The organism is Chryseobacterium sp. CFS15 (assembly GCF_031118795.1).
GTDB lineage: Bacteria > Bacteroidota > Bacteroidia > Flavobacteriales > Weeksellaceae > Chryseobacterium > Chryseobacterium indoltheticum.
In genome coordinates, this window is the sequence record NZ_JAVHYL010000008.1 from 1 (window position 1) to 115343 (window position 115343).

Genomic DNA, 115343 nt, shown 5'->3' on the forward strand with positions numbered 1-115343 from the left:
TTTTCAAATCATTAAACGCAAAGATTTTATCATTAAACTTTCTATTTAAAAAGCAAAGGCAAATAAATTGGCTTCGCAAAGCTTGAGCAAAAGCTTATAATCAACTTGTTGATTCTTCTTTGTTTATTTTATTATAAAAGAGTAAAATTCACCTTTGCGTTAAAATATATACTTGACTTAAAGTTAGTGTTTTACGATTGTTGATTAACCCAAAATCAGGTTAAATAAGGTTTTACAGATTACAAAGATTTTGTTGGTCTTAATCTTTTGAAAATTAGCCCAGATCGCAACGGCATCCTTTTTTGTGTGAGGGAATTAGCTTAGGTCAAAAAAGATAAAGTGAAGAGCTGGAAAAAGCTCCTAAAAACTGGCCTTGACCTGCATACTTCCGATGTGTATCGTTCTTTCACCGGAGTTTCTACCTTCATAATTTAAATTCAGCTGTAAGAAAGAGTTGATTGCCTGCTGAACGAATACGCTCCACACTTGGTTTTTTCCGGGTTTTAAACCATCAAGCATTTGATTTCCTACAATGCTGAAGCTGTTTCCCGTAAAGTCGTTGTTGATAAATGAGAAGTTTCCACGGATAGACGTTTTCTTGCGCTCCCACTGGATCGTTCCGGTGATGTCGAATGCTTTCAGTAATTCTTCACCGTCTTTTCTCTGTTTTTCACGGTACGCTGACGAAAATTCTGCCTGTATAGCATCTGTGAATTTATAAGTGGCTTTTGGCTTTGTCTCAAAATTATTCAGCCTGTAATCTCTTGTTGCAAATAGCTGCGATGAATTTTGTAAATCATGAACGGAGTTTTCCCAATCGATTCTGAATTCTTTATTAAACCAATACCCGATATTCACGAAATGGGAAGTCTGATTTCGCTCCTCGTTACTGAAATTGGCATTGATTAGGTTGTCGTTTTGTATAAATCGGTAATTTCCGTTCCAGCCAGATTTTTCGGTAGGATTGAACTGTGCCGACATCAAAATATTTTGGTTTTTTAAAATCTGATTTTCGCCTTTTTCAAAAGGATTTAACACTAAAACCTTATCTTTTTTATAGAATGAATTCTGAGAGTTTAATGAGATATTAAAATTCCAGCGTTTTAAAAATTTATTTTCCGAACTGAAAACGACCGACGGATTGACGAACAATGCCAACTGCAACTTGTTTTTGTTGGAAGGAATATATCGCACCGAATTTGTGTAGATTCTGATATATTGAGCGAGATCGGAGTATTCTGCAATCTCAAATTCGTCGAGCTGCTGCACTCCGTCACCGTTGTAATCGGTCCATTTATAAATCCCCTGTCCGTCTGTTACTTTGATATACTGAAACTCTCTTTGCGCTTCCTGTCCGTTTCCTAATTCGTAAAATGCCTGAAGTCGCATCCCGTTTTTGAAAAGCTGCTGATTATACAAAATGTTACCCACCACAAAATCTTTATTTTGATCTACATCTACAATGTCATCTTTATAGAAGAATTTTCTGTAATGAATCAAAGCGTTTAAGGTTGTTTTTTCAGTTTTAATAAGCTGGCTTTCGGCCATGAAACCTAAAATTCTGTTGGTATTTTGAAGTCTGTTGTCACGCACCGAGTCATTTTCTCTTACGTACATCTTCGCTAAAAGTTTCGTTCTTGTGCTGTCGCCGATTTTTTTCTGAACGAAAAGTTCTCTCCAGCTGAAACTGGTGACATCCATCAATTGAGTGTCGTTGTATTTTTTTTCGTTGTGTTCCATGCTTCCGCCAACTGCCCAGCTTCCTTTTTTACCGGTGTATTCGGTTCCTGCGCCTCCACGGATGAATTTTGTGTCTTGCAGAATAGCATTGGTGTTAAGATAAGATAAGTTACCTTTTGTGTTGAACTTTCCTTTTAGCCAGTTAAAATCGAGATCGTTTTTGGTTCCTTTATAAGAATCTTGCTCGTCGAGATAGTTGATGCGGTAATTTAAAGTCGATTTGTTATTCCACTTATTTAAAAAGCTAAAGATGAAACGGTTTTGCGTCAATCCATTAAACTCCTGCGCTAAGTTGAAGTCACGAGAAAATTCTACATCATTGATACGGTCTAAAATATGAAACTGCTTATCGATGTATTGATACTCAAAGCTTGGAGTACCTTTCCAGTTGTTTTTAGTAAATGTTTTATTCCCGAAAATCCTTGCAGCATATCCCAAATTCTGATCAGAATCTTTTGATGAAAACAAATTGATATCGTAGTTGCTCATCGAAATATCAGCACCGATTTTACCGTCTTTCAGCAAGTATTCAGAGTTAAAAGTATACACCTGAGCTTTCTGCGGCGATGGAAGTTTTCTTACGGCACGGTAATCTCCTAAATTAGGCCCAACGTATTCAAAAACCCGTCCGTTATTGGTGGTTTGGGTTAATTTGTAATCTCCCAGATTGGCTCCGAAATAAGTAAATGAAACCTGATATAAAGTCTGCGCTGCATCGGTTGAAAATTGATAATAATTTCCATTGGGATTTTGAACGAGACTGTAAAGAATTTTGTTGACGTCATATTCTGCAACGACACCTGAAGGCGCATACATTAAATTGGTGTCGTTTCCGGCATCTGCTAAAATCTGTTCGTCTTCTTTCGATAGATTTAAGGCCAATGGAGCATTTTTATTATCATTCTCCATAAACCAGTTTAAGCCTAATTTTAATTTTTCTCTTTGATGCTCAACTTTTCCGGTAAATAAATAACGGGAATAATTTCTGTTGGCATAATTAAAAGAAATCGTAATAAAATTCTGCTGGAAAATTGGTCTGAAACTGGTGAAAGTAACTTCTCCGGTATTATAATTAATGATATAATCCTGGTTTTCGCCACGTTTCATCAAAATACCATCAATGAAAACCTGCTCGGAACCTGAAATTAATGTAATAAATTGTTCACCATTTTTCCCAGTTAAACGATAAGGTCCCTGATTTCCTTCAATACCCTGAAAACGAATTCTGTGAAACTCACTTCGTGCCACACCCGCCGAAATATCGACGAAAGTTTTATTATCGGTTCCAAACTGTGTCTGAAACTGAAGACCCATGCTTCGCCGTTGATATTTTGCGAAATAATTTTTAGAATCTACCAAATCTAAATGCCCGGCTCTAAGAATAGATTTATCCTTAATATTAAGCTGCATATAAATTTTGTCGAATTCTTCTAATGTTTGCGTGTATCCATCCGCCTGAATCGGTAAATTATGATCGGAAATACTCGCCAAAACTGTTACATCTTTTGAAAGCCTGCCGGAGATCTGAAGATCCATCGAGCTTTGCACAGATTGTCCCTGATTGTTACCGAAAGTAATCCCCCGGATAATAGAACCTTTTGAATTTAATTCTCCTAAAAATCTTTTAGAATCATTTTTGGCAAGCACGGCTTCGTCTACAATAATTCTGTTGCTGGTTTTCACAAAATCCATCGTGTCTTTTGCGAAAATATCCTGTCCGAATTTAAAAGCCAGAATACTGTCTTTTTTTTTAGCTAAAATACTGTCATTGTTAGACGAAACAGAATCTTTCGGAATATTGGGATTTTTCCATGTAAATATTTGGGCATTATTCATTGATAAGCCCATGAAAAAAAGAACGAATATCAGAATAGAATTCCGCAAGTCTCTTAAAAATAAGTGGTAAAAATAACTAAAAAATATGAACAGTTTTGTTTTTAGAATTATTAACAGAAAATTAATCTAAATATTATCTCAAATGTAAAAAACAGGGTAATTTTGCAATGTAAATTATTAATAATTAAAAATTACGTTATGAAAAAAATCTTTACTATTTTAGGAATTGTCGCTGCTTCTGTTACTGCTCAAGCTCAGCAGACTTTTAATTATGTTTTAGCTAATCAAGGATTTACTAATGCACAGGTTATTACAACTGGAAATATAGTTGCTGGAAAATTAACTTATAGCGTCTTGCAAAATGGTGCGACAACTGAGCCTGCATATTATACAAATGGGACTAATTTGAGATTATATTCACAGACAACTTCAGGAGATGGTAATTCTTTTGCAATTCAAGGAGCATCTGCAGTTAAAATGACTTCTGTGAAAATTGTTACTTCAGGAGTTGTAGGAAATTCTAACTATGCGCCTTCAACAGCAGTCGTTACAGTTGATGGTGTTGTTGTTCCAACAGTTTATGATCCTGCTGATACAACTAATGCAACTTATTTAATTACTGCTGCAACAGGTGCATCAAATATTAAAATCCAAAATGGTCAGACTGGAACGTCTGCACAAATTAGAATAGTTTCAATAAATATTACCTATAATGAAAGTAGTTTAGCTGTAGCAGATTTTAACAAATCTAAAACAAATTTCGTGAAAAACACTTTCGTAAAAAATGACGAGATTACTTTTGGAGCTGATGCAAAAGATGTGAAAATTTATACTTTAACAGGTCAACTGGTAAAAACTGCATCTGTAAAAGCAAACGGAACTTTAAATATTGCTGAATTAGCTGAAGGAAACTTTATCGTTACCGGGACAGTAAATAACCAAGCTGTTTCTCAGAAAATTTTAAAGAACTAATCTGATTTTCTAATCAATAATAATTATGAACCGCTTCTTGGAGGCGGTTTTTTTTGTGCTTGCTTACTTTTTTATATTTATTAAATTTAAAATATGTGGTATATTGTTATTAATATGGTATTAATTTTGCTTAAATTATTATGAATTAACCAAAATATCACATTATGAAAAAAGTATTTACTTTTATCGGACTTGTTTCGATGACAGCATTTTCTAATGCTCAGATTGTTATTAATGAAATTTATACAGGTGGCGGGCTTCTCGGAGCAGCCATTACAAATGATTTCATAGAATTGAAAAATATTGGTTCTTCTAATGCTTCTCTTAATGGCGCAACTATTCAATATGCATCTTCCAGTGGTGCTTTTACTCAGTACAACACGATACCTAACATTACATTGACTCCGGGACAGACGTACTTAATTCAGCAAGGCTCTGATGGTTTAGGCGGACTCGTTAATTTACTTAACCCCAACCTTATTGTAACTGTTCTTTTGAATTTTGATGGTTCACCTGGTGTAGGTGTAGGTATTGGCCTTTCGCTTACTTCGGGGAAAGTTGCTTTAGCGAGTAATGCAACGCAGGTTACGTCACCAACTTCTACCAATGTTTTAGACTTTGTAGGCTACGGTTCGGCAAATCAGTTTGAAGGTGCGGGGTCAGCTCCGTCACCAACCATTATAAATTCGATTTCCAGAACGATTGGGGATACCAATAATAACAATGTAGATTTTACGGCGACTTTACCTACGCCACAATCAACATCGGGAACGTTAGCGGTAAATGATATCAATAATCTCTCTAAAAAAGCAGGATTTATCAAAAATTCACTGGTTAAAAATGATGAAATTATTTTCGATGCAGAGGTGAAAAACCTAAAAGTATATACATTATCTGGTCAGTTGGTAAAAACAGCTTCTGTAAAAGATGGAGCTTCTTTAAATGTTGCTGAATTACAAAAAGGTAATTATATTGTAACAGGATTGGTGAATAATCAACCGGTTTCTCAGAAGATTTTGAAAGATTAATTATAGATTAAATTTATATTAAGGAGTTGTCGTCAGACAACTCTTTTTTATTTTAATACCAGCCTCTCCTCGCTGCATTAATGATTGTACTCAGATTCAGAACCAAAGTATATCGTATTCTTTTTCCATAATCCTTAAAGCCGGGCTCAAAACCTAAAGAAGATTGTACCGGAAGGTAGATTTCTAGAAAATCAGGGATTAATCGAACTTTCAAACCGCTGTCCCAGATAAACTGTGTTGGGTTATTTTTGTTTTTATACACACCGGCATCTGCATATACATGGAAAATTTTCCAAACGCTGGAGTCTACATTGAAAGAAGTAATCCATTGATTAACGGTTCCCGGAATGAAAGATTTAAAACCACCATCAGCTAAAATAAACTGTTGGGATAAAATTCCGCTGGATGCACTTTGCCCTAAAAGATTGTATGAAAACGAATAATCTGAAACCCTTGAAATTCCATAATTAAACGTATTGTTCCGGGTTTCGTTTCTTACAAAATATCCGGCAAAAAGTCTTAAGCTAAGCTTCTGTCTTGGTGCAAATTCCCATCTGTAAAAACCTTCCGCAGTAATTTTGTTGTAATCTTCCATTCCCTGCGTACTCAAACTGAAGCTTTTCTCGTGAATCATCTGATTGTCGGTGTAGCCATACCCAACTGTCCAAAGATTATACTTGTCGTAATCACGGTTGGCAATCATTTTAGCGTTAAGATCACGTTCAAAATAAGTGTAAGAAATTCCTAAACCACGGCTTACCGTACTTCTCGGATTTTTTCGGAAATTAATATTCGAGTAGAGTGAATTTTTCTGATAAGCCAGATCATAATCGTAATGGAAATAAGATCCCGAAACCCCAAAAGTCAATCTCTGAATCACACTTTCTGCAGGCAGAAAAGAGTAGGAAACTGATCCCGAGCCTGTCATTTTTCCTGTTCCTGTACTAAATGACGGAGTTAATGAATACAGAAATTTCTGATCAAAAAGTGATTGGTTTTTAAAATTCACACCGATCAAAAATTTATCGTAAGTATTGGTGAAACGTATTCTTGGATTCAGGTATATTTCATTAAACTCAGGATTCGGAATATCTTTTATGAGTTTAAATTTAATTTTTTTTGCATTCGAAAATAACCCTTTTGTATAAAGAAAGTTATCTCGGTAGTTCGCTTCCGGAAATATATAATCATTATTTAAAGTGATTTTATAAATATCTTGTGACGGAAGACTTACCGTTTTCAGTTTTTCATTCTCTTTGGTTTCTATCCAGTAAGAAGTTCTGTCGCCGCTTCTGGTTTGGGTTTCTAGCTTTACAGGGATCGCTTCATCTGTATTTTTTGAAATTTTGATATCAAGCAAATCATTATTTACTCTGAAATTCTTCAGTTTAAAATTGACTCTGTTTTTCTGCTTTAAAAATCCTTTCAGATATGACGTTGAAGGTTCTTCTTTTGCAAGTTGATCCAAAAAATCTTCCGGGTAAGCTTGTTTATCCGTATTTTCAGCGATGTAGTTTTTTAATAAGTTGTTAAATTTTTCTTCTCCCATTTTATCGGCAGAATAACTGAAAAGACTTCCCGTTTCAAAACTGCTAATCGCCATGTCGTTAAAGTTACTCAAGACAGAAAAAGGCTCATCGATTTTCTGATCGAGATTCTGAGACATGATATATTGGTAAGCCAAACCGTAACGATCTAATAATTTTACCCTTGAAGCATGGAATAATTTTAATGGTTTAATTCCTAACAAACTGGTCTCAGGAAGATTTCCGAGGAGTTTTGCGTCTCCATAGAATTTTTTCAGATATTGAATTTCAAGATATGATTTTAAACCATTTTTGAACCAATGATTTTCCTGTTTGTCGGTAATGATGCTTTCATCAAGAATTTTCTTTGAGATGATTCCGAAATAATCTAAGTCGGTATTTTCAGCATCCGAAAATAATTTAAACCTAAATTTCCAGAATTTAATATCATTATTTCCGAAAAAATCTTCTTTTGCTCTGAATTTCTCCGAAATAAAAAGTTGTTCAGGTACAAAACCGATTTTATCTTTAATGAATCTCAATTGCAACGGAAGGTAAAACTCAAGATTCTGAATGTCCTGTTTGCTGATATTGTATCCAAATTTTATTTCGGTCTTAATATCATCTGTATTTACTTTTATCGTAGGAAAATTATTCTTTGAAATAATAAATTCGGGATCCGAATCTAAATATCCTTTAAACGAATTAGGCTGTATCTGCTCAAGATTACTTTGGATAAAAGAATTTGTAGGAGTATCAAAATCAACCGACCAATACGTGTTGAAGTTTACAGATTCTTCAATATCATGATAATCTCTTCCGGAAATATTTTCCGGATCAAAATGATCGGGAACAATAAAGAAATATTTTAGTGCAATATCCTGCTCGGAAGTGCCGTAACCGGTAAATTTTTTGTCAGGAAGCTGCAGTTTATATTGCAGTTGAAATTTAATGCTTTTTCCCGTCGGTAACGCTTCATTTAAATTTAAAAATAAATTTTCTTCGGAAGTGTTGGGAAGTACAACAGGTTGGTTTTCTTTAGTTTTAATATTTAGTTCTAAAACTTTTCCTAATTGTTCCTGTTTTGCAAAATGAAGACTGTTGTTGCGGTCTTCCAGTTTTCTGTACACTAGAGAAGTTCCTCTTTTGTTGTATGCAGCGATCCAGTTGAGAAGTTTGATGCTGTTCAGAGCCTTATCAGAATGATTATGATATACAATATCCTGATTGATTTCAAGTGTTTTTCTGTCCTGCGATAATTTTGCATGAATGTAAATACTATCCTTTTGTGCAGAAACCTGTACAACTCCCCAAATCAAAAAAAGGCCAATGCTAAACTTTTTCAATATCTCAATAAAGCTTCAAATATAACGTATTTTAGATACAATTCTTATGATTTTTAGTTAACATTTATTAAAAATAAGAAGTATTCTATGTGCTCCATAAAATAAAATTTGCTCCCAAATAAATGAGAGCAAATAGTGATTTATTTATTTTATAATGAAGCTAAATAAGCGTTCCAACCTTCGTTTTTATATGTAAGAGCAGCTTCTGCAGGATCTTCAGATTTGTAAATTCCTCTTCCTACGATGATAAAGTCGGTGTGAAGGGTTTTGAAAACATGGTCCGGAGTATTGTACTGCTGACCTTTTCCGTCACCTGAATCTGCTAAATTAACTCCCGGAGTAAATAATAAAATTTCTTCAGGAAGTGCATTTTGAGAAACTCCGCCAATTACGTTGGGATGAGATAAAGCTATTTTTAAAGCCTCTTCTCTGTAGCTGTTTGTCGTTAAAGTACCTTTTGAAGACATTCCGATAATGGCAACAACACCTACATTTTTGAAGCAGTCTAGAGATTCGAAACCTCCGATTACCTGAGAAGTTACAAAATCTGCCCAGTCTGTAATTTTGAAAACTCCGCTTGTGAACTGTAGTTCCTGCGTATTTCCGATGTCGGCAAATTTTCTGTCTTCCATCAATAAAAAGTTGTGCTTTGTAGCCAGTTCTTTCAAAGGAACGATCGTATTTTGATAATCGAAATCTGAAATAATATCGATATGTGTTTTTAAAGCAATAATATTAGGACCCACTTTTTCAGCAAGTTCCAATAACTCCTGAGTAGTTGTAACATCAGCCGATGCAATCAGGTTTGATTCTTTGGCTAATGCGGTTTCTAATAATTTTTTTGAAACAGAATGCTGTGCATTTTCAAATTTTTCCTGGTAAGAAAGTCTTTTCTTTTCTTCAAACTGAATATGATTTCCTTGTAAAAAATCCTGAATTCTTTTTACTTCGTCATCGCTCAATTCACCGTTTTCCTGAAGAATGGTACAAACTTCAGAAATATTAAATAAAGTATGAACTCTGAAACCTTTGCTTTCCAAAAGCTGTTTTCCGCCTTGCTCTCTGTCTAAAACCACTACGATGTCGGCTACTTTCAGATCTTCCTGCTCAACTTCAGCAATGGTCTCGATCAAAGATTTTCCGGAAGTGATAACATCTTCTACCAAAAGACAGTTTTGCCCTTTCTGGTAAATTCCTTCGATCATTTTTTTTGTGCCGTACTCTTTTGCTTCTTTTCTTTTTATAATTAATGGGATGTAGCTCTCCAGTGACATTACTGTTGCCATAGGAAGTGCTGCGTAAGGAACTCCGCAAATCAGATCAAAATTATCTAACGGAAGCATTTCCAGTAAATAATTGGCTAGGTTTTTTAAAATTTTAGGATCTGATGCCAAAGGTCTTAAGTCTACATAAAACGGACTTTCGATACCGCTTTTTAATGTAAATCTTCCGAATTTGATGATGCCCAGTTTGTAACACTCCAAAAAGAATTCTTTCTTACTTTCCATTAATTTTTTATTAGATAGTGCAAATTTAAGGATTTGATGTTAAAGTCAATTGTGAATTATGAATTTTGCTAGAAAAGAGATTTTAAAATTTACCATTAAGAGCATTAAAAGTTTAAGAATTGTTAAGAGTCAATAAATTGATTTAGGGATGTTGCTTAATGATTTACTTTAGTAAAACATAAAAAAGTCTTAATTGAGTTAATTCTTAAAAATTTAATTTCCTTAATGTTTAAAAATCATCTTGATTAAGAAGTGCTTATTTATAAAAAAAACATCCCCGAAAGGATGTTTAGTTAAATTATTTAAACAATTTCTGCATCAATGATTTTTCCACCGTTTGTACTGTACTTTTGTTCGGCTTCCCAAAGTAAAAACTTATCGACTTCCCTGATTAGCTTAGGAATAGCTAAAGATAAAACTGCCAAGTCATCTAAAACTCCTGCTACAATGATAAAATCTGGAATGATATCTATAGGAGAAATTACATAAAGCAGACCAACCAACGGTAAAATAAGATCGATTGCTTTTACCGGATACATCCCTTTTCTCCACATATTCATCATTCTGAAAATATCGGGTATTTTTTTTACGAAGCCTTTGTGGGCAATTGCCTCTTTGGCAAGACTGAGTTTTGAATATTTCATTTTGTGTTTGCTTTTAAAAATAATTTTCAACTCTTTGAAATTCGCAAAATTTATACCAACTTAATCAAAATTTTAGTTAAAGTTATTTAACAATATTATCTATAAACTGATGAATAGATTCTGCATCCCAGTCAGTTGCAGCATCTTCTTTTATCAAAATTCTTCCGTTCTTATCGAGAAGAAAGGTTGTGGGAAAAGCTTTTGGAAGTATCTTTTCAGAGATTGGGCTTTGTGCGATATATACAGGAACAGTGTAATTATTTTCTTTTAGAAATTTTCTTACGGTAGCTTCTTCATCTTTCATTGCGATCAAAACAAAATCTATATTTTCCTTTCTTCTGTCGTACAATCTTTGTATTGACGGCCACTCTTTTCTGCACGGAGGACACCATGTTCCCCAAAAATTCAGAAAAACAGGTTTGTTCTTAAAATTTTTCAGATTGGTACTCGGTACGTTGATGCCCTGCAAATCGACATCGTAATCTTCATCACTGATGTGTACCGCATTTTCTATCGTAGCAATTGGGAAAAATTGATCTTTTAGAAAATTACGTATTCCGGGAACAAAAAAAATAACGCCTAAAACTACGAGGATAACAACGTAAGTAGTCAGTTTTTTCATAGATATATATTTACAGTAATTCTAAAATTTCCTGAATGGCATCTTTGCCTCTGTTTCTGGAATAATATACCTGAAGATCGTTGTAAAAACTCTCTCGTGGATAGGCTTCAGGATCGGCTTTAAATTTTAATAATAATTCATGCCCGAACTTTGGACGCGGCCCCCAAGAATTTTTCACATTAAAGTTTTCATCTAAAATAATGACTTTCGGAATAGACTCTGTTCCGTTGGTCAAAAACTGATTAATTAAACTTTTATCGCTGTCTCTTAAGAAGATTTTCACTTCATTATGACCCTCAAAAAACTTCGCCAAAGCAGGAACCGTCGCACTGGCATCACCGCACCATGCTTCAGATATAATTAAAATCTTCCCGTTGAAATTTTTTGATGTAAGCTCATTGATCTGTTGTTCGTCGATGACAAATTTTTTCAGTGTTCGATCCATTCTCTGGATCCCAAGCTCGTAATATATTTTATATTCAGCATCGTGCGGAGTCGCAGGATTTTCAAGTCTTTGGTTGGCAATTTGAAGATATTCTTCAAATGATATGGCTTTGTCCCAGTAATTTTTCATTATTACTAAAATTAAATTAAAATTGATTACTATTTCGCGTTTTGTTAATCAAAAACAGATCAGCTAAAACAAATGCGGCTAAACTTTCCACCACGGGAACCGCTCTCGGCACCACACAAGGATCGTGTCTTCCTTTTCCTTCTACCGTAACTGCATTTCCGTCTTTGTCAACACTATTTTGAGGTCTCAGAATGGTTGCTACAGGTTTGAAAGCAACACGGAAATAGATATCCATTCCGTTGGAAATTCCACCCTGAATTCCACCTGAAAGATTTGATTTAGTAGAAAAATCGGTGTTAAATTCATCATTGTGCTCACTTCCTGTCATTTTCGCACCACAAAATCCGCTTCCATATTCAAAACCTTTGCAGGCATTGATGTTGAGCATTGCTTTTGCCAGTTCGGCCTGAAGTTTAGAAAAAACCGGTTCACCAATTCCTACAGGAACATTTTTGATGACGCAGGTAATCGTACCGCCAATGGTGTTGCCTTCTTTTTTGATCTCTTTAATTTTAGAAATCATTTTTTCGGCAGTTTCGGCATCGGGACAACGTACTTCATTGCTTTCAGTTTTAGAAAAATCTAAATCCTGATAAGGTTTTACACAGAAAATTTCGCCTACGGAAGAAACGTAAGCGTTAATTTCAATATCTTTTAAAAGTTGTTTTGCTAAAGCTCCGGCAACCACCCAATTGATGGTTTCTCTTGCAGAAGATTTTCCGCCGCCGCGATAATCTCTGATTCCGAATTTCTGATCGTACGTAAAATCTGCATGACTTGGGCGATATGAAGTCGCAATGTGATCATAATCTTTTGATTTCTGATTTTCATTTTCGATCAAAAAACCAATTGGAGTTCCCGTGGTTTTCCCATCGAAAATTCCGGAAAGAAATTGTACGGTATCACTTTCTTTTCGTTGGGTAACGATTGCTGATTGACCGGGTTTTCTGCGATCCAGCTCATATTGAATTTTTTCGAAATCGACTTCCAGACCTGCCGGGAAATTATTGATGATTCCGCCGTAAGCTGCGCCGTGACTCTCGCCAAATGTGGTAAGGCTGAGAAGATTACCTAAAGTATTGAACATACTACAAAATTACCGTTTTTTATTCAGATAATAAAGCCTTTGGCAATTGGTTTACTGATAACTCTTTTTGATGATTTCGATTGTTTTGTCGACTTCCTTTTTTTCTTTGATATTAAGCTTTTTCCAGATAAAACCCTTTTTCAGATTCTTTTTATCGATGAGTTGTGGGAAAAACATTTCTTTTTGATAATCAATAATATAGCTTTCGGAGATTGCAGGAATAGGAGTGTCAAAACTGAAAGGATATCTTTTTGAAACGTTAAATTTAAGATCGCCAATTTTAAAAGAATTGTATTGATTATAGATATAGTAAGAAGGCTTTAAAACCTGTTTTACTTCGAATTGAGTTAAGTTTCTACCCAATCTAAAACTTGGGATGAACTGCTGAACGATTTTTGGATAGGAAAAAAGACTTACAAAAATTATAGCTAAACCCGAACCAATTAAAAGCGCATATTTCTTATTTAAACTTTCGAAAAAGACTACGAAAAACATAACGAAAAATACATCAATGAAGAAACGGTATTGTGCAGAAAAAAGTAATACCAAAATGCTTTTAATCAATAATGAAATACAAATTAAACTGATGATTTTTTTTCTTTTAATAATAGAAAACACAGTGAATCCTATTAAACTTGTAACGAAAGAAATGTTGATAACTGATTTGATTCCGTCCAGGAAAAGCCAGTTTTTAATATAATCAAGCCATGAGAATTCTAAGATTTCGGCATAAGAATACTGCTCATCAAAAGTTTTTACTTTGGCAAATTGTGAGGAAGCTTTTAAAAGTTCAGGATTGGGTTTCCAGGAAATTCCTAAATCAAATATCGTAAATGGAAAAACAGGATATCCAAATGTCCAAATATTTTTTATGATAAATAGAAGAAAAACCAATGATCCGAAAATAAGTTTTTTATACTGAAATTTAGAAATGAAAATAGAATAGAGCAGTACGAAAAGCGGCAACCAGATCACGGTTGGCTTAATTGAGAAAGTAAAAACAGAAAATGCGAATAAAAAAGAAAGGTTTTTGTTTCCGGATAAAATTTCATTTAAAATAATCAGAGAAAATACAATTGCAGGAAGATCCGGGCTTGGCGATTGTGAAAAAACAAGTAAAATGGGAATGAAAATAATTTGAATCCAGCTTTTATTTTCGACAATGTACATTCCGTATATAATCAGTAAAATAGCATTAAGCTTAAAAAAAGGATCTGCAAAATTACTGAACCCTGCCTGTACAATATGCCAAACCGACATCTGTCCCAGAACCAGATCGAGATTCGAAATACCTTTTACTAAACCATATTCTGTGAGCCATTTTATTGTAGGAACATAATATCCAAAATGGTCTGCAATAAAAGGATAAAAAGAGCCTGAAAATGAGATCAGTATTACTAAAACTCCCAAAACAATGGAATCTCTTTTTGAAATTCTAAAGCAATTTGTATAAAGTTTGTCTTTAAAAAAGTAAAAAATCCCGATTAGAATTGCAGGGATTTCAACGTATAAATTCAGCGGAATAACAAATGATAAGACCGTGAAAATTAAGCCGATCGAGAAGATCCCGGTTAAGATATTCCCTGAGGTTCCGTATAGATTTTTTCCAACTACAATTTCAGCCAGTTTGCCCCAGCCCATCAAAGTTGTAATCAGAAAAATTGCGGAGAATAGGATTAATAGCATAAAAAAAGATTGCCTAAAAATAAGCAATCTTTCATGTTTTTGAAAATATTTAATTATTTAGGTTGTACACGACCACTTTTTCTATCTTGTGATCTACCTAAAGTATATCCTGTTGCACCCCCGATAATACCACCAACTACGGCACCACCACCACGGTTTTTCTTATTCACAATAGCTCCCAACGCAGCACCACTTACTACACCAATTGCTGTACCTTTTGCAGCTTCACTTATCCCTTTTTTCTTAGCTGTAGTAGTTCCTTGTGATGACGAGTTACTTGCCTGGCTTCCGTTATTAGAAGAAGGCGCATCTCTGTATATTGTTTTAGTTTCTCTGATTACCTGAGGTTTTGCGGCAGCTGCTGTTTTAGCTTTTTCAACTTCAGCTATACTATCGCTTTTCTTTTGTGCTTCGTAGGCAAATCTTTCTCTCTCGATTGCCAATTTTTGCTTTTCGATATCAAGCTGTCTTGCCTGGAACTCCAGTTTCTGCTGTTCTAATGTTTTTTCAGCAACTTTATTATCATCTTTCTTACAGGCGGTCAATGTAAATATTGAGATCACTCCTGCTAAAACTATATTTTTCATAACTCAAATTTTTTCTATCTCTTAAACTTTTGAAGTCTAGACAATGATAATTTCAATTATGAAGCCAAGGTTTAGTTAAGGAATGTTAAAATTTTAAAAACGTTAATATATTTGATTGCTGCAGAGATTCAAAATTTTACCATTACTGTATTATTTTAATATAAATCTCTAATTGTAGAGAATTTATTTTTTGTTATTGTCTGTAATACATATATTTATACTACTAAAACTAACCAATGGAAATGTCAGATTGTATTTTACTGTTTCAGAATTTTATATTATTAGGAAGTGCTTTACTAATTATATTTTTAATTTCTGTTTTTCTAAATCGACAAAGCAGTAATTCGGGATTTTGGTATTACAGCCAAGGATTTCCTCATTACAAAAAGTATTTTTCGAAAAGAAAGGCTTATTGATTTTATTATCAGTGAATTACTGTAAATATTCAATATGTTTAACCATTTTTACGCATAAAAAATCCCTAAACTATTGTAGATTAGGGATTAAAATATGAGGTGCCTAGCGGATTCGAACCGCTGTAGATGGTGTTGCAGACCACTGCCTAGCCGCTCGGCCAAAGCACCATTTTTAGGTGGTGCAAATATAGGAAAATAAAAATATTCTCCAAATTTTTTATGCAATTTCTTTTACTCCAATGGCATCAATTTCCATTTTAGCATTAATAGCTTCGTTGTATTTTCTAATATTAATAACTCTAGTTTCTGTCCAGCTGTCGTGCCATCCATTTTGTCCAAAAAACGATAACGCATTGAAGGGAACTGCTCGACATAGGCTACGATATAATATTTGTGTTGTAGTAGGGTTTGTACCGTCTATGCTAACAGCTTTAGTGTTAGTGATAAATTTGCCTAATGTTTTACCTCCAGAAAAATGTTCCCATACAAAATAATATATAGATGCGATAAGTGTTCCCATCATATATTCCCACAGGAAGCTATTGTTATTATAAAAATAGAAAAAAAAGCTATTTGAAGTTATGTTGTATAGTAAAATTGAAATTAAGGAAAGAAAGAAATTAATAATCATTAAAGCAATTATATCTATAACATAATTAGCCAATCTAATTCCTTTCGAAGCTTTGTTATCTTCAATAATTTTTAAATGTTTTCTCATGATTATATAGTTTTTAGTTTAAAATCCTTTTAAGGTAAATCTCAAGTTTGCATTAATATCAATTACAGCTGTAATTCCGGAGTCGTTCAAAAGAATCTGATGGGGTTTCAGATTAAAAACCTTACCCGTCATTTTCAATCCTTTATAATATTCTTTATTGAATGCTTCTTCGATACTTTTTTTAGACGATGTTTCGAGATCATTTGTCGGAATTCCGTATTCATCTTCTATCATCTTCACAATTTTTCCTTTGAAAAGAGAAGTTGCTAATTTCTGAAGCATGTTTGATGTTCTAAGCTTAAATTTGGTGTCGGAAAGTACAATTTTCCTTTTAGCTTCGTCATAAACAGGAATACCTGAAATAAAAGCGGTTCCGTTCACATAACCCTCTGTTTCAGCCTCGATCATAATACGGTTTGCTTCTCCGTAAACCTTGATATCCGTAATTTTTACTTTAGAATTTCTGATATCAAATTCTTTATTTAAAAATGTTTTTTTTGCAATACCGGTCGCTTCAGAAAAAGGAATGTTAGCAGTGGTCTGCAGTAAAAATTGATCTGCTAAAAGAGGAATAAAATTAAAATTCATCACCATTTTTACAGGCTGCGAAGCTTCTGGTTTTGTTCCTGTGTAAGTTTCCGAAAAAATATCGATGCCGATATTGGTATTGATTTGATTGCCGTAGAATTTCAGCGGCGTAATATTTACGTTGATCGGCGTAATTTTCAACCAGGTATTATATTCTTCAGAGATATTGAAAGGCTGAGAAAATGCATTCCACGCCAAAACAGCATATTGTTGAAAGTTGAGCTGTTCGGCCATTTGTCTATCAATAATTTTGGAGAAATTCTGCTGCTGCTCTTTTAAACTTTTTTCGACTAAAGAAGTAATAGGAATCTTAATTTTTCCAAAATCAAGCACCGGTTTTTTTACCCATTTAAAACCCATTGGTTGTGTCGCAGTGCTTATCGTCCAGTTATTTTTAAAGCTTAAAGCCGTTTTAAAATACATTACCGTTTCAAAAGTCGTCTCCTGATACGTATAAACTCCCAAAGTTCCGATGCCTTTTTCTGCCCATATTTTTAGAGGAACTTCAATCAGTATGTTTTGATTGACATCACCGACTAAGCGTATCGGTCGTGTTTTCCAGACTTTTACTTTAAACTGGTCATTATCGTTATCAGTATAAGAATCATCCTGAAAGATCATATCTTTTACCGAAGCATTAATGATATTGCTGATTTCCGATAACGGAATGGTTACCGGCATTGTAATGCTCGACTTTATTTTCGGAAAATTATAGATAGGATTGCCGGAAACGTTGCTTTGCCCAAAAATACCGACAGAAAACAAAAGAAATAATATTTTGAATATCTTCATCTCAATGTGTTTTTATTTTTAAACTGAAATTACTCATTTTCTGTAACTCCGCCTAATAAAAAACTTTTTTCAAGTTCTATACTTGCTCCTTTCATTTCACCTTTCATGGGTGGACTTGTTTTGGTAATTCTTAATTTAATGTAAGAAATCTGATTAAATTTCTCATTGATTTTCGTGATAATTCTTGCCGCAACATGCTCCAACAATTTAGATTGAATCTTCATCTCATCATGAATGATATCGTTAATATCAGCATAACTGATCGTGTCATTCAGATCATCAGAAACTGCAGCATCCCACAAATCTGTGTGAATTTCAGCATTTAAAATATAATAAGTTCCGATACTATTTTCTTCGGGAAGAACGCCGTGATAAGCGTATATTTTTACATCTTCTAAAAAGATTTTGCTCATGTTTTTTTATATTTAGACAAAAGTATTATATTTAATAACTAAACAAATCAAATAAATATGAAAAATCTAAAAAAATTAAACAGAGAAAGTTTGAAATCAATTAATGGTGGTGCAGTTTGCAATGCAAATTGTCCTCCCGGGCCTTATGGTCCCAATTTTCCTAGCTCATGTGAAGCGTTTCATGCTTTACCAGAATGTTGTAAGTCTAAAGTTTTAGTACACGCAGACTGTTTTCCTCGTTAAAATAAAAAAGCACTGTGAAAACAGTGCTTTTTTATTTATTTAATACTTTTCGAAAGATCAAGCATTGCCTCAATTGGCTTTAGCGCTTTTAGTCGAAGTTCTTCTTCAATGATAATCTCAGGAAGCTCATATTTCATGCACAAATACAGTTTTTCCATTGTGTTTCGCTTCATGTAAAAACATTCCGAGCAGTTACAGCTTTCGTCAAAAACCAAGGCTGGAATCAATTCTTTATGTGGTGCACGTTTTCTCATTTCGTGAAGAATTCCTTCTTCAGTGGCAATGATAAATTTCTGACAATCATCTTTTTCAACAAAATTCAAAAGAGCAGAAGTAGAACCGATGAAGTGAGCCAGTTTTAAAACAGCTTCTTCACTTTCAGGATGTGCAATCATCTTTGCATCAGGATTATCTGCTAATTGCTGCGCAATTCTTTCCATGGAGAAAGCTTCGTGTACGATGCAGCTTCCGTCCCAAAGAATCATATCGCGGCCGGTTTTTTTAGATAAATATCTGCCTAAATTTTTATCCGGAGCGAAAATAATCGGTCGGTCAGTTGGTAAAGCTTCAATCACGGTTTCAGCGTTTGAACTGGTTACGATAATGTCGCTTTCTGCTTTTGTTTCAGCGTTACAGTTGATGTACGTTGCAATCAAAGCGTTCGGATGTTGCTCACGCATTTTTCTCAAACCTTCACCACTGCAGCCGTCTGCCAAAGAACATCCTGCCATTGTATCGGGAAGGACAACTTTTTTCGTCGGATTCAAAATTTTTGCTGCTTCGGCCATGAAATGTACTCCGCAGAATACAATCATATCGGCATCGGTGTCTTTTGCCTGTCTTGCCAGTTGAAGAGAATCTCCCAGGAAATCAGCAATATCCTGAATTTCTCCCGGTTGATAATAATGCGCCAAGATAACGGCATTTTTTTCTTCCTTCAGTTGAAGAATTGCTTTTACCAAGTCTTCTCCCTGAGGAATATCAATATCTTTTATATCTAAAAATCCTTTTACGGGAAGTGTTGATTTAGCTTTTTCTAATGTTTCGGTGCTCATTTCAGCCTCAATGTTTTTGTTCATTAGAAATTAGAAGTTAGAAACTAGAAGTTAGCAATGATGTTGTTTGAATTTATAGTTTTCAAACTTCCATCATCCAGCTTCCATCATCCAGCCTTTAATTCCCAATAAAATTTTTTATTAAACTTTCTATTTCTATTTTTGCTTCACTCAAATCGCTGTTGATCACGATTTTGTCAAATTCTATGGCGTAGGTAAGCTCTTCTTCGGCTTTTTCTACACGGGTTTTTATGGTCTCGGCATCATCGGTGTTTCTTGAAATCAGCCTTCTTTCCAATTCGGCAATCGAAGGCGGTTCAATGAAAATGGATAATGCTTTTTCTCCAAAATATTTTTTTAATGAAATTCCGCCTTTTACGTCTACATCAAAAATAACAACTTTTCCCTGATTCCAGATCTTTTCTACCTCAGATTTTAAAGTTCCGTAATATTTATCAGTATAAACTTCCTCAAATTCTACAAAAGCTTCTTCAGAAATTTTTTGTCTGAATTCGTCAGGCGAAATAAAGTGATAATCAATCGCATGAATTTCACTTCCTCTCGGCTGTCTCGTGGTGCATGATATCGAAAATGCCAATTCAGGAATTGCTTCCAGAGAATGTTTTACCAATGTTGTTTTTCCACTTCCCGATGGCGCTGAAAATATGATAACTTTATTCATGTTTTTTAGTTATGAATTATGAGTTATGAATGATGAGTTATTAGAAAAGTATGCAAACAATCAACTGATAACTCATCATTTATAACTTATAACTGTTTACAACACGTTTAACGTTTGTTCTTTAATTTTTTCCAAATCATCTTTCATCATAACGACCAATTTCTGAATTTCAGCGTGATTGGCTTTTGATCCTAAAGTGTTGATTTCTCTTCCGATTTCCTGTGAAATAAACCCAAGTTTTTTTCCGTTGAAATCTTCATTTTCCATCACTTCAGAATAATATTTCAAATGCTGTGAAAGTCTCACTTTTTCTTCCTGAATGTCTAATTTTTCAGTAAAATAAGCCATTTCCTGGTAAAATCTTGTTTCATCAACGTTTTCAAACTCTTTTAAAGTTTTCATGTAACGTTCTTTCACGGCATCAATTCTCACTTGCTCATAAGGAACAACTTCTGCCAAAGATCTATCAATATTTTTGATATTTCTTTCAAGTTCTTCGTGAAGAATTTTTCCTTCAGTCTTTCTGAATTCCTGGAATTTGTCGACTGCATTATTTACAATTTTCGCTAAAGATTCCCATTCACCTTCAGTTAACTCGTCGGGTCTTGAAGTGATGGCATCCGGAAGTCTTACTGCCATTTTAAGGTACTCAAAATCAGGTCCGTCAGAAGCGATATTTTTAAGCTCATTCATGTAAGAATCGATCAAACTTCTGTTGATTTTCACATCATTCGTTTCTTCAAGATTCTCAATATTAATGTAGCAATCTACCTTTCCACGGATGATTCTATCGTTTAGAATTTTTCTTACTTCAAATTCTTTTTCTTTGTAACGCAAAGGAATTTTGATATTTAAATCAAAGCTCTTGCTGTTCAGTGATTTAATATCGATCGAAATTTTTTTTCCTTCAAAAACACCTTCGGCTCTACCAAAGCCGGTCATTGATAAAATCATAGTTTTTTATTGTCGTACAAAGATAAACATTTAAGTCTATACTGTGATAAGATGAAATTTCAACATCTATATTCTAATTATTCAATTAAATAATTTTGAACCGCTAGGATTAAAGAAGAAGCGAAGAAATATTAAGATGAGCGTTGCTTTTAGCATAATGCTTAAAAATCGTACAGATTTTCTTAATTAAACTTAACAACTTACATATTCTTAATGGTTCAAATTATATCTCATTTTCTTTGTTGTTTTATAGCAAAAAATAAAAAATCAGATTAACTCAATTTTGTAAATTAGCAAAGTGAAAAATAAAAACTTGATTTCTGTTGTAGGACCTACCGGAATTGGAAAAACGAGATTGGCAATTGATCTGGCAAAACATTTCAACACAGAAATTGTTTCCTGTGATTCGCGCCAGTTTTTTAAGGAAATGATCATCGGAACCGCTTCTCCGTCTGCCGATGAATTAGCAGAAGCAACACACCATTTTATAGGGAATCTATCTGTTCAGGAATATTATTCGATCGGTCAATATGAAGAAGATGCTTTAAAAAAACTCAACGAACTTTTTGAAAAATATGATACTGTCATTTTGGTTGGCGGAAGTATGATGTATGAAAAAGCAGTTATTGAGGGTTTGAATGATTTGCCGGAAGCCAATGATGAAAATCAAACTAAATTACAGGAAATCTTAGATAACGAAGGTATTGAAAAACTACAGGAAATACTGAAAGAATTAGATCCTGAGTATTTTTCAGTAGTAGATTTTCATAATCACAGAAGGCTTTTGCGTGCTATTGATGTGATTTGGCAGACAAATACAAAATATTCTGAATTGATTGCTGTTTCACAAGATTCCAGAGATTTTAATGTTATCCGAATCGGAATTGAAGCCCCGAGAGAAGAATTGTATGACAGGATCAATAGGAGAGTGGATATCATGATGGAGAAAGGTTTGTTGGATGAAGCAAAAAGTTTAGAAAAATTCAAACATTTGACCGCTTTAAATACGGTTGGTTATTCTGAATTATTTAAATATTTTGATGAAGAATGGGATCTGGAATTTGCGGTTTCTGAAATTAAGAAAAACAGCCGGAGATATGCAAAACGACAATTGACGTGGTATCGGAAAGCGGATGATATTCATTATTTGCAGTTGGGATATTCTGAAAAGGATTTTGACGATTTGATTGAATATATAAATTCTAAAACTTCAGTTTAAAGTTTTTTTGACGCAAAGACTTATTTTCTATTCTTAATAATTTTAAGAAGCAAAGCATGGAATCAGTAAAATTGATTCTGATGAAGCTTCTGCCTTAGGCGACTTTGTCGCTATTCTTTGCTCCTTAAAAATTACACACCTTTTAAATAAAACTTTGCGTTAAAAAATTCTGCTCCGAATTTGTCATTCCGAAGGAATCTCAACAACGCAATTACAAAACTCTACAAATCCAGCCTAGATTCCATGCTCCACTCTGTTTCGCTCTGTATGACAAAGGAGTATTTAAACAAAAAATGCGATCCCGAAAGACCGCATTCCATTAACAATATAATTTAAATTTACTACTTCCATCCGCCTCCTAAAGCTCGGTACAAATCTACAATACTGCTCAATCTCTGTCTTTTTACGGACGCAAGATTCAGTTCAGCCTGCAAAGAATTTCCCTGAGCGGTAATCACTTCTAAGTAATTTGCCATTCCGCCTCTGTAAAGCATTTCGGCGCTTTTAATTCCATTTTTTAAGGTTGTTACCTGTTCTGTTGCTTTTTGTTCCTGAACTTTTAAACTTTCGTTAGAAACCAATGCATCAGAAACTTCACCCACCGCATTCAAAACAGACTGACGGAACGCCAAAACGTTTTTCTCTCTCTGAATTTTAGCAACATTTAAATCTGTTTTCAATTGTCTTTTCTGAAAAATAGGCTGAGTCAATCCTCCTAAAACAGATCCAAACAATGAAGCCGGAATTGAAAACCAGTTATCAACTTTAAATGAATTCACTCCACCGGTTGCTGTAATTTTCAATGAAGGATACATATTTGCCTGAGCAATTCCCACGATTGAATTTGATTCCAATAAAACCAATTCCTGCTGACGAACATCCGGACGACGGCTCACCATCGCTGCCGGAAGACCCGCAGAAATGTCCTGTGGTAAAGAAGTATCAGACATTTCAATGGTTCTGTTGACTTTGTTTGGATTTTCACCCACCAAAATACTCAAAGCATTTTCCTGAATGGCAATATTTTGTTCCAGCTGAGTGATCAAAAGTTCTGTTGATTGCTTTTGAGCAGTCGCCTGTTGAACTCCCAATGAAGTCGTGTCGCCGCTTTGCCACAATTTTTCTGTAAGTGAAAGCGTGTTGGTGCTTAAATCTAAATTTGATTTTGCAATCTGTAATTGTTTATCAAGCATCAATAAATTGTAATAACCTTGAGCAATCGCTGCGACAACCTGTGTCTGAATCGCTTTGGTCGCTTCATAAGTCTGCAGATACTGCATTTTTGAAACTTCCTGCTGATTTTTAATTTTGCCCCAAATATCAGCTTCCCATGATAAATTGAATGCAGCATTATAATCTTCAACGTGGCTTTGACCTAAAAATAAATTTAAGCTTTGCCCGTTCATACTGTTTTTTGAAGGCTTTGAAATCTGCGCAGAAACTCCGAAACCAACATCCGGATATTGAAGATATTTTGCCTGTTTCAGTTTTTCCTGTGAAGAAGCAACTTGTTTTAAAGCAATCTGTAAATCGTAATTGTTTTTAATTCCTTTTTCAATTAAATTTTGCAAGATCGGATCGCTGAAAAACTGTTTCCATTCTAAGTTAGCAACGCTTGCAGTGTCTGCGGTTGCTGTATATTTGAATGTTTCGGGAAGTTCGGGTTTCGTTTCCTGATATGCCAATTTCGGCACACAAGAAACTGCACCTAATGCAATCCCAAAAGCGATGATTATATTTTTTACTCTTTTCATAAGTCTATATATTTAAATTGATCACAAAACTTTGAGTGATAAGCAAAGTTGTCTTTAGTAGGAGATAATATTTTGCTTAATTTGAACCATTAAGAACAATTAAGAAGTTAAGTTAGGTTAAGAAAAATCAATAGATTTTTTAAGAATTGTGCTTCAAGTGAAGCTCATCTTAATATTATTAACTTCTTAAACAAAATCTTAATGGCTTAAATTCTTCTCAAAGTTTTGTTAATCATTTTTTATTAATGTGCTGTTGCTAAAAATTCTTCCTCCAATTTTTGTTTTTGAAGTCTTTTATTTTTTCGGCTTGGCATTTTTTCATGTAAATACTGGAAGATTACATACATAACCGGAATAATGAAAATCCCGAAGACAACTCCCGTAAACATTCCACCAACGGTACTGATTCCAATAGAGTGATTTCCTTTTGCGGCCGCGCCTTGTGTCCAAACCAATGGTAACATACCGATGATGAAAGCAAATGAAGTCATCAGAATCGGTCTCAAACGTAATCTTGAAGCCTGAAGTGCAGATTCAATCAATGTTTTTCCTGCTTTTCTTCGCTGAACGGCAAATTCGACAATTAGAATCGCATTTTTCGCCAACAATCCGACGAGCATGATTAATCCGACCTGAACGTAAATGTTATTATCAATTCCGGCTAATCCTGTGAAAGCAAATACTCCGAAAATCCCTGTAGGAATGGTCAAAATAACTGCAAATGGAAGTATATAACTTTCATATTGAGCAGCCAATAGGAAATATACAAATAAGATACTTAGCATAAATACAAAAGCAGTTTGTCCGCCGGTTTTGATTTCTTCACGGGTAATCCCTGTCCATTCGTAACCATAACCACGAGGAAGTGATTTTTGAGCAACTTCTTCTACGGCTTTGATGGCGTCTCCGGTACTGTAACCAGGTTTTGGAGTTCCGTTGATGGTTACAGCGTTGAACAAGTTGTTTCTTGAAACCGTTTCAGGTCCGAAAGTTCTTTTTAAAGTGACCAAAGTCTTTACAGGAACCATTTCGCCGGTTTTATTTTTAACATAAATTCCTTCCATAGAATTCGCGTCGGTTCTGTAAGGGATATCTGCCTGAGCCATTACTCGATAATATTTCCCGAATCTGTTGAAATCTGAAACGAAACTACTTCCGTAATAGATCTGCATGGTCTGCATCAATTCTGTAATAGAAACTCCCAGCTGATTGGCTTTATCGGTATCAACATCAATTGTATATTGAGGATTTCCGGCTGCATAAGTGGTGAATGCAAAAGCAATTTCCGGACGTTTCATCAATTCTCCGATAAATGCCTGAGTGGTTGTTCCCAATTGTTCAAAAGAACCGTTCGTTTTATCCTGCAACATGAATTCAAACCCTGAAACGTTACCAAAACCCTGTACGGTAGGGAAGTTGAAGAAGAATGCGTTGGCATCTTTTACCTGAGCCACTTTTCCCGTCAAGGCTGCAGCAATCTGATCCGGATCTTTCACTTCGCCACGGTCTTCAAAGTCTTTAAGCTTAATAAAACCTGCAGCATACGGAGAAGCATTAGAATTACTGATGAAGTTCATTCCGTCGGCAACCCAAAGGTGATTTTTTGCTTTTTCGCCATTAATGATTTTATCAATCTGTTCAGTGGCTCTGTGCGTTCTGTCTAATGAACTTCCCGGAGGCGTATTCACGGCATACAAAACAAATCCCTGATCTTCGGTAGGAATAAATCCTGTAGGCGCTTTATTGATTAAGAAAACACTTGCCGCCGTGATCAACGCTAAACCTGTAACGGCAACCCATTTATTTTTAATTAAAAATTTAAGGCTGTAAATATATTTTCTGGTCATGTTGTTGAAGCTTTTGTTGAAAGCATTGAAAAACTTAGCTCCAAAACCTTTTTTCTGACCATGCTCACCATGTTCTCCCTGAGGATCATTTAATAATAAAGCACATAAAGCAGGACTTAAAGTCAATGCATTAACCGCTGAAATCAAAATCGCAATCACCAAAGTAAAAGCAAACTGTCTATAGAAAACTCCCGCCGGACCCTGCATGAAACCAACCGGAATAAATACCGCACACATCACCAATGTAATTGAAATAATCGCTCCTGAAATTTCACTCATTGAGTTTGTAGTTGCCTGTTCGACAGGCATTCCTGTCTGTTCCATTTTTGAATGGACGGCTTCTACGACGACAATCGCATCATCCACAACAATTCCAATGGCTAAAACCAAAGCAAATAAGGTCAACATATTGATACTGAAACCAAACATTTGAAGGAAGAAAAATGTACCAACAATTGCTACCGGAACGGCAATCGCAGGAATTAATGTAGATCTGAAATCCTGAAGAAAAATAAATACCACAATAAACACCAAGATAAATGCAATCACTAACGTTTCCACAACCTGATGAATTGATGCATCCAAAAAGTCTTTGGAATTATACATGATGATGGGCTCAACTCCCTTTGGAAGTGAAGTTTTCATCTGCTCAACTTGCTTTTCAATTTCAGTTAGAATTTCATTCGCATTGGAACCTGCAGTCTGTAAAATCGCAAAACCTGCAACCGGTTTTCCGTCAACTCTGTTCGCAGCGGTGTACGTGTAAGAACCAAATTCTACTCTTGCAACATCTTTTAATCTTAAAAATGATCCGTCGCTATTAGACTTGATGGCGATATTTTCGTAGTCTGCATTTTTATTTAATTTACCTTTATACTTTAAAATGTATTCGTAAGTTTCCTTGCTTCCCTGTCCTAAACGTCCTGGTGCGGCTTCAAGATTGTGATCTTTTACTGCTGCCAAAACTTCTTGCGGAGAAAGATTGTTGGCGGCTAATCGGTCTGGTTTCAACCAAAGTCTCATTGAATAATCTCTCGTTCCGAATACCTGAGCCTGCGCAACTCCGGGGATACGCTGTATTTGTGGAATGACGTTGATTTTCAAATAGTTTTGTAAGAAAAGTTCGTCATATTGTTTTGGGTCATCACTTGACAATCCCATAAACATAATCATACTGTTCTGAACTTTCTGAGTCGAAATTCCTGCCTGCACAACCTCCTGCGGCAGCTGGCTCATCGCTTTGGAAACACGGTTTTGAACGTTTACAGCGGCATTATCCGGATCTGAACCTTGCTTGAAAAATACGCTCAAGGTCATTGATCCGTCGTTACTTGAATTGGAGGTCATGTATGTCATGTTCTCAACACCGTTCACCGCTTCCTCAATCGGAACCGCAACGGAACGGGCAACAACTTCTGCATTCGCTCCCGGATAGAATGCCGTCACCTGCACACTCGGCGGTGCAATATCGGGAAACAACGTAATCGGAAGGTTGAAAACCGACATTGCTCCCAACAGCAACAATATAATGGAGATAACCGTAGAAAGTACCGGTCTATCTATGAATTTTTTTAACATAAGAAGTTTATTTTTTAATGTTGTTTAAACGCTTTTCTGACTTTTGTATTAAAAGTTTTTAGCGGTTTTACAAAGGTCTTGCTTTCAAAAGGCTATCAGAAGAAATTGCTTTTGGCTGAATGGCAACCCCATCTTTCAATGCTCCGATTCCGGTGTAGACGATTTTTTCGCCTGCAGCAAGTCCTTCAGAAATAAAGTAATAACTATCTGTTTTTCCAGAAATTGTTATGGGTTTGCTGGTTACTTTTTTATCTTTTCCAACTACATAAACGTAGGTTTTATCCTGTATTTCGAAAGTTGATTCTTGTGGAATGACAAGCGTGTTTGCAAATAGTTGCGGCATACGAACTCGTCCTGTATTGCCAGTTCTCAATGCTCCGTTTGCATTTGGGAAAACGGCACGAACGCTGATTGCTCCTGTGGTTTTATCAAACTGTCCGTCAACGATGCTCATTTTACCTTTTTCAGGATACGTGCTGTTGTCGGCGATTACCAAATCAACCATCGGCATGTTTTTCAGTTTTTCATTTAAGGTTGCTCCCGGATATTTTTTCTGGAAACCAATGAAATCCAATTCGCTTAAAGAGAAGTATGCATAGATTTCACTGATGTCTGATAACATCGTCAACGGATTGGCATCTGTTCTTGAAATCAAACTTCCTTTTTTGTAAGGAATTCTTCCGATGTAACCGCTTACGGGCGCAGTTATGGTTGTAAATCCTACGTTGATTCTAGCTCCGCCAACTGAAGCTTTTGCCTGTGAACCTGCTGCCACTGCTGCTGCATAATTGGCTTTTGCAGTTCTCAACTGTACATCAGAAACTACTTTTGCAGCAACCAATGGCTGAAGTCTGTCAACTTCAACTTTAGCTTTTTGAATATTGGCATTGGCAACCTGTAAATTAGCGTTTGCCATATTCATTTGCTCTCCGTAAGCTCTGGAATCTATTTTAAATAATGGCTGTCCGGCTCTTACGTAAGCGCCTTCTTCCACATAAATTTTATCTAAATATCCGTCAACCTGTGATCTGATTTCTACATTATTTTTTCCTTCCAATGCGGTTGGAAATTCCTGATAAATGGTTGCTGGTGATGTAGTAACGGTGTAAACTGGCAATTCGGGAGCGGGTGGAGCAGCATTACTGCCTTCTGCTGCTTTTGTGCAACTTTGTAAAAGAATGATACTTGATATAAGTACAATAATTCTTGCTTTTGCAGTTGTTTTCATTTTAAGTTTATTTTTTTAATGAAGTATTAAATTAGGTAATGTTGTTTTTTAATTAATATTGTTATGTTTTCTAACGGCGTTAACTTAGAAGTCAAAAAAATAACGGATTTTAATTGTCGGGTCAATGTGTCATTTTCATGAATATAATTTTAAATTGGATTTTGTTTTATGAAATATATGTTAATTGTGTTATTTTATCTAACGGTGTTAATATTAATAGGCAAGGGCATTCCACAAAAATTTGGTAGGCCAATAATTATTTAATTTATATGAAAACCTTGATAATCAGTGTCAATTTTTCCTAACGGTGTTAATATTAAGTTCAAAAAAAATTTACAAAGATTTAATAAAAGCCGAAACAGTTTCGTCTAATGTTGTTTTATTCATTGTTGATGGAATGTCATCATTTCTCATCATCATAATAGAAATCAATCCATGGACCGCTGAAAACAAAGCGTGAGATGAATGACAGGCATTATCCTGATTTGAACCTTTTTTCTTAATAATTTCAAAAGTACAGTCGAAGATCATATCCTGAAAAGAAGAAAACTCTTCTTTCATCAAACCCTTTCCGCTGCATTGCATTCCCAAACCAAACATCAATTGGTAATATTCTTTATTTTTAAATGCGAAATTCCAGTAAGCGTCAACAATTGCTGTCAACTGATCTTCCGGAGTTTCGTGTTTTTTCTGAGCTTTTAGTAATTCTATCTGAAGACAATGAAATCCGTTGATAGAAATTTCATATAAAATCGCTTCTTTGTTTTCAAAATGATCATAAACAACAGGAGCGCTGTACTCGATTGCATCGGCAATTTTACGAATAGAAAGAGATGCCCAACCGTCAGCTTTGGCCAAAGTGAATGCAGCCTGCAAAATATTTGCACGGATAGATTCTTTTTCTCTTTGACGACGTTCATGTAAACCCATGATTTTATTTTACTAACAGTGTTAGCAAAACTACAAACTTTTAAATACATCTTCCAAACAAATTTTAAATTTAATTTTGTAGAAAGACTTTTAAGAACTTCTGTAATTGTCAAATGTTGACAGAATGGGAGTTTGCGCAAGCTATTTTTAATTATCGTAAAAATTAATAGATTAAATAGCCTCACTCAATTATATGATTGCTTTAGCAACTACTAAAAGAAATCTTTATCTTTGTAGACAAATAAGTAGATATGAATACTCCCTCAAATATGTTGGCATTAGGTACAAAAGCTCCGTTTTTTGAGCTTCCGAACCCTTCAAAAAGTAATGAAATTCAGTCATTGGATGATTTGAAAGGCGAAAAAGGTACATTGGTGATCTTTATGTGCAATCATTGTCCGTTTGTGCTCCACATTATCGATAAGTTGACAGAGCTATACGAAGATTATAATGAGGCAGGAATTGAGTTTATCGCAATTAATTCTAATGACGTAGAAAAATATCCTGCAGATTCACCTGAAAAAATGATTGAATTCCAGATTGAAAGAAAATTTGATTTTCCGTATTTATATGACGAAAGCCAGTCTATTGCAAAAGCTTACGACGCAGCTTGCACACCAGATTTTTTCTTTTTCGATGATAAATTAGACCTTATTTACAGAGGTCAGATGGATGATTCAAGACCTGGAAATCATAAAGATGTGACGGGTGAAGATCTGATTATTGCTTTTGAAAATCTTTTAATCGGTGAGCCACAGGAAGAAATTCAAAGACCAAGTATGGGTTGTAATATCAAATGGAAGTAATTCTCCATTCTAAATAAAAAAAACCGTCATATTCTGACGGTTTTTTTGTGAATCAAAGTCTATTTTAGAAACGGATTATACTGTTTTTCAAAACCAATTGTTGTAGGATTTCCATGTCCCGAAAAAACTTGTGTTTCTTCATCCAAAACAAATAGTTTGGTTTTAATTCCTTCAATCAATTGATCATAATTTCCTTTGTATAAATCTGTTCTTCCGATGCTTCCTTCAAACAGCACATCACCGGAGATCATAAATTTTTGAGTCTCGTTATGATAAACAACACTTCCCGGAGAATGTCCCGGAACATGGTAGATTTTAAATTTTTCACCGTCGAAATCGAGCTCGTCGCCTTCTTTGATGTAGTTTAGGTCAACCTTAATATGATCAAGCGTAAAGCCAAATCTCATTCCGCTGATCTGAAACATATCCAAAACTTCTTTATCATCCTGATGAATCGTGACAGGAACTTTAAAAGTATCATAAGCCCACTGTAAACCCAAAACGTGATCAATATGAGCGTGGGTCAAAACTATTTTCTGAATGTTTAAATTATTTTTAGTGATGAAATTTGAAATTGACTGAGTTTCCTGCTCATTCATATTGCCCGGATCAATCAACCATGCATTTTTATTTTCATTAAAAAGAACATAAGTATTTTCACTCGCAAAATTGAACACGAAGGCCTGTATCTGAAACATATTCTGAATATTTTTTTATCAAAAATACAATATTCTTTAGAGATTTGTTATCTTCGTCATAATGAAAACGTTGCAGATATTTTTACTCAGTTTAAGTTCGCTGGCTTTCGGGCAGAACATTCAAAGTATTCAGTTGTTTAATCCTCAGACCAATGACGAGACGCCGGTAATCACGATGAATCAGCAGTTGGTGTTGAGTTTCGATGACTTAACCAATTCAAGCGAGCTGTACCGATACACCATTAAGCATTTTGACAGAAATTGGGAAGATGATAATCTTTTTTTCAGTGAAATTGCGAATGGTTCGATGAATGCGTTGCTGGATCAGTTTCAGTATTCTTTTAATACGCTTCAGGCTTACACCCATTATACTTTGAAGTTTCCGAATGAAAAAATACAACCAAAAATTTCAGGAAATTTTGAATTAATTGTTTATAAAAGCTCGGTAGATCAGCCACTTTTCAAAAGACGATTTTCTGTCGTGGAAGATAATGTGAATTTAGCGTTGAATATTTCAAGAATTGCAGATGCCAAAAATCCGAATATCAATCAGAGAGTAGAAGTACAAGCCGTTGCAAAAGCAGGTGATTTAACTTCAAATGTAAATTCTATTTCACTTACCGTGATGCAGAATAACAATCCCAATATGAAGATTACGAATCAGAAACCGAGCGCAACAATGGGAAATAAATTGCTTTTTCAACAGTTGAATCTTGCTTTCCCCGGAAATAATGAATTTTATTATTTCGACAATAAAAACATGAGAATGGCTGCAGATATGGTGCGTGAAACCGGGATTGTAGATGGCGTAAATCAAACATATCTTCATCCGGTTTGGGCATATCCTTTAAATTATCAATATCAGCCTGATGTAAATGGAGCCTGGTATTACCGAAGAAATGATTTAGGCTTAGAAAGAGATGCAGCTCGTGAAGCTGATTATGCTTGGGTGCACTTTTCTTTAGATTCTGATCCGATGGATAAAGAATTGTATATCGTGGGCGGATTTAATGATTTTAAAGCAACCAAAGAATTCCAGATGCATTATGATGAAGCCGCTAAACAATACATTGCAAAAATTTATATGAAGCAAGGTTTTTATAATTATATTTTAGCTTCGAAGGAAGCAAACGGATCATTGAATCTTGGAGAAGTTAACGGTAATTTTTGGCAGACAGAAAATTTGTATCAGGCATTTTTATATTATAAACCTTTCGGAAGAAATTATGATGGTTTGGCAGGATACGGAGAATTCAGAACGCCGGTGAGATAATACAGGAATTTTATATTTTAAAATAAAAAACCTTCCAAATTTTGCACATTTGGAAGGTCTGTCGAAAGTGTTTAATGTCTTAATAACTAGACATCAACAGAAAAATTAAACTATATAATAATGTCAAAAAAGTTCTATACAAAAAGGATTCTTAATTATTTTCCTTAAAAATTGCCGTTATAAAAAGACTGTCACTATCTTCAAATAAGTAATAAATCTGTACCGGGAAATTTTCCGTTTTATAAACCTGAAGTTCCCTGGTTTTTATATCTAATTTTTCGTAATCGTTCAAAATAGTATTGATCGATTCTTTTAAATCATTCAAAAAATACTTGTCTTTATTTTCTTCCTCCGCATTAAAGACCCGCATCAGCATTCTAATGTCATTTTTTGCAATCGATGACAGTAAAACTTTCATTACGCACAGATTTTTTCTAATTCTGAGATGTTTTCAAAAAAATCAAGTTTCGTAGCAGGATTTTCTGTGTGAAACTGAATTCTACTGGAAACTTCATCCAACTGAAACTGCGAAGCATTAGATTTTACAGTTGCATCGAGATTGTCAACAATTTTAATGAATGCCTCTGCAAGTTCCGGAGTGAAATTCTCAATCTTCTTTTTTAAGATTTCTATACTTGTATCCATTATTTCTAAAAATTTTAGGTAATGTCTATCTTTTGATAGGGTAAAAGTATGAAAAAATATTTAAAAACAAAGTATACCCCTATTAAAATTACAATTATTTTAGAAAAAATTAGTTTATTAATGGTTTTCAGTGTTTTTTTTGGGGGGGGTGTTGTTGAAAATAAATAGAAAAAGGACATCTGATTATCAAATGTCCTTTTATATTTTTAAAAAATAAGATTTAAACTAGATAAAACTCATTAAGCTTCTCTTCGCAGAGGGTTTTTACAACGTCAATCCAGCGGTCTTCATCATTCAGGCAAGGGATATAGTGGAAATTTTCTCCGCCACCATGCTCAAACTGATGTTTTCCTTCTACAGAAATTTCTTCCAAAGTTTCCAGACAGTCGGAAACGAAAGCCGGACAAACAATTGCAAGGCTTTTGATTCCTTTTTTGCCGATGGTTTCTAAAGTTTCATCAGTGTAAGGTTCCATCCATTTGTCTTTCCCTAATCTTGACTGGAAAGTGACCATCACTTTTTCTTTAGGCAAACCTAATTTTTTAATCACAGAATTGGTCACATCAAAACATTGATGACGGTAACAAAACTGATGACTCGGATTATTTTCTCTGGAGCAGCAATCATTCAGATTACAGGTGTTTGTAGGATCTGTTTTATAGATGTGCCTTTCCGGAACGCCGTGATACGAAAACTGTAATGCATCAAAATTTTCAGGAAGTTTTTCTCTGATGCTTTCTGCAAGACAGTCGATATAGATTTCTCTATTGTAAAAAGGCTGAATGTAATTGATTTTAATTCCCGGGAATTTCTTTTTTCTTACTTCCTCTGCTTTTTCAATCACCGTTTCCGTTGTGCTCATCGCATATTGCGGGTACAAAGGAAAAAGAACAATCTCAGAAACCCCTTGATCAACTAACTTCTGAATACCAGCTTCAATACTTGGTTGCGCATATCGCATCCCGATTTCCACCGGAACATCAACGAGCTTTTGAAGCTTTTTCTGAATTTTCTGAGTGATGACAATCAATGGCGAACCTTCATCTGTCCACACTGTTTTGTAAGCTTCGGCAGATTTTGCGGGTCTTGTATTTAAAATAATTCCCTGTACCAGAAGTGCACGGAAAAACCATCGGTAATCAATCACCTTTTCGTCCATCAAAAATTCATCCAGATATTCTCGTACATCAGGTACAGAGGTAGATCTTGGTGAACCGAGATTCACTAATAATATTCCTTTCATATATATAAGTAATGAGTAATTGGTAATGAGCAATAAGCAGTATTTAAAATTACTTATTACTCATTACTAATATTTTTATCCGTTTACGGCTTCCACTCTTTCTACTAATTCCGGAACGAATTGTTTTAAAATATTTTCAATTCCGCCTTTTAAGGTAGCTGTTGAACTTGGGCAGCCTGAACAAGCACCTTGTAGCAACATCTTTGCCGTTTTGTTGGCTGCATCATATTCCATTAAAGAAATTTTTCCGCCATCGTTCTCTACTGCAGGAGCAACGTATTCATTTAAGATATCTGAAATTTTCTGCTCGTCATCGGTGTAATCTCTGTTGATGATCTTTTCTACAGGATTTTCGTGTCTTTGAGATTCTATATTTGAAATTACACCTCCGCTTTGAAGATATTCTGCAATATAACCACGAACTGCCATCATTACCTGATGCCATTCAACAGAATTGTCTCTGGTAACCGCTACAAAATTATCTGAAATAAAGACTTCTTTCGCAAAATCAAATTCTGTGAAAATAGCCTGAGCCAAAGGAACTCCTTCAGCTTCGTTTCTAGATTTTACTTCTACAAAACCGTCCATCAGCATTTTGCTTGCCACAAACTTCATTGCATTAGGATTCGGAGTCATTTCAGCATAAATCTCAATCATTTCTTTTTTCTTCTGAAGGTAAATTCTTGGATTTGCCAAAAGCTCGTCTTCAATTACATTTTTCAGACTTTCAACAACATGTTCCCATTCTACAGTATCCTGTTTTGCAATTGCTACAAAATTGGCGGTAATGAAAACTCTTTCCACAAAAGGATAATTAAAAAGCTCTTGTGCTAAAGGAATTTCTGATATATCTGAATCTCTGTCCAACTCTAAAGACCCGGGAATCAAGTTGTAATCAGCAACAAATTTCATCACTTTTGGGTTTTCTGTTGGTTCTATAAGTATCGTACGCATTTTTTCGTTAAATTTGAGAATACAAAAATACGGATTTAGAACTTAGAAGCTAGGGGTTGATAGTTAGATTTTAGCTATGAGTTTAATTTAGAAGTTATGGGATTGAATTATTCTTTGGGAATTACTTTTATTAAAGAAAAAGATGCAGATGTTTGCTCTAAAGAATTTTTTAATCAAAAAATTGTTTTGCCGGACGGAAATCTTGCAGAATTATTCTCATATGTTTCTGAACATGCAGATAACCAAAAAATGCAAGAGAAGCTTTATGTTTTAAGTGTATCAGTAAACGGTTTAGGAAATGTTGATATTGATTTACGTCTATTCGAAACTTCAAATTTTTATACAATCAGAGATTTTTTTTATCAATATCTTAGGGATCTAAAGAAAGATTTTGAATTTGCTCATTTCGAGCTTGAAGCCGCAGATTATTTAATGTGTGCCGAAGAGATGACAGAAGACATCGCTTTCCTTGTGAAGAATTTGTCTGTGGCAGATGAAGGTGCTCAAAAAGTTACCGGAATTAATCCATCTGAATTTTTATCAAAAAGATATATAGATGGAATTATTATTCCTTTTAAGAATTATCGTAAACTCAAAAATGCTCAGTCTGAATTTCAAATTTTTAAACCTAACTATTATTGGCTTCCACTCAAAGAATTTAAATTTTCAAAATAAAAATATGGCACTTATAAAAGAACTTTTAGGAAAGACACCGCAAATTGGAGAAAATACATTTTTGGCAGAAACCGCAACTATTATTGGTGATGTCGTGATGGGGCAAAACTGCAGTATTTGGTACAATGCAGTAATAAGAGGTGATGTGAACTATATCAAGATGGGCGAAAAAGTAAATGTGCAGGATAATGCCATGTTGCACTGTACGTATGAAAAGTTTCCTCTGGAAATCGGCAATAATGTTTCGATCGGTCACAACGCAATCGTGCACGGATGCAGAATTCACGACAATGTTTTAATTGGAATGGGTTCTATCGTAATGGATGACTGTACAATTGAAGAAAACTCTATTGTTGGCGCAGGTTCTGTGGTAACACAAGGAACTCATATCAAGTCTGGTGAGGTTTGGGGTGGTGTTCCTGCCAGAAAAATTAAAGATATTTCTGCTGCACTTCTGGAAGGTGAAGTGAACAGAATTGCAGATAATTATGTGAAATATTCTTCTTGGTATAAAGATTAAGGTCACAAAAAAATAAATGTAAAAAAGCTCTGACTATAAATTAGTTCAGAGCTTTTTTAGTAAATAGTGTCTTTTTAACCGCAAAAGATTCAAAAGATTTTTCTGGGCTTAAATTATTCAAAAGTTTGCAAAAATGATTGACAATGTAGGTTTTTTACATTTTGTAAACTTTTGAATTTTATTTTCGTTATTATTTCTTTTGAATCTTTTGCGGTTAAAATATTTTTTATCATGCAGTAAAAAACTGATTTAAATTATTAATAAATCAAAACTGCTTTTTCGTCTTGGCATCTTATGCCCGATGGTTCTGCAATCATCATACAATCTGAAGTAATGCCGTATTTTTTATTAAATTCAGACATGGTCTGGGTATAATTTTCAATTCTTGTAAGAATTGAAGTCTCTATTTTTTTAGGATAAGCAATGTATGAGACGGGTCCGCCGCAAGCTTTAGCTCCCATTGGCGCAAAAGCCCAGTCTGAAGATGAGGTGCATTTTTCTTTAGCGATTTCAGATTCGATGATGCTTTTTAATTTATCTAAATTGGCTTCATCATATTTTTTGCTGCTTTCATCAGCAGGTCTATCCAGAATATCTATGGGCAAATTCGTATTGTCAGCAGACTTTGAGGAGGCGCATGAAGTCATTGTAAATGCGCTGATTAATGCAAGAGCTGAGTATTTAATGAGAGAATTTTTCATAAATTATTTTTTTTAAGCGAATCAAAGTTTATGCCTATTCACATTTTCCGTAATTTTGCAGACGATGAACAATCATTTTTTTGACTTAATTGAATACACCAGCCGAAGCGTTTTTCTTACAGGAAAAGCAGGAACGGGGAAGACCACATTTCTAAACGAATTTGTAAAGAAAACGAAAAAAAAGCACATTGTTGTAGCGCCCACCGGAATTGCTGCAATCAATGCTGGCGGAGTTACCATTCACTCGATGTTTGGGTTGCCTTTGCGTACTTTTTTGCCGACAACAGATCGTATCGACAGTAGTTTGGCGAATAATATTATCGATCTTCAGCAGCATTTCAAATATAGAAAAGATAAGCTTAAACTCTTAAGAGAAGTTGAGGTTTTGATTATTGATGAGGTTTCGATGCTTCGTGCCGATGTTTTGGATATGATGGATTTTTCTTTGAGATTTATTCGTAGAAATAATCAGCGTTTTGGTGGCGTTCAGATGTTGTTCATCGGAGATTTGTATCAGCTTCCGCCGGTGGTGAGAGACGAGCATGTTTTAAAAATGTTTTACAATTCGCCTTTCTTTTTCGACAGTTTGGCGATTAAAGATATTCCTTTACTGACGATTGAATTAACGAAAGTTTACCGTCAAACCGATCAGGAATTTTTAGAAATATTAAATGCTATTCGTGACGGCGATGTTGCCAATATAGATTTTAATCATTTGAACGAAAGATATGATCCGGGTTTTGAAGCCGGAGAAGAACCTTACGTTTATCTCTGTTCGCACAACAAAATGGCAGACGATATCAATCAGGAAAAACTGAAAGATATAAAAGTAAGTTCCAAGTCTTACGAAGCTAAACTTTTTGGTGAGTTTAAAGAAAATCAATATCCGAATGAGCAGTTTTTAGAATTAAAGGTCGGAGCTCAGGTGATGTTTATCAGAAATGATATTTCAGGTGAAAAGAAATATTTCAATGGTAAATTAGGCGAAATTTCTTCTCTAGACGAAAACGAAATTAAAGTCATTCTTGACGGAAGCGAAAGAGAAATTACGGTAAAAAGGGAAGTTTGGGAACAGAAAAAATATTCTCTCGACACCGATAAAAATATCAAAGAAGAAGTGTTGGGAAGCTTTGAGCAGTTTCCTATAAAATTGGCCTGGGCGGTGACGATTCACAAAAGTCAGGGTTTAACGTTTGATAAAGTGATTATTGATGCCGGGAAAAGCTTTACTGCGGGTCAGGTTTACGTTGCCTTGTCACGTTGCCGAACGTTGGAAGGAATTGTTTTAAAATCTAAAATTACTCCTGAAGTTATTTTTAAAGACAACCGTATTCTGAAATTTCAGGGCGAAACGCAGGCAAATGATAACGTAGAAAGTATTTTAAATCAGGAAAAATACGATTACAGCATCAGAAAACTGCTTCGTACGCTAGATTGTCAATGGTTTTTAAAAGAAGTAGAACAATGGAATAATCTATCAATTGTTACCAAAAGTATCGACCGTTCAAAATCTAATCAGCTGTATCTTCAGTTGAAGCGAGATGTTTTGAATTTAGGTAAGATTTTTGAAAAACTGGAGCGGATTATTTTCCAGAAAGTGAATCTATTTATTGAAAAGAAAGAAGATTGGTCAGAGATTGAAAGCAAATCAAAAGGGGCGGTGAATTTCTTTTTTACCGAAATCAGAGATAAAGTTTTTAATCCGCTAAAAGATTTTTATGCTGAAATAAAAGGCGCCAAAGGACTAAAACAATATAATGAAGAACTCAAAAACTGGTTGGAAGATATTGAAGAATACCTGAACAGTCTAAAGGAAATTCATTTGCTGGAAACCAAGCTTCTGGATGAAAAAAATGATAAGGAAGTCAGCATGAAAATTGCAAAAGTTCCGTCTCAGGTTCTTACTTTCCAGTTGTTTGAAGAGGGGAAAACGATCTCGGAAATTGCGATGGAAAGAGGTTTGGTAAAAGAAACGGTGATTGGTCATTTGGCGAAATTTGCTGAACAAGGTTTGTTGGATATTGCAAGAGTGATTACTTCCGATAAGATCAAAGCGTTTAAGGAAATGTTTCACAGAGATCCAAAGGAAACTTTAAATGAATGGAAAACTGCGTTACCAAATGATTTTGAATTTAATGAAATCAGGATTTTGATTAATCATTTTACGTATCAGAAGGAGAAAAATAACGGTTAATTTATATCAAATGTAGCCTAAAATTTTCTGCGATGATATATTGATTATTAATCATTATCAATTGATTTTGTGAAAAGTTTTTCTCTCCAAAATAGCTAATTTTAATATTGTTTTGATCTGTTAATTCTTTAAGTTTTTCCATTATTGAAATGGGAACTCTCATAAGCTTACCAGATCCTTTGTGTAAATTTTGGAGAAAAACGTCATAAGTGATTCCGCTGTCAAATTCAATATAACTTTTCCAACTCCTCCATTCTTGTATGATGTAATTGATAGAATATTTAATGTCTTCAATAAATTTATTAGGACATTCCGGCTTTGAATTCAGAAATACGTCATACATACTTTCATTATAATTAATCAACAAAGGATGTAATTGGTAAAAAGAAAAATTCCCAATTTCCTTTTGTTTTAAAAAAGCTTCTTTTTTATTTATAAAATCAAAACGATACAACCTTTCTTGATACCTTAAAATAATATAAGTTGATTGAAAATCTTGAATTTCTACAATCTGATCTTGAAAATTTATAATTTTATCCATACGTCAAATATAATTTTTTTAGCTTTAATATATTTCACATAAAAATTTATACATTTCAATAGTTTTTCCCACAACACACCAATCAATTCCATCAATTACAAAAAGTAACCAATGCAATTTATTAGCCTTAACTTTGCTTGGTTAAATTTAATAAATGAAAAATTTTAATATATCCGTGCTTGATTTGGCTCCCGTAAAACAGGGGAAAACCATTCACGATACTTTTCAGGACAGTCTGTCTTTGGCAAACTTTGCTGAAAATTTAGATTATAAAAGATTCTGGCTTGCCGAACATCACAATATGGAAAGCATTGCCAGTTCCGCAACCTCGGTTTTGATAGGTTTTATCGCCAACGGAACAAAAAAAATAAGAGTCGGCTCTGGAGGAATTATGCTTCCAAATCACAGCTCTTTAGTTATTGCCGAACAATTCGGAACTTTAGAATCACTTTTCCCGGGAAGAATTGATCTTGGTTTGGGAAGAGCTCCGGGAACAGATGGTCTGACGGCGCAAGCTCTGGGAAGAAATCCGGCAATCATCAATGAGCAATTTCCGAGACAAATCTTAGAATTACAGAAATATTTTTCGAAAGAAAATTCAAACGCTTTAGTTCGTGCAATTCCGGGGGAAGGTTTAGATATTCCGATGTATATTCTCGGTTCAAGCACAGACAGTGCTTGGTTGGCTGCAGAATTAGGACTTCCGTATGCTTTTGCGGGACATTTCGCTCCCGAACAAATGGATATGGCTTTTAAAATTTATAGAGAACATTTCGAGCCTTCAAAATATTTAGACAAACCTTATGTTTTAGCTTGTGTAAACGGTGTTGCTGCAGAAATTTCTGAAGAAGCACACTTTCTTTCTACGACTTTATTTCAGGCATTTATCAATATTATCCGAAACGACAGAAAACCTTTTCCAGCACCGATTGAAGATATGGATGCAATTTGGTCGGCGATGGAAAAATCGATGGTTTTACAGAAATTGAAATTTAGTTTTATCGGAAATCAAGATGAAATTGCTGAACAGATTAAAAACTTTCAGGAAAAATATCAGGTGGATGAACTAATGATTAACTCTCATATTTACGACCATCAAAAAAGATTGAAGTCATATGAGATTATAAGGAAAGCCACAGATTCTTTGTTTTAATTTTAATCCCGCAGATTTCACAGATTGACGCAGAATTTTTTTAAGTTTAAAATGAAATCAAACATTTTGAAAATTATGTATTCTCAATATTTTCAAAGCTTTGGCTAAAAACTTATATGACTCATCTGTTAAAATCTTCTGCAACTTTTATAGTTAAGCGAAAGCGGTCGCACAAACCGCTCATATTAATTGTTGATGCTTATTTTTATGAGTATCTTTGCGAAAATTTAAAGTAAAAATGTCTGATATTAAATTAAATACTATTCCTGAGGCCATTGAAGACCTTAAAAATGGTAAAATAATCATAGTGGTAGACGATGAAGACAGAGAAAATGAAGGTGATTTTCTTTGTGCTGCCGAACTAACGACACCTGAACTGATCAACTTTATGGCTGTTCACGGAAGAGGGCTTATTTGTATGCCGCTTCCTGAAAAAAGATGCGATGAACTAGGCTTGGATGTAATGGTAAGCCGAAGCAGCGATCCTAAAGAGACTGCATTTACCGTTTCTGTCGACCTTTTAGGTGACGGAACTTCTACCGGAATTTCTGCTCAGGACAGAGCAAAAACCGTTTTAGCTTTGATGAATGAAAAGTCTAAGCCTACAGATTTTATGCGTCCGGGTCATATTTTCCCACTTCGTGCAAGAAAAGGTGGCGTTCTGAAAAGAGCGGGTCACACCGAAGCAGCAATCGATCTTACTTGTCTTGCAGGTTTGAAAGAAGGTGGAGTAATCTGTGAGATTATGAATGAAGACGGATCGATGTCTCGTTTGCCGGAATTGTTTGCTTTTGCTCAGAAACATGATATGAAGATCGTATCTATTGAAGATCTGATTCATTATCAACTTAAAAAAGGAAATCTTATCGAAAGACTGGAGGAAAGAAAAGTAAACACAGCTTATGGTGAATTTGACTTTTTTGCTTTCAGAGAAACTTCAAACGATCAGATCCACTTTGCTTTAACAAAAGGGAGCTGGGCTGTAGATGAGCCGGTTTTGGTAAGAGTACAGTCTTCTGATTCTTATTTTGATGTGTTGACAAGATTAAATAACGGTGAAAAACCATTGTTGGAAAAAGTAACATCAATGGTGAATGAAGCAGGAAAAGGAGCAATTATTTTTATTAATAATGTATCTAATTCTGAAAATACATTAAAAAAATTACAGCAGTTTTTAAATTATCAGGACGGACAGCAAAAGCATCCTACTGCTGCTTTCAATTACAGAGATTACGGAATCGGAACTCAGATTCTGAAAAATTTAGGAATTAATAAATTTAAAGTAATCACTCAAAATCCTACTGTAAAACCTCAGGTTGGAGGTTATGATGTTGAGGTGACAGAGATGGTTCAACTTTAAAAGTGAAATATTAAAATGTGAATTGTCAAAAGTCAATTTTGCTTCGCAAGTGAATTTGTTGCAGTTTTTGAATTGACAATGAAATTAATTGACTTCAGAGAAAATTCACTATTCACAATTCATAATTCACAATAAAAAATGGCTTGATTTTCTCAAGCCATTTTTATTTCGTCGAAATTTCTAAATCCGTTTAGAAAATCTTTAACATTCATTCTTTTCTTTCCTTCCAACTGTAATTCTGAAGGGAAATACATTCCGTCTTTTGTATAGATTTTAAATTCATTTTTTGAAATTTCTAAACTTCCGATTTCTTTTCCATGATCTGAAAGTTCAAATTTTCCATTGTATATTTTTAATCCTTTTTCGTCTTCACCAATTTTTAAAGTTGTGAAAGCTGCCGGATAAGGCGACATTCCTAAAATAAACTGATGAACTTCTTTTGAATTTTTCGTCCAGTCGATTCTGGTGTCCTCTTTGAAGATCTTAAAAGCATTTTTTGGATGTTCCACTTCAGGCTGAGGTTTTTCTATGATTGAATTTTCGGCTAATCCATCCAAAGTTTTTACGACCAATTTTGAACCCATTTCCATTAATCTGTCATGCAAACTTCCTGCATTTTCATTTTCCAAAACCGGAATTTCTTCCTGTAATAAAATATTTCCTTCATCAATTTTTTCATTAATAAAGAAAGTGGTTGCGCCAGTTTTTTCTTCACCATTAATTACCGCATAATTAATCGGAGCAGCGCCTCTGTAATCAGGAAGCAAAGAAGCATGAAGATTAAAAGTTCCCATTTTTGGCATTTCAAACAAGACTTTAGGCATCATTCTGAAAGCGACTACTACAAAAACATCAGCATCTAATTTTCTTAGTTCTTCTAAAAATTCAGGATTTCTCAATTTTTCAGGTTGAAAAACAGGAATATTATTTTCGGAAGTATAAATTTTTACAGGAGACTGATTGATCTTTTGCCCGCGTCCGCTTGCTTTATCTGCAACGGTTACAACGCCGACAACTTCGTGATGAGATTGATGAATGGCTTCCAATGCAGTTTTTGCAAACTCCGGAGTGCCCAAAAAAACGACTTTCAATGATTTCATGATGCAAAGATAAACTCTTGAGTTATAAGTTAGAAATTATGAGTTATGAATTTTAGAATTGCTATTACTTATTACCAATTATTCATTACTTATGTCAAAGCGTATGTTCTAAAATTCAGCATTTTTACTTTTCCTGAATCTAATAAGAAAATAAGATTTTCTAATATATTTTCTTTGGTCTGAAATTGTAACTGCACAGAAATTTCTTCAATAGTTGCTGGCTTTTTATTTAAAACATTCAAAATTTCCAAAGAAACATTTTTACCAAAGATAGATTGTTTGTTTTTTTCGCAGACAGTGCATTGTCCGCAGTTTTTAGTGTTTTTTTCGCCAAAGTAGGAGAGGATCAATTTCATTTTGCAGTATTGATTGTCCTCGATGAAAAATTTCATCTCTTCCCACTTCTGGATTTTGTTTTTCTGAATATGCTCAAAAAGATTCCAATACAGGCTGTTGATAGCTCTTTCGTCCCGTGGTTTCAAAAATTTTACACTTGCCAAAGCTCCATCAATATATTCAAGATAATTTTTCTGCTGTAATTCTTTCAAACGTTCTTTGATCAGATGAATACTCACTCCTATTTTATTGCTTACATTTTGCTCGCTAAACATCACTTTGTGTGTTGTAATTCCGGAAACGGAACGCAAAAGAAGTTCGATAAAATAAGCATCTTTCTGGGGAAGCTGATCGATTTCATCAGGCTTAATGAGAAGTTCGAGTGACGACAAACTTTTGTTGCTGTTGTGGAAAATGATTTCCTGGGTATGAAGGAAATTCAGAACATTTTTAATCTTTGCTGTTGAAAGTTTCGTGAAACTTTGGATTCCTGAAGTATTTAATTGAAAAACTTTTTCGGGAAGCTCAAATTCAGCCACCTGAAATTTGGAATACAAATAAGAGATAATCTTTAGAAACTCAGCTTTATTGGGAATTTGATTTTTTAGAATTTGATCAAAATTTGAAATCTCCTGTTTATTCCAAAGCATAAATGCAAAGCTTCTTTTGCCATCTCTTCCGGCACGCCCGATTTCCTGATAATAATTTTCGATCGACTGAGAAGGGGAGAAGTGAATGACGAAACGTACATTATCTTTATCGATTCCCATCCCAAAAGCATTGGTGGAAATTAATATATTTTGATCACTGTTGTTCCAGAAATTCTGTCTTTCGTTTTTTTCTTTTGTTGATAATCCTGCATGGAAATAATCAACATTCTGAATTTTATGTCTGTGAAGAAATTCTGTTAGTAATTCGGCATCTTTTCGGGTTCTCACATAGATGATTCCCGACTCCTTAGCGTATTTAAGGATGTTAAAAACTTTTTGATATTTATCTGAAATCTCTTCGGTGAAAATTTTAATATTGTCTCTTTTGAAACTTTTTTGAAATACCTGTGGATTTCTAAGTTCCAGTTTATTTTTAATTTCATCTAAAACTTTTGGAGTTGCCGTTGCTGTCAATGCAAGACACGTAATTTCCGGATTATTTTTTCTGAAATCTTTAATGTTCTGATAACTGGGTCTGAAATCTTGTCCCCATTCTGAAATACAGTGCGCTTCATCGACTGCAATAAATGACAACTGAATTTCCTCAATTTGTTGAATAAATAATTTATTGGTGAGTCTTTCGGGTGAAACATATAATAATTTTGTGAGACCGTCTTTGCATCTGTTATAAATGACTTCGGCATCAAACTCATCCAATTCCGAGCTGAGGTATTCTGCTTCTATTCCTCTGAATTTTAATTGATTTACCTGATCTTTCATCAATGCCAATAAAGGTGAAATGACAAGACAAGTTCCTTCCTGCAGCAAAGCGGGAAGCTGATAACATAATGATTTTCCGGCACCGGTGGGAAGAAGAACTAAGGTGTCTTTTCTGTTGATAACAGAGTCTATAATCTGTTCTTGCGCATCTCTAAATTGATCATAACCCCAAAAATGTTTAAGGGTTTTATTTTTAAGTTCATTAAAATCGTGCGAGGAAATCATAAGGTAAATGTAAGGAAAGTATTGACACAAAAAAAGCCACGCAATGCATGGCTTTAATTATATAATAAGAATTTTTTATTATTTAGCTTCGAAGTAAACTCTTCTGTTTGCTCTGTTTTTCCATTCAGGACATTTAGTAGCAGGATCACACTCTGGGTATTTTAGGTCTTTTTCACCTCTACCTACAGCGTTTAATTTAGAAGAATCTACACCATTTTTGATCAAATAGTTTTTAACACTGTTTGCTCTTCTTTCAGACAATTTTTGGTTGTACTCGTCAGAAGCTCTGGTATCAGTTGCTCCAATTACGGTATAGGTACCGCTTGAAGAGTTGATATAGCTTACAGCATTGTTTAGGATAGGTGTGTTATTTGGTAAAATTCTGTCAGAATTTAAATCAAACTCGATTCCTTCCATGTTAGTCACAGTTTCGTCAATTGGTCCTACCGGAGTAGTCGGCGTCAATGGACATCCCTGATTTTCTACCGGGCCAGGAACTGTTACACACTTGTCGTAAAGATCGATTACACCGTCTAAATCTGCATCAAGAGCTACACCAGCACCGTCAACTCTTGCTCCTGCAGGAGTGTCAAGTTGTCTGTCCCAATCGTCGCAAACTCCGTCATTATCGGCATCTCCTTTTTTACAAACTTCAATATCCTGGTTTTTGTTAGCCAAAACATCTAATTTATAATAAATCTCTTGTAATGGGTCATGCCACATTAGGTGAGATTCGTGTTTTCCTAATTTTAAAGATAAACCAATTGTAGCGTTGAAGAAGTTATCAGAAACCTGCTCTTCTCTTTGATTAATAGCGCTATATTGAGCTCCACCACCGTCAAATTCATCATCACCTGTGTAAACATACATTAGTCTTCCTTCAAGATCTAATCTTCTGTTTACTTTAAATTTAAGTCCAGCTCCTGCTTGTCCGAAGAAAGAACCAAATTTAAAAGGTTTAATTTCTGTCATTAATCTCTGTCCGTTGGCATCTTTCTGATATGCTCTGTAAGCAATTGTACCAATACCTGCATAACCATGTAATGCCCATCTGTACGTAGACTTGTTATCAACTCTTCTTAAAAGATTTGAAAAATTAATGTCTCCCAATAAAGAGATTGCATCATATTGTGTTCTTGCACCTACTTCATTTAAATTATTAGAAGGAGCAGGATCTTTTGTATTGAACCAACCTTGTCTTGTTTCACCTCTGTCATACTGTAAATTAATACCGAAAGCATGAGTAATTGCTTTGTCGACACTCACATAAGCAGAGTAACCGAAAAGATTTTTACCGTTACCGTTTTTAATGGAGGTTAAATCTCCCGATTGAAGTAAAGGTACACCCGCACCAAATGACACTGCCCAATCATTAAATCTTTTAGATTTTTGTGTGAACGGTGAAACGTTGGCAGAGCCAGAAGAAAATGTATTTGGATACTCGTCGGTAGAAACTACGGCTATTGAATCTTGTGCATAGCTCGCTGTAGGAACAGCTAGTGCTAAGGCAACAATTGCTAAACTTAATTTCATAGTATGTATTTTTTTATTTAGTTAATTAAATGAATTATTATTTGATGCTTAATTGGTTGGGCAGCCATTATTATCAACTGACCCAGGAACAGTTACGCATTTATCATATAAATCGATGACACCGTCAAGATCCAGATCCAATGCTACACCGGCACCATCAACTCTCGCTCCTGCAGGAGTGTTCAATTCTCTGTCCCAGTCGTCACATACGCCATCATTATCGTTGTCCCCTTTCTCACATACAACCAGATCACTTGCTGTATTTTCTAGTACATTTGCTCTGTAATAAACTTCTTGTAAAGGATCATGCCACGTTAAGTGAGACATATGTTTACCTAATTTAAATGATACACCCAAATTAACGGTAAGCATATTATCTGATCTCTTATCATTGATCATGTTATATTTTGAGTTACCACTGGTAGGATCATAATCTGCAGGCTCTGCATAACCGCCGCCGTCAAATTCATCATCACCACTGATAACATACATTGCTCTGGCTTCGATATCGATAAGTCTAGAAACATTATATTTCAGACCCGCACCAAATTGGTAAAAAAATGAGCTAATATCAAGTTTTTGATCTATAAACAAAGGTACTCTTCTAGGTGAATTGCTCCATCTAAATTCATCATTATCATGTAAAGATGTGTTGAAGCTCATTAAGCCGATTCCTCCATAACCATGGAAAGCCCATCTGTAAGGTGAATGATTATCTGCTCTTCTCAAAAGATTAGACAAATTAACATCTGCTAATAGAGCAATCTGATCATATTTTGTCTTTGCTTCTCCGACACCCGCTGTTACACCACGAGAACCCCACTGTATTCCTTTTTGGTTGGTTTCACCTCTTTGGTAGGCGAGGCTTATTCCGAATGTATGAGAGATTTGTTTGTCGATACTTACATAGCTGTTGTATCCCCAGTTAACCTTTTTATCATAAAAAGAAGTAAGATCCGAGTTCATCATAAATGCTGCACCGCCACCTACAGAAATAGACCAATCGCTGAATCTTCTTGCTTTATTGTCAAATTTTTGAATATTTGCAGAGCCGGAAGAGAACGTATTGGGATACTCATTGGTAGAGTTTACGGAAATACTGTCCTGTGCATAGGTAGCAATAGGCAAAGCGGCCAATAATAATAAACCTAATTTCATACAATATGTTTTATGTGTTTGTTTTTTTAAATAAAATCCTTTAATAATATCCTGGAAAATTCCCTTTCAAAAAGATGTTTGTTATGAGGGATTTCTAATCTTTCTGATACAAATTTTAATTCACCATACTTCACAATATCAATATCTATAATTCTGTCTGTATAAACTTTTGAAACTGTAGAATCAGTAAGCCGACCCATATCAATTTCTATTTTTTTCACGTAATCAAGCAGTTGTATAGGTGATAGGTGAGTAGATATTATTGTTGCAATATTACAAAAAATATTAGAACTGGCAAATTCTACGGGTTCTGATGTTAAGTATTCACTTTTTTTTAATATTGTACAGGTCTCACTTAGCTTGTTTAAAGCGGTGTCAATATTATTTTTTTGGTCACCAATGTTACTTCCTAGTAACAAAACCACATTATGTTGCGACATATCGGAAAATGATTGTTTATGAAGAGTTTCTTTAAAAATGTATTCGCAAATATAGTGGCTATTGTCATATTATGTTTCGTGTTTTTCTTCTTTTTTATTATTATGATTGCGATCAGCTCAGTGAGTGGAGAGAAATCTGTTAATGTGAAAAAGAATTCTGTTTTAACTATTAATTTAAAGACATCTATTATTGATAGTCCTACAGAAGAACAACAAAGTATCTTTAATTTAAAAGATAAAAATACAAACATCCTGATTTATGATGCTGTAGAAGCTATTCATAAAGCAAAAAATGATGATAATATTAAAGGTATAAGTATCGAAACGGATAATATTAATGCAGGAACTACGCAGATTGACGATCTGAGAAATGCCATCGAAGATTTTAAAAAGAGCGGAAAATTTGTTTATGCATACGGGAATTCTGTTTCTCAGGCTTCTTATTATCTAGGTTCTGTTGCAGATCAGTATTATCTGAATCCGTCTGGTGGAATTGAGCTTAAAGGTCTGGCAACTGAAGTTACTTTCTTTAAAGATTTTGCCGAAAAATATGGTATCGGTATTGAAGTAATCCGTCACGGTAAGTTTAAATCTGCCGTTGAGCCTTTTTTAAGAAATGATATTTCTCCCGAAAATAAAGAGCAATTGAGTACTTTATTGAATGATATCTGGGGGAATACTTCATCAAAGATGGCGGCTTCAAGAAAAATGCAGTCTGAGGAATTCAAAACTGTTGTTGACAGCTTATATGGAATGATTCCTGATTTAACTGTAAAATATAAATTGGCAGATAAGCTGATTCAGAAAAGTGAATATGATCAATTGATCAGAGCCAAGCTAAGTCTTGCTGAAAAGGATAAATTAAACAAAGTTTCACTTCAAAAATACATCGATTCATTTGATGATAAAGACAGCTCTGGTGAAAAAGTTGCGGTTTTGTATGCATCAGGTTCTATCAATAATGGCGATGAATACAGTGATATTTATTCTGAAAAATATATCAAATACATCAAAGAGCTTCAGAAAGATGATAAGGTAAAAGCTGTCGTTTTAAGAATTAATTCTCCGGGGGGAAGTGCAAATGCTTCTGATGAGATTTTATTTGAACTTCAACAGTTGAAAAAAACAAAACCTCTTGTAGTTTCTTTTGGTGATTACGCTGCCTCAGGTGGTTATTATATTGCAATGGGTGCCGATAAAATTTATTCTGAACCGAATACTTTAACAGGATCTATCGGGGTTTTCGGAGTATTGCCTTACTTTAAAGATATTGCCAATAAAAATGGGGTGCGTTCTGATATTGTTGCTACCAATGCCAACTCAGCGTATTATTCTTCATTGCACGGTCTTACGCCTTATGGAGTAAATTTAATGACGAGAAGCGTAGAAGGTACTTACAAAAGATTTGTATATTTTGTGACACAGAACAGAAAGAAGACTTTCGAGCAGATCGATAACATCGGAGGCGGAAGAGTTTGGAGCGGAGTTCGTGCAAAAGAAATCGGTTTGGTAGACGAATTGGGAACTTTAAATGATGCCGTGAAATTTGCTGCACAAAAAGCAAACTTGAAATCTTACAACGTTGCTTCTTATCCTAAAAGAATGACTGCTTTTGAGCAGATTTTTGATGACATGAATGAAGACGACATCTCTGCAAGAGTGATCAAAAACAAAATTGGTAAAGCAAACTATGAAATCCTGGAACAGCTTACCGATGAGAAATTAAAATCTGAGGTGAAAATGGAAATGCCTTACAGAATCAAAATCAACTAAATTATATTGTTCATAAAAAATCCCGATTTGAAATTTTCAAATCGGGATTTTATTTTTTTAAAGGATTTTTTTATTTCCTAGTAGCCATTCCGTAAAGCCAAAGTACAATGATAGCACCACCAATGGCAAGGAACCAGCTTCTGAAGTTCCAGAAAGAATCTACATCACCCCAGTGAAGAATATATACTCCAATAAGGCCACCGATGAAAGCACCGACGATACCAAGAATAATCGTGATAAGCCAGCCACCGCCTTGTTTTCCAGGCATAATCATTTTAGCAAGTGCTCCTGCCAATAGACCAAAGATAATCCAAGTAATAAATCCCATAATTTTAATTTTTTAATGTTAATAATTTGAATAATTTGTTTTCAAAAGAGAATTTATCTCTTCTTGAAGAACGAATCTACAAACTCTGTACCATTAAAAAGTTGAAGGTCTTGCATCTTTTCTCCAACACCTATATATTTTACCGGAATCTGAAACTGATCTGAAATACCAATGACAACTCCGCCTTTTGCGGTTCCGTCTAATTTTGTTACTGCTAAAGCATTCACCTCAGTTGCTGCCGTGAATTGTTTGGCCTGTTCAAAAGCATTTTGTCCTGTAGAGCCGTCAAGAACCAATAAAATTTCATGAGGCGCATCAGGAATTACTTTCTGCATCACTCTCTTGATTTTAGAAAGCTCATTCATCAAATTAATTTTATTGTGAAGCCTTCCTGCCGTGTCAATAATAACCACATCAGCATCTTGAGCAACGGCGCTTTGCACGGTATCAAAAGCTACAGAAGCAGGATCTGATCCCATATCCTGTTTTACAATAGGAACGCCCACTCTTTCACTCCAGATAACAAGCTGGTCTACTGCAGCAGCTCTAAATGTATCTGCGGCACCTAAAACGACTTTTTTACCTTCAGATTTAAACTGATGAGCCAGCTTTCCGATAGTGGTCGTTTTTCCTACGCCGTTTACGCCGACAACCATAATAACGTATGGTTTTTTACTTGTATCAATGTTTCCGCTTCCTGCATGAGGGTTTTCCAAAAGAAGCCCGGAGATTTCTTCACGTAGAATTTGGTCTAATTCGTTTACGCCGACATATTTGTCTCTGGCAACACGTTCTTCAATTCTCTCAATGATTTTAATGGTCGTAGAAGCGCCAACGTCTGAAGCAATAAGTATCTCTTCCAGATTATCCAGAACCTCGTCATCTACTTTGCTTTTGCCGACTACGGCTTTAGTCATTTTTTCAAAGAAACCCTGATTAGATTTTTCCAGACCTTTATCTAAAGTTTCTTTTTCTTCTTTTTTGAAAATATTTTTAAACCAACTCATTGTATGAATTATGGAATTTTAATTAATGATGGAAGCTGGGCGTAGGAAGTTGGATGTTAAAACCATCATGTCTTATTTTGTAAACATCCAGCATCCAACATCTGGCTTCCAGCTCAGAAAGCAAAGATAACAAAAAAACTACCCAAAATATGAGTAGTTTTTTGTATTGTAAATAAAGTTGTGAATTATTTTTTCAAATAACCGTCAACTTCGTCTGCATTCATTACTTTTTCTTCGAAAACGTAAGCTCCTGATTTAGAAGACTTCACCATTTTCACGACTTTAGTCATTTTTTTTGACTGTCCGCTTTGTAGGGTTGCTACTACTTTCTTTGCCATGGTAAATTATATTTATAAATTACTTGATTTCTTTGTGAAGGGTAGATCTCTTAAGAACCGGATTGTATTTTTTCAATTCCAATCTTTCTGTAGTGTTCTTTTTATTTTTTGTAGAAATGTATCTAGACATTCCTGGCATACCGCTTTCTTTGTGCTCTGTACATTCAAGTATTACTTGAACTCTATTTCCTTTTTTTGCCATGATTTTAGTTCTTTTTAATCAATCCTTCTCTGATGCCTCTTTCGATAGCCTCTTCGATTCCAATCTTGTTAATGATTCTCAATCCATGAGCTGAAACTTTAAGCGTAACATGCTTGTCTTGCTCTGGAAGGTAAAATTTCTTTTCCAATAAGTTAATTTCAAAACGACGCTTCGTTTTGTTATTAGCGTGGGAAACGTTGTTACCAACCATTGCACGCTTTCCTGTTATCTGGCAAATTCTTGACATATCTCGATGTTCTTATTTGTATAATATTTGAGGTTGCAAAATAACGAAGTTTTTTTTAGATAGACAAGTCTTTGTATAAATTTTATAATAAATATTTATCATTTTTAATGACTTACCCATTCATTTACATTCTTTAAAGTCTCTCAGATACGGTCATGTGATAAATATCAGTCTCCATTTTAAACCTGAAATAATATTTGACAGTATCTTTGTTTTTAATTAATCTAAATAAAAATAAAATGAAAAAGTTGTATGTTTTTGCTTTTTTTATTCCCATGATGTTTCAGGCTCAAACTTTTTCTGAAGTTTCCAGCAACATAAAAAATTTCTATTACGGATCCAGCGATATTGGGGATTTTAATAATGACGGAAAGCCGGATGTTGTATATAATGGAGCGATAGATATTGATGCAGACGGAAGTGCAGATGTTACATTTAACGAAGCTTATATTAATAATAATGGCGTTTTTTCGGCTTATGGAAATTTAGGTACAGATGTTACTCATTTAGGAGATATTAAATTTATAGATTACAATAACGATGGCTTGCTAGATGTTGTTTCTACAGGTTTGAGTTATCAGGATGTTGTTAATTATAAGCATTATCTATTTTTAAATACAGGATCAGGCTTTTCGAAAGTTGAAGATACTGCCGGAAAAGTTTACGGCTCTATAGAGGTTTTTGATTTTAATCATGATGGAAAACAGGATTATGCAATCAACGGACCTCAATATGTGCACGGAACCGGTTTTGTCTATGATTTAAGTTTTTACAAAAACGCAGGTACTGGTTTTCAATTGACTCAATCCTGGCTTTCCGGAACGCAGAACGGAAGTTTTAAAGTTTTAGATCTGAATAACGATCAGCTTTTAGATGTAGTTATTTTCGGGTATGACAAAGATACAAATCCGGTTTTTAAAGTGTATTTAAATTCGAATGGCACACTTCAGGAATCTCAAACTTTATTGCCTTTAGCCAGTGGGAAATTGGCTTATGCAGACTTTAATGCAGATGGTTTTCTAGATTTGGTGGCTATTGGTCAGGATGGAAATTATGATGAATATCTTGGAGTCTTTATGAATGACGGAACAGGACATTTTACGACTCATGAAATTCCCGGAGAAGGACTTTCTGCTTCGAGTGTGGATGTGGGTGATCTTAATAATGACGGATATTATGATTTTGTGGTGATTGGTGATGATAAAAATAATGACGGAGCGGTGAATGTTTTTCTTTACAATCCGTCTTCTCAATCTTTCACAAAAGCGAGCAATACTTCTTTCTATAATTTAGGAGGATCAGGAAACATAAGACTCTTCGATTATGACGGAAACAATCATTTGGATGTTTTAATGACGGGTTTCGACTGGGCTGATCCAGATTTAAATTCATTCACCAAACTGTATAAAAATACATCTACGGCAGCAAATCTAAAGCCGACAGCTCCCACCAATTTACATTTAAACAAAAACGGAAATACATTCAATTTTACATGGAGTGGCGCAACCGATGATAAAACTCCGGTCAATGCCTTGCAATATGAAATTAAAGTAGGGACGACTCAAGGAGCACAAGATGTTGCAAAGTATATTGTGACCACACCTTCCTGGTTTTTAACGCTCGATCCTGCTATTCAGCAGGTATATTGGAGTGTAAAATCAATTGATGCATCCAAAGTTTACTCCGCTCCATCGGTAGAAAATACATTAGGGGTAAATGATTTTTCACCGAAAACAAAACTGTCGATCTATCCAAATCCGGCTTCTGAAAAAGTTTTTATTAAAGGCGAAAAAGCTTCTGCAGTAGAAATGTACTCAATGGATGGTAAAAAACTCAATGTACAGCTCAACAGCGATCAGTCGGTAACCGTTTCTGATCTTCCAAAAGGAATGTATATTCTGAAAATTAAAATTAACAACAACTGGGTTATCCAAAAACTAATGATCAAGTAAATAGTAGTTTGAATTTGATTTTTTAAACTTAAATTAAACAGAGAAAACCAGCTGAAAGGCTGGTTTTCTATTTATATAAAACTTTAAATATTTAAAAGTTTACTTTTTGTTTTCCTTCTTTATTTTATTCTGAAACCTTTTAATCAGAAAATAAAAAAGCAAAAATCCTAACGCAAAAATAGAAACTCGCGAAAGAAAATCTCCTGCTCTTACATAAAAAGTCTCACCTTCATAAAGGTTAACTTTCGCAAATAAAGTAGTCTGATCGCCGTAGAAAGTGTCTTCTAAAATTTCACCTTTTGCATTAATATGTGCAGAAATTCCACTGTTTGCAGAACGTACAATTTCTCTTCGGGTTTCGATAGCTCTCATTCTTGCGTAAGAAAGAAGCTGTTTGTGACCTTCTGTTACGCCCCACCAAGAATCATTGGTCATGATTCCGAGGAAATTGGCTCCTTTTTTTACGTAATCAGTTACAAATTCACCGTAAATACTTTCATAACAAATAATCGGCGCAATCTTACCTTTATTATAAGGGTTTGAAAATGCAACACGCTCTTTATCTGTTCCAAGCGAAGCAACCGTTCCTCCCAGATTGATCATCGCATCGCCTAAAAGAGGTTTTAAAACATTCATGTAAGGGAAGATTTCAACACCTGGAACAAGCTTTCCTTTGTGATATACTTCAACCTTTTGATTAGGAATAATCTGCACTGCCGAGTTGTAACTTTCTACCCAAGCTCTGTCATTGATTTGATAAGCATCTTTGGGTAAATTATTTTTATCAAAGAAATATTTGTGAGAAGAAATTCCCGTTGCAAAAACAGAACCTGGATGTTTTGCAAGAAAACCTTTTACGTTATTGAGTAATTCACTTTTTTCGAAAGCAGTTTCAGAAATAGAACCTCTTCCCGGAAGTGCTGTTTCGGGAGCGATATAATAATCAATCTTTCCTTTGGTGTTGTTTTCGGCTAAAGCTAAAAGCTCATTCTGAATGGTGATGCTATCTTTAGCGTATTTTTCGCCATAAGGATCAAGATCTGGCTGCAACATTAAAACACTGACTTCACCAATTGGTTTTTCATTAAAACTATTGAATTTTATCAACGAAATAATCATCGGAAGACCAATCAAAAGTGCTGTTGCAGAAATATTGATGATTAAATCTTTTCTTTTTCTTCCGGCTTCCCAAATTCTGATGGTGTAAAATATCAATAAATTAACAAGCAAGATCCAGAAACTTCCGCCAGTTGCGCCCAGAGTATCATACCACTGAATAAGTTTCGGATAATCTGAAAAAGCATTTCCAAGATTCAGCCAAGGCCACGTTAATTCCCAATTGAGATGAAATTTCTCGAAACTCATCCATATTGCTACCAAAAAAGCCATTCCCCAATACGTTCCCTGTGCATTTTTATACCAATGATAACATTGAAAAACGAGTGAATATAAAAAAGAATTAACTAAAACCGGAAATACAACAGCCATCATAGAATGGCTTCCATCCGGGTTTTTTGATCCGTACAACCAGCCTGTGGTCACAATATTCCAAATAACAAAACACAGATAAGAAAGACCGAAAACGACCCAACTTTTTCTGTTGTAATTTGAAAATTTAGAAACACCATGTTCCATCATCAGAAGCGGAACGAGGGCAAAGAATATAAAAAACGGAACTCCGTAAGTCGGCCACGAAACCGATAGCAACATCGCTGAAATGAGCGTAAGTAAGACGTATTTCATTAATTTAGTTTAACACACAAATTTAATGCTTTTGAAATGAATAACTTTGCAAATGATGTTAAAGAAATTTTATAAATTCATCATTTTACCGTATACCATTTTTTTGCTCTATCTGATGTTTTTCGGAATGGGAAGATTGCAGTATGAAGATCATATTGTGAGAATTAAACCTATTATTTCAACAGTTTGGTTTATTCAGGAGACAATAAGTTGGTTTGATATTATTAAAATTGTCTTGGGAAATGTCGTGATGTTTATCCCTTTTGGTTTTTTAGGTTGGGTTTTTCCACAGTTAAACAATTTGAAAAACCTCATCATAACTTTTGTTTCTACCATCGTGATTGTAGAAGCACTGCAGTATTTTTCAAGATTGGGAGTCTTTGATGTGGATGATGTTATTCTGAATACTTTTGGAGTTTTGTTGGGTTGGCAAATGAAAAGAATCTTAGAAACTAAATTTAGCAAATTTGTATTGAATAATTCGACTAAATGTATTAATTAGTAAAAAATTACCCATTCAATTCCTTAGCACGTTTTTCAGCATTTAAAATTCCCTGTTGCAGAATTTCCTTAAAATTATTTTCTTCAAAGGTTTTCAGTGCCGCTTCCGTTGTTCCGCCTTTTGAGGCCACATCTTTTATCAGGTCTTCCAGGCTTTTATCAGAATTATTGATCAAATGATAAGCTCCCAACATCGTTTGCTTTACGAAAAGTTTAGACAAATTTTCATCGATTCCCATTTGTGTTCCGGCCTTAATCATTGCATCTACGATATAATAAAAATATGCAGGTCCACTTCCGGAAAGTGCGGTAACTCCGTCTAGTAAATCTTCGTTTTCCAAATAGACAGATCTTCCGGTGCTGTTTAGAAGTCTTTCGATATTCATTAACTGATTAAAAGAAATTCCTTCTGCAGAAGTGTAACCTGTAATTCCCATTCCCAAAAGAGTAGGAGAGTTGGGCATTGCTCTTACAACGGATTTGTGATTTAAAGATTTTTGGATTTTTTCAATTTTAATTCCTGCCATAATCGACAAAACCATCTGATTTTCATTTAAAGAAAACTGAAAACTTTCCGCTACTTTTTGAAAATCCTGTGGTTTTACGGCAATGATGATAAGATCTGCATCCAAATTTTTCACCTCTTCAAATACAGAAATTTCAGACTTGGGGAACTCTTCTTTTATTTTTAGGATTTTTGATTGACTTCTGGTGATCAGGTGAAGGTTTTCAGGTTTAATGAGTTCGTATTTCAAAAATGATTTTGAAAAAGATAAACCCATATTTCCGGCTCCGATGATGGCGATTTTCATTTGTGATATTTTTTATTTATTCTTTTAAATATTTTCTGAATGTCAAAGAATAGAGATCATTGAAAGTGATGAAGTTAATGTTTTCAAATAGAATTCTATCAGGTGTTTTTTCAATTTTTCCCGTAGCGTCGTAATTTTTAATGACGACTGACTTTTCATTTATTTCTAAAATTTCTCCGATTGAAAATATGTTTTTCTTTTTTGTGGAACTTTCGACGATGCAGTGGAAATTTTGCTTTTTTAAAGACTTAAATAAGGACTCAAAATTCTTTAATGAAGTATTGCTGATGATTTTTTGATTGAATTTTATCAAGCCCTCTTCTGAAAATATTTTCTCAGAAGTTTTTTCGAATTTCTTGTGACGAGTGCCTTCAATTCTGTTGTAAGGAATGATTTTAATTCCGTCTAAAGTAAAATTGTGGGACTCCTGAATCATCAGAAAGTTTTCAGAAACATTCAGTATAAAGCCTGATGTAAGCTCTTCCGGACATTCTTCGGAAAAGAAAACTTTTACATAATGAGTTTTATCGATATGATTCTGAATCGTTTGTTTTAATTCTTTATCAGAAGATTTTTTACCAGCCATAGCCATTTAGAAATATTTGAACTAAAATAAGCTATTCTGTTAAAACGAACGAAGAATTGATTTTAAAAAGAAATTAATTTATTCCACAGGAAACTCAGGTCTTCTCATTTTATATTTTGTTCCTGAAAGAGATTCAAGGAAAGAAACCAGAGCTTTTATTTCTTCTTTATTCAGATGTAGAGGTTGCATTAAAGGGTCTGTATAAAATTCCATAAGATCTGTGCAGCTTCATGGTTGTAAGTGTTCCATTTCTTTTCTGTTAATAGTGGTTAAACCTTTACCTTTTTCGAGAAAATGACGATCTCTTCAAGTTTATCGATAGGTTGAAGCTGAAAGTTTAATGTTTTTAAATAACTGACAAATGTCAGACGAGTGGTATGAAGAGGTTTTGGCTAAAGAATATTCACTTCTCGTTCGAGTTCAATGCCGAATTTTTCTTTTACGGAATCAATAATTAAAGCTGAAAAATCAAAAATTTCTTTTCCGGAAGCATTCCCTGTTGCGTTGATGATGACTAAAGACTGTAATTGATGTGAAGCAACGTTCCCGATTTGTTTTCCTTTCCAGCCACATTGTTCGATAAGCCAACCCGCAGGAACTTTTACGAAATTTCCGTTCGGATAACCTTGAATATTTTCAAATTTTGATTTTAAATCTTCAAACTGAGCTAAAGGAATGGTAGGGTTTTTAAAAAAGCTTCCAGCGTTACCAATTTTTTTCGGATCTGGAAGTTTGCTTTGTCTGATGTTGATCACCGCTTTTGAAACATCCTGAATTGTTGGATTTATGATGTCTAAATTTTCCAGTTCAGATTTTATGGCGCCATATTCGGTTTTAATGCTGTGGTTTTGAGTGGTCAATTTAAAACTAACTTCCAAAATCACATATTGGTTTTTTCCTTCCTGCTTAAAAATGGAATCTCTGTACCCGAATCTGCATTTTTCCAGATCAAAAGTTTCAACTTCTAATGTTTGTAAATTCAAAACTTTACAACTCACAAAATGATCTTTTATTTCAGTTCCGTAAGCGCCGATATTTTGCATCGGTGAAGTTCCTACATTTCCAGGAATGAGAGAAAGATTCTCAAGTCCGCCATAGTTTTTATTCAAGCAATACATAACGAATTCATGCCAGTTTTCTCCTGCTTTTGCTGTTACTAAAATTTCGTTTTCATTTAAAAGTTCTTCAGAAATTCCTTTTAAATTTAATTGTATCGCTAAACCGTCAAAATCTTTTGTAAACAAGATATTGCTTCCGCCACCCAAGAATAGGAGGGGGAGCGTTTGAGTGTTTGAGTGTTTTAGAGTTTCGATTAATTCTTCTGCAGTATTTACTTCAACAAAATATTTTGCTTTTGCTTCTACTCCAAAAGTATTGAAAGGTTTTAGTGAAAAATTTTCCTGCATTAGATTGAGTAAATATTAGAATGTGATAATTTTTATTGATATTCTTTCGGAAGGATTCTGTTGAGTTTTAATTTGAAATCAGCAAATTGATTATAATGAATATCGCTGTGTGCGTTGACGTACACATGTGATTTCTTACTGGTTTTGATTTGAAAACTCTCGTCAATTCCATCAATTGGCTGAATGCTTGGTGAGCTTTTGATGCTGTCTAAATTCTTGATTTTAAAAGATGAAATAAGATTTTTCCATGTTTCCGGATTTATTTCCGAATGCCATTGCCTGTGTGTTTTTTCTGAAGTTTTCCCTGTTTCAAGATGAATGGAATCTTTGGTGACTTTGATGACCTTATAATAACCGAGCTCGCCCCCAATCTCTGAGAAACCGATGAAAGTGATTGTTTCGCTTTTAGAATTCGAATTTTTATCAGCAATTTTATCGCTGCACGAAAAAAAAATCAGCAGTAAAAATATTGAAACGAAAATTTTCAAATCACCTATTTTTACTGCCGACATATTTTTACTATTAAAGATTGAACTCTAATTTATATTTTTCAAGTGCATTTTTCAGGATTTCCGCACTTTTTCTTAAATCTTCTTCTTTCAGAACGTAAGCAATTCTTACTTGTTTTTTTCCTAATTCAGGATCGCTGTAAAAGCCTCCTGCAGGGGCAACCATGATAGTTTCGTTATTCAGGGTGTATTTTTCAAGAAGCCATTGTGCGAATTTTTCAGTATCATCTACCGGAAGTTCAGCAACGCAATAAAATGCTCCTTTTGGTTTCGGGCAAATTACTCCAGGAATTGCATTCAGCAAATCAACCAAAACATTTCTTCTGTGAGTGTATTCTTCTCTTACTGCTCTGATGTATGCGCCGTCATTTTGATGAGCAGCAGTTGCAGCGATCTGTCCCAAAAGAACCGGACTTAATCTTGCCTGTGCAAAAAGCATTGCAGCATCATGAATTTTTTTTGAACGGGTAATTAAACAACCGATTCTTACACCACACATTGAGTAACGCTTAGATTCAGAATCGATGATGATACAGTTTTCGCTTAGTTCAGGAAAAGCTAGCATTGAAACCTGTTGTTTTCCATCGTAAACATATTCTCTGTAAACCTCGTCAGAAATGACAACGATGTCATATTTTAAAGCAATCTCAGCTAATTTCTGAAGTTCTTCACGGGTGTAAAGATATCCTGTAGGATTTCCAGGGTTGCAAATAACGATTGCTCTTGTTTTTGCCGTGATTTTCTTTTCAAATTCTTCAATCGGAGGAAGTGCAAAACCAGTGTCAATAGAAGAAGGAATTGCAACTACATTTACATTGAATGTGCTTGTAAATCCGTTATAGTTTGCATAATAAGGTTCAGGGATAATTACTTCGTCACCATCATCACAAAGGGTAGAAATAGCAAAATTTAAAGCTTCAGATCCACCGTTTGTTACGATAAAATTATCTGGAGTAAGATCTGTAAAATCTAAAGAGTGGTAATATTCTGTTAATGCTTTTCTGTATTCAATATTTCCTTCTGAAAGAGCATATTCCAAAACTTTTAAATCAATGTTTTTTAAAGCATTCAAAGCGGTTTCTGGAGTTTCGATATCCGGTTGCCCGATGTTCAGGTGATATACTTTTGTACCTCTCTGTTTAGCCTGTAAGGCAAAAGGAACCAGTTTTCTTACCGGCGAAGGCGGCATCTGTTGTGCTCTGTTTGAAATGTTTGGCATTGTCTAAAATTTGTATGCACAAAAATAACAAAATATTTCGGCTCATGGGAAAATATCTTAAATGATATTAATAGTATTATGCTCTGAATAGGAATTGCATTTTTAGTGTTAATAATTCAAAAATGATATAGTTAGAAATTGCGTAATTGTTTTAGTTTTGATTATAATTTGTTAATATTTAAAATTTATTAAAAATAATTTAAAATTAGAATTGTGGGTTTGAATTTAATTCATAGTTTTACGGCGAACTAAATAAAAAATAATTATGAAAAAACATCAATCAGCTCTTTTGCTGGGTGTGCTGGGACTTCTGACCAGTTCGCTTGCATTAGCACAAAATTATCAAACAATGCCGATTCAATCAGGGCTCACATCTGATGTAATTGCTAATGGAATAGGATCTGCAACTGTTACTACAACTACTGATGTCGATGGTGTTTCGTACGCTTTTGTTTCACAAGATTTTCAGGCAACTGCGACAAGTCCTGCTCTTACATATGGTCTTCCTTCAAACGGGATTATCAATAGTGTGGTAGCTTCTACACCTGGATTAAGTTATGTTATGCCAAATTATACAGGTAACAACTCTTTAAAACTATCCAATACAAATGATTCAGGAACAGTAGTTTTTACAACACCGAAAGCTGCTTTTAAACTTTATATGCTTGCAACTACAGGAAGTGGTTCGTCAACGGTCACTGTAGTTGTTAATTTCACAGACAATACTTCACAAACTTTTACAGCGGTAGCGGTTTCAGATTGGTATGATAATACTGGTTTTGCTATTCAAGGTTTCGGAAGAATTAATAGAACAACAAATGCTTTGGAATCTGGGAATGGAACTAATCCAAGACTTTATCAGAGTTCATTAACAATTGATCCAGCGAATCAAGCTAAGCTGATTCAAAGTGTAACCGTTACAAAAACTTCTACAGCTCAAGGGCATGCGAATATCTTTGCTTTTTCGGCAGATGCTTATTCAACTTGTACACCTCCAGTATTACAAGCTGCAACAAATATAACGGCAAATGGAGTAACCCTTAACTGGACTGCTTCATCAAGCTCGCAAGCAGCTACTTACGGGGTTTACTACAGTACAAGTTCAACTGCGCCAACTTCTTCCACTGCGCCGATTTTAAATAATATTTCAGGAGTAACGACTCAAGTCGGAAGCTTACAATCTAATACAATTTATTATTATTGGGTAAGAACAAATTGTGGAGGTACAACAGCTCAAAGTGTTTGGTCTTTTGCAGGAACTTTTAAAACTGCTTGCGGGCCGATGACCTCTTTGTCTGAGAATTTCGATTCTTATGGTACAGGTACGACGCTCCCGGATTGCTGGGTGAGAAATTTTGTAAACGGTACCATGTCAATAAGTTCTTCTACACCGGCATCAGGAACAAGAAATATTTATCAGACAAATACTTCTGCTCAAACACCGAGTACAGTTGTCTTACCAGAATTCAGCAACATTAATGCTGGTACACATTGGTTAAGATTAAAAGCAAGGGTGAGTGCTGCAACCGGTACATTAAATGTTGGATATGTTACGAATCCTACAGACCCAAGTACTTTTGTGTTGCTTCAGGCTTTAAGCATTGCCAATACAAACTATACAAGTACTAATCCTGAATATACGGTGATTGTTCCCTCTTCTGTTCCTGCAAATGCAAGATTGGCGGTACGAAACACCGCAGACGGAAAAGGATATTACTGGGATGACGTTGTTTGGGAACCGGCTCCTTCATGTATTCCTCCAACAGCTGTAACAACATCTGCAGTTACCGCAAATAATGTTACTGTTTCTTGGACTGCTCCAGTTGCAGCTCCAGCAGGTGGATATGAATACTACTATGCAACAACAAATACAGCTCCTGTTGGTACAACAACTATTTCAGGAAGTTCTGCTGCAGGAAGTGTTTCAACAGTTGTTCCGGGTTTAAATGCTGCTACAACTTACTATTTATGGATACGCTCTTCATGTGGAACAACAAATAAAAGTACATGGTCTTATGTAGGTTCATTTACTACTTTGTGTGCGTCTGTAGTTCCTCCTTATACGAATGATTTCAATACTACTCCGGGTAATTGCTGGGCGAGTAATCTTTCGGGGGGTTCACCATCAACAGGGCCAAATGGAACTACTGCCTATTGGGTTTCTGGGGGTTTCTTAAATAGCGGTTCCACTGGTTCTATGAAGATGAATATTTATACAACGGGTAAAACAGGTTGGTTGAAAACTAATGCTTTTAATTTATCAGCAGGAGGCTATAGGGTTAAATTTGATTATGGTGTAACAGCTTACAATGCAACAGGTGCTTCAGCTATGGGTTCTGATGATAATGTTCAATTGTTGGTTTCAAACGATGGAGGTACTACATGGACGTCACTTCAAACTTGGAATGCTGCCAATGCACCTTCAAATACGTCAACAACATACACATATGATTTAGTAGGTTATAATAGCGCTAATACTGTTTTTGCAATTTATGGAACAACAGGTACTGTAAGTGATAGTCAGGATTATGATTTCCATATAGATAATTTTACAGTGGAGTCGGCAAACTTGAGTACTTCAGAATCTGCTATTAAAAATAAAAATATTAAAGTTTATCCAAATCCTTTTACAGACCTAATTAATCTTTCTGAAACTAAAGATTTGAAAATGGTAAAAGTATTCGACTTAACAGGAAGAGCGGTGAAAACTATAGAAAATCCTACCAAGGAAATCAGTTTAGGCTCATTGAATTCAGGACTTTATTTGATTACCATGTATTTCAAAGACGGTTCTCAAAATACGGTGAAAGCCATTAAAAAGTAAATTATTTTTGAATTATTTTTTTTAGCAGCCTTGCATTTATGTAAGGCTGTTTTTATTTTCAGAAAGATTTCAATTTAATTAAAGCCTTTTATTTTAAATTTGTTGAAAATTGAAACAATGCAAATTCCATCAATATCAGTAGAAGATTATATCTCACAAATTCCGGAAGAAAGACAGGAGGTTTTCAAAAAAATGTTTGATACAGTCAACGATAATTTACCTCAAGGTTTTAAGCAGGGGGTAAGTTATGGAATGATCGGCTGGAATGTTCCCTTAGAAACTTTTCCGGCAGGTTATCATTGTACACCGGGATCAGCGCTTCCTTTTATGAGTATGGCTTCGCAGAAAAATTTTATCGCTTTGTATCATATGGGAATGTATGCAAAACCTGAACTTTTAGATTGGTTTGTGGCAGAGTTTCCAAAGCATTCAAAAAGAAAACTGGATATGGGAAAATCGTGTATCCGTTTCAAAAAAAAGGATGAAATTCCTTTTGAATTAATTGCTGAGCTGAGTAAAAAAATGACTGTAGATGAATGGATCAATATTTATGAAAACAACCTTAAAAAATAACCTTCGATTAAATTTAGTTTTCTTATTTTCAATTTTGCTTTGTGTTTTAAGTTGTAAAAATTCTCAGAATTTAGGCTTGAAAAACGGAGATTTATTATTTGTGACAGCAAAAGAAAGCGGTTTGTCGGGCGCGATCAATAATGTAACGCAAAAGCAGAAAAACGCTTCGTTTGATCATATCGGAATTTTACAGAAAGATAAAACAGGTGTCTTTGTGCTTCACGCAGCACCAAAAGGTGGTTCTCAAAAACAAAATTTGAATGAATTTCTAAAAGACCAGGCCAATGACAGACAAAAGGTGGTTGTTTATCGATTAAAACCTCAGTTTCAAAATAAAATTCCTGATGCAATTGAGAAAGCAAATTCTATGGTGGGCAAACCTTACAATTTCAATTATATTTTAGACGATAATTCCTATTATTGTTCAGATTACATCGAAAGAGCATTTAGGAAAGATAAGATCTTTACATTAGAACCAATGACTTTCATTGATCCCAAAACCGGGAAAACAAATATGTTTTGGGAAGAGTTTTATGCTAAAAAAAATCTTAAAGTTCCGGAAGGAGAACTGGGTTGCAATCCAAATGGTCTGGCGGGTTCAGATAAAATTGAAAGAATAAAAGAATTATAATAAATTTTTTTTTGCCACGAATGCACGAATTTAATTTGAAAATAATTTAAAATTCGTGCATTCGTGGCTTTTTTATAATCATTTGAGTGTTGCGAAAATTGGAGAAACTGAAAGGCTTCTCTTTTTTTGTGCTAAATTTTAAAATTATTACCCTACTAATTTGGTAGACTAATATTTTTTTATACTTTTGTGAAAGAATTAATGAGAAAATATTTAAAAATATGTAATTCAGAAAGTATTATTTAATCAAAAATGTTTTAGTTATGATTACACAAAATGTGCAGGCTTTGCCAAAAAATGTAAACCTTATCAAAAAAGAATTGATTCTTGAAGTAGAACTGAACGGAAAAATGAAATTTGATCATCTTTTAAATGCTATTTATCAGCAGATGGGAATTTGTTACAAAGTATTAAGCGCAAATGTGGAGTATATGAACGGAAGCAATTTTGGCTCATTTCAGTTATATATCAATGCAACAGTTGAAGAATCTCAGGAACTTGAATTTTTTCTGAATAACAATAAACTCTTGAATACCACTGTAGAATATACCTGCAGAAAGTATTCATAAAGCTGTAAGTCCATATAGTTTGAGGAGCGTTCAATGTATTGAGCGCTTTTTTTATTTTTAATCTAATTTATGTTAAGATTATTCTGGATTACCGTATGTTCGAGTAAAATTCAGCAAGAATTTGTATCGAGAACTTTTGTTATCAACTTCTCGATACGATTTTTTCGAAATCTACTCGAAGTGACGGAATTAATATTCATATAGATTTTATTCAATTCTCAGAGAAAAAGATTATTTTTAATCTAAATTAAATTACAAAATTATGATTGCACTTATTGTTATTGGTGTGTTAGTTCTTGCGGTACTTTACGGAGTATCCATTTACAATCGCCTTGTAAAACTTAGAAATCTCGTTCAGGAAGCCTGGAGCAGTATTGACGTAATGCTTAAAAAACGTCACGATCTGATTCCCAATTTAGTTGAAACCGTAAAAGGTTATGCTACTCACGAACGTGAAACATTAGAAAATGTAACAAGAGCTAGAAATTTAGCAGTAGGCGCAGATTCTGTAGAAGGAAAAGAAATTGCTGAGAAAAACCTGAACCAGGCAATGGTAAATTTGTTTGCGGTTGCAGAGCAATATCCCGATCTGAAGGCCAATGCAAACTTCCAGCAACTACAGGCTGAGTTGAGTTCAATCGAAAACGATATAGAAAAATCCAGAAGATATTACAACGGAACGGTAAGAGAAAACAATACTTTGGTAGAATCTTTCCCCAGCAATATTGTCGCCAATATGTACAAATTTGAGAAGTCTAAATTCTTTGAGCTTGATAATATTGCCGAAAGAGAAGTTCCAAATGTAAAATTTTAACGAATGAAAAAGATTGTAGCATTTCTTTTTCTTATTTTCTTTTCTCTTGGTTTTGCGCAGGAAGCTGACGGAACTGTAGCTGTTGGTGAAGAACAAAGCGGTTTGCTGAGCGGTCCTGAAAAGATTTTATCCTTTCATGCAGATATTGATGTCGACAAAAATTCTGGACTCAGTATTACCGAGAAAATAAAAGTTCACAGCCTCGGTGAAAATATCAAAAGAGGGATTTTTCGATCGCTGCCTTTGGTAAGAAATCTGAACGACAGAACTCAAAAAGTGAAATACAATATCGTTTCGGTAAAGAAAGACGGTGTTGATGAAGATTTTCACGAAGAAATTGAAGACGGTTATCTTAAAGTGTATGTCGGAAATAAGGATGTCATCTTATCTCCGGGAGATTATAATTACGAAATAAAATATACTACCGAAAAACAAATTGGTTTTTTTGAAAAGTATGATGAATTATACTGGAATGTGAATGGCAACGACTGGAATTTTCCCGTTGACAGTATTTCGGCAAGAGTAAATCTTCCGCAAGGAGCAGGAATCTTACAAAATTCATGTTATAAAGGTGGCTACGGAAGTACTTCTCAGGATTGTATGGCTAAAGTTCTTTCTGAGCATTCAATTGAATGGAGCGCGAAAGATTTGGGATCTGGTGAAGGTCTCACGATTGCAGTTGGCTTTAAAAAAGGAGTTATGGTTCCGCCGCCGCCACCTACTTTTCTTGAGAAATTCGGAATTTTGATTGGTGGAATTATCATCTTTTTAGGATTGCTGTTGTATTATTATTCAACATGGAAAAAATACGGTGTTGATCCTGAAATGCCTACTGTTTATCCACAATTCAATTCTCCCGATGATTTGTCACCGGCTTCTTTAGGCTTTATCAACAGTGAAAGTTTTAAGAATAAATATCTCACTGCTGCTTTGGTTAATTTAGCGATAAAAGGATATGTTCAGATCGTTGAAGATGAAGATCCCGGAATTTTTGGTTTGTTTAAATCGAAACAGTTTACAGTAAAAAAACTAAAAAATCCAGATCAAGATTTAGCAAAAGAGGAAATTAATTTGATGAACAATTTGTTTTCGAACCTTTCAGATAGCATCAAATTCGACGGAAAATATGATTCTAAAATCGAACAGGCTGTTCGAAGTTTTCAATCAACGCTTAAATTTCAGCATGATACATTGTTAAATGCGGGGAGTAATTCTAAAAAGCTCATTTTACCGATTTTAGTAATTTTAGGAGTTTACTTTCTCGGACTTTTTGTGAGTTTTACCATTTTCCAGGAATTTGAAAAAGTATTTTTAGGAATTTTTATTCTTGCTATTTTAATGGTGGCTTTTGTGATTGCAATTGTTTTATTTAAATTCTATCCTGGTTTGTTTAAAATCTTCCTGATTTTCCCTGTCATCGCATTGGTGCTTTTAGGAGTACTTCTTTATAAAGGAAGCGATTTTACGATTGACAATAATTTTAATGTATGTTATATTTTTATTGTCTTGAGTTTTATGTCTCTCGTGATTTATCAGTTTTTAATTAAACGACCTTCAGAAGAAAAACTTAGAAAAAAATCTTTGATTGAAGGCTTTAAAATGTACATGGGAGCCGCTGAAAATCAACAAATCAAATTTCACAATCCACCGGAAATGACGCCACAATCTTTTGAGAAATTGTTGCCTTTTGCGATGGTTTTGGGTGTGGATGATATCTGGGGTAAGAAATTTGATGATTTGCTCAAAAAAATGTCTTACGAATATCAAAGCAATTGGTATGTTGGCTCATCCATGAATCATTTTGCGATGGCAAGTGTGCTCAATTCCAGTTTAACACAATCAATACAATCTTCAGCGACACAGCCTTCAAGCTCAGGAAGCAGTTCTGGTTCCGGATCAGGCGGCGGCGGATTTTCCGGCGGCGGTGGCGGTGGCGGTGGCGGCGGTGGTTGGTAAAATTTTAGATATGAAAAATTTTATACAAGTCTTTGCTGTATTCTTCTGTATGCTTGTTTTTGCACAGAATGAGGTGGTTGCATTACCTGTCGTTGAGGAAGATTCTTTAGGTTTTAATCAAAATAATATCCAGAGGGAAAGAATTGTTTCTTTTCATTCTGATATTCATATTGCTGAAAATGCAGACGTTACTGTAACAGAAATCATCAAAGTTTTTGCGAATGGCAATGAAATTAAAAGAGGGATTTTCCGTGCTTTACCAACGGTAAGAAAAATTAATGGCAGAAAAGAAACTGTTTACTATAAAATCATTGCTATTGAAAAAAATGGTGTAAAAGAACCGTACAATACTAAAAAAGAAAATGGCATTTTTACTGTTTATATCGGCAATAAAGACTATCAACTTGCCTCAGGTTTTTATACCTACAAAATTGTTTACCAAACGCAGGATCAAATTGGGAATTTCAAAGGATATGATGAGTTTTACTGGAACGTCAATGGAACAGATTGGTCTTTTCCTGTGGAAGATATTCAGGCAACGGTTCATTTACCGAAAAATGCAGATATTCTCCAAAATTCCTGTTATACAGGTAATGAAGGGAGCACAGAACAAAACTGTACCATTGATTTGATCTCTTCCACGCAAATTATTTTTAAAGCAAACCATTTAAATGAGCATCAAAATCTGACATTAGCGGTAGGCTTTAAAGCCGGTGTTTTAAAAGAACCTTCTGTTTTTTCTAAATGGATTAAAAGAAACTGGACGAGCCTTTCATTGGTTATCGTTGGTTTTTATCTATTGTTTTTCTACTATAAAAACTGGAGAAAATATGGAAAAGATCCGGAAAAACCTGTCGTTATTCCACAGTTTAATGCACCCAATAATCTGTCTCCTGCATCTTTAGGTTATATCGATAAAGGTAAATTTGATGCCAGTTTGGTGACCGCAAATCTTGTCGATCTTTCTGTAAAAGGTTTTGTAGATATTGATGAGGTGAAAGATATTAAAGAAACTTTTCTCTCAAAAATGTTTACTTTAAAAAAGCTGGAATCGGAAAATGATAATTTGCAGAGTGATCAAAAGCTGCTTCTGAAAAAATTATTTGGAAAAGAAAAGACAATTTCGGTAAGCGGAACGTACAATTCTAAAATCAAAAAGGCAGTAGATAATTTCAAAGAATTTATTATTGATGAAAATAAAATTTTTGTAGATAAAGTATCCAATAAAAAAATTGTTTACAAAGCTTTGAAGATTATTCTTGTTACTTTTTTCCTGGCATTAATTATCAGTTCCTTCATAACGTGGAGTTTTCAAACTTTAATGATAGCTTCTGTTATCAGTATTTTTGCGAGTCTGTTTGCTGTAATATTGGTAGCGACATGGCAGGAAGGAAACAAACTGATTTTTCTGGTAGTATTGTTTTTCTCGCTGACATTTATTATTCCTATGTTTTTCATGGCATTCGCAGGTTCTGATGATATTACAACCTTTGAATCGAACTGTTTCAAGTTTTTAATTTTTGGGATTATTTCCATTTTAATATTTCGTTATTTGGTCAATAAACCAAGTGAAGAAAAAGTAAAAATGGAATCTGAGATTGATGGTTTTAAAATGTACTTAAGCGCTGCTGAAGAAAACCAACTGAAATTTCATAATCCTCCGGAAATGACTTCAGATGTATATGAGAAATTTCTTCCGTACGCCATTGTTTTTGGAGTCGAAGGAATTTGGGGCAAAAGATTTAGAGATAAACTGCAGGAAACTATGGATTCTGCTGAACCGTATGAAAATGTTCAGTCTCATTTCGGATATGGATTTGCGGGTGCTTTTACAAGTACGCTTAGTGAAACCACGGTAGCTCCGGTGAGTAGTTCTTCGTCTTCGTCATCATCAGGTTCTTCATCGAGCTCGTCCTATTCTGGTGGTTCCGGATCAAGCGGATCTTCCGGTGGTGGCTCTTCCGGTGGCGGAGGTGGAGGCGGCGGAGGCGGCGGTTGGTAAAACAATCTTCGCTCAACAGCTTAAAAAAAAATTATTGAATTTAAATCCGTCTAAAACTTACATGTGTTTAAAGTTTAATTAAAAAAAGCGTTCAGAAAATTAATTCTGAACGCTTTTATATTTTAAATTGAATAGTAAAAATTAATTTTGCTAATAACTAATAACTAATAACTAATAACTAATAACTAATAACCAATAACTAAATCAAATTCTCTCAATATCTGCTCCAATCGCTTTCAATCTTCCATCGATATTTTCATACCCACGGTCGATTTGTTCGATATTATGAATAATTGATTTTCCTTCTGCTGAAAGTGCTGCAATTAAAAGTGCATTTCCTGCTCTGATGTCCGGAGAAACCATGGTTGTTCCACGAAGCGGAGATTCCTGATTTAAGCCGATAACTGTTGCTCTGTGCGGATCACACAAAATAATCTGAGCGCCCATATCGATTAATTTATCAACGAAAAATAATCTCGATTCAAACATTTTTTGATGTACCAAAAGACTTCCTTTAGCCTGTGTTGCCACGACTAAAATAATAGAAAGTAAATCTGGCGTAAATCCTGGCCAAGGCGCATCTGAAACAGTAAGAATAGATCCGTCGATAAATTTCTGGATTTTATAGTGCTCCTGAGACGGAATATAAATATCATCACCGCTTTGCTCTAACTGAATTCCCAGCTTTCTGAATGTGTTTGGAATAACTCCTAACTGATTCCAGTTTACATTTTTGATGGTGATTTCAGATTTTGTCATCGCAGCAAGACCGATCCAAGAACCAATTTCTACCATATCCGGAAGCATGGTGTGCTCAGTTCCGTTCAAATGAGTTACTCCTTCAATCGTCAGTAAATTTGAACCGATTCCTGAAATATTTGCACCCATTCTGTTCAGCATTTTACAAAGTTGCTGTAAATATGGTTCGCAAGCTGCGTTGTAGATTCTGGTTTTTCCTTTCGCTAAGGCTGCAGCCATCACAATGTTTGCAGTTCCTGTAACGGAAGCTTCTTCCAAAAGGATAAATTTTCCGTTAAGCTCTTTCGCTTTTAATGAATAGAAATATTCTTCCTCATCATAATTAAATTCTGCACCAAGTTCTACTAAACCCTGAAAGTGAGTGTCTAATCTTCTTCTTCCTATTTTGTCACCTCCGGGAGTTGGCATGTAAGCTTCCCCGTAACGAGCCAGCATCGGTCCCATCAACATGATTGATCCTCTCAGTTTGGCACCGTCTTTTTTAAATTCGTTAGATTTTATATAATCAAAATTGACATTATCTGCCTTGAAAGTGTAATCTCCATGAGCGTTTTTGGTCACTTTTACCCCGAAGTCTCCCAAGATCTCGATTAGTCTGTTGACATCATGAATGTCTGGAATATTTTTAATTCTTACCTCTTCATCAGTTAACAAAACTGCACACAAAATTTGAAGAGCTTCATTTTTCGCTCCCTGTGGAGTGATTTCACCTTGCAGTCTTTTTCCTCCTCTTATTTGAAATGTTCCACTCATTACCTTCTGTTCTTATGATTATTGTTGTTATTGTTAAATCTTCTTTTAGCGGGTTGGTTTTTGTTGTTTGTGTTTTTATTGTTATTATTCCTGTTGGCATTGGTAGCGTAGTAGATTTTGCTTTTTTCTAAGCTTTCTATACTGGTAAGGTCTAATCTGTTTTCAGAAAGTTCTTTCAGATGACGGAAAATCACATCATCTGTTACATGTTCTTTATTATAAACATTGTAAGACTTTTTCATGTTGTTGGCAATCACCTCGATTAAGGCTTCTTTCTCGTCGCCTGCGTCAAGTTCGATTGCTTTTTCTATCAGCTGAAGAATACTTTTTCCGTAAAATTTGAAATCACCCTGAAGTTTAGGATATTCCATTCTTTTGGGCTTTTCTTCAAGTTCTTCTTTTGTAGGGAAAGGGTATGGGGAATCTACATCCAGGTCATGATTGGCAAGAATGTAAAGGTGATCCCAAAGTTTATGTTTGTAATTTTCTTCGTCGCGGAGCTGTGGGTTTCTCTGACCCATAAAATCAATGATTGCCATTGCCATTTCGTTTCTTTCGTCTTTGTCTGAAACTTCTTTGCAACGCTCAACCAACTGTTGTATTATTCTGCCATATTCCGGCATATTGAGATGAGTTTTTTGGGTATTGTATTCCATAGTCTGCAAATATATGGATTAATAAAAATAATGTTCCGAAAAACTTAAATGTTTATAAAAATTTAATGGAAATATTCAAAGTATTTATATAATAATCAGATACCAAATTCTGAACCAAATCAGACTTCGATAAATTTCTTTTTCTGATGTTGATCGGGTAGAAAGCAATTTTGAGCCGAAAGCTTCATTCTGTTTTCAGAAATTTTATCATAAACCTTGTCACTTATAAAGGCCGGAATTAATTTCCCGATCACTGATATATTATAAATTCCACCGAGAAGATTGGCGATTTTTAAAACAGCTTTAGATTTTACAAGATAATAGCGATGAGGTTTCCAAAGGTACAAGGTGTTGAATTGTTTTGTTTCTAAACCTCTCTCCGATAAAAATTTCTGCCCGAAGTCTGATTGCAGAGAAGAAAACATAAACTGATCTTTTTTATCTCTTTCAAGAATCCATTGTACCCAAAAATTGCATACACCACATTCGCCGTCAAAAAATACAATATGTTTTTGTTCCCAGATTTCAGACATAATTCTTATTGGGTTTTAAATTTTGTTTCCTGAATTTCTCTTTTGAAATAAGTGATCAGTTCTTTTCTTTGAGCATCGGTGAGCTTTGCATCCTGATGTCCCAGAAAATAAGACTCTAAAGGCATTTCATGTTTCTCAAGCATTTCTACACACTCTTCCATTTTATGAATTTGCCTTTTCGGTTCGTAAGTGGCAAATGTAGAAAAATTAAGATGCTTTCTTCCTTCATCAATGTGATTTTTTATCCACCACGAAGCCGGAGCAATACTCGTGTACCAAGGATATTTCGTTTCATCAGAATGACAGTCGTAACATGAATTGGTGATCATTTGCGCTATTTCCGGAGAAGTATTGGTTTTAATTTTTAAAAAATCCATTCCCGGATTTAACGGTTTGTTGGTTTTATCAATCGGAAAAAACTGAATGATTATAAACGCAACAAGAATAACAACAATTACTTTTTTCATACTCTGGGATTTGGATTTCTAAACTAATAAAGATATTAAATTTTTAAGAAAGAAAAATAGAAGAAATATTAAATGAATACTTTAAGTTGAATTATTCTAAATATGAGTACTTATTATTGGTTTTTATCTAAAGTAATGCCAAATTTTATTAACTTAATTGAATTATTGTTTTTTTGTAAACTAGGCAACTAAGAATTAACAGTTAAGAATTTGTTATAGTTTTTAACTATTGTAAAAATATTATTGATAGATTGTGTTTATTGATTAAGCATTGTAAGTTTGCAGAGTTAAACAAATTAAAATAGAGTTATAAACCAACATAAAAATTAAAACTATAATGGAAAATGATTTAAACGATATCAGTAAGTGCCCGTTTCATAACGGAACGATGAAAAAAGAAAATGTTGCAGGACACGGAACCAGCAATAAAGATTGGTGGCCCAATCAATTGAGAGTTGATATCCTGAGACAGCATTCTTCTTTATCAAATCCTATGGAAAACGATTTTGATTATACTGAAGCATTTCAAAGTCTCGATCTTGAAAGTGTGAAAAAAGATCTTCATGCATTAATGACAGATTCACAAGATTGGTGGCCGGCAGATTTCGGTCATTACGGCCCTTTATTTATCCGTATGGCTTGGCACAGCGCAGGAACGTATCGTGTAGGTGACGGTAGAGGTGGAGCAGGAGCGGGGCAACAGCGTTTTGCACCTTTAAACAGCTGGCCGGATAACGTAAGTTTAGATAAAGCAAGAAGATTACTTTGGCCGATCAAACAAAAATATGGTAAAAAAATATCTTGGGCTGATCTTTTAATTCTTACAGGAAATGTTGCGCTTGAATCAATGGGTTTCAAAACTTTTGGATTTGCAGGAGGCCGTGAGGATGTTTGGGAACCGGATCAGGATGTCTATTGGGGAACTGAAAAAACCTGGCTGGGTGGCGATATGCGTTATGCGCATGGTTCAGACGGCGTTGTGGAAGGTCGCGGTGTTCTTCCAACCGATGATGATGCCGATGGAGATGTTCATTCAAGAAATCTTGAAAAACCTTTGGCGGCGGTACAAATGGGGCTTATCTATGTAAATCCTGAAGGACCGGACGGAAATCCTGACCCGATTTTAGCAGCAAAAGATATTCGTGATACCTTCGGAAGAATGGCAATGAATGATGAAGAAACAGTTGCGCTAATCGCAGGCGGACATACATTCGGCAAAACCCACGGTGCAGGTCCTGCAGATCATGTAGGCAAAGAACCTGAAGCAGCCGGAATTGAAGCACAAGGATTTGGATGGAATAGTTCTTATAAATCTGGAAAAGGGCAAGATGCAATCTCAAGCGGATTGGAAGTGACATGGACTGAAAAACCAACCGAATGGAGCAATCTTTTCTTCAAGAATCTATTTGAAAACGAATGGGAATTAACTAAAAGTCCGGCCGGAGCTCACCAATGGGTAGCGAAAGACGGAGCCAACATTATTCCTGATGCATTTGATCCTGATAAAAAACACAGAGCAACGATGCTTACCACAGATCTTTCGTTAAGATTTGATCCTGTCTATGAAAAAATATCAAGAAACTTTTTTGAAAATCCCGATGCTTTTGCAGATGCCTTTTCTCGTGCCTGGTTTAAATTGACTCACCGAGATATGGGACCGAAAGTTCGTTATTTAGGTCCTGAAGTTCCGGCGGAAGAATTAATCTGGCAAGATTCAATTCCTGAAATAAATCATGAATTAATTGATCATGCTGATGTTGAATTGCTGAAAAGTAAAATATTAGATTCTGGGTTAAATATTTCTGAATTGGTTTCTACGGCTTGGGCTTCTGCGTCAACTTTCAGAGGAAGTGATAAACGCGGTGGTGCAAATGGTGCAAGAATTCGTTTGGCTCCGCAAAAAGATTGGGCAGTAAATAATCCTGTTCAGTTGCAAAAAGTTTTAGGAGTATTAGAAAATCTTCAAAAAGAGTTTAATGATGCTCAGGGCGGAAACAAAAAGATTTCATTAGCTGACTTAATTGTTTTGGCAGGAAATACAGCCGTTGAAAAAGCAGCAAGAGATGCCGGACAAAATATTACGGTTCCTTTTGCTCCGGGTCGCATGGATGCTTCACAAAAGCAGACTGATGTAGAATCAATGGGATATTTGGAGCCTGCAGCTGATGGATTTAGAAATTATTTAAAGAAAAAATTCTCTGTTTCTACAGAATCCTTATTAATTGATAAAGCACAATTATTAACGCTTACTGCACCGGAATTAACGGTATTGATTGGTGGAATGCGTGCTTTAGATACCAATTTTGATGGTTCTAAAAATGGAATATTCACTCAGCGTCCTGGAATTTTGACCAACGATTTCTTTGTAAATCTTTTGGATATGGGCACGCAATGGAAAAGCATTTCAGAAGATAGCGAATTGTATATGGGAACTGACCGATCAACTGGGCAACCAAAATGGACGGCCAGCCGTGTAGATTTAGTTTTCGGGTCAAATTCTGAATTGAGAGCGATTGCTGAAGTATATGCTAGTTCAGATGCTCAGGAAAAATTTGTAAAAGATTTTGTCGCAGCTTGGACTAAAGTAATGAACTTAGATCGATTTGATTTAAAATAATTTATAAATCATATTTTATGAAGACAGTCGTTTGGCTGTCTTTTTTTTGCTTTAATTATTATAGCGATTGAGTATAAACTCATTAAAAATTAGAATGATAAAAAACCACTATTTCAAAATATCATATTCATAATCAAAGAGATTTTTACTGCTTAAATAATAAAAGCTTACCTTTGCAAAAAATTGAGCTCCAAAAGTTGGAGTAACTCATTGATAATCTTGTCCTATCGCTTTGTCGAAGGATTATTAAACATTTTTTATGTCAAATATTGTTGCTATTGTTGGGCGTCCCAACGTAGGAAAATCCACGTTATTTAATCGTTTATTAGAAAGAAGAGAGGCTATTGTAGACTCTACTGCAGGGGTAACCAGAGACCGTCATTACGGAAAATCTGACTGGAATGGTGTAGAATTTACCGTAATTGATACCGGAGGTTACGATGTTAATAACGATGACGTTTTTCAGGAAGAAATTTCTAAGCAGGTACAGTTGGCTATTGACGAAGCTACATCAATCATTTTTATGCTGAATGTAGAAGAAGGTCTTACCGATACAGATCATGAGATCCACGAAATGCTGAGAAGATCAAACAAACCTACTTATATTGTAATCAATAAAGTAGACTCTGCTAAAGAAGAAGTGGATGCAACTGAATTTTATCAGTTAGGAATCGACAAATATTATACTTTATCTTCTGCAACAGGTTCAGGAACCGGAGAGATTTTAGATGATATTGTAAGAGATTTTCCATCTAAAGACTATACAGATCCTTTCGAAGGATTGCCAAAAATTACCATTGCAGGCCGTCCAAACGTAGGGAAATCTACTATGACCAATGCATTGCTTGATGCAGATAGAAATATTGTAACTGATGTTGCAGGAACTACAAGAGACAGTATCCAGACGTTATACAATAAATTCGGACACGAGTTTGTGTTGGTAGATACTGCCGGAATGCGTCGTAAATCTAAAGTAAATGAAGATTTAGAATTCTATTCTGTAATGAGATCAATTCGTTCTATTGAGTATTCTGATGTAGTAATCATTATGGTTGATGCTACTTTAGGATGGGAATCTCAGGATATGAATATCTTTGGTCTTGCTCAGAAAAACAGAAAAGGTATCGTAATCGTTGTCAACAAATGGGATTTGGTTGAAGATAAGCAAACCAATACAATCAGAGATTTCGAAAAATCTATCAGAGATAAAATCGGACAATTCAGCGATATTCCAATTTTGTTTGTTTCGGCTTTAACGAAGCAGAGAATTTTGAAAGCAGTTGAAATGGCAATGGTCGTTTATGAAGATCGTAAGAAGAAAATTAAAACTTCTAAATTAAACGAAATTATGCTTCCGATTTTCGAGCAGACTCCACCACCTGCAAATAAAGGTAAATACATTAAAATCAAATATTGCGTACAGCTTCCAACGCCGTCACCGCAGTTTGTATTTTTCTGTAATCTACCGCAATACGTGAAAGAACCTTACAAGAGATTTACTGAAAATCAATTGAGAAAACAATTCGGGTTTACCGGAGTTCCGATCGAAGTATATTTCAGACAAAAATAATTTTACCAAATCCCTTTTAGATTTTCTAAGAGGGATTTATTTTTATTTCATAATTTTGCAATAAGCTTATTCAAAATAATGACAGTAATACTTTCACAACAATTTTCTTTAATAAATTCATGGATTAATGAACTTCGAAATGTAGAAATTCAGCATGACCGAATGAGATTCCGTAGAAATATGGGAAGAATCGGAGAAATTGCAGCGTTCGAAATCAGCAAAAGTTTAGAGTATGAAGAAATTGAGATTCAGACTCCTTTAGATACAATTAAGGTTAAAGAAATTGCTGTTCAACCGGTAATTACCACTATTTTAAGAGCCGGAGTTCCTTTATTTGAAGGTATTTTAAATTATTTGGATAAAGCAGATTGTGGTTTTGTGGCTGCATATAGAAAGCACGACGCCAACGATTATTTCTCAATAAAACAGGATTATCTTACCTGCCCGAATATTGACGGAAGACCCTTGATTGTTGCAGATCCTATGTTGGCAACAGGAGCTTCTTTAATTGAAGCGATCAAAGATCTATTAACAAACGGAACGCCTACTCAACTTCATATTGTAGCAGCAATTGCTTCAAGACAAGGAGTCGATACGATCCAAAAAGCGTATCCCGATGCGAAAATTTGGGTGGGAGCTATTGATGAGAATTTGACGTCAAAAGGATATATTACACCAGGTTTGGGTGATGCCGGAGATTTAAGTTACGGAGAAAAACTTCAGAGATAATTTTAAAATAAATTATTGGTTGTATTTTTTAAATATGACCAATTTTTCGTTTATATTACAAGTATTATTCGTCCATTGCCATTACCAAAACACTTACTTTGTTGTTTCCTGCTTTCAAAATTTCCCAGGCAATTGAAGCCAGTGTATTTCCTGTTGTGAAAACATCATCTATTAATAAAATATGTTTATCTGTAATGTTTTCGGTAATTGAAAAAATATTCTGAGTTTCCAGACGATGTTGCTTGTCTTTCAATGCCTGAGCTTTTGAGTAATGATTTCTTTTAATTAAATTATGACTAAAAGGAATCCCATAAAACCTCGATAATGTTTCCGTAAACAAATGCAGTTGATTATAACCTCTTTCCTTCAGCTTCTTCGGATGCAACGGAACAGAAACTAATAAATCCGGTTTTTCTTTTTTGAAATCTAAACGCTCCGCTGTCCATTCTGCTAAAATCTTTCCGGCTTTTTCACGGCTTTTATATTTCAGTTCGTGAATGATTTTTCTGCTTAGATTTTCCTTTTCAAACTTCATTAATGCAAAAGCATTTTCGATAGGAAAAAGAAGTTTACATTTCTCTTTAATATAATTTTCCTCAAAAAAATTGAAATGCGTAAAATGAATTTGTTCAAAGCACAGATTGCAGACAAGTAAATCACCGTCAATAATCTGGTTGCAATGAATGCAACGATTCGGAAAGAAAATATCTAAAATCATTTGTGTGTTTATTGTAACTAAGATAGTGAAAATAGCTGGAAGATAGATGCTTGAAGTTGAAAGCTTTTATTATGACAATTACTTAAATGCTCTTAATTAAAATAAACTTTGTTTATTTCTAAAAAAGATATACACTTGTTTCCTCGAGTAGTAATCGATAAAAGTTCTTAAATTCTTAATTGTCTTAATGTTAAAGTTTTACAAAATTTTATTATAAAAATATTCTCAATGCATTAAACTTCCTTCATCCAGCTTCCAACTCCCAACCTAAAAATCCTTCCGAATCTTATCAATCGAATTTTTCATATTCGAATTAAAATATTCTTTTTCCAGACGAATTGGCGGCGACTGCCTGACTTCGCAATCTGGAATACTGCATGATTCACAAGTCACGCCGACATTGATGGTTTTTAAAGTTTCCGATTTAATGAAATTAATCTTTTTTATAGTTTGCGAATTCAATAAAATTCCTAAACAATAACTTCTGTTGCTTCCATCCGAAAACGGGTTTTTTTGTGACGTGGAAATCACCAGATAACTTAAGCCTTGATCTTTGTAATGAGAAATTTGTGCATCCGTTAACGTTTCATTCTCTGTTAAATCATACAGGTTTTTAATCGCAATCCATCTCCTGCAGTAATGTTCGTTGGTGGCGTTGGCATGTGGAGCCTGTTGATGATTAAGATGCAATTCCTTTAAGATTTGAATTTTATCTGAATTCTTCTTCTTAACCAGACATAAATAAAACAAATCTTTAATTCCCAATTCCGAAGAAAGAATATTTGTTAATCTATAATAAAATGTTTCCGGCGAATGAGTGAAATTTTTAATTAAATCTTCGAAATTAGTGGGTTTCCAATCGTTTTGCAGAAAAAATTCGGAAGTTTTCTCAACTGTTTTTTCTTTTGAAATCAATAAAGCTCCGGCAAAATAAGAGGCATGAAAATTATTCAGTATCTCTTCAAAACTTCCGAAATCCAGCCATGAATAAGTGTTTGGACGATTCTTTAGTTCTAAAACATTGAATCCGATTTCTTTAGCAAAAATGAAAGTTTTCTGATCTTGCTCTAATTTTTTGTTTAAAAGCAACAGTTTTTTTTCAGGGATAAATAATGAACGTAGATGATCCAACGTTCCGTATCGTTCAAAATCTTCAGATTGAATAGCGTAATTGAATTTTTCAGTCAGAATTTTTTCTAAAACATCAGGTTGTAAGTTTTTGCTGATTTCCAACAGATTTTCTTGGGCAAATTGTACAACTTTATCCTCAATTTCAGGAAAATAATTATCATACAATTCCTGAAACGAACGCAAAACTGCAAAATAAAATCGCTCTTTTCCTAGATTATAATTCTGTGAAATCTCGATAAGAGCATTAATAAAAGCAGTTACTTTTTTCGGAGCATCGCTAATGATGCTGATGAGATTATTTTTGTTAATTCCGAAAAGATCCAAAGGAATTTCTTTAAAAAAATCAGATTGCAGAATTTCATTGAAAGGGGCTAAGCTTTTATCAAGTTTTGTCGAAACCAAATCGTCAAAAGTACAGTTCAGAGATTCTGAAAGCTGAATAATCTTATCATGTTTCGGGTATTTTTTTCCGTTTTCAATTTCATTGAGATAAGATTTTGATAAACCGGTCTTCACAGCAAGATCCTGCAAAGACCAATTTTTCTTTTGTCTCTGCTGTTTTAGTTTCAGTCCGAAAACCGTTTTGATAAAGTTACTATCAGAATTCATAATTCAAATATAATATTTAGAAGCGATTTTCAGCATAATAATTTTTAAAATAAATTTAGCGAACGTTCGCTATATGTGAAAATTTTTATTTAGGTTTGTAATGTTGAATCAGAAAATCAATAGGTTATGAAAACAAAAACACAGTTAAAAATAAAGTCTCAACAGGAGTTTGAAGAAATTTTCACTAATGATCTAATCGATTTTTTGGTAGAGCTCCATCAAAATTTTAATCAAAAGAGAATTGATCTTTTAGAAGCAAGAAAAAAGACGCAACAGGAATTTGATCAAGGAATTCTTCCGAAGTTTTTACCTGAAACTAAAGAAATCAGAAACGGAAACTGGGTTTGTGCTCCGCTTCCGGAAGATTTGCTCGATAGAAGAGTAGAAATTACTGGACCAGTTGACCGAAAAATGATTATCAATGCTCTCAATTCTGGCGCGTCAACGTTTATGGCAGATTTTGAAGACAGCAATTCGCCAACCTGGAAGAATTGTATGGAAGGTCAAATCAATCTTTCGGATGCAATTAATCGAAGAATTGATTTTAAAAATGAACAGGGAAAATCTTATCATTTGAATGAGAAAACGGGTGTTTTGCTGGTTCGTCCGAGAGGTTTGCATTTAAATGAAAAACATGTTGAAATTAATGGTGAGCCAGCTTCTGCTTCGCTAATCGATTTTGGAATTTACTTTTTCAGAAATATAAAAAGGTTGCAGGAAAACGGAAGTGGAGCTTATTTTTATCTTCCAAAATTAGAACATTACAAAGAAGCCCGTTGGTGGAATGATGTTTTTATTTTTGCTCAAAATTATTTTCAAATTCCGAAAGGGGCTATTAAAGCTACAGTTTTAGTTGAAACAATTACGGCTTCTTTTCAGATCGACGAAATTTTATTTGAGTTAAAAGAACACAGTTCTGGTTTGAATTGCGGACGTTGGGATTATATTTTTTCATTCATTAAAAAATTCAGAAATCTTCCAGAGTTTATCGTTCCCGATCGTGATCAGGTAACTATGACTTCACCTTTTATGAGTGCTTATTCCAAAAGAGTAATTGAAATATGTCACAAAAGAAATGTTCACGCAATTGGCGGAATGGCGGCACAAATTCCTATTAAAAATGATTATGAGGCGAATAGCCAGGCTTTCGGAAAAGTAAGAAATGATAAAGAACGAGAAGTAAAGAACGGTCACGACGGGACTTGGGTGGCGCATCCGGCTTTGGTTTCAGTAGCGAAAGATATTTTTGATCAATTTATGCCAGAAAAAAATCAAATCGATAAAAAGTTTGAGTATCAAATTACTGAAAAAGATTTGCTGGAAATTCCAAAAGGTGAAATTACCGAAAAAGGAATTCGTAAAAACATCAATGTCGGAATTCTTTACATCGAATCCTGGTTAATGGGAGCTGGAGCAGCAGCTATTTATAGCCTAATGGAAGATGCCGCAACAGCAGAAATTTCGAGAACCCAAATCTGGCAATGGCTGAAAAATGAAGCGATATTAAATGATGACAGAACATTGACGAGAGAAATGATCCTTCAATGGGAATTTGAAGAATTGGAACGAATTGAAAGATATGTGGGTGAAGAACGTTTCAAAAATGGAAAATTTAATCTGGCAAAAGAGCTTTTTAACGAACTGATTTTCTGTGAAAACTTTGAAGAATTTTTAACCTTAAAAGCATATCCATTTATTTAAGTGGGAGAGTGAGTGAGTTTGAGGGTTGTAGTGTCTGAGTGTTTAAAGCGATTTAGGAGCTACTAACTAACTAACTAACTAACTAACTGTAATTAACATCAACAAATAATTGAATCATGAATAGTATGAAAACAAGACAAGATCAAATACAGGAAATAGAAAAAGACTGGCTGGAAAACCCACGTTGGAGCGGTGTACAAAGACCTTATACAGCGGAAGATGTTTTAAAGCTTCGTGGTTCTTACAAATTAGATTATACGATTGCGACTGAAATGTCAAAGAAATTTTGGGACAAATTAAATTCTCAGGATTTCGTTGCAGGATTGGGAGCATTAACAGGAAATCAAGCGGTACAGGAAGTTGACGCAGGTTTAGAAGCTATTTATCTTTCAGGATGGCAGGTTGCGGCAGATGCGAATTTATCTGGTGAAATGTATCCCGATCAATCGTTGTATCCTGCGAATTCGGTGCCTTCTGTAGTGAAAAAAATTAATAATGCTTTGTTGAGAGCTGACCAGATTCAATCGGTAAACGGAGGCGGAGAAAAAGAATATTTAGTTCCAATCATTGCCGATGCAGAAGCTGGTTTTGGCGGAAATCTAAATGCTTATGAATTAATGAAACAAATGATTGAAGCCGGCGCTGCGGCCGTACATTTTGAAGATCAGTTATCTTCTGCTAAAAAATGTGGTCATTTAGGCGGAAAAGTTTTGGTGCCGACTCAGGAAGCGATCAACAAATTGATTTCGGCTCGTTTGGCGGCTGATGTTTTGGATGTTCCAAGTTTAATTATTGCAAGAACAGATGCTGATGCTGCGGATTTACTGACTTCAGATATTGATGACAGAGATAAAAAATTTGTAACAGGCGAAAGAACTTCCGAAGGTTTTTATGTGGTGAAAAATGGAGTAGAACAGGGAATCGACAGAGGTTTATCATATGCTCCTTACGCAGATTTAATCTGGATGGAAACTTCAAATCCCGATCTTGAGCAGGCAAGACAATTTGCTGAAGGAATTCATGCCAAATTTCCGGGAAAAATGCTGGCTTATAATTGTTCGCCATCTTTCAACTGGGCAGCAAGACTGAGCGTTGAAGAAATGTTGAATTTCAGGGAAGAATTGGCGAAATTAGGCTATAAATTTCAGTTTATTACGCTGGCTGGTTTCCATGCATTGAATACGGCGATGTTTGAATTGGCTTTAGCATATAAAGAAAAAGGAATGGCTGGTTATTCTGAATTGCAGGAGCGGGAATTTGCTTTGCAGCAAAAAGGTTTCAGAGCGGTGAAACATCAGTCTTTTGTGGGGACGGGATATTTTGATGAGGTTCAGAATATTGTGACAAGCGGTTCTTCGGCCACCGTTGCGATGAAAGATTCTACAGAAACAGCACAGTTTCATTAAAAAAATTAGAGATAATTTGTTGGAAAAACGCAAAGGCGCAAAGCTTAATTGAATTATAACGTTTTATGGCGCAAGAAAATCCAAGATAAAATCTTTGCACATTAAAAGAAACGCTTTGTAGATTTCCTTGCGCCTTTGCGTTTTCCAACAGAAAAATATTAATAAGTTCCATTTTAAATAAATTTAGTTAATTGAAACCTTCTCTTTGAGGAGGTTTTTATATTTTATGCCTTATTTTTGAGTAAATTTTTGAAGAAGATGAGTTTGATTTTTGAAAAGCAAATAAAAATTACAGAAGAGTATATCGATTTAAATAATCACGTCAATAATGTGCAATATGTAAAATGGGTAGAAGAAATTGCCGCTGAACATTGGGATTCTGTAAAACATAAACTAGATTTCCCAGATGATATCTGGATGCTTCTCGATCATCATATTCAATACAAAAAGCAGGTTTATTTAGGAGATATAATTACAATAAAAACCTATCCCAAATCACCGGAAGGAATCCGGCAGCCCAGAAAAGTTGAGTTTTACTGCAATGATGTTTTGGTTGTCGATTCTCTTACGCTTTGGGTTTTTATTGATAAAAAAACGCAGAAAATTAAGAGGCTGGATGAGAATTGGCTGAGTTTACTTTGATTTTTGATAAATATGTTTATTTTCGTGCATCTATAAAACTACATGGAAACAAAATATACAGAAGATCATTTTGAAGAGTTCGAAAAGTACGATGTCCTTACCGATAAAGATATTTTTACAAAAATCTGGACTGAGCCAAGAAGGATTTTCAAATTTATAAATGATACTCAGTACGAAAAATATCTATACATTCTGATGATTTTTGCAGGCATGGTAAGAGCTTTTGATCGTGCCTCTTCAAAAGATTTGGGTGACCATTCTTCTATGTTTTCAATTGTTTTTGGTTGTGTGATTTTGGGAGGAATGTTGGGATGGATTTCCTACTACATTTATGCCGCGCTATTAAGCTGGACAGGCAAATGGCTAAACGGCGCAGGAAATACATCTTCAATTTACCGGATGATGGCTTATGCAATGATTCCTTCAATCATCGGATTGGTGTTTGTGTTTTTTCAGATTGCGGTTTATGGTCTCGGTTATTTTAAAAATAATTCAGATTATCTCGAATCCGGTATTGCGGGAAGTATCGTTTTTTGGATCTCATTTGCCATGGAAATTCTTTTATCACTTACATCTCTTGTTTTTACGGTGATCGGGCTTTCTGAGGTACAGAAATTTTCGATAGGAAAAGCAATCGTCAATCTTATTTTACCAATTGCTTTTATTGTGGTGCCGATTGTGCTTATCGTAGCTATTTCTATGGTGTTTTAGTTTAATTAAAAATAAAGACGAAGGAAAGGTTATTCGTTTAAATATTGAATTTCCTTATCTTTGTGCCATGATACGTATTACAAAAATTTTTACATTCGAAACTGCTCATGTTTTGTACAATTATGACGGAAAATGTAAAAATATGCACGGGCATTCTTATAAGCTTTTCGTCACTGTGAAAGGAAAACCTGTAAATGATCTTGAAAATCCTAAAAACGGAATGGTGGTAGATTTTGGCGATATTAAAGATATTGTAAAGTCTGAGATCGTTGATGTTTGGGATCATGCTGTTTTAATTAACGGAGTTTCTCCGCATAGAGAATTGGGTGAAGGTTTAGAAAACCAGGGTCATAAAGTGATCTACTGTACTTTTCAGCCAACCTGCGAAAATATGTTGTACGCCATCGCTGCAAAAGTAAAATCAAAACTTCCTGAAGGAATTTCTTTAGCATATCTTAAACTTCACGAAACCGAAAACTCTTACGGGGAATGGTTTGCAGAAGATAATTAATATTTTTTTACTGAATTTAAAATATAAAAGGTGCTTAAAACAACCATCAATTTAGAGCCTGGAAAAAAAGTATACTTTGCTTCGGATCAGCATTTTGGAGCTCCCAATCCTAAGGAGAGCAAAGTGCGTGAAGAAAAATTTATCCGATGGATGAATGAGATCAAAGAAGATGCTCAGGTTTTATTTTTGATGGGTGATCTCTTTGATTTTTGGCACGAATGGAATCACGTGATTCCAAAGGGTTATGTGCGTGTTCTCGGAAAAATTGCCGAGTTGAAGGATCGTGGTATTCAGGTTTATTTTTTTGTAGGAAACCATGATTTGTGGATGAAAGATTATCTTGAAGAAGAAATTGGCTGCACTGTTTTTTATAAAAAACAATATTTTGAAATTTCCGGGAAACAGTTTCTTCTGGCGCATGGTGATGGTTTGGGACCTGGAGATAAAGGGTATAAAAGAATGAAAAAAGTCTTTACAAATCCTGTTGCGCAGTGGTTTTTCAAATGGCTGCACCCAGATATTGCGATGAAGATTGCGTTATATATGTCGCAGAAAAACAAAATGATCTCAGGAGACGAAGACAAAGCTTTTTTGGGTGAGGATAAAGAGTTTTTAATTATCTATTCTAAAAAGAAGCTCGAAACAGAAAATATAGACTACTTTATTTATGGTCACCGTCATTTGCCGATGGTTTTAGATTTAGCTGAAAATTCAAAATACATCAATCTGGGAGACTGGATTTCCTATTTCACCTACGGAGTTTTCGAATACGACTTTCAATTGAAAACTTTTGAGAAAAAGGAATAAAAAAAATTACCCCATAAATGAGGTAATTTCCGAAATAAAGGTTTAAACCTTTATTACTAATCCATATTCCGGGGTTTCAATTGCAATAACCCGACCAAATCGTTAATATTAATATTAAAAAATAATTAAAAGCTATGCTTGTTATAATAAATGCTTCATTTTGAGCTAATAAGAGGTTTTAAAATATTTATATCATTGGAAAATATATTCGACATAAAGACAGAGCATGACTTTTTGGCTGCATCACTCAGGACATTTCGTTGTCAGTATGACAATATAGAAGTGTACAGAAAGTTTGTTGATTATCTGAAAATCAATCCGGAAGAAGTGAGAACTTTAGACAAGATTCCTTTTTTGCCTATCGAAATGTTCAAAAATCATCAGATTTTAGATAAAAACGTTTCAACTGATCTGTTTTTTCAGAGTTCAGGAACAACGCAGATGAATTTGTCTAAACATTTCATTGCCGACGAAAATATATATAAGGAAAGTATTTATAGAAGCTTTGAACAATTCATCGGAAAACCCGAAGATTTTATTTTTCTCGGATTGCTGCCAAGTTATCTCGAGAAACAGAACTCTTCGTTAATTTACATGGTTGATTTTTTAATGAAAAAATCGGGAAAACCTGAAAATGGATATTTCCTTTACAATCATGAAGATTTATTTAAACTTTTAAATGATCTAAAAGATAAAAAAGTCATTCTCTTCGGAGTTTCTTTTGCGCTTTTAGACTTTCTGGATTTCTGTAATTCAAACTTGCAAATACTCCGGTTTTCTAATACGCTTACTGTGATTGAAACCGGTGGAATGAAAGGCAGAAAAGAAGAAATGACCAAAGATGAATTATTGGTAATTTTGCAGGAAGGCTTTAAAACCGACAAAATTTATTCTGAATATTCTATGACCGAGCTTCTTTCGCAGGCATATTCTTTAGGACAAAACGAATATCAATGTCCAAACTGGATGCGCATTTTAATAAGAAATGTAGAAGATCCGTTTAGTTATGAAAAACATGGAAAAACCGGAGCGATTAATATCATCGATTTGGCAAATATTCACTCGTGTTCGTTTATTGCCACTCAGGATTTAGGGAAAATTGCAGGCGATAAATTTCAGGTTTTAGGAAGAATTGATCATTCAGATATTCGGGGTTGTAGTTTGTTGGTGAGCTGATTGGGTTGGAGGGTTTTTAGTGTGGGAGAATTTTAGAGTTTAATAATTGTTTCTTAAAAGTAATTGATGTTAAAAATAGAGGAACTGGTTCATGCTTATATTCATTCTCAATGTGATTTTGAGAAAGAAATTGTGTTGACCAACCATTTTCAGGCAGATTGGGAAGCGGATATTTTAGTGATTAATGCTGAAGGTTTCAGTCACGAAATAGAAATTAAATTGTCTAAAAGTGATTTTAAAAATGATTTTAAAAAATCATATGTTAATGCTTCGACCGGTGAGAAATTTCTAAAGCATGATAAGATTTGTTGCGGCGATTATATCTGCAATTCTTTCAGCTTTCTTTTGCCAATGGGAATGATTGAGCATTCTGCGATTCCTGAACATTGCGGAATTATTGAGTTTTATCATAATGTAGATTCTTGGGAAACCGAATTTTATTTAATCCGAAAACCTGTGAAAGTTCATCAAGATTCTTATTGGAATCTCACTGATAAAGATCTTTTTATAAGAAAAATGGCACTTAACCTATTATATAAAAAAATGGAGGTGAAAGGAAAACATGAAGAGCTGATCTTTAAAAATCCTTTTGAGATCAAGAAAGCAAAATAAAAATTCCTGCCAAAAAGACAGGAATTTATTTTTATATAGAAGTTTATTAATTTGCTGATTCTGGTTTTTCTATCATAAAATTATACGTAAAAGCTGCGAAAATCCCTCCTAAGACGGGAGCTGCAATGAATAGCCATAGCTGAGTAAGAGCTTCGCCACCAGCAAATATTGCCGGGCCGATACTTCTTGCCGGATTTACAGAAACTCCTGTTATTTTAATTCCAACAATATGAATTAAAACCAAAGAAAATCCAATTGCTAAGCCTGCAAATCCGCCATTGATATTTTTTGTGGAAGTTGATCCTAAAATTACCATCAAAAAGATGAAAGTGAAAACAAATTCTGCAACAAAAGCCGCAAGCGTATTGTACTGATCGAGGTAGCCTGTTCCCCAACCGTTGGATCCTAAAGCCCACGGTTTCATTTCTACGCCGGGATGATTGGTGAAAATAAGATAAAGAATACCTGCTCCAATAATGGCTCCTAAAATCTGAGCAATAACGTAGCGAACTGCTTCGCCCATTTTCATTCTTCCTGCTGCAACCATTGCGATAGAAATTGCAGGATTGATATGGCATCCCGAAATGTGGCCAATTGCATAAGCCATTGCCACAACACTTAGACCAAATGCGAAAGAAATTCCTAAAAGTCCTACTCCTGTAGTTCCGTCTGCACCTGCGATTACAGCGCTTCCGCAACCCATTAAGACCAAGACCATAGTGCCGAACATCTCAGCTACGAATTTTGAGGTTTTTGAAATCATCTCTTATTGTATTTTTATGATTAGTAAGCTAATTTACAAAAATAAATAATTCAATGATTTTTTATTTTAATTATTTATTATTACATAATATTGGATTTATTTTTGATGGTATTTATAGTAATTAACTTTTTTTAAGGTATTTTTTTTAATCGTAAAATAGTATGTCGTTGCATTAAATTAATATCTTTGAACGTAAGAAAGTCAATATTTATCCGTTTTACATTTTAAATGATATTTAATGAGGAAGTATCTATTTATAATCCCTTTATTTTTTAATCAAATTTTTCACAGTCAGCAATCCAAAAAAGTGCTGCCTTGCTATGATCTTTCTGAAGTGTTAAAAGTTGAGGCGACCCCTCTTTATAAGCCACATTTAGATGCTTCAAAAAGCTTTAATGTGAAATTATTGAAAACAACAGGCACGGTTCAGAAATACATCAACAGCGGAAAATTTCATTCAATTAAAAAATCAGGTAAAGGGTATAAAGTCCAGAAGCTAGATTACAGCAGAGCATGGATGGTTTCTAAAGGGAAATCTACATTAGAAAAGATTGGTGCCCGATTCAGTAAAGAAACAAAAGGCCATACTTTTACAGTTTCATCGATTACCAGAACATTGGAAGATCAATGTAGATTGAGAAGGGTGAATTCTAATGCAAGTTTGGGGATAAGTTCACACAATTACGGTAATTCATTCGATATTTCATATGTCAGATTTAATGGGGTTTTAAGGAATAACCCAAAAATGGAGGCTGCCTTAGAAAAAGTTTTAAAATACTATGTCAATGCAGGCCGTATTTATTATATTAAAGAAAAACAACAAAGCTGTTTTCATGTGACGGTGAGAAATTATTAAATAATTATTATTTATTCATGCAATGTTTGGATAGCTTAGGCAGATTCAATAATTTTATCGCTTAAACTAAAAAAACTTTTATCTATGCAAAACTTGAACAGAGAACAGTATACCACAGCAATGGAGGGATGGGTATATGCAAAGACAAATTTGAGAAGTCTTGAAGAGCTTTTTCCTGCAAATCATATATTTAATATCTCAACTGAGCAGGTAGACTGGCTCAGAAAAACAAATGCAAACAAAGAATTTTGTGCTGAAGTAGGTGTTGTTGAAGGTCGTTTAAGCATTATGCTCAGCGCACTGGATGAAAAAGGGAATAGAATAGCTGTTGGCGAAGTTCCTTATTCTGTTTTTGAACCTTTAAAGGAAGATATTACATTGACAGAAACTCAAACCTATTCTGTTGTAAAAAAAGTAGTGTTATCAAAAGATATGCGTAAGATCGATAATGATTCTGACATGTATTATCCAATTGCTAACAAACCAATCATGGAGCAGGATAAAGCAGTAGACTCAATTGAATCTTGGCAAAATAACGGGCAAGATTGGTTTTATGCAGAATATAAACAAAACGGAGGTAAAGGTATCTTTAATAAATTTTATGTTCCTGCGGATAAGATCTGTCATGGCGATCAACAATTCAGCTTTGTGTGTTCTTTTGGGTTAAAATATTCTGAGATCTATCAGAAGCAGCTTCCGGCACTTATATTTATTGGTGTGCATAATAACTTAGGCGGAAGTGTAGAAACAATTTCAAATACATATGACTATGCAAAGCCATGTCCTCCGATCTGTAAAATACCAGATTTTGGGATTGATGAATAATTGATAAAATGGTAGAATTTTACAAAACATTTTTGTTTATCAATTACGGACTACTTGTAGCCCTCATTTTTCTAATATTTTGGAAATTTACCATTCTAAATAGAAAAGAAAAACAATATACCTATTATATTGTTTTTCTTTTTTTAATTGAATTCTGCAGTTTTACGCTGCCGTACATATTAGAGTCAGATGACACTTCGTTTTTATATCATTTTTTTATTGCCGGAGAATTTTGGCTTTTAACAGGACTTTTTATTAGGAAGCTTAATTTAAATAAATTTTTTTTAATCCTCTCTGGGCTTTTATCGATCGGGTTTTTATTTGTTATTTATGGGTTGAAAATTAGTTTTAATTATGATTTGGCAAAAATTATTTCTAATCTGGCTATAATATGCCTTGTTGCTACATTTCTTATCCAGCAAATTAAATCAGGAAAAAATATAGATCGGTTTATTTTGGTTGATGCAAGTATCTTTTTTTATTATTCGGTTTCTGTGCTTATTTTTGTGGTATTGTCGCAATTCGTTAATTTGTCTACAGAAAGTGTTTATTTAATAATGGGAGTGAATAATGTTTTGTCAACTTTTCTTTATTGTTCAATCGTATATACCTTTTTAAAATTAAAGAAGTAACCTTAAATATCAATCTGCTTATTCTGATAATTGTAACACTTGCAATTATCGTGTTTTTTATATTGATGGCTTACAAAACTTTTGTAGACCGTATTATAAAAGAAAAAGAAGTGCAGAATTTAGCAGAAATTCAGCATCAGAAAAAGCTGGTTTTAGAAAATACCAAAGTGCAGGAAGAAGAGCGTAAAAGAATTGCGATTTCAGTGCATGATGATATAGGAAACAGATTAAACATTCTCTCTTTATGGTTGAATAATCTTGATATCGAAGATGATTCTACTTCTGAAGTTATTGCTAATCAGATTTCAGAATTGATAGACAGTACCAGAAATATTTCGCACTCGCTTTATCCTGTGAATTTAGAAAGATTAGGCTTGATTTTGTATATCGAAGAGCTGATTACCAATTTGTCGGCAAGAATCAGTATTTCACTTTTTGTTTCCCCAAAATATACCCAGAAAGATCTTTTCATAGAAGTTCAGATTTACCGGATAATACAGGAGTTTACAACAAACGTGATCAAACATTCAAGTGCAGATAAAATTGATATTCTCATTAAAGATTTTAAAGATTTTACAGGAATTGTTATCTTTGATAACGGACAGGGATTTGATTATGAAAAGGTGAAAAAAGGAATGGGAATCAAAAATATAGAATCAAGGCTACAGTCTATGGATGCCCAATTCAAATGGAAAAGTATCATAAATAAAGGAAGTCGATTAATATTTAAAATTCAGAAAAAATAATGAGCCACCATATAAAAATTGCCTTGGTTGATGATGAGCAGTTGATTCTTGAAGGAGTAAAAATGCTGTTGTCAAAAGAAAAAAACTTTTCGGTAACGATGATGGCAAATAACGGAAACCTATTTCTTGAGAATCTTGAGAAGTGTCCCACAGAAGATTTCCCGGATATTGCTTTAGTTGACGTTCAGATGCAGCCAATGAACGGTTTCGAACTGGTGGAGATTCTAAAAGACAAATATCCCGATCTTAAAATTATTATCCTTTCGTCCCATTACAAAACATCGGTTCTTGGCTATATGGTCAAATTGGGGGTTTCTGCTTTTCTGCCGAAAAATTCTGATAAAAAATTATTTATAGAAGCGATATCAAAAGTCTTCGAAAACGGCATTTTCTTTACGAATGAAGATCATGAGATGCTTCTTTCTTACATGAATAGTACTTCCAAAAAAAAGTCACTCTTTAGTATGGATGATGATCTTTCTGAGAGAGAAAAAGATGTCGTGAAGTTGATTTGCCAGGAGTTTACCAATCACGAGATTGCAGAAAAACTCTTTATCAGTCCGCGAACGGTAGAAAGTCACCGGCAAAGAGCTATCGAAAAAATTGGCGCTAAAAATACAGTTGGAATTGTGATTTACGCCATTGTGAACAATATTTATTCTCCAGCTTAAAAAAGATATTATCCGTATTTATACGGATTTTTATATTTGGGTATTTCTACTTATTATACTTTTTATTTTACTGCGTTATTTTGCTGTGCTTATTTTAACGGAGTTTTTTCTTTATTAATAAGTAAATACACCTGCTGAGTTTCTGAAATAAATTCTAGGCAAATGTTTTTAAAAATTTAGCGGGGAGCTGTCATTTTTGACGGCTCTTTTTTTATTTTCCTGTCATTCATTTCTTTTCCGTATTTTTGCACCCGAAAAAGATTCATATTCAATATTCACTTTTAATATTCATTTCAAATGCTTTCTGTTCAGGGTTTAGGATTACATCATTCAGGTAATTATTTATTTCAAAACGTAAATTTCACCATCAAAAAGGATGATAAAATTGGTTTGGTCGGTAAAAACGGAGCGGGGAAATCTACGCTTCTGAAGATGCTTTCCGGCGAAATTACTTTCTATGAAGGAAACGTAGTTCCTGAAGGAAATATTACCATCGGTTTCCTGAAGCAGGATCTTGATTTTGTGAAAGGAAGAACTGTCTGGAATGAAACCATGCAGGCTTTTGAGCAAATTAATGCATGGAAAGATGAATTGGAAGAAATAAATCATCAATTGACAGTAAGAACCGATTACGAAAGTGATTCTTATACAGATTTGATCAACAGAATGACAGATCTGAATGATCTTTTGATGCATCACGATGCCTATAATCTGGAAGGTGATATCGAAAAAGTTTTGTTTGGTTTAGGTTTTAAAGCGGATGATTTCCAAAAAATAACTGACGAATTTTCCGGAGGCTGGAGAATGAGAATCGAATTGGCAAAATTGCTGCTTCAGAAAAACGATTTGATGCTTCTCGATGAGCCTACCAATCACCTGGATATGGAATCTATCATCTGGTTAGAAAACTTTTTGAAAGATTACCCGGGAGGAATTCTTCTGGTAAGTCACGATAAACAGTTTATGACAGCAGTTTGTAACAGAACTTTTGACGTTAATAACAGAAAAGTAGACGATTATAAAGCCAATTATTCCAAATATTTGGTGATGCGTGAAGACCGTCGTGAAAAGCTGATTCAGGCTAAAAAGAATCAGGATGCGGAAATCAAGCAGATGGAAGATAACATCAACAAATTCCGTGCGAGTGCTACAAAAGCTTCTTTTGCGCAGTCTTTGATTAAAAAATTAGATAAAATAGAGCGTATTGAAGTGGATAACGAAGACGTTTCTAAATTCAATATCCGTTTCGTACAATCACAGGTTCCCGGAAAAGTTATTTTCGAAGCTGAAAATCTTGGAAAAGCGTATGGCGAAAAACAAATTTTTGATGATGTAGATTTTATCGTTCAAAGAGGCGACAGAATTGCTCTTCTTGGTCAAAACGGACAAGGGAAAACAACTCTGGCAAAAATTCTTTCAGGCGATATAAAAGATTATTCAGGAAGTTGGAATTTAGGCCATAACGTCAATATTGGTTACTTTGCTCAAAATCAGGAGGAAGTTTTAACGCCAAACAAAACCGTTCAGGAAGAAGCTGAAGATGCAGCAACCGAAGAAACAAGACCAAGAGTTAGAGATTTATTGGGATCTTTCCTTTTCCAAGGTGAAGCTGTAAATAAAAAGACAAAAGTACTTTCCGGAGGTGAAAGAAACCGTCTGGCTCTTTGTAAATTGCTTCTTCGTCCTTTCAACACATTGATTATGGATGAGCCTACCAATCACCTGGATATTCAGTCTAAAGAGATTATCAAATTGGCTTTACAGAAATTTGAAGGTACTTTAATTGTAATTTCTCACGATAGAGAATTTTTACAAGGGCTTTGTGACAAGATTTACGAATTCCGTGACGGTAAAATGAAAGAATTCTTAGGCGATATCAACGAATATCTTGTTTTCAGACAGAAAGAAAGCATTAGAGAAATTTCTGCAGAGAAGGCAAAACTTCACACGGATGATGTAAAGGCTAAGGTTGAGGTTAAAGTAGAACCAAAAGCTGATGTGCCATCGACAGTGATGGTAAGCAAAGAGCAAAAAAGTATTCAGAATAAACTAAAGAAAGTAGAAGAAAAAATTTCTGAACTGGAAACAGCAATAGAAAATTTCGAAGTGTCTTTCACCAAAGAAAATCCTTCTGAAGAAACGTTAGAAAAATACAATAAAACCAAAGAAGATCTCGACCTTGCATTGCAGGAATGGGAACATTTGGGAACACAATTGGATTAATTTCTAATTAAATACTAAAAAATATCCGTCTCATTTGTCATTCCGTAGGAATCTAAACTTTGATTTTTACAATTCAATCTCTAAAAATTCCGCATAGATTCCTACGAAATGACAAACAGGATGAAGAAAACAGTTAGTATTAAAGATGTCTGAGGTTCTCGAAGCGTCTCAAAATATTTTTTTGGGTGTTTTGTAACAAAACAGCATTCATTTCTACATATTATTCAAAGCATTTTAATAAAACTTTATCTAAGTTTTTAATTTATTTTTATAATTTTGCCCAATGATTTCTAAGAAAAGTAGACAATTAAAGAATTTTATCTCAAAGCTGATGCTTGGGATTTACTTCTTTGCGCTCTTTTCTTCAAGCTTTCACAGCCATGAGTCTGCAGATTTTAAGCATTTCAATCTTAAAAAAACTGAAAACTCTATTTCAAAAACTGATGAGAAAGAAAAAGCAGGCGACTGTTTGGCTTGTCACTTTTTAGCAACAGGAAATACTTTATTACCAGACGAATTTAGTTTCACGTTGATCAAACATACTCATGAGGTAGAGCAGGTTTTTGCTGTACAGGAAAAAATCTGGTCACAAACTAAATTTTCATTTCAACTTCGCGGACCTCCCGCAATTTCATAATCAATAGATTCTTTTTCGGATTTTTTTGCTTTAAATTTTTCAAATTTGAATAGTTTTAGCTGCATGATGTTATTTTAATTAAACTATACTTTTTAAACCGTTAAGGTAAATTTAGGAGTTAAGTTTCATTAAGAGAATCATATAGATTTTTTAGGTATCTCTTAAAAAGCTAAGCTGAATTTACTTATTCTAAAACTACTTCAATAAAATCTTAATGATTTAAAATTGAACGTAAAGGTTTACAGTTTCAAGTAAAAAATCCAATTCAAAATTTTTAACGGATGTATTTTTCATGTTATTCATTTATAATAATGAGTAGTTTGAAACATACCCAATCAATCTATTTTACAATGAAATTGATATATAGTGTACTGCTAATCCTATGCGGATTTGCAATAACAAACGCACAGAAAACTTACACGGTAGCGGGAACTGTTCAGGATTTTCACGATAAAACCATGCTTGAAAATGCAGTGGTAAAAATCGGAGATTTTACAGCCAATACCAATAAAAAAGGCGAGTTTTCATTTAAAAATATTCCTGCAGGAAATTATCAGCTCATTGCTAAACATGCTCTGTGTGATGATTATACTGAAAATGTAGGAGTCAACAGAGATTTGCATTTAGCAATTACTTTAGAGCACCATACGGGTGATATAGAAACCGTAACCATACACGGAAGCCACAAAACGAAAGGTTCTGTGATTATGCGAACACTTGATAAAACGGAAATCGAAAGAAATTCTACAGAAAACCTGGGGAATTTGTTATCAAAAATATCTGGAGTTACGGCACTTAAAACAGGTAATAATATCTCAAAACCTGTAATTCATGGTTTGTATGGAAGCCGAATTGCAATCGTGAACAATGGCGTGAAAATGGCGGAACAGGAGTGGGGTGTAGAGCATGCTCCCAATGTGGATGTAAATGATTTTGAGCACATCGATGTCGTGAAAGGTGCTTCTGCATTGAAGTATGGAAGCGATGCTGTCGGTGGAGCAGTAGTTTTGGAACCTGCAGTTTTGCCCAAAAGAGATACCATTATGGGAAATATAAAACTTTCCGGTATTTCTAATGGTAGAGGAGGTGAAATATCAGCGAATGTAGCTAAAACATGGACGAACCAATGGTTTGTAAAAACAGGCGGGAGTTATAAAAAGTTGGGAGATTTATACATTCCACATCACACGCTTCAAAATACAGGAGCTGAAATAAATTCTTTTAATTTCTCGTTTGGAAATCATGGTTTTATGCAGGGCTTCGACGTTTCATACAGCGGAATCAATCAGGAATTCGGGATTTTCAAAGGTGCGCATTTAGGAAATAATGTAGATTTCAGAAACGTCTTCAAGTTCGGACAGCCTTATTACCTTGATAATTTCAGTTATGATATTGTGAATCCTAAGCAGGAAGTTGAGCATCATATTGCAAAACTGTCGGCTTACAAACGTTTTGAAAACTTTGGAAAACTCAGCTTTCAATATAGTTTTCAGATGAATCGCCGTAAGGAATTTGATATCAGAAGAGGAGAGCTCAATGAACTTCCTTCGATGGATCTGCGGTTGATTACACATTCTGCCAGTCTTACCCATCTTTTAGAACGAGGAAACTGGAGCTTAGAAAGTGGTCTTTCGGCAGGTTTTCAGGATAATTACCCAAATCCTGCAACGAAAGCAAGACGTTTAATTCCTGATTATTATAAGTATGATGCAGGTGCTTTTTCTGTATTTAAATATAAATTCAGTTCAACGCTAAATGCAGAAGCCGGGGCGCGATATGATTTCAGTAGATATGATGCTTACAAATATTATGATGCAAAAGACTGGAACGAAAAATTTGCAAGTCGTTATCCCCAGTTCTTTGTACAGGAAGTCGACAGCCGAATTTTGACACGTCCTATCCTAGATTATCATAATTTTTCTGCCAATTTGGGATTCAATTATAAGCCCGATAATAATTTTGAATTTAAATTAAACTTCGCACGAGCAGACAGAACTCCGAACCCTGCGGAACTTTTCTCTGATGGGCTTCATCATTCTGCTGCAATTATCGAGGAAGGAGATTTATCTATTCAGAAAGAAACGGTTTATAATGCTAACCTTTCGATGATTGGGAAATTCAATGTTTTGAAAGGATTGCATGTTGAGGTGAATCCATATTACATGATTTCAGATAGTTTTATCAATCAGGTGCCAACAGGTATCGAATCTTCAAATAGAGGCGTTTTCCCGGTTTGGAGTTATCAGCAGATTAAAGCCAGAATTTTCGGAATTGATGCCGATGCGGAACTTAATATTCTTGATAATTTAAAATGGAATACGAGTTTTAGTGCATTAAAAGGAGATGATCTTACCCATGACGAGCCTTTGATCTTGATGATGCCGGCTAATCTGAGAAATGCGGTTGAGTTTAAACTGAACACACCCAAAAACTTCTATGTACGCTTGGAAAACGAAAGTGTGTTCAGACAGAAACGTTTCCCGATCAGAAATCAAAACCTTGATTTTATTGAAGATGGCACTACATTCAATGAAGAACTCGATCTCAGTACACCTCCTTCAGCTTACACATTATTCAATGCATCTGTAGGTGCAGACCTATTTAAAAATCTGAATCTAAATTTCAGAATCAATAACATTTTTAATACAGAGTATCGTGAATATCTTAACAGACTGAGATATTTTATGCCGGAATCCGGAAGAAACTTTATCGTTACTCTGAAATACAATTTCTAATTATTAATACTTAAAATTAAATTTAAAATGAAAAAATTATTCAACATAACACTATTACTTTTAGCTACAGTTTTTATCTTATCATGTAGAAACGGAGATGATGACATCCCGGAAGATATCCATGAGCATGACGAGATTGGTAAAGTGGTTTTAACATTGACCAATAAAGCCGATGCTGCAGATATTCAAACGGTAAACGTAATTGGCGGAGTTGCAGATGCTCACCTTCACTTGCATCAGGGAGATACCTATACTGCCGTACTGGATTTTCAGATCAAGCATGACGACCATTACCATTCTTCAGATGAAATTGTAGAAGAAAAAGATCATCATTTTATCACTTTTGCACCTGCAAATGCTGATATTGTTGTCTTGAGAGCTGCAGACGACATTGTAAGAACAGATGGAAACAAAATAGGGTTAAAAACAGAATGGACCATTAATTCTACACAATCTACAGGAAAAATGAATATTAAATTGATTCATGCGCCTACTTCTGTAAATCAAAACTATCCTTCTGCTACCAACCAGTTGGGGCAAACTCAGGGAGGCGAAAGTGATGTAGATATTACTGTTGATACACACTAAAAGTTAGCTCAGACAAATTTTTAATAGTATAAAAGACATTATTTCGGTAATGTCTTTTTTATTTTAACGTATTATAACAAAAGGAATGTCTTGTTTTAATAAAAAATTCATATTTTTGCAACCTAAAATTTTAATCAATAATGAAGGTTACCGCAAAAAACCATGATGATGTAAGTGCATTGCTTACAGTAACATTGGAGAAATCTGACTACAAAGAAAAAGTAGAAAAGCAATTGATTAATTATGCTAAAAATGCACAAGTTCCTGGTTTCAGAAAAGGGAAAGTGCCTTTGAGTATGGTTAGAAAGCAATATGAAGCAGGGATTGCATTCGAAGAAATCAACAAACAAGTTTCTGATGCTTTAAATAACTATATCAACGAAAACAAACTAAGATTAGTTGGTCAGCCGGTTCCACAGCCTGTGAATGATTTTAATCATAATGCAGAGCAGTTGGAAGTAGCTTTCGAAGTAGGTTACGAGCCTGAGTTTACTATTGATTTGGCTAAATATGAAGCGCCTCACTACAAAGTTTCGGCTTCTGAAAAAGAAATCAACAAGAGCATAGAAAATATGCAGAAGCGTTTTGCTGAGCAGGTTCCTCAAGATAAGATCACTAAAGATTCTTACATCAACTTCGAGATTACTCAGGTTGTAGAAGAAGGTGCAGAAGGAGAGCACAATCACGCACCAAAAATGGCTACCATTACAGCTGAAAACAAAGCAGCTTTCAAGTTGCTTAAAGGTTTGAAAATGGATGAGTCTGTAAAAGTTTCTAAAGAAACTCTTGCTGCTGACGAAGATTTGGCTAAAGAATTAGGTTTCGCTAAAGAAGAAGTTGAGCATTTACACCACGCTGAAGTTGAGGTAAAAGTAAAAGATTTCTATAGCTTAAACTTGGCAGAACTTAATCAGGAGTTATTTGATAAAGTTTACGGTGAAGGAAACATCAAAACTGAAGAAGAGCTTAAAGATAAAGTAAAAGCTGAATTGGATGAGTACTTCCAGCAAAATGCAGACGTACACTTTGTAAATAAAGTGTTGGAGCAGGTTTCTGAAAAAGAAGAAGTAAAACTTCCTGAGTCTTTCCTGACGAAGTGGTTGATCTTCTCTAACCAGAACATCCAGTCTGAAGAGCAGGCGCAGGCAATTCTTGAAGCTGAGAAAACTCAATTGAAATATCAAATTATCGAAGGTAAATTGATGTCAGACAACAATATTCAATTAGATTATGCTGATGTTTTGGCTCAGGCTGAGCAATTGGTAAAAAATCAATTGGCAATCTACGGAATTCACCACTTAGGTGATGAAGAAGTTCAAAAATATGCTGCTGAAATGTTGAAAGACCAAGAGCAGGTAAGACAAATTTCTTCTGAAGTAGCAATGGCTAAATTGAAAGACGTTATCCTTGAAAAAGCAACTAAAAAGGAAACTGAAATCTCTCACGACGAGTTTTTAGAAGAATTGAAGAAATAATTTATTCTGATATAAATATTTGAAAACCTCCAAGAAATTGGAGGTTTTTTGGTTTGTAACCTAACTGAGAGTAATATATAAATAATATATTTTTCACTATTTACTGTTTTGTTAATACAATATCTTTAGTTTCCGTAATCGACCACTTTACCCTGTGCATTGGTTTTATAAAGCTATCCTCTGCCTTTTCCAGTTCGGGAAGAAGCTTTGCTTTATGCTTACTTTCATCAAGAGAAATTCTTTTCGAGGTAAGCTGAAATTTTGAGCTGTCATTAATAAAAGACTGGCCTCGGGAAATTGATCCGTTCTACAGGAGTAAGCTGTGATAGCCACTATAAGAATCAGACACAGCCTGAGCAATAGATTTTTTTCACAAACTAAATGTGATTTTTAAAGCGGTAATATACTTTTTCATAGAATAACAACAAGGAGATAAATAAGAAATATTTTTTCATCTGCCTATTAAAAAATTCTTTACATTTGATTTAAGATTTAAGAATAAAATTCAATCCTACACAACACAAAAAAATGAATGAAAAAAACAATCCTCAAAAACAGGGCAGTAATCCTAAAATGCCCCTCCGAAAGGCTCCTGCACCCTAGTAAGAAACTTTCGGCAACTCTTGAAACCTTCTTTCACCCCTGCGACAGACTTGCGGGAACCCACGAAAAGGCAAAACACCCTAGTAAGAAGCTTTCGGGAAATCTTTAAAAATATTTTCAAAATATCATTGAATCAATAACTTAATAAAACACAAAACAATGAACGCAATTGATTTATTTAAACTTCGTAATGCAGAATACCTGCAATACGTAAAAGACTATCTGGCGATCCTTAATCTGAATAATCCACAACAGTTGGAGATTGAAGCCAAGCTTACCGATCTCACAGCCAGAACCACAGAGCTGGAAACCCTTTACAAAAAAGCACTGGCAAGCGAAAAAACACAGGAACTATTGGCTCTGGATGAAAGAAGAGATGATGCCGTGAACGGTATTTATTATTTTCTTTTGGGCAACACCTATCATTTTGAAACCGACAGACAGCAAAAGGCAGAGTTGCTTCTTGGCAATATGGCGCTCTATGGAAGTGGTATTTCCAGGCTCAATTATCAGGCAGAGACCGCCACCATCAGTAATCTTCTCCGTGATTGGGAAAACAAGCCGGAGCTTGCAGATGCCATCATCTTATTTGATCTTTCATCATGGGTAAATGAAATGAAAGCTGCCAATGAAGAATTCAATACTCAATACCTTTTGCGTACGCAGGAATACGGCGATGCTAATCCGGACACCATTAAAAGCAAAAGAGAAGAGACCAATCTTGCGTACTATGCGCTTAGAAACAGGGTAGATGCATTGCATCTTTTGGTAGAAACACCACCCTCACCGTACGCCACCGTGATCAATCAGCTGAATGCATTGACGGATCAGTATAATGTATTGTTGGTTAACAGAAAACCTGGCTCTGCAGATCCGGCTAACCCCGAAGGTTTGACTAAATAATAATACCTTAATAGCCTTTTCAAGGCTCCTTATCAAAATGAAAACCTCCAAGAAATTGGAGGTTTTTTGGTTTCAAAAAGAAGAGATCTGGATTTTACTTTTTTTAAATTAATCGACTCGAAAGTTAGAGTTACAAGTACATCAATGTCAGAAATTTTTGCCAATAAAGTTAATGTTGATATAAAGTCTGTAGTTTATTAAAGAATTTAATCTGCAGGTTATTTCATTTTTATGCAATATGATTATCTTTATGCCTTTAATTTAATAATGAAATCATATTATGCTTTTACGAGAAGTATATAGGTTTCACAAGCTTTTAAACAAATAAATATTTTAATATGAAAAAGATCATCATTCCGTTTTTCTGTGCGGTACTATTTACCACTACTGTGAATGCGCAGACGGCAACGGTAGAAACAACGTCAGCGGTAAAATCTAAACTTTCTCCTCAACAGGTTATTGATAATTACCTGAACGGGCTTGGCGGGAAAAGTAAACTTGAATCTGTAAAAACAACAATTACAGAAAATACAATGTCTATTCAGGGAATGGAAATTGCGATGAATACCAAAAAAATGGGTAACAAATTCAAATCTGTACAGTCGGTAATGGGTCAGGAAGTTACTCAGATGTTTGATGGCGAAAAAGGATACGTTAACCAGATGGGTACAAAAAGTGATTTGCCTGCAACGGCAATTCCTGAATTGAAAAAAGGGAAGACGATTGATGCTTTAGGATATGATGCAGCCAATTTCAGTGGGGTAACCGTAGAAAAATTAGACGGTAAAGATTATAATGTGCTGACTTCAGATAAAGGTAAATTCTATTTTGATACGACGACAGGTCTTTTGTATAAATCGAACTCGCCGGTGGGTGATGCGCTAATTAAATCTTACATCACCGTAGACGGAATCAAATTTCCGGGAGATATTGAAGCTGAAGGAAACGGGCAGAAGGTAGTTATAAAAACATCAAAAGTTACCATTAATTCTGGTGTTACTGACGCAGATTTTAAATAATTATTATCAATTATATATTGGAAGCCGGCTTTTGCCGGTTTTTTTGTTTTTAAACTTTAACGCAAGTTTAACTAAATAGTTAGTGATTAAATTTCCTCAGTATGGGATTAAATGTTATTTTTATCTCAGATAAAATAAATCAAATTGTATGAAAAAAAATCTATCGTCCATAATTGCGGTCATTTTTATGTCGTCTATGGCTTTTGCACAGAATATTCCTATGGATGCTTCTGTAAGAACAGGTACTCTTCCAAACGGATTGAAGTACTACATTAAAAAGAACACATTACCCGAAAAGAAAGTTGATTTCAGATTGGCCATCAATGCCGGATCTATTCTTGAAGACGAAAACCAGAGAGGTCTCGCTCACTTTATGGAGCATATGAACTTCAACGGTACCAAAAATTTTCCAGACAATAAATTGGTAGACTTCCTACAGTCGATCGGGGTGAAATTTGGTCAGCACCTTAACGCTTACACAAGTTTTGACGAAACCGTTTACATGCTTCCTGTTCCGTTAGATAAACCAGGTAATCTAGATTCCGGTTTGAAAGTAATGGAAGACTGGGCTTTTAACGCAACATTGACCGATGAGCAGATCAACAAAGAAAGAGGTGTTGTTTTAGAAGAATTAAGATTAGGCTTAGGTGCAGATAAAAGGATGTCTGATAAATATTTGCCAAAATTATTACACAAATCCCAATACGCCAACAGATTACCAATCGGTACCAAAGAGGTGCTTCAGAATTTTAAGCCTGAAGTAATCAGACAATTTCACAAAGACTGGTACAGACCAGATTTGATGGCATTGGTGGTAGTGGGAGACATTAATGTAGATGAGGTAGAAAAGAAAATTAAAGAAAATTTCAGCAAATACAAAAACCCTTCTAAACCGAGAGAAAGAAAATCTTTTGATCTTCCGAATCACACAGAAACTTTGGTGGCGATAGAAACCGATCCGGATGCTACCAATTCTATGGTTCAGTTTATCATGAAGGATGAAGGCTCTTACACACCGGATGTTACCGTTGAGCAATACAATCAAAGCTTAATCGAAAATCTTGCAACTCAGATGCTTAATAACAGATTGAGAGAATTGGTAAATTCAAACAATCCTCCGTTTACGTTCGGATCTGTTTATCACGGCGGAACGTATGCAAGAACTAAGGAAGCTTTCCAGGGATTTGCGTTGGTAAAAGAGGGCAATCAGATAAACGCTTTGAAAGTACTTTTAGAAGAAACTGAAAGAGCAAAAAGATTTGGCTTCACACAAAGTGAGCTCGACAGAGCAAAATCTCAGGTGATGTCTAATATGGAAAGCTCGTACAACAACCGCGACAAAACGGAAAGCGACGTTTTGGTAGACGAATATGTAAGAAACTTCCTGGAGCAGGAACCAATGCCGGGAATTGCATGGGAATTTGAAGATGTGAAAAACTTCTTGCCGTCGGTAACATTGGCTCAGACCAATAATGTGATCAAGAAAATGGTAAAAGAAGACAGCAGAGTAATCATCATTACCGGTCCTAAAAAAGACAATGTAAAGATGCCTACAGAAGCTATGGTTCTAAAGACATTTGAAGATGTAAAAATGGCTGACCTTAAACCTTATGAAGAAAAGGCGACCATTAAAAATCTGGTAAAACCATTTAAATCTGATGGGAAAATTGCTAAAACTGAAACCGATGCAAAATTGGGCACCACAACATGGACGCTAAGCAACGGTGCAAAAGTAACGTTCAAAAAAACAGACTTTAAAGATGATGAAATTGTTTTCTCAGCAAGAAGTTTAGGTGGAAACTCATTATTGAGCGACGCAGATTACAATAAAACTCAGTTTGCTTACCAGGCATTAACGGAAGCAGGAGTAAACGGCGCATCTAAAGCCGAACTTACCAATTATCTGGCAGGAAAACAAGTAAGCGTAAATCCTTACATCAGCAGCACTTTGGAAGGAATATCAGGTAGAACCAATCAAAAAGATCTTGGTACGGCTATGGAGCTTCTTTATGCCTATTTTACAGGCTTAAATTACAATCCGGAAGCGTTCAATGCTTATATTGTAAAGCAGTCTGCCATGTTGGATAATATTCTGTCTAATCCCCAGACGTATTTTGCAAGTGAACATGCTAAGTTTACGAATCAGAAAAATCCGAGATTTATCGGCATTCTTCCATTGGCAAAAGACTGGGCAGCGACTGATTACAAAAAAGCATACGATGTTTATAAAGAGAAATTTGCCAATGCCGGAAATTTCCATTTCTATTTCGTAGGAAATATTGATGAAGCTACATTTAAAAATGAAGTTTTACAGTATGTCGCAAGTTTACCGACGACCGGAAAAACAACCAAATTCAAAGATACCGGATACAGATCGATAACAGGAGATCATACCAAAGTGTACAAAAAAGGTAAAGATCCGAAGAGTCTTGTGCAGATCGTTTATTCTGGTGAAACTACTTATAATGAGAAAGAAGCTTTAGCACTTGCGGCTTTAGGTGAAGTGGCTACCATCAAGGTAATTGAAAAACTGAGAGAGGACGAAAGCGGAATCTACGGCGGTGGAGCAAGAGGATATATGGGGAAAGTACCTTATAATAACTACAGCTTTAGCTTAAGCTTCCCTTGCGGACCTGAAAATGCAGATAAACTGACGAAAAGTGCAATTGCAGAAATTCAGAAACTGATCGATAAAGGCCCTGAGCAAAAAGATCTTGATAAGTACAAAGAAGGAGAGATCAATGATTACAAAACAGACATCAAAGACAATTCTTACTGGATGAATGCTATTTCTAAAAATCAATTAGACGGAAGCGATAAGTATGACATCTTAAATTATCAGGAAAAAGTAAAGGCATTGACTGTGAAAGATCTGCAGGATGTTGCTAAAAAATACCTGACAAAAAACAGAGTAGTTGCTACTTTAATGCCTGAAGACGGGTGGGAAAGTGCTCCTAAGAAAGAAACTTCTGCAGCAGTAAAAGCCAGCGCAGTAAAATAATCTTAGTCGATTACATATAATGAAAACCACCGCAGAAACTTTTCTGCGGTGGTTTTTTTTATTGAATTATTGATGCGTTTCAATGAATTGTATTGAATCAATAGGATTGCATCCTATTCTTTGTTAAGCCGTCCCTTCAGGACTTCCAATCACTGAAAATATTGTAATTATAACAAAATCATTTATTTTTCAACTATCAACTATCAACTATCAACTATCAACTATCAACTATCAACCGAAATTATTTCCCATACTCTTTCTTCCACTCTTCGGCAACATCGCTTAAAGTAGCGTAAAAATCTTCACCGTATTTTCTGGTAAGAGGGGTTTTCAGAAATTTGTATACCGGAACCTGAAGTTCTTTTCCCAAAGTGCACGCATCGTTGCAAATAGGCCACTCATGATAGTTTAAAGCAGAAAATGTAGAATATTCTGTAACTCTTATAGGATATAAATGACATGAGATTGGCTTTTGCCAGTCAATAGCACCATCTTCGTAGGCCTTTTCGATACCGCATTTGGTAATTCCTCGATCATCAAAAGTTACATAGGCGCATTCTGCGTCTTCAATCATTGGGGTCACATACATTCCGTCCATAGGATCGGTTGTCCATGTTCCTTGCTCGTCTAATGCTTTAATTCCTGCTTCTGTAAGATAAGGCCTTATCTTATCATAAATATTATCTAAAATCACAAGCTCGTCTTTATCTAAAGGCGCTCCTACATCACCTTCTACACAACATGCACCTTTACATTTGGTAAGGTTACAAACAAATTCTTCAGAAAAAATATCTTCAGAAATTAATTTATCGTCTATTTGAATCATAATCTTTTTTTTAAAATAAATTGAAATGCGTACCTGCCTTAAAAGCAACTAAGCTTATAATAGTTAACCATAAACTCGCTTCCTGCATCCAGTATTTGGGTAAAAACTTCATCATGCGGCTTAAAATAATCGTTGACGGAAAAGCCAGAAGCAATAAATATTCATAGGTCTTATCCATATAAAGAATGATGGTTATAAGCTGTGCTAACGAAAAAACGAGCAAGAAAGTATATTTGTATCTACTTACCGGGCTTTTCTTGTTGTAATGTGTAAAGTGATCATAAATTGCATAGATCAGCATCAAAGCAATTGGAATCAGCGAAAAGAGGTCTAAGTAATCAGTTACCATTTTCATTTTTCCGAAAGGAATATAATCTGTATTCCATGAGTTGAACTGAAAGAAAAACATTACCGAGAAATAGCTTAGCGCAATCATAATAATTCCCAATAGAAATCTGAAAATATTTAAGCCAATTCTTTCTGAAGTAACAATTAGGTGAATCAGTACAAAAATCATCATCGGCCAAGTGGTTGGCAGAAATATAAAGTTTAACGCAACAATAGAACCTACCAAAACATATGACTTCTTTCTGAGGTCTTCATTAGTACTTGTTAAAAGTAGCAAGAGGAAAGAATTGGTAAGAATGGCAACGGCAATTCCAAGGTCGATACTGCCGTCATAAAGTCCAAAAATAAAAAATGTGTAGAGAAATAATGGCAAATGAGTATGATAATTGAGATCTATTGCATTAAAACAGAAATATCCCAGTGCAATTCCAATAAAAGTAATTCCGGCAATAATGCCCTCATAAGTATTGAAATTCAGTATGTTAAATAATATTACAATTAAAAGAAGAAAACCAATATACACAGGAATTGAAAAAATATTGCTTTCTTTTGAAAGTAATCTAAACATTTTTTATAAATTTGTGCAAAGTTAATTTAAAAAAGGAAAATAATGACGTCTTTCTTTCTATTCTTGAGTGATGCATTCAAATGGGCATTTGGTTTCTACGATATTTTCGGAAACGTATTAAACTGGATTCTGTTCGCAGTATGCTGTGTACTATTCACATATTGGTGCTACGTTTTGGTAGTAAATCTTGGAAACAACAAAGACAAAGAGTATTATTCTCCGACAGAAGGGAAAAACCCTTACTACGATCCTGCGATCTATAAAAAAGAAGGTTAATTAATTGGTTATATAGAAAAAGACCGGTCAAAATTTTTGATCGGTCTTTTTTATTTTTTCAGCTGAAATTATTCGTGAATGGGAAGAACCAATACCGGAATTTTTGAACTTTTAGTTAATCCTTTGGTTAAACTTCCTACAAAAACATCGTAAATGCCACTTCTTCCGTGAGAACCCATTACAATGTAACTGGCGTTTTTAAGGTCAGAATATTCCAGGATAATATCTTTTGCGATGCCCTGCTTCAAAATATGCTCGCATTCTACACCATGAGCAAGAACTTTTTGGTTAATCTTATTGAGAAGTACCAATTCTTCTCTGATCTCATTTTCTTCTACTTCCGGAAAATACTGATATCCCATATCTCCGATGGCAAAACCAATATCTGTTGGCGCAACATGTATGAGGCAAATCTTTCCGTTTACTTCTTTGGCAAATTTTACGGCACCGTCAACAAGCTGATCTGTTTTCTCTCCAAAATCTACAGGTAAAATAATATTAATCATAAGTTTGAATTTGTAATTTTAGTCTTTTAAAGATATGAAAAAAACAGACCAACTCAAATGATAATGTTACATAATTCTTAGATCCAAGACTTTTTCATTTTCAAGATATGCTTCCAATACATCATTTTCAGATACTTTTCCTACACCTTCCGGAGTTCCTGTAAAAATCAAATCACCCACTCTTAATGTGAAATACTGCGATACAAAAGCAATAATATCATCAATACTGAAGATCATGTCTTTTGAGTTTCCTTTTTGTACTTCTTCTTTATTTTTTAGAAGAGAAAAATTCAGAGATTCCAGATTATAATTTTCTTTTTTAAAGAAATTCCCTACGACCGCAGAGCCGTCAAAACCTTTTGCCAGTTCCCAAGGAAGACCTTTAGATTTCAGATCACTCTGAAGATCTCTTGCTGTGAAATCTATTCCCAAGCCAATCTCATCATAATGTTTGTTAGCGGCTTCTTTCTGAATATATTTTCCGCCTTTTGAGATTTTTACCACTACTTCAAGTTCGTAGTGTACATCATTCGAGAATTCGGGGATGTAAAAATCATTGCCTTTCAGAACTGCGGTGTCTGGTTTCATAAAGATCACGGGTTTATCGGGAATAGTATTTCCCAATTCTTTTGCGTGCTCGCTGTAGTTTCTTCCTATGCAGATTATTTTCATAATTTATTTATTTTTCATTGCGATGAGTGAAGCGAAGAAGGAATCTCAGAATCACTCATCTTTTTATTTATTACTCATGTTTTTTAGAAGCTTTTTCCCGCTTTTCGCTGTATCTTTTGTTACGCTGTGCTGCACAAAAGGATGTCGCTGCAATCGGGGCTAATAAAAATTGTTGTGTTTAAAAACCACCCCCTCAAAAATTTCTTTGAAATTTTCGCCCCGCTTCCTTTGCAGGGGAGTTTTAAGTGTCATTTCAAAGTGTGTCATTACGAGAAGTGAAACGACGAAGTGATCTCAAAATTTATCCTCAATAATTTAAACTTCCATCACCTATCTTCAAACTTCCAACTTCCTAATGCGTAAAGACATTTTCACAATAGTAACAAACATATCTGTCGCTTGAAAGCAAAGAAATTCCGAAGAAACTTGTCGAGCTGTCGTCTTTATAGATGTGATTTGAACCACATTTTGGACAGACAAAATCAAATTTCGGATCTTCAACAGTATGTTCAACTTCTAAAGAAAATCTGTTGTTTTCGTGATAATCAGCTAATATTTTTTCGGCATTTTCAAAATCATCTTCAAAAACCTGTAACTGAATTCCGCCAACAGCCTGTGAAAGCAACCAATCAGATTGTATCAATTGTTCGTTTGCAATAAAACTGTTGATGTTGCTCTCGGCAAGAATCTGCTTGTCGCGATTGGCTTCAAGTGCAGTTTCGTAAAATTTAAACTTAACTAAGTTGCTCATCCTTTTTAATTTTTTATAACTCAATTTTCATACCTTATAGAAAATTAAGATATTTTTATCACATAAGAGACAAAGGTTTATAAAATAAATTAAAGTCTTTGGTCTCTTTTGCGGATAGAAAAAAATTAAAACTTACTTGAAAGCTGAATTTTAGTGAAAACTTTTTTCGTGTACAAAGGGAAATCGGCATTTTGAAGCCATCCGAAATATCCCAAATCTTTTTGGAAAACTTCTTTTACAACCTGACCTTTGTATTTTCCGAAAGCAAAAATTTCCTGATCTTTTGCGTTGTAATGAATCATTCCTGCTAAATCTGCAAATCTGTTCTGAGTAGAAAACTCACTGAGTTCAGCAACTTCTTTAGGAAGATCATCATATTTTCCAACTTGCGCATCCAAAACTTCAAACGTTGCCAAAACATCAGCTTCCGCAGAATGGGCATTTTCTAAAGTTTTGCCACAGTAAAATTGATAAGCAGCACCTAAGTTTCTGGGCTCTTTTTTGTGGAAAATTGTTTGTGCATCCACTAATTTGAATTTGTTTAAATCAAAATCAAATTCGGCACGAAGTAATTCTTCTGCCAATAATGGAACATCGAAACGATTAGAATTAAAACCTCCCAAATCGGCTCCTGAAATCATTTCAACAATTTTCGGAGCAATTTCTTTGAAAGTCGGAGAATCTTTAATGTCTTCATCATAAATTCCGTGGATTTCACTTGACGAAACAGGAATCGGCATTTCAGGGTTTACTCTCCATGTTTTGCTTTCTCTTGAAGAATCAGGATTTACTTTTAAGATACAGATTTCAACAATTCGGTCTTTGCCTACGTTGGTTCCAGTCGTTTCAAGATCAAAAACACAAAGAGGTTTGTATAGTTTTAAGTTCATTTTTTTTTAAGTTATGAGTTGTAAGTAATGAATTATGAGTTCTAATAACTCATAATTTATAACTATTTAAGTTGTTTTTGAAAGATAATCGAAATAAAAATATAATAAAGAATTACCATCGGAATTCCGACAATCTTAAATATCGCTAAAATAAGAATGGAGCCAATTAACAAAGCTAATTTAGAATAGTTGTCCTGCAACTTCATCGATTTGAATTTCATGGCGATCATTTTAACTGGACCGATAAGAATCCAAGAAGAAACAACCGTGAAAATTAATAAATATAATTCGTTTTCAAGAAGAAAACTAAAGCTTTGAGTTTCTTTGAAGGCATATAATAAACCAAAAACCAAAATCGTATTGGATGGCGTATTTAAACCTTTAAAATAATATTTCTGTTCTTCATCCAGATTAAAAATAGCCAATCTTAAACATGAAAAAAGCGTAATGAGAAATCCGAAATATTTAATTTCAAAAGGAAGTTGTAATCCGAAAAGTTCATTTCCGAATGGTTCCAACATTTTAAACATCGCCAATCCCGGAATAAAACCGAAACTTACCATGTCTGCCAAAGAATCAAGCTGGGTTCCCAAATTGGAATTGGCTTTTAAAGCTCTTGCCACAAAACCATCGAAAAAATCTAAAACCAAAGACAAAATAATGCAGATTGCCGTTGTTTGGTAATCACCTAAAATCAAATGTACAGCACCAATACAGCCCGAAAAAAGGTTGCCCAGCGTAATGGCGTTCGCCAGATTGTTCTTAATGAAATTCATAGCAGCAAAATTACATTTTTTAAAAATTTTAACCTTAATTAATATCAACTAAAAATTACAATCCTGTGAAATCGCTCTAACTGACAGTAAAATATGAAGCCATATAATTGACGATTACATATGACCAATAAAAAAATAAATATCTACATATGAATTTAACGTAATTTTGCAACCGATAAATAATTGACTTTTAAAAACATTACTATTTAAAAATGAAATTTTTCAAAGAATTCAGAAAAGAAGAAATCCTCGTTCTATGCTACAGAATTTTCTTGGCTTTTGTTTTTTATCAGATTGCGAGACTTTTGTTTTGGTTTTTCAATAAAGATTTAATAAAAGTAGACAGCGTAGCAGATTATCTGAGTTTGGCTTATCACGGGACAGCATTTGATCTTACAGCAATTTTATATGTGAATGCTCTGTTTATTTTGTTAAGTTTAATTCCGCTTGTAATCAATACAAAAAGCGGGTATCAGAAACTCCTAATCTGGCTGTATTTTATCACCAACGGAATTGCGTATGCCATGAATTTTGGTGATTTTATTTATTATAAATTTTCTCAGGCAAGGCTTACTTCTGCAGCATTTCAGGTAGCAAAGCACGAGACCAATATTTTTAAAGTATTTACTGTCTCTATCACAGAACATCCTTTTGTGATTCTTTGGTTTGTATTTTTAATGGCTGCATGGGTTTTTCTGTATCAAAGATTTAAGATTAATTATAAAAAACCGGTAAAACTTATTCCTTATTTTATTTGGTCTGTGGTGACTTTGTGTATTTCTGCGGTATTAATTGTTGGCGGAATCAGAGGTGATTTTAAACACAGCACAAGACCCATTAACTTAGTGGATGCGAATAAATTTGTGAAAAATCCGCTTCAGGGAAATTTGGTTCTAAACTCTACTTTTTCGTTTTTCAGAACAATGGGATCTAATAATTTTAAAGAAGTTCATTTTGTCGACCAGAAATTTATTGATGAAAATATCAACACCTATAAAACGTACGACAGACAGGTTCAGGATAAACCAAACATTGTGATTTTTATTGTGGAATCTTTTGGTAGAGAATATTCAGGAGCTTTTAATAAAGATAAAAATATTAAAGATTACGTTTCTTACACGCCATTTATTGACAGCTTGGCGAATGAAAGTCTGATTTTCCCGAATACTTTTGCCAACGGTAGACAATCTATTCACGGGATGAGCAGTATTTTGGCGGGAATTCCGAGTTTGATGGATGCATTTACGAGTTCGCCTTATTCTAATCAGAAAATTCAGTCGATTGTTTCGGTTTGTAATGATTTAGGATATGATACTTCATTTTATCACGGAGCTCCGAATGGTTCGATGGGATTCTTAGGTTTTGGAAATATTCTCGGTTTTAAACATTATTACGGAAAAGACGAATATAATCATAATGAAGATTTTGATGGAATGTGGGCAATCTGGGACGAGCCGTTTTTGCAGTACTTTGCTAAAAATGTAGGGAAATCAAAGCCTTTTATGGCGACAGTTTTTACGGCTTCATCGCATCATCCTTTTAAAATTCCTGAAAAATATAATGGGAAATTTAAAAAAGGTAATATTGAAATGCATGAACCAATGCAGTATACCGATTATTCGATTAAAGAATATTTTGAAACTGCTAAAAAGCAACCTTGGTTTAATAACACCATTTTTGTGTTTACAGGAGATCATACCAATCAGGTTTATTATTCCGAATACGAAAAAGCGATGAACCGTTTTGCAGTTCCTTTGATTTTCTATTCTCCAAATCCGGCTTATCAGTTGAAAGGGGTGAATAATGAATTGGCGCAGCAAATCGATATTTATCCTACGTTGGCAGATTTAATTGGATATAATAAAAAAATAAGAAGTTGGGGGAGAAGTTTGGTAAGTGAGAAAAAATATCAGCCTTTGATTGTAAATTCAGACGGAAGCTCGGAGCAGTTTATTTATGGAAATTATATTTACAGATTCGACGGTAAAAATATCATCGGTATTTATGATAAAAATGATTTAGGTTTTGAAAATAACCTGAACGATAAAATAAAATCTCCAGAAACCGAAAAAGGAAAACAAATTGCTAAAGCCTGGTATCAGGATTATATGAGCCGCGTTATTAATAGAAAACTGAATTGATTTTTTGATTGTTTAATTTCAAAAAGCAGTATTCCTGTTGTTATATATGCAAAGGATAATAAAAATGTTTGTGTGTTTAAAATTTATGTCTATTTTTAACTAATTAAGAATTTAGGTATCTTATAAATAAATTAAACTCTATAATATGAAAAAATTATTAGCAACATTTGTACTTTCACTATTCAGTGTGATGTCATTTGCACAAATCGAAGGAAAATGGAAAACAATAGATGATGAAACAAAGCAGGCAAAATCTATCGTTGAGATTTACAAAAAATCTGACGGAAAATATTACGGAAAAGTTTCTCAGTTATTAATAAAACCAACAAATCCTAACTGTACAGGCTGTAAAGACGACAGAAAAGGAAAACCAATTTTGGGATTGGAAATTATTCGTGGTTTAGAAAAAGACGGTGATGAATTTACAGACGGAACAATTACAGATCCAAAAACAGGTAAAACTTACAAATGCACCATTACAAAAAGCGGTGATAAGCTGAATGTAAGAGGGTATATGGGAGTTTCTCTCTTAGGAAGAACGCAGGTTTGGCAAAAAGTAAACTAAACAGTTTAAAATAATATTAAATATAAGACAACTCAGCAATGTGTTGTCTTTTTTGTTATGTAAATAATAAAAAAACACTATTTTTGTACTCTAAATTTTTCAAATAAATATGGCAGAATATACTTTTCGTGAAGTGATTGCGCAGGCAATGAGTGAGGAAATGCGTAAAGACGAATCCATTTTTCTAATGGGAGAAGAGGTTGCAGAATATAATGGTGCATACAAAGCTTCTAAAGGAATGTTGGATGAGTTTGGTGCTAAGCGCGTAATCGATACACCTATCGCAGAACTTGGTTTTACAGGAATCGCTGTGGGCGCTGCAATGAATGGTAACAGACCAATTGTAGAATATATGACATTCAACTTTGCGCTTGTTGGTATCGATCAGATTATCAATAATGCTGCAAAAATTCGTCAGATGAGTGGTGGTCAGTGGAACTGTCCGATTGTTTTCCGTGGTCCTACAGCTTCTGCAGGTCAGTTGGGAGCAACGCATTCTCAGGCTTTTGAAAACTGGTTCGCAAACGTTCCGGGTCTTAAAGTAGTCGTTCCTTCAAACCCTTATGATGCGAAAGGATTATTAAAAACTGCAATTCAGGATAATGATCCGGTAATTTTCATGGAATCTGAACAGATGTACGGAGACAAAATGGAAATTCCTGAAGAAGAATATTACTTACCAATAGGGA

General features: G+C 34.6%; 106 protein-coding genes and 1 tRNA gene (1 of these 107 running past the window's edge). 49 read left to right on the plus strand and 58 right to left on the minus strand.

Annotated features, from left to right (window positions below):
- Positions 1 to 360 precede the first annotated feature (360 nt).
- On the minus strand, positions 361 to 3576 hold the full coding sequence (locus OH814_RS13230; protein ID WP_123886896.1) for a hypothetical protein: 3216 nt from the start codon (positions 3574 to 3576) through the stop codon (positions 361 to 363).
- 198 nt (positions 3577 to 3774) lie between these two features.
- Between OH814_RS13230 and OH814_RS13235 the strand changes: the two genes are divergently transcribed.
- The gene (locus OH814_RS13235; protein WP_308828474.1) at positions 3775 to 4548 is read left to right on the plus strand and encodes a T9SS type A sorting domain-containing protein; all 774 of its coding nucleotides are present in this window, start codon (positions 3775 to 3777) and stop codon (positions 4546 to 4548) included.
- Positions 4549 to 4712: 164 nt separating this feature from the next.
- A complete protein-coding gene (locus OH814_RS13240; protein ID WP_308828475.1) occupies positions 4713 to 5576 on the plus strand; it encodes a lamin tail domain-containing protein in 864 nt (287 codons plus the stop codon).
- Positions 5577 to 5628: 52 nt separating this feature from the next.
- Here the strand turns inward: OH814_RS13240 and OH814_RS13245 are convergent, their stop codons facing one another.
- From OH814_RS13245 to folB, 12 genes are all read right to left on the minus strand, one after another.
- A complete protein-coding gene (locus tag OH814_RS13245; protein WP_308828476.1) occupies positions 5629 to 8448 on the minus strand; it encodes an aminopeptidase in 2820 nt (939 codons plus the stop codon).
- 149 nt (positions 8449 to 8597) lie between these two features.
- Positions 8598 to 9956 (minus strand): orotidine-5'-phosphate decarboxylase, encoded by a 1359-nt coding sequence (gene pyrF / locus OH814_RS13250; RefSeq protein WP_308828477.1) that lies wholly within the window; start codon positions 9954 to 9956, stop codon positions 8598 to 8600.
- 302 nt (positions 9957 to 10258) lie between these two features.
- On the minus strand, positions 10259 to 10600 hold the full coding sequence (locus OH814_RS13255) for a DUF1232 domain-containing protein (protein ID WP_076560960.1): 342 nt from the start codon (positions 10598 to 10600) through the stop codon (positions 10259 to 10261).
- Between the two features lie 82 nt (positions 10601 to 10682).
- Positions 10683 to 11222, minus strand: coding sequence for a TlpA disulfide reductase family protein (locus OH814_RS13260; protein ID WP_201133375.1), 540 nt, complete (start codon positions 11220 to 11222; stop codon positions 10683 to 10685).
- A 10-nt stretch (positions 11223 to 11232) separates the two neighbouring features.
- Complete coding sequence (locus tag OH814_RS13265; RefSeq protein WP_308828478.1) at positions 11233 to 11796, minus strand: thioredoxin family protein; 564 nt, start codon at positions 11794 to 11796, stop codon at positions 11233 to 11235.
- Positions 11797 to 11812: 16 nt separating this feature from the next.
- Positions 11813 to 12883 carry a chorismate synthase gene (aroC, locus tag OH814_RS13270; RefSeq protein WP_308828479.1) on the minus strand — a complete coding sequence of 357 codons (1071 nt, stop codon included), beginning with the start codon at positions 12881 to 12883 and terminating at the stop codon, positions 11813 to 11815.
- A gap of 51 nt (positions 12884 to 12934) precedes the next feature.
- The gene (locus tag OH814_RS13275; RefSeq protein ID WP_308828480.1) at positions 12935 to 14569 is read right to left on the minus strand and encodes an LIC_10190 family membrane protein; all 1635 of its coding nucleotides are present in this window, start codon (positions 14567 to 14569) and stop codon (positions 12935 to 12937) included.
- Between the two features lie 53 nt (positions 14570 to 14622).
- The gene (locus tag OH814_RS13280) at positions 14623 to 15156 is read right to left on the minus strand and encodes a glycine zipper domain-containing protein (protein WP_123886904.1); all 534 of its coding nucleotides are present in this window, start codon (positions 15154 to 15156) and stop codon (positions 14623 to 14625) included.
- Between the two features lie 513 nt (positions 15157 to 15669).
- Positions 15670 to 15740 (minus strand) — tRNA-Cys (locus OH814_RS13285).
- Positions 15741 to 15789: 49 nt separating this feature from the next.
- Positions 15790 to 16290, minus strand: coding sequence for an RDD family protein (locus OH814_RS13290; RefSeq protein WP_308828481.1), 501 nt, complete (start codon positions 16288 to 16290; stop codon positions 15790 to 15792).
- Positions 16291 to 16308: 18 nt separating this feature from the next.
- Complete coding sequence (locus OH814_RS13295; RefSeq protein WP_308828482.1) at positions 16309 to 17670, minus strand: DUF4403 family protein; 1362 nt, start codon at positions 17668 to 17670, stop codon at positions 16309 to 16311.
- A 29-nt stretch (positions 17671 to 17699) separates the two neighbouring features.
- The gene (folB, locus tag OH814_RS13300) at positions 17700 to 18083 is read right to left on the minus strand and encodes a dihydroneopterin aldolase (RefSeq protein ID WP_308828483.1); all 384 of its coding nucleotides are present in this window, start codon (positions 18081 to 18083) and stop codon (positions 17700 to 17702) included.
- A gap of 57 nt (positions 18084 to 18140) precedes the next feature.
- Between folB and OH814_RS13305 the strand changes: the two genes are divergently transcribed.
- The gene (locus OH814_RS13305) at positions 18141 to 18326 is read left to right on the plus strand and encodes a hypothetical protein (protein WP_308828484.1); all 186 of its coding nucleotides are present in this window, start codon (positions 18141 to 18143) and stop codon (positions 18324 to 18326) included.
- Positions 18327 to 18361: 35 nt separating this feature from the next.
- On the opposite strand, the gene nadA is transcribed toward OH814_RS13305, so the two are convergent.
- From nadA to OH814_RS13320, 3 genes are all read right to left on the minus strand, one after another.
- Positions 18362 to 19381 (minus strand): quinolinate synthase NadA, encoded by a 1020-nt coding sequence (gene nadA, locus OH814_RS13310; protein WP_201135499.1) that lies wholly within the window; start codon positions 19379 to 19381, stop codon positions 18362 to 18364.
- 118 nt (positions 19382 to 19499) lie between these two features.
- Positions 19500 to 20063 carry a guanylate kinase gene (gene gmk, locus OH814_RS13315; RefSeq protein ID WP_308828485.1) on the minus strand — a complete coding sequence of 188 codons (564 nt, stop codon included), beginning with the start codon at positions 20061 to 20063 and terminating at the stop codon, positions 19500 to 19502.
- Positions 20064 to 20159: 96 nt separating this feature from the next.
- Complete coding sequence (locus tag OH814_RS13320; protein ID WP_076560971.1) at positions 20160 to 21017, minus strand: YicC family protein; 858 nt, start codon at positions 21015 to 21017, stop codon at positions 20160 to 20162.
- Positions 21018 to 21315: 298 nt separating this feature from the next.
- Between OH814_RS13320 and miaA the strand changes: the two genes are divergently transcribed.
- Positions 21316 to 22236: a tRNA (adenosine(37)-N6)-dimethylallyltransferase MiaA gene (gene miaA / locus OH814_RS13325; protein WP_308828486.1), complete on the plus strand. Its 921-nt coding sequence runs from the start codon at positions 21316 to 21318 to the stop codon at positions 22234 to 22236.
- 341 nt (positions 22237 to 22577) lie between these two features.
- On the opposite strand, the gene OH814_RS13330 is transcribed toward miaA, so the two are convergent.
- The 4 genes from OH814_RS13330 to OH814_RS13345 form a co-directional block, all read right to left on the minus strand.
- Positions 22578 to 23990, minus strand: coding sequence for an efflux transporter outer membrane subunit (locus OH814_RS13330; protein ID WP_308828487.1), 1413 nt, complete (start codon positions 23988 to 23990; stop codon positions 22578 to 22580).
- Positions 23991 to 24232: 242 nt separating this feature from the next.
- Positions 24233 to 27415 (minus strand): efflux RND transporter permease subunit, encoded by a 3183-nt coding sequence (locus OH814_RS13335; RefSeq protein ID WP_308828488.1) that lies wholly within the window; start codon positions 27413 to 27415, stop codon positions 24233 to 24235.
- Positions 27416 to 27482: 67 nt separating this feature from the next.
- Positions 27483 to 28643, minus strand: a complete 1161-nt coding sequence (locus OH814_RS13340; protein WP_308828489.1) for an efflux RND transporter periplasmic adaptor subunit — start codon at positions 28641 to 28643, stop codon at positions 27483 to 27485.
- A gap of 333 nt (positions 28644 to 28976) precedes the next feature.
- The gene (locus OH814_RS13345) at positions 28977 to 29573 is read right to left on the minus strand and encodes a TetR/AcrR family transcriptional regulator (protein WP_123886913.1); all 597 of its coding nucleotides are present in this window, start codon (positions 29571 to 29573) and stop codon (positions 28977 to 28979) included.
- Positions 29574 to 29824: 251 nt separating this feature from the next.
- Between OH814_RS13345 and OH814_RS13350 the strand changes: the two genes are divergently transcribed.
- On the plus strand, positions 29825 to 30379 hold the full coding sequence (locus OH814_RS13350) for a thioredoxin family protein (protein ID WP_115622150.1): 555 nt from the start codon (positions 29825 to 29827) through the stop codon (positions 30377 to 30379).
- 59 nt (positions 30380 to 30438) lie between these two features.
- Here OH814_RS13350 and OH814_RS13355 read toward each other — a convergent pair whose 3' ends face one another.
- Entirely contained in the window at positions 30439 to 31077 is a 639-nt protein-coding gene (locus OH814_RS13355) for an MBL fold metallo-hydrolase (RefSeq protein WP_308828490.1), read from the minus strand.
- 61 nt (positions 31078 to 31138) lie between these two features.
- Between OH814_RS13355 and OH814_RS13360 the strand changes: the two genes are divergently transcribed.
- A complete protein-coding gene (locus tag OH814_RS13360) occupies positions 31139 to 32350 on the plus strand; it encodes a DUF5103 domain-containing protein (protein WP_308828491.1) in 1212 nt (403 codons plus the stop codon).
- 151 nt (positions 32351 to 32501) lie between these two features.
- On the opposite strand, the gene OH814_RS13365 is transcribed toward OH814_RS13360, so the two are convergent.
- The 4 genes from OH814_RS13365 to OH814_RS13380 form a co-directional block, all read right to left on the minus strand.
- Complete coding sequence (locus OH814_RS13365) at positions 32502 to 32768, minus strand: hypothetical protein (protein WP_115621239.1); 267 nt, start codon at positions 32766 to 32768, stop codon at positions 32502 to 32504.
- Positions 32768 to 32995: a hypothetical protein gene (locus tag OH814_RS13370; protein ID WP_308828492.1), complete on the minus strand. Its 228-nt coding sequence runs from the start codon at positions 32993 to 32995 to the stop codon at positions 32768 to 32770. Before OH814_RS13370 ends, OH814_RS13365 begins: the two co-directional genes overlap by 1 nt.
- A 220-nt stretch (positions 32996 to 33215) precedes the next feature.
- A complete protein-coding gene (gene hemH, locus OH814_RS13375) occupies positions 33216 to 34238 on the minus strand; it encodes a ferrochelatase (RefSeq protein WP_374990577.1) in 1023 nt (340 codons plus the stop codon).
- A 75-nt stretch (positions 34239 to 34313) separates the two neighbouring features.
- Positions 34314 to 35192 (minus strand): NifU family protein, encoded by an 879-nt coding sequence (locus OH814_RS13380; RefSeq protein ID WP_308828493.1) that lies wholly within the window; start codon positions 35190 to 35192, stop codon positions 34314 to 34316.
- A gap of 96 nt (positions 35193 to 35288) precedes the next feature.
- On the opposite strand from OH814_RS13380, the gene OH814_RS13385 reads away from it, so the two are divergent.
- Together OH814_RS13385 and OH814_RS13390 are read left to right on the plus strand one after the other, a co-directional pair.
- Positions 35289 to 35867, plus strand: a complete 579-nt coding sequence (locus OH814_RS13385) for a hypothetical protein (protein WP_308828494.1) — start codon at positions 35289 to 35291, stop codon at positions 35865 to 35867.
- Positions 35868 to 35871: 4 nt separating this feature from the next.
- Complete coding sequence (locus tag OH814_RS13390) at positions 35872 to 36387, plus strand: gamma carbonic anhydrase family protein (protein ID WP_123886918.1); 516 nt, start codon at positions 35872 to 35874, stop codon at positions 36385 to 36387.
- A 257-nt stretch (positions 36388 to 36644) separates the two neighbouring features.
- Here the strand turns inward: OH814_RS13390 and OH814_RS13395 are convergent, their stop codons facing one another.
- Complete coding sequence (locus OH814_RS13395; protein WP_279195801.1) at positions 36645 to 37088, minus strand: hypothetical protein; 444 nt, start codon at positions 37086 to 37088, stop codon at positions 36645 to 36647.
- A 64-nt stretch (positions 37089 to 37152) separates the two neighbouring features.
- Between OH814_RS13395 and OH814_RS13400 the strand changes: the two genes are divergently transcribed.
- Positions 37153 to 39282, plus strand: a complete 2130-nt coding sequence (locus OH814_RS13400; RefSeq protein WP_308828495.1) for a helix-turn-helix domain-containing protein — start codon at positions 37153 to 37155, stop codon at positions 39280 to 39282.
- 1 nt (position 39283) lies between these two features.
- Here OH814_RS13400 and OH814_RS13405 read toward each other — a convergent pair whose 3' ends face one another.
- The gene (locus tag OH814_RS13405) at positions 39284 to 39823 is read right to left on the minus strand and encodes a hypothetical protein (RefSeq protein ID WP_308828496.1); all 540 of its coding nucleotides are present in this window, start codon (positions 39821 to 39823) and stop codon (positions 39284 to 39286) included.
- 154 nt (positions 39824 to 39977) lie between these two features.
- Here OH814_RS13405 and OH814_RS13410 point away from each other — a divergent pair, with 154 nt between their 5' ends.
- Together OH814_RS13410 and ribB are read left to right on the plus strand one after the other, a co-directional pair.
- Entirely contained in the window at positions 39978 to 40976 is a 999-nt protein-coding gene (locus OH814_RS13410) for an LLM class flavin-dependent oxidoreductase (protein ID WP_308828497.1), read from the plus strand.
- 238 nt (positions 40977 to 41214) lie between these two features.
- The gene (gene ribB / locus OH814_RS13415; RefSeq protein WP_076560988.1) at positions 41215 to 42336 is read left to right on the plus strand and encodes a 3,4-dihydroxy-2-butanone-4-phosphate synthase; all 1122 of its coding nucleotides are present in this window, start codon (positions 41215 to 41217) and stop codon (positions 42334 to 42336) included.
- A 152-nt stretch (positions 42337 to 42488) separates the two neighbouring features.
- On the opposite strand, the gene fmt is transcribed toward ribB, so the two are convergent.
- The 5 genes from fmt to folK form a co-directional block, all read right to left on the minus strand.
- Positions 42489 to 43436 (minus strand): methionyl-tRNA formyltransferase, encoded by a 948-nt coding sequence (gene fmt / locus OH814_RS13420; RefSeq protein ID WP_308828498.1) that lies wholly within the window; start codon positions 43434 to 43436, stop codon positions 42489 to 42491.
- 89 nt (positions 43437 to 43525) lie between these two features.
- On the minus strand, positions 43526 to 45427 hold the full coding sequence (locus tag OH814_RS13425) for an ATP-dependent DNA helicase RecQ (RefSeq protein WP_308828499.1): 1902 nt from the start codon (positions 45425 to 45427) through the stop codon (positions 43526 to 43528).
- Positions 45428 to 45505: 78 nt separating this feature from the next.
- Positions 45506 to 46960: an OmpA family protein gene (locus OH814_RS13430; RefSeq protein WP_076560991.1), complete on the minus strand. Its 1455-nt coding sequence runs from the start codon at positions 46958 to 46960 to the stop codon at positions 45506 to 45508.
- A gap of 48 nt (positions 46961 to 47008) precedes the next feature.
- Positions 47009 to 48118: an outer membrane beta-barrel protein gene (locus OH814_RS13435; protein ID WP_123886925.1), complete on the minus strand. Its 1110-nt coding sequence runs from the start codon at positions 48116 to 48118 to the stop codon at positions 47009 to 47011.
- A 26-nt stretch (positions 48119 to 48144) separates the two neighbouring features.
- A complete protein-coding gene (folK, locus tag OH814_RS13440) occupies positions 48145 to 48558 on the minus strand; it encodes a 2-amino-4-hydroxy-6-hydroxymethyldihydropteridine diphosphokinase (protein ID WP_279195808.1) in 414 nt (137 codons plus the stop codon).
- 18 nt (positions 48559 to 48576) lie between these two features.
- Here folK and sppA point away from each other — a divergent pair, with 18 nt between their 5' ends.
- Positions 48577 to 50331, plus strand: a complete 1755-nt coding sequence (sppA, locus tag OH814_RS13445) for a signal peptide peptidase SppA (RefSeq protein ID WP_308828500.1) — start codon at positions 48577 to 48579, stop codon at positions 50329 to 50331.
- A 70-nt stretch (positions 50332 to 50401) separates the two neighbouring features.
- Here the strand turns inward: sppA and OH814_RS13450 are convergent, their stop codons facing one another.
- The 5 genes from OH814_RS13450 to rpmB form a co-directional block, all read right to left on the minus strand.
- A complete protein-coding gene (locus OH814_RS13450; RefSeq protein ID WP_076560995.1) occupies positions 50402 to 50659 on the minus strand; it encodes a GlsB/YeaQ/YmgE family stress response membrane protein in 258 nt (85 codons plus the stop codon).
- A gap of 53 nt (positions 50660 to 50712) precedes the next feature.
- Positions 50713 to 51666: a signal recognition particle-docking protein FtsY gene (gene ftsY / locus OH814_RS13455; protein WP_076560996.1), complete on the minus strand. Its 954-nt coding sequence runs from the start codon at positions 51664 to 51666 to the stop codon at positions 50713 to 50715.
- A gap of 185 nt (positions 51667 to 51851) precedes the next feature.
- The gene (locus OH814_RS13460) at positions 51852 to 52004 is read right to left on the minus strand and encodes a DUF4295 domain-containing protein (RefSeq protein ID WP_002976755.1); all 153 of its coding nucleotides are present in this window, start codon (positions 52002 to 52004) and stop codon (positions 51852 to 51854) included.
- Between the two features lie 19 nt (positions 52005 to 52023).
- Positions 52024 to 52206 carry a 50S ribosomal protein L33 gene (gene rpmG / locus OH814_RS13465; protein ID WP_027373683.1) on the minus strand — a complete coding sequence of 61 codons (183 nt, stop codon included), beginning with the start codon at positions 52204 to 52206 and terminating at the stop codon, positions 52024 to 52026.
- Positions 52207 to 52210: 4 nt separating this feature from the next.
- A complete protein-coding gene (gene rpmB, locus OH814_RS13470; RefSeq protein ID WP_034760742.1) occupies positions 52211 to 52453 on the minus strand; it encodes a 50S ribosomal protein L28 in 243 nt (80 codons plus the stop codon).
- 239 nt (positions 52454 to 52692) lie between these two features.
- Between rpmB and OH814_RS13475 the strand changes: the two genes are divergently transcribed.
- Entirely contained in the window at positions 52693 to 54405 is a 1713-nt protein-coding gene (locus OH814_RS13475; protein WP_308828501.1) for a T9SS type A sorting domain-containing protein, read from the plus strand.
- 99 nt (positions 54406 to 54504) lie between these two features.
- Here OH814_RS13475 and lnt read toward each other — a convergent pair whose 3' ends face one another.
- Entirely contained in the window at positions 54505 to 56148 is a 1644-nt protein-coding gene (gene lnt, locus OH814_RS13480; RefSeq protein WP_308828502.1) for an apolipoprotein N-acyltransferase, read from the minus strand.
- A 52-nt stretch (positions 56149 to 56200) separates the two neighbouring features.
- Between lnt and OH814_RS13485 the strand changes: the two genes are divergently transcribed.
- A complete protein-coding gene (locus OH814_RS13485) occupies positions 56201 to 56650 on the plus strand; it encodes a VanZ family protein (RefSeq protein WP_308828503.1) in 450 nt (149 codons plus the stop codon).
- Positions 56651 to 56657: 7 nt separating this feature from the next.
- Here the strand turns inward: OH814_RS13485 and proC are convergent, their stop codons facing one another.
- From proC to OH814_RS13515, 6 genes are all read right to left on the minus strand, one after another.
- Positions 56658 to 57461 carry a pyrroline-5-carboxylate reductase gene (proC, locus tag OH814_RS13490; RefSeq protein ID WP_308828504.1) on the minus strand — a complete coding sequence of 268 codons (804 nt, stop codon included), beginning with the start codon at positions 57459 to 57461 and terminating at the stop codon, positions 56658 to 56660.
- Positions 57462 to 57477: 16 nt separating this feature from the next.
- Complete coding sequence (locus tag OH814_RS13495) at positions 57478 to 58047, minus strand: hypothetical protein (protein ID WP_308828505.1); 570 nt, start codon at positions 58045 to 58047, stop codon at positions 57478 to 57480.
- Between the two features lie 78 nt (positions 58048 to 58125).
- The gene (locus tag OH814_RS13500; RefSeq protein ID WP_374990578.1) at positions 58126 to 58260 is read right to left on the minus strand and encodes a hypothetical protein; all 135 of its coding nucleotides are present in this window, start codon (positions 58258 to 58260) and stop codon (positions 58126 to 58128) included.
- 179 nt (positions 58261 to 58439) lie between these two features.
- On the minus strand, positions 58440 to 59453 hold the full coding sequence (gene murB / locus OH814_RS13505) for a UDP-N-acetylmuramate dehydrogenase (RefSeq protein WP_308828506.1): 1014 nt from the start codon (positions 59451 to 59453) through the stop codon (positions 58440 to 58442).
- Positions 59454 to 59485: 32 nt separating this feature from the next.
- Positions 59486 to 59965, minus strand: coding sequence for a hypothetical protein (locus OH814_RS13510; RefSeq protein ID WP_308828507.1), 480 nt, complete (start codon positions 59963 to 59965; stop codon positions 59486 to 59488).
- 10 nt (positions 59966 to 59975) lie between these two features.
- The gene (locus OH814_RS13515; RefSeq protein ID WP_076561004.1) at positions 59976 to 61181 is read right to left on the minus strand and encodes a pyridoxal phosphate-dependent aminotransferase; all 1206 of its coding nucleotides are present in this window, start codon (positions 61179 to 61181) and stop codon (positions 59976 to 59978) included.
- Between the two features lie 265 nt (positions 61182 to 61446).
- Between OH814_RS13515 and OH814_RS13520 the strand changes: the two genes are divergently transcribed.
- From OH814_RS13520 to OH814_RS13550, 7 genes are all read left to right on the plus strand, one after another.
- A complete protein-coding gene (locus tag OH814_RS13520; RefSeq protein ID WP_308828508.1) occupies positions 61447 to 64005 on the plus strand; it encodes a fibronectin type III domain-containing protein in 2559 nt (852 codons plus the stop codon).
- Between the two features lie 117 nt (positions 64006 to 64122).
- Positions 64123 to 64578, plus strand: coding sequence for a DUF1801 domain-containing protein (locus OH814_RS13525; protein ID WP_308828509.1), 456 nt, complete (start codon positions 64123 to 64125; stop codon positions 64576 to 64578).
- Complete coding sequence (locus OH814_RS13530; RefSeq protein WP_308828510.1) at positions 64556 to 65209, plus strand: YiiX/YebB-like N1pC/P60 family cysteine hydrolase; 654 nt, start codon at positions 64556 to 64558, stop codon at positions 65207 to 65209. Before OH814_RS13525 ends, OH814_RS13530 begins: the two co-directional genes overlap by 23 nt.
- Positions 65210 to 65472: 263 nt before the next feature.
- The gene (locus tag OH814_RS13535; RefSeq protein ID WP_308828511.1) at positions 65473 to 65778 is read left to right on the plus strand and encodes an NIL domain-containing protein; all 306 of its coding nucleotides are present in this window, start codon (positions 65473 to 65475) and stop codon (positions 65776 to 65778) included.
- A 262-nt stretch (positions 65779 to 66040) separates the two neighbouring features.
- Complete coding sequence (locus OH814_RS13540; RefSeq protein WP_076561008.1) at positions 66041 to 66592, plus strand: LemA family protein; 552 nt, start codon at positions 66041 to 66043, stop codon at positions 66590 to 66592.
- 3 nt (positions 66593 to 66595) lie between these two features.
- Positions 66596 to 68548 carry a DUF2207 domain-containing protein gene (locus tag OH814_RS13545; protein ID WP_308828512.1) on the plus strand — a complete coding sequence of 651 codons (1953 nt, stop codon included), beginning with the start codon at positions 66596 to 66598 and terminating at the stop codon, positions 68546 to 68548.
- A 10-nt stretch (positions 68549 to 68558) separates the two neighbouring features.
- Entirely contained in the window at positions 68559 to 70550 is a 1992-nt protein-coding gene (locus OH814_RS13550) for a DUF2207 domain-containing protein (protein WP_308828513.1), read from the plus strand.
- A 204-nt stretch (positions 70551 to 70754) separates the two neighbouring features.
- Here OH814_RS13550 and murA read toward each other — a convergent pair whose 3' ends face one another.
- From murA to OH814_RS13570, 4 genes are all read right to left on the minus strand, one after another.
- Positions 70755 to 72062 (minus strand): UDP-N-acetylglucosamine 1-carboxyvinyltransferase, encoded by a 1308-nt coding sequence (gene murA / locus OH814_RS13555; protein ID WP_076561011.1) that lies wholly within the window; start codon positions 72060 to 72062, stop codon positions 70755 to 70757.
- Entirely contained in the window at positions 72062 to 72718 is a 657-nt protein-coding gene (locus tag OH814_RS13560) for a DUF4290 domain-containing protein (RefSeq protein ID WP_308828514.1), read from the minus strand. Before OH814_RS13560 ends, murA begins: the two co-directional genes overlap by 1 nt.
- Before the next feature lie 119 nt (positions 72719 to 72837).
- The gene (locus tag OH814_RS13565; RefSeq protein WP_308828515.1) at positions 72838 to 73251 is read right to left on the minus strand and encodes a DUF393 domain-containing protein; all 414 of its coding nucleotides are present in this window, start codon (positions 73249 to 73251) and stop codon (positions 72838 to 72840) included.
- Positions 73252 to 73256: 5 nt separating this feature from the next.
- Positions 73257 to 73718, minus strand: a complete 462-nt coding sequence (locus tag OH814_RS13570; RefSeq protein WP_076561014.1) for a heme-binding domain-containing protein — start codon at positions 73716 to 73718, stop codon at positions 73257 to 73259.
- 337 nt (positions 73719 to 74055) lie between these two features.
- On the opposite strand from OH814_RS13570, the gene katG reads away from it, so the two are divergent.
- The 3 genes from katG (at position 74056) to upp (ending at position 78634) form a co-directional block, all read left to right on the plus strand.
- On the plus strand, positions 74056 to 76335 hold the full coding sequence (gene katG, locus OH814_RS13575) for a catalase/peroxidase HPI (RefSeq protein ID WP_308828516.1): 2280 nt from the start codon (positions 74056 to 74058) through the stop codon (positions 76333 to 76335).
- 259 nt (positions 76336 to 76594) lie between these two features.
- Positions 76595 to 77905: a ribosome biogenesis GTPase Der gene (gene der / locus OH814_RS13580; protein WP_279195831.1), complete on the plus strand. Its 1311-nt coding sequence runs from the start codon at positions 76595 to 76597 to the stop codon at positions 77903 to 77905.
- A 78-nt stretch (positions 77906 to 77983) separates the two neighbouring features.
- Positions 77984 to 78634: a uracil phosphoribosyltransferase gene (upp, locus tag OH814_RS13585; protein WP_308828517.1), complete on the plus strand. Its 651-nt coding sequence runs from the start codon at positions 77984 to 77986 to the stop codon at positions 78632 to 78634.
- A gap of 64 nt (positions 78635 to 78698) precedes the next feature.
- On the opposite strand, the gene OH814_RS13590 is transcribed toward upp, so the two are convergent.
- Both OH814_RS13590 and OH814_RS13595 read right to left on the minus strand, forming a co-directional pair.
- The gene (locus OH814_RS13590) at positions 78699 to 79352 is read right to left on the minus strand and encodes a ComF family protein (RefSeq protein WP_308828518.1); all 654 of its coding nucleotides are present in this window, start codon (positions 79350 to 79352) and stop codon (positions 78699 to 78701) included.
- 267 nt (positions 79353 to 79619) lie between these two features.
- Positions 79620 to 81092 (minus strand): helix-turn-helix transcriptional regulator, encoded by a 1473-nt coding sequence (locus OH814_RS13595; protein ID WP_308828519.1) that lies wholly within the window; start codon positions 81090 to 81092, stop codon positions 79620 to 79622.
- A gap of 126 nt (positions 81093 to 81218) precedes the next feature.
- Here OH814_RS13595 and aceB point away from each other — a divergent pair, with 126 nt between their 5' ends.
- The 8 genes from aceB to OH814_RS13635 all read left to right on the plus strand — a co-directional run bounded on the left by aceB (position 81219) and on the right by OH814_RS13635 (position 88658).
- Positions 81219 to 82793 carry a malate synthase A gene (gene aceB, locus OH814_RS13600; RefSeq protein ID WP_308828520.1) on the plus strand — a complete coding sequence of 525 codons (1575 nt, stop codon included), beginning with the start codon at positions 81219 to 81221 and terminating at the stop codon, positions 82791 to 82793.
- Between the two features lie 125 nt (positions 82794 to 82918).
- A complete protein-coding gene (aceA, locus tag OH814_RS13605) occupies positions 82919 to 84199 on the plus strand; it encodes an isocitrate lyase (RefSeq protein ID WP_308828521.1) in 1281 nt (426 codons plus the stop codon).
- A gap of 258 nt (positions 84200 to 84457) precedes the next feature.
- Positions 84458 to 84841 (plus strand): acyl-CoA thioesterase, encoded by a 384-nt coding sequence (locus OH814_RS13610; RefSeq protein ID WP_308828522.1) that lies wholly within the window; start codon positions 84458 to 84460, stop codon positions 84839 to 84841.
- Positions 84842 to 84883: 42 nt separating this feature from the next.
- On the plus strand, positions 84884 to 85552 hold the full coding sequence (locus OH814_RS13615) for a Yip1 family protein (protein ID WP_308828523.1): 669 nt from the start codon (positions 84884 to 84886) through the stop codon (positions 85550 to 85552).
- 67 nt (positions 85553 to 85619) lie between these two features.
- Positions 85620 to 86063 (plus strand): 6-carboxytetrahydropterin synthase, encoded by a 444-nt coding sequence (locus OH814_RS13620; protein ID WP_066675476.1) that lies wholly within the window; start codon positions 85620 to 85622, stop codon positions 86061 to 86063.
- 30 nt (positions 86064 to 86093) lie between these two features.
- Positions 86094 to 86870 (plus strand): UDP-2,3-diacylglucosamine diphosphatase, encoded by a 777-nt coding sequence (locus OH814_RS13625; RefSeq protein ID WP_308828524.1) that lies wholly within the window; start codon positions 86094 to 86096, stop codon positions 86868 to 86870.
- Positions 86871 to 87065: 195 nt separating this feature from the next.
- Complete coding sequence (locus OH814_RS13630) at positions 87066 to 88046, plus strand: acyl transferase (protein ID WP_308828525.1); 981 nt, start codon at positions 87066 to 87068, stop codon at positions 88044 to 88046.
- Between the two features lie 66 nt (positions 88047 to 88112).
- The gene (locus OH814_RS13635) at positions 88113 to 88658 is read left to right on the plus strand and encodes a hypothetical protein (protein ID WP_308828526.1); all 546 of its coding nucleotides are present in this window, start codon (positions 88113 to 88115) and stop codon (positions 88656 to 88658) included.
- 46 nt (positions 88659 to 88704) lie between these two features.
- On the opposite strand, the gene aqpZ is transcribed toward OH814_RS13635, so the two are convergent.
- Positions 88705 to 89421, minus strand: a complete 717-nt coding sequence (gene aqpZ / locus OH814_RS13640; RefSeq protein WP_308828527.1) for an aquaporin Z — start codon at positions 89419 to 89421, stop codon at positions 88705 to 88707.
- Between the two features lie 238 nt (positions 89422 to 89659).
- Between aqpZ and OH814_RS13645 the strand changes: the two genes are divergently transcribed.
- The 13 genes from OH814_RS13645 to OH814_RS13705 all read left to right on the plus strand — a co-directional run bounded on the left by OH814_RS13645 (position 89660) and on the right by OH814_RS13705 (position 106335).
- Complete coding sequence (locus OH814_RS13645) at positions 89660 to 90277, plus strand: DUF5715 family protein (RefSeq protein ID WP_308828528.1); 618 nt, start codon at positions 89660 to 89662, stop codon at positions 90275 to 90277.
- An 84-nt stretch (positions 90278 to 90361) separates the two neighbouring features.
- Positions 90362 to 91102 (plus strand): hypothetical protein, encoded by a 741-nt coding sequence (locus OH814_RS13650; RefSeq protein ID WP_308828529.1) that lies wholly within the window; start codon positions 90362 to 90364, stop codon positions 91100 to 91102.
- A 697-nt stretch (positions 91103 to 91799) separates the two neighbouring features.
- Positions 91800 to 92480: an ATP-binding protein gene (locus OH814_RS13655; protein WP_308828530.1), complete on the plus strand. Its 681-nt coding sequence runs from the start codon at positions 91800 to 91802 to the stop codon at positions 92478 to 92480.
- Positions 92480 to 93151, plus strand: coding sequence for a response regulator (locus OH814_RS13660; protein ID WP_123886963.1), 672 nt, complete (start codon positions 92480 to 92482; stop codon positions 93149 to 93151). The genes OH814_RS13655 and OH814_RS13660 overlap by 1 nt, the downstream gene beginning before the upstream one ends.
- Positions 93152 to 93448: 297 nt before the next feature.
- Complete coding sequence (locus tag OH814_RS13665) at positions 93449 to 95374, plus strand: ABC-F family ATP-binding cassette domain-containing protein (RefSeq protein ID WP_308828531.1); 1926 nt, start codon at positions 93449 to 93451, stop codon at positions 95372 to 95374.
- A 283-nt stretch (positions 95375 to 95657) separates the two neighbouring features.
- The gene (locus OH814_RS13670; protein WP_308828532.1) at positions 95658 to 96011 is read left to right on the plus strand and encodes a hypothetical protein; all 354 of its coding nucleotides are present in this window, start codon (positions 95658 to 95660) and stop codon (positions 96009 to 96011) included.
- 350 nt (positions 96012 to 96361) lie between these two features.
- Positions 96362 to 98746 (plus strand): TonB-dependent receptor, encoded by a 2385-nt coding sequence (locus OH814_RS13675; RefSeq protein ID WP_308828533.1) that lies wholly within the window; start codon positions 96362 to 96364, stop codon positions 98744 to 98746.
- A 27-nt stretch (positions 98747 to 98773) separates the two neighbouring features.
- Positions 98774 to 99334 carry a hypothetical protein gene (locus tag OH814_RS13680; protein ID WP_115621291.1) on the plus strand — a complete coding sequence of 187 codons (561 nt, stop codon included), beginning with the start codon at positions 98774 to 98776 and terminating at the stop codon, positions 99332 to 99334.
- Positions 99335 to 99474: 140 nt separating this feature from the next.
- Positions 99475 to 100809, plus strand: a complete 1335-nt coding sequence (locus OH814_RS13685; protein WP_076561036.1) for a trigger factor — start codon at positions 99475 to 99477, stop codon at positions 100807 to 100809.
- A 532-nt stretch (positions 100810 to 101341) separates the two neighbouring features.
- Entirely contained in the window at positions 101342 to 101521 is a 180-nt protein-coding gene (locus OH814_RS13690) for a hypothetical protein (protein ID WP_308828534.1), read from the plus strand.
- A gap of 50 nt (positions 101522 to 101571) precedes the next feature.
- Positions 101572 to 102315, plus strand: a complete 744-nt coding sequence (locus tag OH814_RS13695) for a DUF6261 family protein (RefSeq protein ID WP_308828535.1) — start codon at positions 101572 to 101574, stop codon at positions 102313 to 102315.
- A 338-nt stretch (positions 102316 to 102653) separates the two neighbouring features.
- On the plus strand, positions 102654 to 103334 hold the full coding sequence (locus OH814_RS13700) for a hypothetical protein (protein WP_076561038.1): 681 nt from the start codon (positions 102654 to 102656) through the stop codon (positions 103332 to 103334).
- A gap of 148 nt (positions 103335 to 103482) precedes the next feature.
- On the plus strand, positions 103483 to 106335 hold the full coding sequence (locus tag OH814_RS13705) for an insulinase family protein (RefSeq protein WP_308828536.1): 2853 nt from the start codon (positions 103483 to 103485) through the stop codon (positions 106333 to 106335).
- A gap of 241 nt (positions 106336 to 106576) precedes the next feature.
- Here the strand turns inward: OH814_RS13705 and OH814_RS13710 are convergent, their stop codons facing one another.
- Together OH814_RS13710 and OH814_RS13715 are read right to left on the minus strand one after the other, a co-directional pair.
- Positions 106577 to 107161, minus strand: a complete 585-nt coding sequence (locus OH814_RS13710) for a DUF3109 family protein (RefSeq protein ID WP_308828537.1) — start codon at positions 107159 to 107161, stop codon at positions 106577 to 106579.
- Positions 107162 to 107171: 10 nt separating this feature from the next.
- Positions 107172 to 108077 (minus strand): DUF6427 family protein, encoded by a 906-nt coding sequence (locus OH814_RS13715; protein ID WP_308828538.1) that lies wholly within the window; start codon positions 108075 to 108077, stop codon positions 107172 to 107174.
- A 42-nt stretch (positions 108078 to 108119) separates the two neighbouring features.
- Here OH814_RS13715 and OH814_RS13720 point away from each other — a divergent pair, with 42 nt between their 5' ends.
- Positions 108120 to 108353 carry a hypothetical protein gene (locus tag OH814_RS13720; protein WP_076561042.1) on the plus strand — a complete coding sequence of 78 codons (234 nt, stop codon included), beginning with the start codon at positions 108120 to 108122 and terminating at the stop codon, positions 108351 to 108353.
- 68 nt (positions 108354 to 108421) lie between these two features.
- Here OH814_RS13720 and OH814_RS13725 read toward each other — a convergent pair whose 3' ends face one another.
- The 5 genes from OH814_RS13725 to OH814_RS13745 all read right to left on the minus strand — a co-directional run bounded on the left by OH814_RS13725 (position 108422) and on the right by OH814_RS13745 (position 111948).
- A complete protein-coding gene (locus OH814_RS13725; RefSeq protein ID WP_115949949.1) occupies positions 108422 to 108859 on the minus strand; it encodes a universal stress protein in 438 nt (145 codons plus the stop codon).
- A 66-nt stretch (positions 108860 to 108925) separates the two neighbouring features.
- Complete coding sequence (locus tag OH814_RS13730; protein WP_308828539.1) at positions 108926 to 109531, minus strand: fumarylacetoacetate hydrolase family protein; 606 nt, start codon at positions 109529 to 109531, stop codon at positions 108926 to 108928.
- A 352-nt stretch (positions 109532 to 109883) separates the two neighbouring features.
- Positions 109884 to 110282: a putative signal transducing protein gene (locus tag OH814_RS13735; RefSeq protein WP_308828540.1), complete on the minus strand. Its 399-nt coding sequence runs from the start codon at positions 110280 to 110282 to the stop codon at positions 109884 to 109886.
- Between the two features lie 125 nt (positions 110283 to 110407).
- Positions 110408 to 111172, minus strand: coding sequence for a 3'-5' exonuclease (locus OH814_RS13740; RefSeq protein WP_308828541.1), 765 nt, complete (start codon positions 111170 to 111172; stop codon positions 110408 to 110410).
- Positions 111173 to 111234: 62 nt separating this feature from the next.
- The gene (locus tag OH814_RS13745; protein WP_308828542.1) at positions 111235 to 111948 is read right to left on the minus strand and encodes a CDP-alcohol phosphatidyltransferase family protein; all 714 of its coding nucleotides are present in this window, start codon (positions 111946 to 111948) and stop codon (positions 111235 to 111237) included.
- Between the two features lie 212 nt (positions 111949 to 112160).
- On the opposite strand from OH814_RS13745, the gene OH814_RS13750 reads away from it, so the two are divergent.
- The 3 genes from OH814_RS13750 to OH814_RS13760 all read left to right on the plus strand — a co-directional run.
- A complete protein-coding gene (locus OH814_RS13750; protein ID WP_308828543.1) occupies positions 112161 to 114089 on the plus strand; it encodes a sulfatase-like hydrolase/transferase in 1929 nt (642 codons plus the stop codon).
- A gap of 145 nt (positions 114090 to 114234) precedes the next feature.
- Positions 114235 to 114654 carry a DUF2147 domain-containing protein gene (locus OH814_RS13755; RefSeq protein WP_076561049.1) on the plus strand — a complete coding sequence of 140 codons (420 nt, stop codon included), beginning with the start codon at positions 114235 to 114237 and terminating at the stop codon, positions 114652 to 114654.
- A 109-nt stretch (positions 114655 to 114763) separates the two neighbouring features.
- Positions 114764 to 115343, plus strand: partial view of a pyruvate dehydrogenase complex E1 component subunit beta gene (locus tag OH814_RS13760; protein ID WP_115621302.1) — the 5' portion only. The gene runs 401 nt beyond the window's last position; only the first 580 of its 981 coding nucleotides appear in the window; it begins with the start codon at positions 114764 to 114766; its stop codon lies beyond the right edge, outside the window.

What these genes read in the sequence shown, in the direction of transcription:
- nadA (WP_201135499.1), bottom strand. Translation starts at nt 19,381, where the DNA reads ATGAGCACCGAAACATTAGAAAAAGCTAAATCAACACTTCCCGTAAAA.
- OH814_RS13235 (WP_308828474.1), top strand. Translation starts at nt 3,775, where the DNA reads ATGAAAAAAATCTTTACTATTTTAGGAATTGTCGCTGCTTCTGTTACT.
- OH814_RS13680 (WP_115621291.1), top strand. Translation starts at nt 98,774, where the DNA reads ATGAAAAAATTATTCAACATAACACTATTACTTTTAGCTACAGTTTTT.
- OH814_RS13475 (WP_308828501.1), top strand. Translation starts at nt 52,693, where the DNA reads ATGAAAAAGTTGTATGTTTTTGCTTTTTTTATTCCCATGATGTTTCAG.
- gmk (WP_308828485.1), bottom strand. Translation starts at nt 20,063, where the DNA reads ATGAATAAAGTTATCATATTTTCAGCGCCATCGGGAAGTGGAAAAACA.
- OH814_RS13495 (WP_308828505.1), bottom strand. Translation starts at nt 58,047, where the DNA reads ATGGCTGGTAAAAAATCTTCTGATAAAGAATTAAAACAAACGATTCAG.
- OH814_RS13730 (WP_308828539.1), bottom strand. Translation starts at nt 109,531, where the DNA reads ATGAAAATAATCTGCATAGGAAGAAACTACAGCGAGCACGCAAAAGAA.
- OH814_RS13485 (WP_308828503.1), top strand. Translation starts at nt 56,201, where the DNA reads ATGATGTTAAAGAAATTTTATAAATTCATCATTTTACCGTATACCATT.
- OH814_RS13355 (WP_308828490.1), bottom strand. Translation starts at nt 31,077, where the DNA reads ATGTTTCAGATACAGGCCTTCGTGTTCAATTTTGCGAGTGAAAATACT.
- OH814_RS13715 (WP_308828538.1), bottom strand. Translation starts at nt 108,077, where the DNA reads ATGTTTAGATTACTTTCAAAAGAAAGCAATATTTTTTCAATTCCTGTG.
- OH814_RS13240 (WP_308828475.1), top strand. Translation starts at nt 4,713, where the DNA reads ATGAAAAAAGTATTTACTTTTATCGGACTTGTTTCGATGACAGCATTT.
- OH814_RS13320 (WP_076560971.1), bottom strand. Translation starts at nt 21,017, where the DNA reads ATGATTTTATCAATGACCGGCTTTGGTAGAGCCGAAGGTGTTTTTGAA.
- OH814_RS13635 (WP_308828526.1), top strand. Translation starts at nt 88,113, where the DNA reads ATGTTAAAAATAGAGGAACTGGTTCATGCTTATATTCATTCTCAATGT.
- OH814_RS13450 (WP_076560995.1), bottom strand. Translation starts at nt 50,659, where the DNA reads ATGGGATTTATTACTTGGATTATCTTTGGTCTATTGGCAGGAGCACTT.
- OH814_RS13700 (WP_076561038.1), top strand. Translation starts at nt 102,654, where the DNA reads ATGAAAAAGATCATCATTCCGTTTTTCTGTGCGGTACTATTTACCACT.
- pyrF (WP_308828477.1), bottom strand. Translation starts at nt 9,956, where the DNA reads ATGGAAAGTAAGAAAGAATTCTTTTTGGAGTGTTACAAACTGGGCATC.
- OH814_RS13525 (WP_308828509.1), top strand. Translation starts at nt 64,123, where the DNA reads ATGCAAATTCCATCAATATCAGTAGAAGATTATATCTCACAAATTCCG.
- OH814_RS13370 (WP_308828492.1), bottom strand. Translation starts at nt 32,995, where the DNA reads ATGGATACAAGTATAGAAATCTTAAAAAAGAAGATTGAGAATTTCACT.
- OH814_RS13645 (WP_308828528.1), top strand. Translation starts at nt 89,660, where the DNA reads ATGAGGAAGTATCTATTTATAATCCCTTTATTTTTTAATCAAATTTTT.
- OH814_RS13710 (WP_308828537.1), bottom strand. Translation starts at nt 107,161, where the DNA reads ATGATTCAAATAGACGATAAATTAATTTCTGAAGATATTTTTTCTGAA.
- OH814_RS13660 (WP_123886963.1), top strand. Translation starts at nt 92,480, where the DNA reads ATGAGCCACCATATAAAAATTGCCTTGGTTGATGATGAGCAGTTGATT.
- aqpZ (WP_308828527.1), bottom strand. Translation starts at nt 89,421, where the DNA reads ATGATTTCAAAAACCTCAAAATTCGTAGCTGAGATGTTCGGCACTATG.
- OH814_RS13425 (WP_308828499.1), bottom strand. Translation starts at nt 45,427, where the DNA reads ATGATTTCCTCGCACGATTTTAATGAACTTAAAAATAAAACCCTTAAA.
- OH814_RS13280 (WP_123886904.1), bottom strand. Translation starts at nt 15,156, where the DNA reads ATGAAAAATATAGTTTTAGCAGGAGTGATCTCAATATTTACATTGACC.
- OH814_RS13400 (WP_308828495.1), top strand. Translation starts at nt 37,153, where the DNA reads ATGAACAATCATTTTTTTGACTTAATTGAATACACCAGCCGAAGCGTT.
- OH814_RS13650 (WP_308828529.1), top strand. Translation starts at nt 90,362, where the DNA reads ATGCAAAACTTGAACAGAGAACAGTATACCACAGCAATGGAGGGATGG.
- OH814_RS13510 (WP_308828507.1), bottom strand. Translation starts at nt 59,965, where the DNA reads ATGTCGGCAGTAAAAATAGGTGATTTGAAAATTTTCGTTTCAATATTT.
- OH814_RS13550 (WP_308828513.1), top strand. Translation starts at nt 68,559, where the DNA reads ATGAAAAATTTTATACAAGTCTTTGCTGTATTCTTCTGTATGCTTGTT.
- OH814_RS13655 (WP_308828530.1), top strand. Translation starts at nt 91,800, where the DNA reads ATGGCTTACAAAACTTTTGTAGACCGTATTATAAAAGAAAAAGAAGTG.
- OH814_RS13405 (WP_308828496.1), bottom strand. Translation starts at nt 39,823, where the DNA reads ATGGATAAAATTATAAATTTTCAAGATCAGATTGTAGAAATTCAAGAT.
- OH814_RS13305 (WP_308828484.1), top strand. Translation starts at nt 18,141, where the DNA reads ATGAAAAATCTAAAAAAATTAAACAGAGAAAGTTTGAAATCAATTAAT.
- OH814_RS13530 (WP_308828510.1), top strand. Translation starts at nt 64,556, where the DNA reads ATGAAAACAACCTTAAAAAATAACCTTCGATTAAATTTAGTTTTCTTA.
- OH814_RS13335 (WP_308828488.1), bottom strand. Translation starts at nt 27,415, where the DNA reads ATGTTAAAAAAATTCATAGATAGACCGGTACTTTCTACGGTTATCTCC.
- OH814_RS13500 (WP_374990578.1), bottom strand. Translation starts at nt 58,260, where the DNA reads ATGGAATTTTATACAGACCCTTTAATGCAACCTCTACATCTGAATAAA.
- OH814_RS13665 (WP_308828531.1), top strand. Translation starts at nt 93,449, where the DNA reads ATGCTTTCTGTTCAGGGTTTAGGATTACATCATTCAGGTAATTATTTA.
- OH814_RS13545 (WP_308828512.1), top strand. Translation starts at nt 66,596, where the DNA reads ATGAAAAAGATTGTAGCATTTCTTTTTCTTATTTTCTTTTCTCTTGGT.
- OH814_RS13365 (WP_115621239.1), bottom strand. Translation starts at nt 32,768, where the DNA reads ATGAAAGTTTTACTGTCATCGATTGCAAAAAATGACATTAGAATGCTG.
- OH814_RS13275 (WP_308828480.1), bottom strand. Translation starts at nt 14,569, where the DNA reads ATGCTATTAATCCTATTCTCCGCAATTTTTCTGATTACAACTTTGATG.
- OH814_RS13395 (WP_279195801.1), bottom strand. Translation starts at nt 37,088, where the DNA reads ATGAAAAATTCTCTCATTAAATACTCAGCTCTTGCATTAATCAGCGCA.
- OH814_RS13360 (WP_308828491.1), top strand. Translation starts at nt 31,139, where the DNA reads ATGAAAACGTTGCAGATATTTTTACTCAGTTTAAGTTCGCTGGCTTTC.
- folK (WP_279195808.1), bottom strand. Translation starts at nt 48,558, where the DNA reads ATGTCGCAACATAATGTGGTTTTGTTACTAGGAAGTAACATTGGTGAC.
- aceB (WP_308828520.1), top strand. Translation starts at nt 81,219, where the DNA reads ATGAAAACAAAAACACAGTTAAAAATAAAGTCTCAACAGGAGTTTGAA.
- OH814_RS13385 (WP_308828494.1), top strand. Translation starts at nt 35,289, where the DNA reads ATGGGATTGAATTATTCTTTGGGAATTACTTTTATTAAAGAAAAAGAT.
- OH814_RS13330 (WP_308828487.1), bottom strand. Translation starts at nt 23,990, where the DNA reads ATGAAAAGAGTAAAAAATATAATCATCGCTTTTGGGATTGCATTAGGT.
- OH814_RS13295 (WP_308828482.1), bottom strand. Translation starts at nt 17,670, where the DNA reads ATGAAGATATTCAAAATATTATTTCTTTTGTTTTCTGTCGGTATTTTT.
- upp (WP_308828517.1), top strand. Translation starts at nt 77,984, where the DNA reads ATGACAGTAATACTTTCACAACAATTTTCTTTAATAAATTCATGGATT.
- rpmB (WP_034760742.1), bottom strand. Translation starts at nt 52,453, where the DNA reads ATGTCAAGAATTTGCCAGATAACAGGAAAGCGTGCAATGGTTGGTAAC.
- OH814_RS13560 (WP_308828514.1), bottom strand. Translation starts at nt 72,718, where the DNA reads ATGGAATACAATACCCAAAAAACTCATCTCAATATGCCGGAATATGGC.
- OH814_RS13260 (WP_201133375.1), bottom strand. Translation starts at nt 11,222, where the DNA reads ATGAAAAAACTGACTACTTACGTTGTTATCCTCGTAGTTTTAGGCGTT.
- OH814_RS13750 (WP_308828543.1), top strand. Translation starts at nt 112,161, where the DNA reads ATGAAATTTTTCAAAGAATTCAGAAAAGAAGAAATCCTCGTTCTATGC.
- ftsY (WP_076560996.1), bottom strand. Translation starts at nt 51,666, where the DNA reads ATGAGTTGGTTTAAAAATATTTTCAAAAAAGAAGAAAAAGAAACTTTA.
- folB (WP_308828483.1), bottom strand. Translation starts at nt 18,083, where the DNA reads ATGAGCAAAATCTTTTTAGAAGATGTAAAAATATACGCTTATCACGGC.
- murB (WP_308828506.1), bottom strand. Translation starts at nt 59,453, where the DNA reads ATGCAGGAAAATTTTTCACTAAAACCTTTCAATACTTTTGGAGTAGAA.
- OH814_RS13740 (WP_308828541.1), bottom strand. Translation starts at nt 111,172, where the DNA reads ATGAACTTAAAACTATACAAACCTCTTTGTGTTTTTGATCTTGAAACG.
- OH814_RS13390 (WP_123886918.1), top strand. Translation starts at nt 35,872, where the DNA reads ATGGCACTTATAAAAGAACTTTTAGGAAAGACACCGCAAATTGGAGAA.
- OH814_RS13675 (WP_308828533.1), top strand. Translation starts at nt 96,362, where the DNA reads ATGAAATTGATATATAGTGTACTGCTAATCCTATGCGGATTTGCAATA.
- OH814_RS13590 (WP_308828518.1), bottom strand. Translation starts at nt 79,352, where the DNA reads ATGATTTTAGATATTTTCTTTCCGAATCGTTGCATTCATTGCAACCAG.
- OH814_RS13540 (WP_076561008.1), top strand. Translation starts at nt 66,041, where the DNA reads ATGATTGCACTTATTGTTATTGGTGTGTTAGTTCTTGCGGTACTTTAC.
- OH814_RS13230 (WP_123886896.1), bottom strand. Translation starts at nt 3,576, where the DNA reads ATGAATAATGCCCAAATATTTACATGGAAAAATCCCAATATTCCGAAA.
- fmt (WP_308828498.1), bottom strand. Translation starts at nt 43,436, where the DNA reads ATGAAATCATTGAAAGTCGTTTTTTTGGGCACTCCGGAGTTTGCAAAA.
- OH814_RS13745 (WP_308828542.1), bottom strand. Translation starts at nt 111,948, where the DNA reads ATGAATTTCATTAAGAACAATCTGGCGAACGCCATTACGCTGGGCAAC.
- hemH (WP_374990577.1), bottom strand. Translation starts at nt 34,238, where the DNA reads ATGAAAGGAATATTATTAGTGAATCTCGGTTCACCAAGATCTACCTCT.
- OH814_RS13690 (WP_308828534.1), top strand. Translation starts at nt 101,342, where the DNA reads ATGAAAAAAACAATCCTCAAAAACAGGGCAGTAATCCTAAAATGCCCC.
- katG (WP_308828516.1), top strand. Translation starts at nt 74,056, where the DNA reads ATGGAAAATGATTTAAACGATATCAGTAAGTGCCCGTTTCATAACGGA.
- OH814_RS13615 (WP_308828523.1), top strand. Translation starts at nt 84,884, where the DNA reads ATGGAAACAAAATATACAGAAGATCATTTTGAAGAGTTCGAAAAGTAC.
- OH814_RS13460 (WP_002976755.1), bottom strand. Translation starts at nt 52,004, where the DNA reads ATGGCAAAGAAAGTAGTAGCAACCCTACAAAGCGGACAGTCAAAAAAA.
- OH814_RS13705 (WP_308828536.1), top strand. Translation starts at nt 103,483, where the DNA reads ATGAAAAAAAATCTATCGTCCATAATTGCGGTCATTTTTATGTCGTCT.
- aroC (WP_308828479.1), bottom strand. Translation starts at nt 12,883, where the DNA reads ATGTTCAATACTTTAGGTAATCTTCTCAGCCTTACCACATTTGGCGAG.
- aceA (WP_308828521.1), top strand. Translation starts at nt 82,919, where the DNA reads ATGAAAACAAGACAAGATCAAATACAGGAAATAGAAAAAGACTGGCTG.
- OH814_RS13345 (WP_123886913.1), bottom strand. Translation starts at nt 29,573, where the DNA reads ATGGGTTTACATGAACGTCGTCAAAGAGAAAAAGAATCTATCCGTGCA.
- OH814_RS13535 (WP_308828511.1), top strand. Translation starts at nt 65,473, where the DNA reads ATGATTACACAAAATGTGCAGGCTTTGCCAAAAAATGTAAACCTTATC.
- OH814_RS13520 (WP_308828508.1), top strand. Translation starts at nt 61,447, where the DNA reads ATGAAAAAACATCAATCAGCTCTTTTGCTGGGTGTGCTGGGACTTCTG.
- OH814_RS13620 (WP_066675476.1), top strand. Translation starts at nt 85,620, where the DNA reads ATGATACGTATTACAAAAATTTTTACATTCGAAACTGCTCATGTTTTG.
- OH814_RS13340 (WP_308828489.1), bottom strand. Translation starts at nt 28,643, where the DNA reads ATGAAAACAACTGCAAAAGCAAGAATTATTGTACTTATATCAAGTATC.
- der (WP_279195831.1), top strand. Translation starts at nt 76,595, where the DNA reads ATGTCAAATATTGTTGCTATTGTTGGGCGTCCCAACGTAGGAAAATCC.
- OH814_RS13255 (WP_076560960.1), bottom strand. Translation starts at nt 10,600, where the DNA reads ATGAAATATTCAAAACTCAGTCTTGCCAAAGAGGCAATTGCCCACAAA.
- OH814_RS13685 (WP_076561036.1), top strand. Translation starts at nt 99,475, where the DNA reads ATGAAGGTTACCGCAAAAAACCATGATGATGTAAGTGCATTGCTTACA.
- OH814_RS13265 (WP_308828478.1), bottom strand. Translation starts at nt 11,796, where the DNA reads ATGAAAAATTACTGGGACAAAGCCATATCATTTGAAGAATATCTTCAA.
- OH814_RS13670 (WP_308828532.1), top strand. Translation starts at nt 95,658, where the DNA reads ATGATTTCTAAGAAAAGTAGACAATTAAAGAATTTTATCTCAAAGCTG.
- sppA (WP_308828500.1), top strand. Translation starts at nt 48,577, where the DNA reads ATGAAGAGTTTCTTTAAAAATGTATTCGCAAATATAGTGGCTATTGTC.
- OH814_RS13290 (WP_308828481.1), bottom strand. Translation starts at nt 16,290, where the DNA reads ATGAGAAAACATTTAAAAATTATTGAAGATAACAAAGCTTCGAAAGGA.
- OH814_RS13720 (WP_076561042.1), top strand. Translation starts at nt 108,120, where the DNA reads ATGACGTCTTTCTTTCTATTCTTGAGTGATGCATTCAAATGGGCATTT.
- rpmG (WP_027373683.1), bottom strand. Translation starts at nt 52,206, where the DNA reads ATGGCAAAAAAAGGAAATAGAGTTCAAGTAATACTTGAATGTACAGAG.
- OH814_RS13430 (WP_076560991.1), bottom strand. Translation starts at nt 46,960, where the DNA reads ATGAAATTAAGTTTAGCAATTGTTGCCTTAGCACTAGCTGTTCCTACA.
- OH814_RS13725 (WP_115949949.1), bottom strand. Translation starts at nt 108,859, where the DNA reads ATGATTAATATTATTTTACCTGTAGATTTTGGAGAGAAAACAGATCAG.
- lnt (WP_308828502.1), bottom strand. Translation starts at nt 56,148, where the DNA reads ATGAAATACGTCTTACTTACGCTCATTTCAGCGATGTTGCTATCGGTT.
- proC (WP_308828504.1), bottom strand. Translation starts at nt 57,461, where the DNA reads ATGAAAATCGCCATCATCGGAGCCGGAAATATGGGTTTATCTTTTTCA.
- OH814_RS13515 (WP_076561004.1), bottom strand. Translation starts at nt 61,181, where the DNA reads ATGCCAAACATTTCAAACAGAGCACAACAGATGCCGCCTTCGCCGGTA.
- OH814_RS13410 (WP_308828497.1), top strand. Translation starts at nt 39,978, where the DNA reads ATGAAAAATTTTAATATATCCGTGCTTGATTTGGCTCCCGTAAAACAG.
- OH814_RS13610 (WP_308828522.1), top strand. Translation starts at nt 84,458, where the DNA reads ATGAGTTTGATTTTTGAAAAGCAAATAAAAATTACAGAAGAGTATATC.
- OH814_RS13565 (WP_308828515.1), bottom strand. Translation starts at nt 73,251, where the DNA reads ATGTCTGAAATCTGGGAACAAAAACATATTGTATTTTTTGACGGCGAA.
- murA (WP_076561011.1), bottom strand. Translation starts at nt 72,062, where the DNA reads ATGAGTGGAACATTTCAAATAAGAGGAGGAAAAAGACTGCAAGGTGAA.
- OH814_RS13380 (WP_308828493.1), bottom strand. Translation starts at nt 35,192, where the DNA reads ATGCGTACGATACTTATAGAACCAACAGAAAACCCAAAAGTGATGAAA.
- ribB (WP_076560988.1), top strand. Translation starts at nt 41,215, where the DNA reads ATGTCTGATATTAAATTAAATACTATTCCTGAGGCCATTGAAGACCTT.
- OH814_RS13695 (WP_308828535.1), top strand. Translation starts at nt 101,572, where the DNA reads ATGAACGCAATTGATTTATTTAAACTTCGTAATGCAGAATACCTGCAA.
- OH814_RS13570 (WP_076561014.1), bottom strand. Translation starts at nt 73,718, where the DNA reads ATGAAAAAAGTAATTGTTGTTATTCTTGTTGCGTTTATAATCATTCAG.
- OH814_RS13735 (WP_308828540.1), bottom strand. Translation starts at nt 110,282, where the DNA reads ATGAGCAACTTAGTTAAGTTTAAATTTTACGAAACTGCACTTGAAGCC.
- OH814_RS13350 (WP_115622150.1), top strand. Translation starts at nt 29,825, where the DNA reads ATGAATACTCCCTCAAATATGTTGGCATTAGGTACAAAAGCTCCGTTT.
- OH814_RS13755 (WP_076561049.1), top strand. Translation starts at nt 114,235, where the DNA reads ATGAAAAAATTATTAGCAACATTTGTACTTTCACTATTCAGTGTGATG.
- OH814_RS13435 (WP_123886925.1), bottom strand. Translation starts at nt 48,118, where the DNA reads ATGAAATTAGGTTTATTATTATTGGCCGCTTTGCCTATTGCTACCTAT.
- OH814_RS13595 (WP_308828519.1), bottom strand. Translation starts at nt 81,092, where the DNA reads ATGAATTCTGATAGTAACTTTATCAAAACGGTTTTCGGACTGAAACTA.